General features: G+C 41.9%; 81 protein-coding genes and 1 tRNA gene (1 of these 82 only partly in view). 38 read left to right on the plus strand and 44 right to left on the minus strand.

Annotated features, from left to right (window positions below; genetic code table 11):
* The 3 genes from infB to V7K49_RS23170 all read left to right on the plus strand — a co-directional run.
* Positions 1 to 1,562, plus strand: partial view of a translation initiation factor IF-2 gene (gene infB, locus V7K49_RS23160; RefSeq protein WP_335207688.1) — the end only. 1,591 nt of this gene lie to the left of the window's left edge; 1,562 of the gene's 3,153 nt are visible here — the last part of the coding sequence; the start codon falls outside the window, past its left edge; it ends in the stop codon at positions 1,560 to 1,562.
* Positions 1,563 to 1,667: 105 nt separating this feature from the next.
* A complete protein-coding gene (locus V7K49_RS23165; RefSeq protein WP_335207689.1) occupies positions 1,668 to 2,288 on the plus strand; it encodes a low-complexity tail membrane protein in 621 nt (206 codons plus the stop codon).
* A gap of 65 nt (positions 2,289 to 2,353) precedes the next feature.
* Complete coding sequence (locus tag V7K49_RS23170; protein WP_335069220.1) at positions 2,354 to 2,551, plus strand: hypothetical protein; 198 nt, start codon at positions 2,354 to 2,356, stop codon at positions 2,549 to 2,551.
* On the opposite strand, the gene V7K49_RS23175 is transcribed toward V7K49_RS23170, so the two are convergent.
* Positions 2,548 to 2,751, minus strand: coding sequence for an alpha/beta hydrolase (locus V7K49_RS23175; protein WP_335207739.1), 204 nt, complete (start codon positions 2,749 to 2,751; stop codon positions 2,548 to 2,550). The two genes, V7K49_RS23170 and V7K49_RS23175, sit on opposite strands and share 4 nt — an antisense overlap.
* 297 nt (positions 2,752 to 3,048) lie before the next feature.
* Here V7K49_RS23175 and V7K49_RS23180 point away from each other — a divergent pair, with 297 nt between their 5' ends.
* A complete protein-coding gene (locus V7K49_RS23180; protein WP_335207690.1) occupies positions 3,049 to 4,743 on the plus strand; it encodes a DUF1565 domain-containing protein in 1,695 nt (564 codons plus the stop codon).
* Between the two features lie 213 nt (positions 4,744 to 4,956).
* Here the strand turns inward: V7K49_RS23180 and V7K49_RS23185 are convergent, their stop codons facing one another.
* Complete coding sequence (locus tag V7K49_RS23185; RefSeq protein ID WP_335207691.1) at positions 4,957 to 5,241, minus strand: DUF3493 domain-containing protein; 285 nt, start codon at positions 5,239 to 5,241, stop codon at positions 4,957 to 4,959.
* A 33-nt stretch (positions 5,242 to 5,274) separates the two neighbouring features.
* Here V7K49_RS23185 and V7K49_RS23190 point away from each other — a divergent pair.
* Positions 5,275 to 5,346 (plus strand) — tRNA-Thr (locus V7K49_RS23190).
* Positions 5,347 to 5,715: 369 nt separating this feature from the next.
* Here the strand turns inward: V7K49_RS23190 and V7K49_RS23195 are convergent.
* Positions 5,716 to 5,982: a hypothetical protein gene (locus V7K49_RS23195; protein WP_335207692.1), complete on the minus strand. Its 267-nt coding sequence runs from the start codon at positions 5,980 to 5,982 to the stop codon at positions 5,716 to 5,718.
* Positions 5,983 to 6,685: 703 nt separating this feature from the next.
* Between V7K49_RS23195 and V7K49_RS23200 the strand changes: the two genes are divergently transcribed.
* A complete protein-coding gene (locus V7K49_RS23200; RefSeq protein WP_335207694.1) occupies positions 6,686 to 8,539 on the plus strand; it encodes a tetratricopeptide repeat protein in 1,854 nt (617 codons plus the stop codon).
* A gap of 18 nt (positions 8,540 to 8,557) precedes the next feature.
* Positions 8,558 to 9,655 (plus strand): CHAT domain-containing protein, encoded by a 1,098-nt coding sequence (locus tag V7K49_RS23205; RefSeq protein WP_335207696.1) that lies wholly within the window; start codon positions 8,558 to 8,560, stop codon positions 9,653 to 9,655.
* Here V7K49_RS23205 and V7K49_RS23210 read toward each other — a convergent pair.
* The 5 genes from V7K49_RS23210 to V7K49_RS23230 form a co-directional block, all read right to left on the minus strand.
* A complete protein-coding gene (locus V7K49_RS23210; RefSeq protein ID WP_335207697.1) occupies positions 9,652 to 10,032 on the minus strand; it encodes a hypothetical protein in 381 nt (126 codons plus the stop codon). The two genes, V7K49_RS23205 and V7K49_RS23210, sit on opposite strands and share 4 nt — an antisense overlap.
* Before the next feature lie 224 nt (positions 10,033 to 10,256).
* Positions 10,257 to 11,300, minus strand: a complete 1,044-nt coding sequence (locus V7K49_RS23215; RefSeq protein ID WP_335207740.1) for a M42 family metallopeptidase — start codon at positions 11,298 to 11,300, stop codon at positions 10,257 to 10,259.
* Between the two features lie 20 nt (positions 11,301 to 11,320).
* On the minus strand, positions 11,321 to 12,358 hold the full coding sequence (locus V7K49_RS23220; RefSeq protein ID WP_335207698.1) for an SGNH/GDSL hydrolase family protein: 1,038 nt from the start codon (positions 12,356 to 12,358) through the stop codon (positions 11,321 to 11,323).
* Positions 12,359 to 12,678: 320 nt separating this feature from the next.
* The gene (locus tag V7K49_RS23225) at positions 12,679 to 14,073 is read right to left on the minus strand and encodes an S-layer homology domain-containing protein (RefSeq protein ID WP_335207699.1); all 1,395 of its coding nucleotides are present in this window, start codon (positions 14,071 to 14,073) and stop codon (positions 12,679 to 12,681) included.
* A gap of 1,003 nt (positions 14,074 to 15,076) precedes the next feature.
* Positions 15,077 to 15,265: a hypothetical protein gene (locus V7K49_RS23230; protein WP_334873212.1), complete on the minus strand. Its 189-nt coding sequence runs from the start codon at positions 15,263 to 15,265 to the stop codon at positions 15,077 to 15,079.
* Positions 15,266 to 15,845: 580 nt separating this feature from the next.
* On the opposite strand from V7K49_RS23230, the gene V7K49_RS23235 reads away from it, so the two are divergent.
* On the plus strand, positions 15,846 to 17,051 hold the full coding sequence (locus tag V7K49_RS23235) for a histidine kinase (RefSeq protein WP_335207700.1): 1,206 nt from the start codon (positions 15,846 to 15,848) through the stop codon (positions 17,049 to 17,051).
* A 240-nt stretch (positions 17,052 to 17,291) separates the two neighbouring features.
* On the opposite strand, the gene V7K49_RS23240 is transcribed toward V7K49_RS23235, so the two are convergent.
* The gene (locus tag V7K49_RS23240; protein WP_334873208.1) at positions 17,292 to 18,320 is read right to left on the minus strand and encodes a PleD family two-component system response regulator; all 1,029 of its coding nucleotides are present in this window, start codon (positions 18,318 to 18,320) and stop codon (positions 17,292 to 17,294) included.
* Entirely contained in the window at positions 18,314 to 18,508 is a 195-nt protein-coding gene (locus V7K49_RS23245) for a hypothetical protein (RefSeq protein WP_334873205.1), read from the minus strand. The genes V7K49_RS23240 and V7K49_RS23245 overlap by 7 nt, the downstream gene beginning before the upstream one ends.
* Before the next feature lie 617 nt (positions 18,509 to 19,125).
* Here V7K49_RS23245 and V7K49_RS23250 point away from each other — a divergent pair.
* Positions 19,126 to 19,386 carry a chlororespiratory reduction protein 7 gene (locus V7K49_RS23250; protein WP_334873203.1) on the plus strand — a complete coding sequence of 87 codons (261 nt, stop codon included), beginning with the start codon at positions 19,126 to 19,128 and terminating at the stop codon, positions 19,384 to 19,386.
* A 579-nt stretch (positions 19,387 to 19,965) separates the two neighbouring features.
* Here the strand turns inward: V7K49_RS23250 and V7K49_RS23255 are convergent.
* A complete protein-coding gene (locus V7K49_RS23255) occupies positions 19,966 to 20,535 on the minus strand; it encodes a DUF2854 domain-containing protein (protein WP_334873201.1) in 570 nt (189 codons plus the stop codon).
* A gap of 601 nt (positions 20,536 to 21,136) precedes the next feature.
* Here V7K49_RS23255 and V7K49_RS23260 point away from each other — a divergent pair.
* On the plus strand, positions 21,137 to 21,310 hold the full coding sequence (locus tag V7K49_RS23260) for a hypothetical protein (protein ID WP_334873199.1): 174 nt from the start codon (positions 21,137 to 21,139) through the stop codon (positions 21,308 to 21,310).
* A 129-nt stretch (positions 21,311 to 21,439) separates the two neighbouring features.
* Here the strand turns inward: V7K49_RS23260 and V7K49_RS23265 are convergent, their stop codons facing one another.
* Complete coding sequence (locus V7K49_RS23265) at positions 21,440 to 21,856, minus strand: response regulator (RefSeq protein WP_335207701.1); 417 nt, start codon at positions 21,854 to 21,856, stop codon at positions 21,440 to 21,442.
* A 197-nt stretch (positions 21,857 to 22,053) separates the two neighbouring features.
* Complete coding sequence (gene ppk1 / locus V7K49_RS23270; RefSeq protein WP_335207702.1) at positions 22,054 to 24,225, minus strand: polyphosphate kinase 1; 2,172 nt, start codon at positions 24,223 to 24,225, stop codon at positions 22,054 to 22,056.
* Between the two features lie 491 nt (positions 24,226 to 24,716).
* On the opposite strand from ppk1, the gene V7K49_RS23275 reads away from it, so the two are divergent.
* Together V7K49_RS23275 and V7K49_RS23280 are read left to right on the plus strand one after the other, a co-directional pair.
* A complete protein-coding gene (locus tag V7K49_RS23275) occupies positions 24,717 to 26,192 on the plus strand; it encodes a sensor histidine kinase (protein ID WP_335207703.1) in 1,476 nt (491 codons plus the stop codon).
* Positions 26,193 to 26,349: 157 nt separating this feature from the next.
* On the plus strand, positions 26,350 to 27,063 hold the full coding sequence (locus tag V7K49_RS23280; protein ID WP_335207704.1) for a hypothetical protein: 714 nt from the start codon (positions 26,350 to 26,352) through the stop codon (positions 27,061 to 27,063).
* A 280-nt stretch (positions 27,064 to 27,343) separates the two neighbouring features.
* On the opposite strand, the gene V7K49_RS23285 is transcribed toward V7K49_RS23280, so the two are convergent.
* Together V7K49_RS23285 and V7K49_RS23290 are read right to left on the minus strand one after the other, a co-directional pair.
* Positions 27,344 to 28,471: a tetratricopeptide repeat protein gene (locus V7K49_RS23285; RefSeq protein ID WP_335207705.1), complete on the minus strand. Its 1,128-nt coding sequence runs from the start codon at positions 28,469 to 28,471 to the stop codon at positions 27,344 to 27,346.
* Between the two features lie 98 nt (positions 28,472 to 28,569).
* Positions 28,570 to 29,199, minus strand: coding sequence for a sigma-70 family RNA polymerase sigma factor (locus V7K49_RS23290; protein WP_334873190.1), 630 nt, complete (start codon positions 29,197 to 29,199; stop codon positions 28,570 to 28,572).
* A 196-nt stretch (positions 29,200 to 29,395) separates the two neighbouring features.
* On the opposite strand from V7K49_RS23290, the gene V7K49_RS23295 reads away from it, so the two are divergent.
* Together V7K49_RS23295 and V7K49_RS23300 are read left to right on the plus strand one after the other, a co-directional pair.
* Positions 29,396 to 29,992, plus strand: a complete 597-nt coding sequence (locus tag V7K49_RS23295; RefSeq protein ID WP_273766740.1) for a glyoxalase-like domain protein — start codon at positions 29,396 to 29,398, stop codon at positions 29,990 to 29,992.
* Positions 29,993 to 30,157: 165 nt separating this feature from the next.
* On the plus strand, positions 30,158 to 30,613 hold the full coding sequence (locus V7K49_RS23300) for a DUF29 domain-containing protein (protein ID WP_335207741.1): 456 nt from the start codon (positions 30,158 to 30,160) through the stop codon (positions 30,611 to 30,613).
* A 27-nt stretch (positions 30,614 to 30,640) separates the two neighbouring features.
* On the opposite strand, the gene V7K49_RS23305 is transcribed toward V7K49_RS23300, so the two are convergent.
* The 4 genes from V7K49_RS23305 to lysS all read right to left on the minus strand — a co-directional run bounded on the left by V7K49_RS23305 (position 30,641) and on the right by lysS (position 36,786).
* Complete coding sequence (locus V7K49_RS23305; protein WP_335207707.1) at positions 30,641 to 33,757, minus strand: CHAT domain-containing protein; 3,117 nt, start codon at positions 33,755 to 33,757, stop codon at positions 30,641 to 30,643.
* A 39-nt stretch (positions 33,758 to 33,796) separates the two neighbouring features.
* The gene (locus V7K49_RS23310) at positions 33,797 to 34,498 is read right to left on the minus strand and encodes a helix-turn-helix domain-containing protein (RefSeq protein WP_335207708.1); all 702 of its coding nucleotides are present in this window, start codon (positions 34,496 to 34,498) and stop codon (positions 33,797 to 33,799) included.
* Positions 34,495 to 34,902 carry a type II toxin-antitoxin system RelE/ParE family toxin gene (locus V7K49_RS23315; RefSeq protein ID WP_335207709.1) on the minus strand — a complete coding sequence of 136 codons (408 nt, stop codon included), beginning with the start codon at positions 34,900 to 34,902 and terminating at the stop codon, positions 34,495 to 34,497. The genes V7K49_RS23310 and V7K49_RS23315 overlap by 4 nt, the downstream gene beginning before the upstream one ends.
* A 198-nt stretch (positions 34,903 to 35,100) precedes the next feature.
* Positions 35,101 to 36,786, minus strand: coding sequence for a lysine--tRNA ligase (gene lysS, locus V7K49_RS23320; RefSeq protein ID WP_335207710.1), 1,686 nt, complete (start codon positions 36,784 to 36,786; stop codon positions 35,101 to 35,103).
* Positions 36,787 to 36,932: 146 nt separating this feature from the next.
* Here lysS and V7K49_RS23325 point away from each other — a divergent pair, with 146 nt between their 5' ends.
* A complete protein-coding gene (locus V7K49_RS23325) occupies positions 36,933 to 37,097 on the plus strand; it encodes a hypothetical protein (protein ID WP_335207711.1) in 165 nt (54 codons plus the stop codon).
* Positions 37,051 to 37,491 carry a Uma2 family endonuclease gene (locus V7K49_RS23330; RefSeq protein WP_334873181.1) on the plus strand — a complete coding sequence of 147 codons (441 nt, stop codon included), beginning with the start codon at positions 37,051 to 37,053 and terminating at the stop codon, positions 37,489 to 37,491. The genes V7K49_RS23325 and V7K49_RS23330 overlap by 47 nt, the downstream gene beginning before the upstream one ends.
* A 337-nt stretch (positions 37,492 to 37,828) precedes the next feature.
* Here the strand turns inward: V7K49_RS23330 and V7K49_RS23335 are convergent, their stop codons facing one another.
* Entirely contained in the window at positions 37,829 to 38,254 is a 426-nt protein-coding gene (locus tag V7K49_RS23335) for a hypothetical protein (protein ID WP_335207712.1), read from the minus strand.
* A gap of 566 nt (positions 38,255 to 38,820) precedes the next feature.
* Here V7K49_RS23335 and V7K49_RS23340 point away from each other — a divergent pair.
* Complete coding sequence (locus V7K49_RS23340; RefSeq protein WP_335207714.1) at positions 38,821 to 39,801, plus strand: ABC transporter substrate-binding protein; 981 nt, start codon at positions 38,821 to 38,823, stop codon at positions 39,799 to 39,801.
* Between the two features lie 9 nt (positions 39,802 to 39,810).
* Positions 39,811 to 41,025, plus strand: coding sequence for a cache domain-containing protein (locus tag V7K49_RS23345; RefSeq protein ID WP_335207715.1), 1,215 nt, complete (start codon positions 39,811 to 39,813; stop codon positions 41,023 to 41,025).
* 93 nt (positions 41,026 to 41,118) lie between these two features.
* Here V7K49_RS23345 and V7K49_RS23350 read toward each other — a convergent pair whose 3' ends face one another.
* The gene (locus V7K49_RS23350; RefSeq protein WP_335023228.1) at positions 41,119 to 42,081 is read right to left on the minus strand and encodes a M48 family metallopeptidase; all 963 of its coding nucleotides are present in this window, start codon (positions 42,079 to 42,081) and stop codon (positions 41,119 to 41,121) included.
* A 144-nt stretch (positions 42,082 to 42,225) separates the two neighbouring features.
* Between V7K49_RS23350 and V7K49_RS23355 the strand changes: the two genes are divergently transcribed.
* The 3 genes from V7K49_RS23355 (at position 42,226) to V7K49_RS23365 (ending at position 46,731) form a co-directional block, all read left to right on the plus strand.
* Positions 42,226 to 43,794, plus strand: coding sequence for an ATP-dependent DNA helicase (locus tag V7K49_RS23355; RefSeq protein WP_335207716.1), 1,569 nt, complete (start codon positions 42,226 to 42,228; stop codon positions 43,792 to 43,794).
* Between the two features lie 115 nt (positions 43,795 to 43,909).
* The gene (locus V7K49_RS23360; protein WP_334975367.1) at positions 43,910 to 44,125 is read left to right on the plus strand and encodes a DUF2839 domain-containing protein; all 216 of its coding nucleotides are present in this window, start codon (positions 43,910 to 43,912) and stop codon (positions 44,123 to 44,125) included.
* Positions 44,126 to 44,637: 512 nt separating this feature from the next.
* Positions 44,638 to 46,731 (plus strand): prolyl oligopeptidase family serine peptidase, encoded by a 2,094-nt coding sequence (locus V7K49_RS23365; RefSeq protein ID WP_335207717.1) that lies wholly within the window; start codon positions 44,638 to 44,640, stop codon positions 46,729 to 46,731.
* Positions 46,732 to 46,796: 65 nt separating this feature from the next.
* Here the strand turns inward: V7K49_RS23365 and V7K49_RS23370 are convergent, their stop codons facing one another.
* The 5 genes from V7K49_RS23370 to V7K49_RS23390 all read right to left on the minus strand — a co-directional run bounded on the left by V7K49_RS23370 (position 46,797) and on the right by V7K49_RS23390 (position 49,022).
* On the minus strand, positions 46,797 to 47,333 hold the full coding sequence (locus V7K49_RS23370) for a hypothetical protein (protein ID WP_335207718.1): 537 nt from the start codon (positions 47,331 to 47,333) through the stop codon (positions 46,797 to 46,799).
* A gap of 106 nt (positions 47,334 to 47,439) precedes the next feature.
* The gene (locus tag V7K49_RS23375) at positions 47,440 to 47,871 is read right to left on the minus strand and encodes a type II toxin-antitoxin system VapC family toxin (RefSeq protein WP_334873162.1); all 432 of its coding nucleotides are present in this window, start codon (positions 47,869 to 47,871) and stop codon (positions 47,440 to 47,442) included.
* A complete protein-coding gene (locus tag V7K49_RS23380; protein WP_334873160.1) occupies positions 47,864 to 48,118 on the minus strand; it encodes a YlcI/YnfO family protein in 255 nt (84 codons plus the stop codon). The genes V7K49_RS23375 and V7K49_RS23380 overlap by 8 nt, the downstream gene beginning before the upstream one ends.
* 63 nt (positions 48,119 to 48,181) lie before the next feature.
* On the minus strand, positions 48,182 to 48,466 hold the full coding sequence (locus V7K49_RS23385; RefSeq protein ID WP_335207742.1) for a GNAT family N-acetyltransferase: 285 nt from the start codon (positions 48,464 to 48,466) through the stop codon (positions 48,182 to 48,184).
* A gap of 70 nt (positions 48,467 to 48,536) precedes the next feature.
* Entirely contained in the window at positions 48,537 to 49,022 is a 486-nt protein-coding gene (locus V7K49_RS23390) for a hypothetical protein (RefSeq protein ID WP_335207719.1), read from the minus strand.
* A 411-nt stretch (positions 49,023 to 49,433) separates the two neighbouring features.
* Between V7K49_RS23390 and V7K49_RS23395 the strand changes: the two genes are divergently transcribed.
* From V7K49_RS23395 to V7K49_RS23405, 3 genes are all read left to right on the plus strand, one after another.
* A complete protein-coding gene (locus V7K49_RS23395) occupies positions 49,434 to 52,211 on the plus strand; it encodes a M16 family metallopeptidase (RefSeq protein ID WP_335207721.1) in 2,778 nt (925 codons plus the stop codon).
* 351 nt (positions 52,212 to 52,562) lie between these two features.
* The gene (locus tag V7K49_RS23400) at positions 52,563 to 53,051 is read left to right on the plus strand and encodes a hypothetical protein (RefSeq protein ID WP_334873154.1); all 489 of its coding nucleotides are present in this window, start codon (positions 52,563 to 52,565) and stop codon (positions 53,049 to 53,051) included.
* Positions 53,052 to 53,080: 29 nt separating this feature from the next.
* Positions 53,081 to 53,329 (plus strand): hypothetical protein, encoded by a 249-nt coding sequence (locus V7K49_RS23405; protein ID WP_334795396.1) that lies wholly within the window; start codon positions 53,081 to 53,083, stop codon positions 53,327 to 53,329.
* A 160-nt stretch (positions 53,330 to 53,489) separates the two neighbouring features.
* Here V7K49_RS23405 and V7K49_RS23410 read toward each other — a convergent pair whose 3' ends face one another.
* Together V7K49_RS23410 and V7K49_RS23415 are read right to left on the minus strand one after the other, a co-directional pair.
* Positions 53,490 to 53,624, minus strand: a complete 135-nt coding sequence (locus V7K49_RS23410; protein ID WP_335207722.1) for a hypothetical protein — start codon at positions 53,622 to 53,624, stop codon at positions 53,490 to 53,492.
* Between the two features lie 172 nt (positions 53,625 to 53,796).
* The gene (locus V7K49_RS23415) at positions 53,797 to 53,964 is read right to left on the minus strand and encodes a hypothetical protein (protein ID WP_334873148.1); all 168 of its coding nucleotides are present in this window, start codon (positions 53,962 to 53,964) and stop codon (positions 53,797 to 53,799) included.
* Positions 53,965 to 54,071: 107 nt separating this feature from the next.
* On the opposite strand from V7K49_RS23415, the gene glyA reads away from it, so the two are divergent.
* From glyA to V7K49_RS23440, 5 genes are all read left to right on the plus strand, one after another.
* Complete coding sequence (gene glyA / locus V7K49_RS23420; protein ID WP_334873146.1) at positions 54,072 to 55,355, plus strand: serine hydroxymethyltransferase; 1,284 nt, start codon at positions 54,072 to 54,074, stop codon at positions 55,353 to 55,355.
* A 321-nt stretch (positions 55,356 to 55,676) separates the two neighbouring features.
* The gene (locus tag V7K49_RS23425; protein ID WP_335207723.1) at positions 55,677 to 56,939 is read left to right on the plus strand and encodes a competence/damage-inducible protein A; all 1,263 of its coding nucleotides are present in this window, start codon (positions 55,677 to 55,679) and stop codon (positions 56,937 to 56,939) included.
* Between the two features lie 37 nt (positions 56,940 to 56,976).
* Positions 56,977 to 57,237, plus strand: a complete 261-nt coding sequence (locus V7K49_RS23430; RefSeq protein ID WP_335207724.1) for a CopG family transcriptional regulator — start codon at positions 56,977 to 56,979, stop codon at positions 57,235 to 57,237.
* 217 nt (positions 57,238 to 57,454) lie between these two features.
* Positions 57,455 to 57,604 carry a type II toxin-antitoxin system HicB family antitoxin gene (locus V7K49_RS23435; protein WP_334873140.1) on the plus strand — a complete coding sequence of 50 codons (150 nt, stop codon included), beginning with the start codon at positions 57,455 to 57,457 and terminating at the stop codon, positions 57,602 to 57,604.
* A gap of 1,341 nt (positions 57,605 to 58,945) precedes the next feature.
* Positions 58,946 to 60,961 carry a cytochrome-c peroxidase gene (locus tag V7K49_RS23440; protein ID WP_335207725.1) on the plus strand — a complete coding sequence of 672 codons (2,016 nt, stop codon included), beginning with the start codon at positions 58,946 to 58,948 and terminating at the stop codon, positions 60,959 to 60,961.
* 310 nt (positions 60,962 to 61,271) lie between these two features.
* Here the strand turns inward: V7K49_RS23440 and V7K49_RS23445 are convergent, their stop codons facing one another.
* Complete coding sequence (locus V7K49_RS23445; RefSeq protein WP_335207726.1) at positions 61,272 to 63,050, minus strand: DUF262 domain-containing protein; 1,779 nt, start codon at positions 63,048 to 63,050, stop codon at positions 61,272 to 61,274.
* A gap of 444 nt (positions 63,051 to 63,494) precedes the next feature.
* Between V7K49_RS23445 and V7K49_RS23450 the strand changes: the two genes are divergently transcribed.
* Positions 63,495 to 64,289 (plus strand): LmeA family phospholipid-binding protein, encoded by a 795-nt coding sequence (locus V7K49_RS23450; protein WP_334873136.1) that lies wholly within the window; start codon positions 63,495 to 63,497, stop codon positions 64,287 to 64,289.
* A gap of 377 nt (positions 64,290 to 64,666) precedes the next feature.
* Here the strand turns inward: V7K49_RS23450 and V7K49_RS23455 are convergent, their stop codons facing one another.
* From V7K49_RS23455 to V7K49_RS23490, 8 genes are all read right to left on the minus strand, one after another.
* A complete protein-coding gene (locus V7K49_RS23455) occupies positions 64,667 to 66,058 on the minus strand; it encodes a UDP-glucose dehydrogenase family protein (RefSeq protein ID WP_335207727.1) in 1,392 nt (463 codons plus the stop codon).
* 140 nt (positions 66,059 to 66,198) lie between these two features.
* Positions 66,199 to 67,149, minus strand: coding sequence for a UDP-glucuronic acid decarboxylase family protein (locus V7K49_RS23460; protein WP_273766770.1), 951 nt, complete (start codon positions 67,147 to 67,149; stop codon positions 66,199 to 66,201).
* Positions 67,150 to 67,584: 435 nt separating this feature from the next.
* A complete protein-coding gene (locus V7K49_RS23465; protein WP_335207728.1) occupies positions 67,585 to 69,723 on the minus strand; it encodes a cation:proton antiporter domain-containing protein in 2,139 nt (712 codons plus the stop codon).
* A 141-nt stretch (positions 69,724 to 69,864) separates the two neighbouring features.
* On the minus strand, positions 69,865 to 70,521 hold the full coding sequence (locus tag V7K49_RS23470; RefSeq protein ID WP_334873129.1) for an HAS-barrel domain-containing protein: 657 nt from the start codon (positions 70,519 to 70,521) through the stop codon (positions 69,865 to 69,867).
* A 112-nt stretch (positions 70,522 to 70,633) separates the two neighbouring features.
* Entirely contained in the window at positions 70,634 to 70,831 is a 198-nt protein-coding gene (locus V7K49_RS23475) for an NAD(P)H dehydrogenase subunit NdhS (RefSeq protein ID WP_273766774.1), read from the minus strand.
* A gap of 876 nt (positions 70,832 to 71,707) precedes the next feature.
* Positions 71,708 to 73,024, minus strand: a complete 1,317-nt coding sequence (rodA, locus tag V7K49_RS23480; protein ID WP_334873124.1) for a rod shape-determining protein RodA — start codon at positions 73,022 to 73,024, stop codon at positions 71,708 to 71,710.
* A 235-nt stretch (positions 73,025 to 73,259) separates the two neighbouring features.
* Positions 73,260 to 74,330 (minus strand): Mrp/NBP35 family ATP-binding protein, encoded by a 1,071-nt coding sequence (locus tag V7K49_RS23485; RefSeq protein ID WP_273766777.1) that lies wholly within the window; start codon positions 74,328 to 74,330, stop codon positions 73,260 to 73,262.
* A 281-nt stretch (positions 74,331 to 74,611) separates the two neighbouring features.
* A complete protein-coding gene (locus tag V7K49_RS23490) occupies positions 74,612 to 75,136 on the minus strand; it encodes an SRPBCC family protein (protein WP_273766779.1) in 525 nt (174 codons plus the stop codon).
* 390 nt (positions 75,137 to 75,526) lie between these two features.
* On the opposite strand from V7K49_RS23490, the gene hemF reads away from it, so the two are divergent.
* Both hemF and V7K49_RS23500 read left to right on the plus strand, forming a co-directional pair.
* Complete coding sequence (hemF, locus tag V7K49_RS23495) at positions 75,527 to 76,570, plus strand: oxygen-dependent coproporphyrinogen oxidase (protein ID WP_335207729.1); 1,044 nt, start codon at positions 75,527 to 75,529, stop codon at positions 76,568 to 76,570.
* Positions 76,571 to 76,817: 247 nt separating this feature from the next.
* A complete protein-coding gene (locus V7K49_RS23500; protein WP_273766782.1) occupies positions 76,818 to 77,186 on the plus strand; it encodes an STAS domain-containing protein in 369 nt (122 codons plus the stop codon).
* A gap of 87 nt (positions 77,187 to 77,273) precedes the next feature.
* Here the strand turns inward: V7K49_RS23500 and V7K49_RS23505 are convergent, their stop codons facing one another.
* On the minus strand, positions 77,274 to 77,879 hold the full coding sequence (locus V7K49_RS23505) for a chromophore lyase CpcT/CpeT (RefSeq protein WP_335207730.1): 606 nt from the start codon (positions 77,877 to 77,879) through the stop codon (positions 77,274 to 77,276).
* Between the two features lie 203 nt (positions 77,880 to 78,082).
* Between V7K49_RS23505 and psb29 the strand changes: the two genes are divergently transcribed.
* Entirely contained in the window at positions 78,083 to 78,790 is a 708-nt protein-coding gene (psb29, locus tag V7K49_RS23510; RefSeq protein WP_334873116.1) for a photosystem II biogenesis protein Psp29, read from the plus strand.
* 82 nt (positions 78,791 to 78,872) lie between these two features.
* Here psb29 and V7K49_RS23515 read toward each other — a convergent pair whose 3' ends face one another.
* The 4 genes from V7K49_RS23515 to V7K49_RS23530 form a co-directional block, all read right to left on the minus strand.
* Positions 78,873 to 79,235, minus strand: coding sequence for a phage holin family protein (locus tag V7K49_RS23515; protein WP_334873114.1), 363 nt, complete (start codon positions 79,233 to 79,235; stop codon positions 78,873 to 78,875).
* Between the two features lie 362 nt (positions 79,236 to 79,597).
* Positions 79,598 to 80,278: an ExbD/TolR family protein gene (locus V7K49_RS23520; protein WP_334873112.1), complete on the minus strand. Its 681-nt coding sequence runs from the start codon at positions 80,276 to 80,278 to the stop codon at positions 79,598 to 79,600.
* A 41-nt stretch (positions 80,279 to 80,319) separates the two neighbouring features.
* Positions 80,320 to 81,048: a MotA/TolQ/ExbB proton channel family protein gene (locus V7K49_RS23525; protein WP_273766788.1), complete on the minus strand. Its 729-nt coding sequence runs from the start codon at positions 81,046 to 81,048 to the stop codon at positions 80,320 to 80,322.
* Between the two features lie 138 nt (positions 81,049 to 81,186).
* A complete protein-coding gene (locus tag V7K49_RS23530; protein WP_334873109.1) occupies positions 81,187 to 81,372 on the minus strand; it encodes a hypothetical protein in 186 nt (61 codons plus the stop codon).
* A gap of 305 nt (positions 81,373 to 81,677) precedes the next feature.
* On the opposite strand from V7K49_RS23530, the gene V7K49_RS23535 reads away from it, so the two are divergent.
* Positions 81,678 to 81,992 carry a YkvA family protein gene (locus V7K49_RS23535; protein ID WP_334873106.1) on the plus strand — a complete coding sequence of 105 codons (315 nt, stop codon included), beginning with the start codon at positions 81,678 to 81,680 and terminating at the stop codon, positions 81,990 to 81,992.
* 473 nt (positions 81,993 to 82,465) lie between these two features.
* Positions 82,466 to 83,221, plus strand: a complete 756-nt coding sequence (locus V7K49_RS23540) for a class I SAM-dependent methyltransferase (protein WP_334873104.1) — start codon at positions 82,466 to 82,468, stop codon at positions 83,219 to 83,221.
* Between the two features lie 339 nt (positions 83,222 to 83,560).
* Here the strand turns inward: V7K49_RS23540 and V7K49_RS23545 are convergent, their stop codons facing one another.
* Both V7K49_RS23545 and V7K49_RS23550 read right to left on the minus strand, forming a co-directional pair.
* The gene (locus V7K49_RS23545; protein ID WP_335207731.1) at positions 83,561 to 86,767 is read right to left on the minus strand and encodes a glycoside hydrolase family 15 protein; all 3,207 of its coding nucleotides are present in this window, start codon (positions 86,765 to 86,767) and stop codon (positions 83,561 to 83,563) included.
* Positions 86,768 to 87,067: 300 nt separating this feature from the next.
* Entirely contained in the window at positions 87,068 to 87,259 is a 192-nt protein-coding gene (locus V7K49_RS23550; RefSeq protein ID WP_335207732.1) for a hypothetical protein, read from the minus strand.
* A gap of 362 nt (positions 87,260 to 87,621) precedes the next feature.
* Between V7K49_RS23550 and treS the strand changes: the two genes are divergently transcribed.
* The 3 genes from treS (at position 87,622) to mgtE (ending at position 93,563) form a co-directional block, all read left to right on the plus strand.
* On the plus strand, positions 87,622 to 91,008 hold the full coding sequence (gene treS, locus V7K49_RS23555) for a maltose alpha-D-glucosyltransferase (RefSeq protein ID WP_335207733.1): 3,387 nt from the start codon (positions 87,622 to 87,624) through the stop codon (positions 91,006 to 91,008).
* A gap of 57 nt (positions 91,009 to 91,065) precedes the next feature.
* Positions 91,066 to 91,266, plus strand: a complete 201-nt coding sequence (locus V7K49_RS23560; protein WP_334873097.1) for a hypothetical protein — start codon at positions 91,066 to 91,068, stop codon at positions 91,264 to 91,266.
* Positions 91,267 to 92,210: 944 nt separating this feature from the next.
* Positions 92,211 to 93,563 (plus strand): magnesium transporter, encoded by a 1,353-nt coding sequence (mgtE, locus tag V7K49_RS23565; protein WP_334873095.1) that lies wholly within the window; start codon positions 92,211 to 92,213, stop codon positions 93,561 to 93,563.
* Positions 93,564 to 93,772: the final 209 nt, after the last annotated feature.

Here is a 93,772-nt window from a genome sequence, read left to right on the forward strand (position 1 = left end):
CGGAAATGGTCGGTGCAGAAGACCTAGAATATCTCCACCGCCGTCCGCCAGTCGTGACAATTATGGGTCACGTAGACCACGGTAAAACAACCCTGCTCGACTCAATCCGCAAAACAAAAGTGGCTGCTGGTGAGGCTGGTGGTATCACTCAACACATCGGTGCATACCATGTGGATGTGGAACATGAGGGCAAACCGCAACAGATAGTCTTCCTGGATACACCCGGTCACGAAGCCTTTACAGCTATGCGGGCCAGAGGAGCGCGGGTAACAGACATAGCCGTATTGGTAGTGGCTGCTGATGATGGTGTCCGTCCGCAAACCATTGAAGCCATTAGCCACGCCCAAGCAGCAGGAGTGCCAATTGTCGTTGCAATTAACAAAATTGACAAAGAAGGGGCACAGCCAGAGCGGGTGAAACAAGAACTCACCCAGTATGGTCTAACCGCAGAAGACTGGGGCGGTGAGACAATCATGGTTCCGGTGAGCGCTATCAGGGGTGAAAATCTGGATACGCTCTTAGAGATGATTCTGCTGGTAGCGGAGGTAGGAGAACTATCTGCCAACCCAGATCGTTTCGCCAAAGGAACTGTGATTGAGGCACATCTGGATAAAGCCAAGGGAGCAGTTGCTACCCTGCTAATTCAGAATGGCACCCTGCGTGTGGGAGATATCTTGGTAGCTGGCTCGGCTTTCGGTAAAGTCCGGGCGATGGTGGATGACAGAGGCAAGAGAGTAGACATTGCTTCTCCTTCCTTTGCTGTCGAGGTGTTGGGTTTAAGTGATGTGCCAGCAGCTGGCGACGAGTTCGAGGTCTTCCAGAACGAAAAAGAAGCCAGAGCACTCGCTAGCGATCGCGCAGACAGACAACGCCTATCCCGCCTGTTGCAAGGTCGTGTTACCCTTACAACCCTGTCGGCTCAAGCACAAGAAGGCGAGTTGAAAGAACTCAACTTGATCTTGAAGGGAGACGTACAAGGTTCCGTGGAAGCCATTGTCGGAGCGTTGAAGCAAATCCCCCAAAACGAAGTCCAAATTCGGATGCTCTTGGCTACTGCTGGGGAAATTACCGAGACAGATATCGACTTAGCAGCTGCCAGTAACGCTGTAATTATTGGCTTCAACACCACCTTCGCCAGTGGCGCCAGACAAGCCGCTGATGAAGCGGGTGTGGATGTCCGGGAATACAACGTGATCTACAAACTCCTAGAAGATATCCAAGATGCCTTGGAAGGTCTTTTGGAACCAGAGTTGGTGGAAGAACCCTTGGGTCAAACCGAAGTCCGTGCCGTCTTCCCAGTCGGTCGTGGTGCGGTTGCCGGTTGCTACGTTCAATCTGGCAAGTTAGTTCGTAACTGCAAAGTCAGGGTGCGACGCGGCGGTAAAGTGATCTTTGAAGGCGTCCTTGACTCCCTAAAACGGATGAAAGAAGATACCCGTGAGGTCAACGCCGGTTATGAATGCGGTGTCGGCATGGATAAATTTAATGATTGGGTTGAAGGTGACATCATCGAAGCCTATCAAATGGTTACCAAGCGCCGTACTCTCACCTTAACGAGATAGTGTTGAGGGTAAAATGGTTAGAAGTTAGGAGTGATAAATTAGGAGTTAGGAGTTAAAGGCTGCTAATTCCTAACTCCTAACTCTAAACTCACAACTTTTTATAATATGCATTCATTTCGCTCTGAACCTATTTTGTGGATTCACGTCGCTGGATTGGCGACATTGCCTGTTTTTTTAGTCCTCTGCTTATTGTTTCTATCTGTAGGCGAGAGGTTTTTGCCAGTGTGGATGGAGCTATTCTTAGTTGCCGCCATTGGTATTCTCCCCCTGCTATGGATGCAGTTACGTCGCCCTTTTTATATATTTGCTCTTTTAGGAATAGCCTTAAAGCCAGAAAATCTGACTGAGCGGCAGCGAAAAATTCTCTGTTTAATTAATACAAAGTTAAATCGTATCCTGGCATTAGTGGCAGCAGTATTGTCGGTTTGGGTACTGTGGCATCTCTACCAAATTGCCCCATTAGTCGCAAATTCAGCTAAATTTCTTCCCCAATGGCGCAGCCTTGCACTAGTGCTTGCGGGGTTAGCCTTTTTGGGCAGCAATTTATTTTTACAAATACCTGTGAGTGTAATGCGAGTTTTGGTGACTAATGACACAGAATTCGCTGGACTAGAGCCATTATCTTTAGAAAAGATTAAGCAGGATTTCACAATTTTAGGGGTGCGGGTTAATAAAATCGTGCCCCAATTATTGCAATCCTTATTTAGGATTAATAGAGATTCGTAGCATACCAATGCCCAATGCCCAATCCCTAGTTACCGTTGAAGTTTAAAACAAAGGAATGAGAAACTATGGCTCAAATTCCAGCTTCTAGCGATCGCCAATTTTCTGCTGATACTGAAACTTGGTATAACCTCAAATGCGCGATCTCCACTAGTTCCGGTTTTCAACGCTGGCAACTAGAACCGAATGCTCAATTACAGGAAATTAGCTTGGAACAGCAAGTACAACGGTATTTAAGAGAAACTTTAGAAACTTTAGCTTACTAAACACCAAATAAATCTTGTAGGCTTGTTTGCAAGCGACGAAGTTGACGGTATGCTCCCTCCAAGCGATTGCCATCAACTTCTACTTCATTTGTGGGATAATTCTTAATAATTTCAATCAGCGACACCTGCCCGTTTTGACTCGTAGAAAGTACTAACGCGGCTCCTAAAGCCTGCCGATCTGCTCTGGGAGACGTATGTATTAATAACTAAGCCCGTAGTACAGCTAGGCGCGAAAATCCAGCTACCATCTCAATTAACACGACTTCGGGCAAAATCCCCTTGTTAAAGGTAGACAAACTGACGCTACAGTCTACTAGTAAAATTTTATGAATAAAATAATATAACTAATGTATAAGTTCTGTGATCTATCTAGGGAATTTAGCTGAATCAGTGCTAATCATCCAGTATAGTTTTGCATGGGTTTTAAAGCAGCTACAAGGCTGCTAACTTCAACCTTGTTCGACATACCGTAATTCAGCACATCACAGACGGAAAAAATGAAATATCGGGGTTTTCACATTTCTCTAGCGAAAAATTTTCGCCTTTTTTCTAGCAGTCATCTCAGATATACTTTACGCGTGGGAGCCGGACTAACGACTTTGCTAGTAGTTTCTGGTGGGTCAATACTACTACCGGGTGAGGTTAATGCTGGTGCTACTTACCCAGAAGGTATCGCCCCAACTCTCACAGCGCAAGCTCCTGCAACTGCCGCAGTGATTTACGTTAATTCAGCAACTGGTGCAGATAGTGCTGGTGCTGGTACAACCTCAGCTGCACCCTATAAGAGCATCAGTTTCGCTCTCAGTCAAGCCCAAACAGGTGCAGTTATTCAATTAGCACCTGGGAACTATAACAAAGAAAGTGGCGAAACCTTCCCACTCTCGGTTAAACCAGGGGTAACACTGCGGGGTGATGAAGCTACTAAAGGTCAGGCGATATTAATTACAGGTGGAGGTTCTTACACAAGTCGCAGCTTTGCCAGACAGGACATTACCATCCTTGCCGAACAAGATACCACGATCGCCGGTGTCACCGTTACTAACCCAAATAGCCGGGGTACGGCTGTGTGGGTGGAGTCAGCTAATCCGATTATCAAAAACAGTACTTTTACTAACAGTGTCAGAGAGGGTGTTTTTGTCACGGGTACAGGCAATCCGAAAATTGAAGGTAACCTCTTTGTGCAAAACAAAGGCAACGGGATTTCAGTTACTAAAGCTGCCCAAGGAGAAATTCGGAATAACTTATTTCAGGATACTGGTTTTGGTCTAGCGATCGGTGGCACTTCCACACCCCAAATTGTGGAAAACCAAATCATCGAAAATCAAGACGGTCTTTTTATCTCAGAGTCAGCGAAGCCCGTATTGCGTAAGAATTTCATTCAGAACAATAAGCGGGATGGCTTAGTAGCGACTGTCAACGCTCTACCTGACCTTGGGACCAATGAAAATCCTGGTGGCAATCTTATCCGCAATAACACTCGTTATGATGTGAACAACGCCACCAAAACCGGTAAAATTGTCGCTGTTGGCAACGATATCGATCAGAAAAAGATTTTTGGCTCAGTAGATTTTGTTGCCGCAACTGTTGATGTACCACCTGGAGGGCCTGTCGCCTTTAAGGATGTGCCAGCAAATTACTGGGCAAAAAGCTACATCGAAGCTTTAGCCTCCCAAAATATTATTGCTGGCTTTCCTGATCGCAGCTTTAAACCCAATGAACCTGTAACCCGCGCTCAATTTGCCACTATTGTCACTAAAGCTTTAACACCACCAAGCAAACGCGCAGGTATTCAGTTTAAGGATGTAGCAAGCAATTTCTGGGCTTATGCTGCAATTCAATCTGCTTATCAGAGTCAATTTGTTTCTGGTTATCCCGATGGGACTTTTAAGCCACAGCAGCAAATTCCAAGAGTGCAGGCGTTAGTAGCTTTAGCGAATGGTTTGGGCTTAACTGCGAATAATCAGAATGTCCTTTCCTTTTACACCGATGCTGCCCAGATTCCTGATTATGCGATCGCTCCTGTTGCTGCTGCAACTGCACGGCAACTAGTGATCAACTATCCCACAGCGAAGCAACTCAATCCTAATCGTCAGGCGACTAGAGCCGAAGTTGCTGCCTTTGTTTACCAGGCACTCGTCAATGCTGGACGTGCCCGAGCAATTCCTTCATCCTATTTGGTAACAGTTCAGTAAATGCCTAATTAGCATAATTGAAAGCGCCAGACTAACAAATTATCAGTCTGGCGCTTCCAAGATTGTGAGTTTTATTAATTTTGGGGTCTTTAAATATAGCTGACCCCATTTGAATGTGATTGGGTTTATAAATAATGTTGGCTGAAAACTTAAAGAATATAAAGATATATAAAAGCAGAGCAGTAAAAAAAATAATAGCTAAAATTTCTTCCTTCAAGAATTAGGATTTTTATCCGATTGGGGGCGTTGTTGCCGACGCTGTTCCCAGCGCCAGAGGAAGACCATTAGGGTAACTATTCCTACTTGGAGAGCTAAACTAGGTAAAGCACTCTCAACATCCCGTCCGGCAAGCACTTGGAAAAAAAAGACAAATGCGCCAATCGAGCCAGAAGCACCGAAAGCGATGTAGATAAATTGTCGTAAGCCGCGATAAGGAGCGGCTACTTCTGCTTTGAGGCTGGCATATTGTTCAGGGTTAAGGCGATTTTTATCTGCCATGATTAAATCATGTTAAACTATTAGATTGTGTACGCCGATGTGGCTCAGTGGTAGAGCAGCTGATTCGTAATCAGCAGGCCGTGGGTTCAAATCCCATCATCGGCTTTGATGAAAGTATTGCTCAATAGTCAAGTTTGACATAAATGTTGTACATTAACTAATTATTTGTCACTGTTAACAGATTAACAGTCACGTTTAACAAATTGGAGTTGCCGATGGCTTTCAACCCTCCCATCGCTGGAAGAAGGGTTACGACAGAAAAGTTAAACAAACAATATGGTTTGGCAACCAGCGAATTTGTTATCCTTTTGCCTAGCCCAAACAAATATACACTTACTCCCATTTTCAAGGCAGATGAATTATTGCAGCAAAGGAGTTGTGCCATTACCGTTAGTTGACGCATTGGCAATTGCAGCTTGAGTAGGTTGAGTAGTAAGAACCGCTACAACTGGAGTAACTTGTGAACTAGATTGTTTACTTCGTTTTCGATATAGAGCCGCCAGCCTTGGAATACTCTATACTGTTTCTGCCGTAGACAGTTGCAACTCCACTTAGCATTCGTTCAGACATTTCGGAGAGAGCTTTATCCATCTGGGTTACTGTTTTACGCGATTCTTCCAGATTGGAAACCAGCGTATTATTAGCTTCTAGCATCGCACGGGTAGTGTTGATTAGGTGGTTGTAGGCTTCAATAATTAACCCATGTCCTAAATCCAGATTTTCATCAATGGATTTAAGCAAGGCGAGACGAAGTTGGGCTTTGTCAATAGCAGCAGAACCACGAGTTTTTAAAGATATAACACATCCTTTTTTAATAATTCCTTTTTCAACATAGTGGAGTATCCTTTTGCCTGGGATGGGTAGTTTTGTGGATTTATTTCATTAAAAGTTCAACGAAAGAATTACGAGTTTGCCTGTGTTATTACTCATTTTTCATATCGATTTGTTGTTTTAGAATAAGTACAATCAGCAACAGTAATCACAAAATAAATAAATGCGAACCCCGAAATAACAAATGCGAACCCCGAAATAACAAATGCGAACCCCGAAATAACAAACGCGAACCCCGAAATAACAAACGCGAACCCCGAAATAACAAACGCGAACCCCGAAATAACAAATGCGTACCCCGAAATAACAAATGCGTACCTCGAAATAACAAATGTATACCTCGAAAACAATTAAGCGATCACATCGTCCTGTTACCGGAAACAGTTACTAAGCGATGCCTGGGTTGGGCTACGCCAATACATTCATCAACAATTAAGAGATAATGTTAAAAACTTCAGTAACTAGTTTTTTTGTTGAATGTAGATGTAGGGTGAGACGATCATCGGGAAAATATCCCCTATGATGAAACTCTATCTGTACTTTCCCGGAATCTGGGGTAGTGGTGTTAAATTTTTCACACACTATAATAGTGTGATTTCTCACGCCGTTACCTATGAACGAACAGCGTCAGCAAGCCTATTTCAACCTTATTCAAAACCTGTTGAATTGCCGTAGTCACGATGAAGTCCGAAAGATTTTGGCAGCAAATCAAAATTTACTGGATGCTAGCTTAGTACAAAAGATGCTGGAAAGAGCAAGTCATCTGCTAAAGCAGAGAGAATTAGACCAAGCTAATCGTTTAATGAATATAGCAGGGCAGCAACTTGGGGTTTATAGTAAATTATCATCGACTGCCCCAGAAAAAGAATACTTAGATTTCTTAGAGCAAGTACTGAAAGTAACAGCAGATAGTAGAGATAACGTGCAAGTAGTATACCAAATACTTGTAGCAAATATCAAAAAATTCGATAATATTTCTGCAAAAGTATTCCGAGCTTGGGCACAAAATAAACTGACACAGGCAGAACCAGATGAAAGCAATTTTATCGCGTCAGATATCAATGATTTGAGTACTCTGATTCGAGAGTTACTCTTGGGAGACAAAGCTAGTCACATAGAAATTGCAATTGCTGGCTATAAAATAGTCATAAGTATCTTTACCCGCACTGCGTTTCCACTAAAATGGGCAATGATACAAAATAATTTGGGCATTGCTTTCTCTCAGAGAATACAGGGAGATAGAGTAGAAAATCAGGAATACGCTATTAAAGCTTTTACCAGTTCGTTAGAAATAATAACCTGCTCTAAATTTCCACAAGAATGGGCAAAAACGCTAAGTAATTTAGGAAATGCTTATTTATATAGAGTTAAAGGAAACCGATCTGAAAATATTGAATGTGTTATAAAAGCTTATACTAAAGTATTAGAAGTCATAACCCATTCTCAATTTCCACAACAATGGGCAGTAACGCAAAATAATTTGGGAAATGCTTACCTTGAAAGACAAGGGAAAGATAGAGAAGAAAATATCGAAAATGCGATCATTGCTTATACTGCCGCTTTAAAAGTATACACCCGCTTTGAATTTCCACAACAATGGGCAATAACGCAAAATAATTTGGGAAATGCTTACCTTGATAGAATACAGGAAGATAGAGAAGAAGATATCAAAAATGCGATCGCTACCTTTTCTGTTGTATTGGAAGTATTTAGCCGCACTGATTTTCCAGAACTATGGGCGATGACGCAGAATAATTTAGGGAACGCTTACCGTCAAAGAATACAGGGGCATATAAAAGGAAATTTTGAAAAAGCCATCGAATTCTGTACCAATGCTTTAGAAGTATTCACCTGTACCAGCTTTCCACACAATCATGTATTAACTTTATGTAATATTGGTATTCTCTATCAAGAAGCACAACAGTTAACTAAAGCCTATGCCACTTTTAATTCTGCCATCCGAATAGTCGAATCATTACGAGGAGAAATTATTTCTGACGATGAAAGCAAATGCAAACAAGCAGAAGAATGGAACAAACTTTATAGGCGCATGGTAGAAGTTTGCTGGCAATTAAATAAGATTACCGAAGCAATTGAATATGTTGAACGTAGTAAAACCCGCAATTTAGTTGAACAAATCCTCGAACGCGACTCTAAAACCATCTTCCCTCCAGAAGTATTCACTCAATTAGAAAAATACAGGGATGAAATAGCCGTAGGACAATATAAAATCCAAAATGGCAAAGCTGAAAATCCAAAAGTCCTTGCACAACATCTACAACAGTTGCGAAAGCAGCGTAATGAATTACAAAACCAATACTTACCTGTTGGTTATGGTTTCAAATTCGACTCCTTCCAAGATTCTGTGGATGAGCATACAGCCATTATTGAGTGGTATATTCTGAACGACAAAATTCTGGCTTTTATTGTCACAAAAACAACAGAGGTAACAGTTTGGCAATCTTAACCAGAAGACCGAGAAGCTTTGATTAATTGGGTAAATAAATATTTACAAAACTACTATAATCAAAAAGACCTATGGCTTAATAGCTTAGGAGAATCACTCAAAGAATTAGCCTCGATTCTGCACATAGATGAAATATTAAATCAGATACCAAAGCACTGCGATCAACTCATCCTAATTCCCCATCATTTCTTGCATTTATTACCCCTTCATGCACTCCCAGTCAATCACAATGCTGAAAATTCGCGCTGTCTTCTAGATTTATTTGCTGGAGGTGTCAGCTATGCACCCAGTTGTCAACTACTGCAACAAGTACAACAGCGACAACGCCCTAATTTTCAATCTCTATTTGCGATTCAAAATCCCACAGAAGATCTGAATTACACCGATTTAGAAGTACAAGTTATTCAAAGCTACTTTAATACTTCCAACGTTCTGAAAAAAACAGCAGCGACACTCACAGCAATTAATAATACTGACTTAAACACTTACCATTGCGCCCACTTTAGCTGCCACGGGTATTTTAACTTAACAAACCCCGGTAAATCAGCCTTAATTTTGGCAAATGCACCCATCGCAGACACCCCAACAAAACCTGACTCCGAACGTTACCTGAATTTACGAGCAGGGGAAACCCACGATTTAGAAAAATGCTTGACTTTAGATAGAATATTCAGTCTCAAATTAGAAAAATGTCGCCTCGTCACCCTTTCCGCGTGCGAAACTGGATTGATTGATTTCAATAATACCAGTGACGAATATATTGGTTTACCTAGCGGTTTTCTGTTAGCTGGGAGTAAAGCTGTAGTCAGTAGTTTGTGGACTGTCAGCGATTTATCTACAGCGTTTTTGATGATGAAATTTTATGAAAACCTGCAAACAATAAATAGTGTCTCCTTTGCACTCAATCAAGCGCAGCAGTGGCTGCGAAATTTAACAACAGAGAAATTTGAAGCACTATTAGATCAATATCATCCACAAATAGAAGAAATTTTTGCTCAACTCCCAGAAGAAAAGCGTCCGGTAGCAAGAGCAATATTAAGAATAACCTGCAAGCGCAAACCCCACCCTTTTGCAGCACCATTTTACTGGGCAGGATTTACAGCTACAGGGCTTTAGGATTCAGGTTTGGCAGTTTCACAAAATTTCTTAACGCCGATTTTGGCAACATAAATTACTACTGGAGTTGCCAGGGCTATGGGAATATTACCACTTGCTGCTAAGGTAGCGATCGCAGCTGTCAATACTCCCGTCATCAAGTCGTCAAATTCTTTCTGACAGATGATTTTGCTGAGTTTTTGGGCTAAATGGTCTAAATAATTTGAATCTCCTCTCAAGCTGACTTCTGTATCGGTTGTCTCAACAGCAATTAACTGTGCTGCTGCTTCCAGATTTCCTTTACACTCTTCTATGGCATCCAAAGCTGCTAAAGCCTCTGGACTATCGACCAACTGGCTGCGAAACTGAGTAATTTCCTCTGGTGTAACGGTAATCATTTAATAGTTTTAACCAGTAAATAAATATATAAAGTATTCGGTGATTATACATCTAATCCCTAATCTAGAGATATGGCGATGTCTGGGACGGGCTACGCCTACGCCGCTCATACAACATCAACAGTAGGAACAATTTATGCGATCGCACATTTTCGACAACCATAAAAATTCACGCTATTTTGGGTTGATATATGATCGCTCGTTCAAGTCAAAGCCTCAAACTATCACTCAAACTCAGTTTCACAGAAAGCTTTTAACAAATCAATACAGTTAGCGATCGCTCCTAAATGAGCAATTTCATAACCGTGGGTATTTTGTGTAGGAAATGCCAAACAAGCAGCACGCCCAACATGCCCAAATTTCATCGCAATCGAAGCATCACTACCAAACTGACTCAGTATTGTTAGCTGCATCGGCATATCCAACTGTTTAGCACAGTGGCACAGTTGGCTATTTAGCCCTTCATCATATATCCCATAAGCATCTTGAGATAAAAGTACAGGACTTTCCCCATCTTTAACAGGATATTCCTCAGATAATGGACAAATTTCTAAAGCAATTAAGGCATCCAAGCGTTGATTTTGAGTAAAAAATAATGCTCCAATTGCTCCTACTTCTTCTTTTGCTGAAGCTACTAAATAAACATCAACAACTGGCTGTTTCAGATTTTCAGCCAAAGCTAACAAAATGGCAACAGAGGCTTTGTTATCCAAGGTGTAACCAGCAATATGATCCTTTAACCGAATTGGACGCTTGCGATGTTTGCCAATCACCATTCTAGTTCCAGGCCGAATACCAGATGCTTCTAATTCAGCAGATGTCAGCTTCGTTTCGATCCAGGCATTTTCCCACTTAACAGTAGTATCTTCCTGCTGGACTTTTTGGGGTGATTCGTGGGAAACGTGGCGGGAACCAAAGCTGAGAATACCGTTGATAGTTTCGTTATCTCCCAGTAAATCTACAACTCCTTCGCCGTAAACCCACGGGAAAGAACCGCCAAGTTTGCTGACTTTGACACGACCTTCATCACCAATACTCTTGACAATTGCGCCAATTTCGTCTTTATGTGCCGTGATAGCGATCGCTCTGTCTGGATTTTTCCCTGGAATCTTCGCAATAATATTATCGGCGCGATCGCACCAGACTTCTACACCCAGCGCCGCAAATCGTTGCATCAACAACTGGTTAATCTCAGCTTCTGCACCACTAGGAGAATGGTGCATGACCAATTCTTCAATAATGTCAAATAAGCGATCGTAATCCCACATTAATACAGTTAGTTTAATTTTCAACTATTATTATGGGACAATTGTGCATCAACAACCCGACCTGCTGATACAAGTGCTGACCTTTTTTGTTGACGCTTCAGCACTCCTACCGCACCAAAAGCACCGAGCGCTAAAATTCCCAAGTTTATTGAGGGTTCAGGTACAGACTTAGCCTCAATCGCAGCCAGTGCAGTGTCTGCTATCACCTTATGAGCGGCGGTGGTTGGGTGGACACCGTCCCAGATAAGAAACTTGTTGTTTCCTGGGTGACATATATCTGGTCTAGATAGACAAGACTCGGTTACATTCGTAAAACCCAATGCACTTGCCTGATTAAATAAAGAATAAATATCAACAGGGATGATGTTGATATTCGGGTTTTGGTTCAAAGCGCTCACAGTGTTTGCTAAACCCAAGTTAAACTCGCTACTCGATTTGCTAAGGGCTGTAGGGTTACGACCATCGATTTTAGCTGCTGGTAGCTGTCCCAAATCTGGCAAGTTAAATACCAAAATATTTTTTGCGCCGGCTCCTATCAGAGTATTCAACGCCACGGATATATTGCTGATTGGATTCTTGCTCGAGTTTGGGGAGTTAGGAAAAAGCAAATCATTCGCACCTCCCCACAATGTATAAAGTGCATCTGGATTAGCAGTTTGATTATTTGCTTTCAAAGTTCCAGCAAAATCAAGGACTTGTTTGAGCACTCCCGGTAAATTTGAATCGGGAAGGACAGCATTACCTAAACCAGAGCTAGCACCACCGATAGCGAAGTTTATTCCTTGGGTAGGAGGTGTGGAAGGAATAGTAGTGAATAAAGTAGGCTTTAACCCTAGCTGATCTCCGATATAATCTACCCAGTTCAGTCCATCAGAAAAACGTCCTTCAAAGTAAGGTGGGTTTGGAGGGTATCCTTTCTCAGTAATATTATATATATTGCCTGTATCGGAAAGACTATCACCAAATACATAAAGCTGATCAAAACTCGCAGCCGAAGCTTTGGTCGGCAACATGAAAGAAAATAGAACAAATCCTGCCGCGACAGCTTGTTTTTTCATATTTGTTTTACCTGTGGTATTTTTTAATCTGTTTAAAAGTAATCAAGGGGCAATATGACAACTAGTCTTTTCTTCAGTTACTTCAAAACCAGGCATATTTAATGAGTTAATTTGCGTTATTATACCTAACTATGCCTTAAAAATTCATCAAACACAGGTAAAAACGCTGTAAATACTTAGATTTACATTTTCTTGATAAAAATAGGTGTATTAAAAAGAAATAACAAAGTTTCCATACTAAAGATGGAATTGCCCACTTTTATGTAGGCTGGCTATCAACTTAGCGCAAGAGAATTGCGTAACCCTTCGTAGACATCGCTTTAACTTCGCTTTAATTTCAAAGCCTCAGCAGCCGATACACCCTCACCCTGAGTGCCGAAATACCACAAAGCTGTAGCAGCCTCAGCCCGAGTTACTGGTTTTTTAGGTTGAAACAGAGTCGTATAACCAAATACCCGCCGAATATTCGATTGTTCGCTATTTTGGTAATCAACCAACACTGCTCTTAAAGCCTTGGGGTCAATTCGCGCTGCGTCTTGGAAACCCCAGGTTTGTTTAACCGCATCTAAGTTAGCAGAGGGTAAAGCTTGGCGAGTATCTAGGGGTAATTTCCACAGCAGCAACGCCTCCCGAGTTAGAGGTGCATCAGGACGAAACAAAACTACTGTAGAATCTCCAGACAAAGGACTGGGAATTAATCCAGCCTCGGCTAATCCCTGAATTGCTGGAAAATCAGGGTCTTTTGCGGACACATCACTAAAAGCTGGTTGAGTACTTTCTGATGCCAAGCGAATTTGTTTAGCTGGATTGCTGGGATACATAGCATTGTTAGCAGCAATTAGCCAACGGGCGTATTCCCGATGTGTAACGATTTTACCGGGTTCAAACTGGTTAGTTGTGGTAATAGAGTTGCTCTTAGTTGCCTTTGGCTCTATGGATAAAACACCTAATGCAGCCAAGTCTTGGATGTGTTGCCGCCATTCTTGCGGTATCTTATTGAGATCGTTGAATTCCTGAGATTCGGGTGTGGCTGTAGGAGTTGTTTGGTTATTAGCCGTACTTGGTGGCTGTACTGCCAAGTTTGCGGGTGGTATCGGCCCAATGAACTGTGGCTCTCCTGGTTGGGGAATGGCGTTAGTAGTTTCGTTAAGATTTGTAGTTGGGGTAGGCTGTGCCGTAGCGGTACTATTCGGTACGTACTCAATCAGTAATTCAGTGGCTGTTTGGGGTTGATTAGGTGTGGCGTTAGTAACTGATTTAGGCTGAATGGAAACCTTCAACAGCAAATCGTTACGACGTGCTTCAAAGACATCTGCCGCATTATTTGTTGGCTGTTGCAAAATCTGCCAGTTATTTGTTTGAAACTGGCTACTATAAAAGCTAGCAATAAAGTTACTGGGGTCAGAACTTAACCAACGAGTTGAGACTCTGTTTTCTGAGCCGCTAGCAGGTGTAACTTCCTGTAGTTTGGCATTGGAATATAGTGGAATATCTTTGGGAAAATCAGATGGTAACTGAACTGTTGATTCGTTTTGCTGTGCTTGTGGTTGGTTACCCTGAGATTCTCCAAAGACAACTGGATTGCTTTGCAGCTTAGGATCTGCCGCCAAAGATTGCTCAAGGTTTTTGGCGACTGGACTGTTAGCACAGGCTGTTAACGAAGTCAGTAGAACAGCCCAAATTAGAAATACAGCTGGACGTTTACAGGGAAGCACAGGAAATCACTAATTGAGTTTCAATTCCTACCCTAGCGCAGACTGTTCATTAAATGGGCATAGGGCATTAGGGACTGGAATATTGAATAAAACCCCATTTCCTCTGCCTCTGTGCCTCTTCATATCACCAAAAGACACTACCAACTCACCACGTCCTCTTGGTAAATGTCTCTCTTGGTGAAGATGATGATATCTGCTATAGCAATCCTAAATGAGTCGTAAAAATGTCCGATTCCTCTCTCTGCTCTGCGCCAGTTGCTTCAAGTCGGGGAACCCGCCCAACGCACTGGCAACTCTATTGCCTCTGCGGTTAATTTATTTTTACAAATGATTTAGGACTGCTATAAGTTTGTTTATTTAAATGTCAACTAAGCCCTATCTCTAAAAATGAGTAAACGGTAGCAAAAGCTACCGTATTGTCTTTGTTTTACAGCCATTAGGTTTTGATAATTCCCATGCTTATTTATAGAGTTCCCTAAAATTCTGGCAAACTAACACTTGGGAAAAAAAACAGAAATAAACCTGAAATACTTGCTAGATAAGAATTTTATAATTTGGCTCCTCAAAGTTAGTAGTTCACCACACCAAGTTGGATGGGTGAATCAGTTCGTAGTCGGGACTTTAGTCCTTGATTTGAGCGCTGAAATTGTTGCCTTGCCAAAGCACTAGATTGAGAATCAATTTTTTAGATAGTTGTGGAAATATTCAGTTGGCAGAGTGGATAACTGATTGAGAACTCGCCAAAGAACAGCATAGCTAGCAAAAGCTTTAAGCTCCTTCCAGATGCAGTAGTTGTAATGTGATCGCCAAGCAACTGAAGTGATAGACTAGGACTAAAGCCCCCCTTAGCCTCACCCAAGCAAGGGAATAGATCAAGTTCGCTAACGTTCGCTTACAATCGATTCTGGAGATTATTCATCTGACGATGGTAAGCTGAATAAGGCAATAGGTGGAAAATGCCAATGTTAAGCAATTCCAGGAACTTAGCGGCGTAAGTTTGTGCTTATTGGCGACTGGGTTCATAGGCAAAGTAGTCAAGTGTCGCAGCAGTTTCCCTAATATCAAATTGATTTTCTAGGGAAAGTGCTACTTGTACTGTAGCCACGAGTTTCTTGGCAGCCTCGAAAGCAGTGAGTGCTGACTCTAAAAGTGCGTAGTTTACCGCCGTAGGCATCGCCTTTATGTTATCCAAAGCTTTATCTCAGGTAATCCATCTCCTGTTCTTCTGGGATAGGGCAGGGGTTCTTTGAGGAAAGGCTGGATCCAGGGTGCGCTTTGCAAGTTATAGAGGCAGTACATAGTCAGCTATGGCTGTTTTCCTAATCCTACTAATGATTGGGTAGAGGCAAAAAAGACACTTCATCGGATGCACTGGCGGTTGAGAAAACCCTCTACAAACTTGGTCTGAACAGTTAACAGCTTCCTGATAGATTAGATACAATTAGCATCTGCGTTTGGTACAGTGATCACTAGTTCAAGGCGAGTAATCAAATTGACATGCTGCTCCACTAGGCAATTTGACATAGTATTAAACCTTTCACCTGCTGGTTCTGGCGAATATTTTTGATTCAGGGCAAATTAAGACTTATATTATTCAAGGGCAAAGGTGTTTCTTGGAGATGAAGTTAGCCAAAAAGGGGCAAAAGGCTGAAAAAGATATGTCTGATGTCAAAAACGCAGATCTAATCGGAGTATGAATGAACAAAAAACAACGACCATCGACAACCGTCAGTCAATTTTACTTTCTGTAAAACGTCGCCAGGTTGTTACCAGTGCTGAAACACGATTACATGCAAGTTTCCCAGGATCAGCCTATTTATTCTGAGGCTCCACTCCAACTGTTACTGTTTGTCGATGAACGCCCAAAGTCCCGACAACAGGTGCAGCGAATACGTGCTTACTTAAAAGAATTACAGGCTGAGTATACTTTTGAAGTTCAAATTATCGATATTGGACAACAACCTTACTTAGCAGAACACTTTAAATTGATCGCAACGCCAGCTTTAATCAAAATCCATCCGGAACCACGACAGATTTTAGCTGGGAGTAATATAGTAGCACAATTGAAAAACTGGTGGCCTCGCTGGCAAGCCGCTGTAGACGCTTACTTAAAATTACAGGAAGACTTGCAAGAACGTATAGAGGACAACGCTAGGGCGACATCACCCAAATCCACTATCCATTCAGTTGCTGTTTCTGCTGAACTAATCCGACTCTCAGACGAAATTTTTCGCTTGAAACAGGAAAAAGATAACCTCCAAGAGCAGCTACAGTTTAAAGACCGGGTGATTGCTATGCTGGCACACGATCTCCGCAATCCCTTAACTGCTGTCGCGATCGCCATAGAAACTCTCCAATCTAACTACAATTTAGAGAAAGGGGAATTCCAGCGCCTCAAACCATCGATGACGGTACATTTATTAAAACAAGCCCGTAATCAAACTAAGATTATTGACCGGATGATTGCCGACCTTTTACAGGTAGGTCGTGGAAAAGATACAGAATTTCCCATCATACCACAAAAGCTACAGTTAGGAAAACTGTGCTTAAATGTATTAGAAGAATTGTGCGATCGCTACACCGCCAAATGCCAAGAGGTAGAAACAGATATCCCCTATGACTTGCCATATGTATATGCTGACCCAGAACGCATCCGCCAAGTGCTAGTAAATTTGTTGGATAATGCCATCAAATACACCCCAGAAGGTGGCAAGATTAGTGTTGCCGGATTGCACCGTACTACCCAAAAAGTTCAGTTTAGTATTGGCGATACTGGACCTGGTATTCCTGTAGAGAATCGCGATCGCATCTTTGAAAACCACTTCCGCCTGCAACGCGATGAAGGTACAGAAGGTTATGGCATTGGTCTTTGTTTATGCCAACGCATCATCCTGGCACATTATGGTCAAATTTGGGTAGACTCTGTCCCCAATAATGGAGCATGGTTCCACTTCACACTGCCAGTTTATCCTTCTTAGGGATTGGGCACTTGTACTGAGCAACTTGTACCGAGTTTAGCCTGAGCAGCGTCGTTGGCGCAGCCTCTCCAAGAGTTGGGCGAAGTCGAGGTAAGCCGTTGGCGCAGCCTCTCCAAGAGTTGTATTGGGCATTGGTCAGCCCCTTCGGGGAAGTCAAAAGTCAAAAGTCAAAAGTCAAAATTAATAATCCCCATAAAGAAATTTAGGGGCTTGTATCCTTTTTTTTCGGTCAAAGCAGAACTAAGAACTTGAGACAAAGCGATCGCGCCCCCCGGTCTTAGCTTGGTAGAGTGCTTTATCTGCCTGCACAATCAAATCTGAAGGTGAGGATTCCCAAGTGGGGACAACAGTTGCTACGCCCATACTGAGGGTGACATACTGACTCACTACAGACCCGTCATGAACGATTTGCAAATCTTTGATTCCCGCTTGTATCAGTTCGGCAATGTGAACTGCGCCAGATGCAGGGGTGTATGGCATAATCACAGCAAATTCTTCGCCACCATAACGCGCTACTAAATCCTGATGCTTTTGTGCTTTAAGGCTTAAGACAGCACCCACCTTTTGTAAACAGATATCCCCAGCAGGATGGCCATATCTATCGTTATAAAATTTAAAAAAGTCGATATCACCCAAAATCATTGACAAGGGAGATTCCTTTTGTACCAGATTAATCCACTGAGTATTGAGATAATTGTCAAAGCGGCGACGATTAGCCAACTCAGTTAAGCCATCTACATAGGCAAGATGCTCCAAAGCTTGGTTTGCTGCCTCTAATTGTTTGTATACTTGCGCTTGCCGTAGCAGTCCGCGCAACCGACGGCGCAATACAGGCAAGTGAATTGGCTTAGTGACATAATCAGTCGCCCCTGCGTCAAAAGCACGGTTTACGGATTCCTCATCGTCCAAGCATGTGATCATCAATATGGGAGTGTGCTCCCATATCTTGGGGATCACAGTATTGTTAAGGGTCGAGTCCGTCTCAAAGGTTTCAACGGCTGATTTTAAATTATTTTTGGCAATTTGGAGCAAGTGCTCACAGCAGGTAAAGCCATCCATCACAGGCATTACAGCATCTAGCAAAACTATATCTGGTTTGATAGTCTCGTAAGCATCTAAACATTGCTTACCATCATTTACCTCGATCACTCGATAACCTTCTTTTTCCATAGCTTTACGCAAGAATACTCGAACGCTCTTGTCATCATCAGCCACTAAAATCAGTGGTGGTTGCTGCTTAGAATTAGAAAATGGGCTTATGCCTAACATGAGTTGCCTTCCACTTGCGGGACTATCCTAAAAAAGGCTGTGCAACTCGATCGCATGGCGGCGATCGCTCTTTTCATCAATGCCAGGATTTGCGGCAAAGGTGTGTCGGGCTTCACAATCAACTGTTTTTTGACACTAGACTGCTCAATGTTAGTGAGCCAAGCAAGCGGTAGATAACTAAGTTGCATAGACAATCTATAATTGGAACACGAAGGCAATTGTTACCTTTTCGTTCGCCTATGGTTATGGGAGGAAATGTTACTTTTATATTTCCCTATTGTTAAAGTCAAATTGCGATTTTTTGGAAAATTTCAAATGCACACCTTAATTATTTAGTTCTGTAGTTAGTTTAGAAACCTAGAAACCTAGTGAGACAGGGCAAAGCAATTGCCAAAGCGTGCTCAGAAGATAGCTAATACTAAAGACTAATATCACCTGACTTAAATTTATTTAGTCTATTCGCAAGGCTTGCAGAGGTTTAGTATAATTACATAAGATTAAGTTAAGCTTTGCACTCAGCTTAATTCTCAAGTCATTCTGAGTTAATAAATTAAGTAAAAATTTTCCTTTAATTCGATTCAGTATAGCTAGTTATATTAAAAAATAGGTTGTTTCTTCAGAAAGACAGCAATTTAGTTGTTAAGGTTATATTGAATATAGCTATACTAAAAAAAATATCTTTAACAAATAAACCCTATAATTGGTTCATAGACAGCAGATAAAACCGCTATCTTTTTGACGACACAAACAACCAGAAGTTTTTATAAAAAAATCAAAACTTATTTACGTTTGCTAAATCTTTAAAATGCCAGACTCATTAATGTATCAGCAGGATCATTTTGTTGTTCTAGAAACAAATCAGCCAGAACAATTTCTGACACAATCAGAGTTATTAGAAAAGCTCAAAAAAACTCTCCAACAACTCATAATTCAAGATTTGCCGCCTGACTTGCAAAAGTTTGATTCTGTGGAAGCTCAAGCACAATATTTAATCGACACCAGCTGCGAATTAGATGTTGGACCTGGGCAATATTTACAGTGGTATGCAGTTCGTTTAGAAAAGTAACTTTTTGATTCAGTTGTTAAGTAGAAAAGGAGTTAACGAAGAAGTAGCTTCCGATGCTCAATGACTCCCTAACGCTGCGTTATCCGTTGGTGTAGCCTGCCGCAGGCATGGTTCGACTACTTCGGCTTACCTCGGCACAAGTTCGCTCGGTACAAGTCGCTCAGTACAAGTTGCACTCACCAGCCGCTCAGTGACCACCGCAGGCATCAGAACTTCTCCTGACGGAAGACACTGCGCGAACGGAGGAAGCAGGGGAGAAACCCTATATTTAAAAACCTTGTCATTACCAATATCAAATAAATCTTCCACTTCGTTGTTATCCCGCCTTGAAATAAATTCTGAAGCTAATAGCTTGCATTCCTCTCAAGAGAACTAAATACAAGATTTTAAGCGATGTATATGGACATCTTTTGTGAAAGTGAAAATTGAAGTTCACGCTTAGTGAACAAAAGCTATTAGTCCAGAATTTAAGTTATGGGTGGGATGTCAATTAGCACAGCACTTTGACTGTTACATAAATGTGGGTAACGACAAGCCATAAAGGTATGGCGTTTGGGTAAGGATAATTTTTGTTCTTGACTATTGACTACTGACTAGTGACTCTTTTTTAGTATTGATCAGTGCTAGCTCAATTGTATTTTCAGATGGCTGCGTTATTTGAATCTCCAATCCAGGTCCAAAATAGTTGGTCATTTTTTCCTGCTTTTTTTGCCACACATCAATTGGTATTAGCGGAGAATCAAATTCCAAAATTAGGGCATAGTTGTGATTAACTTCTGTTTCTCGCAACCCTGTGACTGTTGGTCGTTCCTGGTCTGTGGGACTCAAACCCAGAAAAGAAAGTGTTGTATCTAGATGAGCATCTTGACCGTAGCAATATCGGGTGATGTCTTTGCGAATTTTATTTTGAGTATCAGTTGCTTGCTGCTGGCGCAGTATCAATGCTGACGGTGATGTATTTTGGCTAAATGGTACTGGCTTAAGTTCATTAGCTTTTAGCGCTAGCCCTCCTAACAACAGAGGAATCCCGTAAAAAAATCCAACAAGATTGAGTGTGGCATTATTACCAGCATAGGCGACGAAGCCAATGATGGTTAATATGCCACCGATAGTTAAACCGAGTGTTCCCAAAGAGATTTGGCGTAGCATGAGCAAAAATTAGTATAAAGTCTGAATACCTCAGTTTTATTATCATCGGCTATGAGTAACAAATTAGGGAAGAACATCGTCCCCAGGTGGTAATATTCAACCAACTCAAAATTGCCAGGTTAAGACTGACACAAAGAGAAGTCAATCAATTTTGGATTTTGGATTTTGGATTTTGGATTTTGGATTTTGGATTTTGGATTTTGGATTTTGGATTGACTCCGACCACAAGGGTATGGGGCAAGCCGAATTTTAAATTGAGAATTTTGGATTTGTTCCGGCCACGTACTCCGTAGGAGAAGCAAGCTAGCAAGAGAGGCACGTTCGCGTTAGCGTCTCCAAGAGTTGTGCGGGGCGGGGCATGAACCAAAAAATATTTTATCTAAAATCTTTTATCTAAAATTCGTAGTCAAGAGCTTCTGGCTTGGTTTCTCCCATCAGAGACGTTCTTGCTAGCTGGCTTTTGAGTAGAGGTACACCAGACACGGAGAGTTTCTAAGGGAGGAAAGTTAGTGTAGTGGACTACTAAGGGCGTATAGTGCCCCAGAATGTTGGATTTTGAGTTAACTTTAAATTTAAAGGTAGTTAAATAAGGGAAAAAATAATGGATGTACAGACTATAAAACAACGAATTGTCGCAGTTCAAAGTAAGCGCGAGTACCTGTTAAGTCTACTGGAGCAACCAAACCTGGGAACTTTGAGAGTTGATGTAAATCAGGCTTTGGAAGAACTGGATGAATTAATTGATGAATTTAGACGCACCATTCCGGTACAGTAGAAATTATCAAAAACTGCGTCGGTCTAACCGTCAACTTCAGGCTATACCGACGCTCCTCAGTAGGATCATTTCCTCAAATCCCCAGAATTGAACTAAGCCGGAGTTGGCAAAGCAACATAGCTGTATTATTTATCCTGCAACTGAACCATCTCCTGCACGCTGACCTAACTGCCTAACTAAGACAATAAGTTCGCTTGTAGGTACATCTTTCTTGCAAACGTGATCAAAGCTAGACATTGCCTTTGTCCCCTGAAAATTTACATCTTCCACTGAGGAGTAAGCAAGGATCTGGGTGTTCGGAGATATAGCTTTAATGTGACTAGACGCACTCCAGCCATCCATGACTGGCATCTGTAAATCTAGAACAATTACGTCTGGATGGCAACGTTTAACCATTTCTATAGCTTCTTCACCATTACTAGCTAAACCTACTACTTGAATATTTTCCTGGCAAGAAAAAACTAATTGTAAGGTTAAACGAGTCAGTTCGTGGTCATCAACTACTAGAACACGCAAGGTAGAAAGCTCACAGGATAACATTAACATTTAGGAAAAAGACAATTTTATTTAGAATAATGTCTCCAGTTTATGGGAACAACTGCCAGCACTTCTCTATCCTATGGTTGAATAACTTGTGTGAACCCATGACAAACAACTTAGATAACTTCTCAAAAAATTAAAGTTTTCTAAAAAAAACTAAGTTGAGTTAGTTGTCAAGATAAAAATAACTGATTTTTAATCAATCAGGTTGAGGCTACACCAGTTGCGCGTAATGCCATATTCATGAGAATTTTTTGTGAATTAGCTTCTGGAGAATCATCATAGGGACGGCGTTGAATGTAAGTGCCATCAGCTTGTAATTCCCAAGCTTGGCGATTATCTGCGAGCATAATTCCCATAATTTCTTGCAAATCTTTTGCAATATCAGGGTCTTTCACTGGGGTAATTACTTCCACTCGGCGATCTAAGTTGCGGCGCATCCAGTCGGCACTGCCAATATAGATTTCCTCTTGTGTATTGTTATGAAAATAAAAAATCCGAGAATGTTCTAAAAAGCGACCGACAATGCTGATTATGCGAATGTTTTCACTAATGTCTTTGAGTCCTGGGCGCAAACAGCAAACACCTCTGATAATTAAGTCGATTTGCACTCCGGCGCGGGAAGCTTCATATAAAGTGGCGATGATTTGCGGATCGACTAAGGCATTCATTTTGGCAACAATCCGTCCAGAAAATCCATTTTGAACATTTTCGATTTCGCGGTGAATTAGTGCCAAAAAGCGATCGCGCATATTCACAGGCGCAACCAGCAACTCTCGATAAGACTTTTGCAGGGAGTATCCTGTCAAGAAATTAAATAAATCTGTGATGTCAGCAGCCAATTCTTCACGGCAACTAAACAATCCCAAATCTGTATACAGCCGTGCCGTTTTCTGGTTATAGTTACCTGTGCCAATATGCACGTAGCGACGTATCCGGTCTTTTTCCCGCCGTACCACCATGACGGTTTTACTGTGGGTTTTTAGTCCCACTAAACCATAGACAACATGAACTCCAACTCTTTCTAGTCGTTTTGCCCAGTAAATATTATTCTCCTCATCAAATCGCGCCTTTAATTCCACCAGCACGGATACCTGTTTGCCATTTTCGGCAGCGGCAATTAAAGCGTTGACGATGGGTGAGTCGCCAGAAGTCCGGTAAAGAGTCATCTTGATGGCTAACACATTCGGGTCGTAGGCAGCATGGGTAATAAAGCGCACCACTGTAGCCGTAAAGGATTGATAGGGATGGTGTACTAGCAAATCCTTTTCCCGAATCACAGCAAAAAAGTCTTTTCCTTCGTCCGTCTCCAATGAATCTGGGTTTAAACTCGGTTCCCTCAGCCTTTGTAGGCGTAATGGTACAACAGATTGGCGTGGTGGATCTTTGAGTTCCGGCAATGGTAATGCCATAAAATACATTAAATCCCGTAGACCCAAAAGACCATCTACTTCATAAAAATCACTTTCTGTTAATTCCAAATCATGTAATAATCGCGATCGCACTATTTCGGGAGTTTGGGACTGAATTTCTAGCCGGACTGGACTCCCACCTAGCCGCCGTTTTCGCAATTCCTGTTCGATGGCTAACAACAAATCATCTGCTTCATCTTCTTCTAAGACCAAATCAGCATCACGGGTAATGCGGAACGGATGATATTCTTGAATATTCATCCCTGGAAATAGAGATTCCAAGTTATGAGCGATCGCTTGTTCTAAAGGGACTCCAGTCCAGTGGGCAGGTTTTTCCTTGTTTTGATCTCCCAATTCAGGCGGTATCGGTAAAAATCGTGGCAGAACACTGGGGACTTTAACTCTGGCAAAGAATTCTTCTTCGGTGTCTGGGTTTTTGACCACAACAGCCAGATTCAGACTGAGATTAGAAATAAAAGGAAAGGGATGACTGGGATCAACAGCCAAAGGAGTCAAAACTGGAAAGACTTGTTCCTCAAAATAACTGTTGAGATGAGTCCGCTGTTTTTGATTTAAATCTATGTAATCCAGGATATGGATGCCATGATTTACTAGTAGGGGACGAAGTACTTGCTCAAAATGTTGATGCTGTTTCTTTACATGAGGAATCAGGCTAGACCTAATATCATCTAGCTGTTGTTGTGGTGTCCGACCATCGGGAGTTAACAGGCTGACTTTTGCCTCTACTTGTTGCTTTAAACCAGCAACACGCACCATGAAAAACTCATCCAAATTAGAGTTGAATATTGCCAAAAACTTGAGGCGTTCGAGAAGAGGCGTGCGATCGTCACAGGCTTCATGTAACACCCTGCCATTAAATTCTAACCAGCTTAACTCTCGGTTAAGATAATATTGTGGATCGTTGAGATTGATAGGGGTAGCGCTTTTCTTAGATTTTGCCATAATGACCTAAGGACAGGCAGATGTGGCCCATTTAGCTGGGGGACAATAAACATAGTAAGTTAAATGGGGAGCATCCCAAATCTGTAAAAACATAATTTACGCTTCATTCGCAATTGACTTTTAACGATTTTGGTAAATTTGCTTACATTGGGATGCTGCCGTTAAATGGGGCTTGAGGATTACGCTGAAGCGATCGCTCATACATTAGACCTCTGGCAAAATTATTTTGTGGTATGGTTAGAGGTTTTAAAAAAATGCAGAGCAAATCCATACAGAGAACTTTTTTTACTTCATTGATATGTCTGATTAATATAAAAAGCAAGTTTTTAAAACACGCATTATACCATTAATAGACATCAGTAAAATTATTGCATTCAATCAAAATCGCCTTATATTTTTAAATACTATTACTGTTGACTAAAATATAAATTTACAAAACATCGTTACTGGCATATTTGTTTTAGAAGCACGAAGATTTACAACTCATAATTATGTTTCAGGCTACTCGCCGCCGTCTTGCTCTTTGGTACACTGCCGTCACTGCTGTATTACTACTACTGTTTGCCAGTGGCGTTTATTTATACGTCCGTAGTACACTGATTGAGCGAATTGATGATACCCTTAACCATGTAGTGGAAATAGTCGAGCGTTGTCTCACAACAAGCCGTTGTGCATCTACGCTTATATTTGAGCCAATTAATCCTGATGTAGATAAATTTCGCATTAATTTAGAAGCCAGTTTTCGTGACAATAACGACACCGGAGAAGATGACCACATCGACCTAGAATGGTTTAGTCCGACAGGTGAATTACTTTGGTCAACGCTATCCGAACCCTTAAATATTCCCATTCATGCCAACCGCACTGGTGAAACTGTGCGCGTAGTCAAGGGAGAGAGTGAAAATTCAAAATTCCTGACTCCTAACTCCTCACTTCTGACTAAAAATTCACCACTGTTATTGCGGCAAATCACTCAACGCGTACAAGTAGGACGGCAGGTATTAGGATATCTGCGTGTTAGTCATCCCTGGTTTGAAGTCACTAAACCCAGTCGCCAGTTAATTTTTGATTTGGCGCTAGGTATTGGGTTGATGGTGCTTTCTGTAGGCGCAAGTGGCTGGTTTCTTTCGGGTAAAGCGATGGAACCTGTAGGTGAGTCTTATCAACGCCTCAAACAATTTACTGCTGATGCTTCCCACGAACTTAGAAGTCCCATTACTTTGATTCAAACAAATGTGCAAGTTGCCCTTGCTGACTTGGATTTAGCAGAGACAGAAGCAACTACTTCTATGCAGTATCGGCAACAGTTAAAGGTGGTGGAACGGTTAACGCAGCGTTTGGGAAAGTTAGTCAATGACTTACTATTTCTAGCACGGCAGGATAGTGGTATTAGCAAAGATATTTTTTCACCTTGTCCGCTGGATGCCTTGCTGATGGAAGTGGTTGAAGAACAAGAATTGTTAGTCCCTGAAAAAGAAATTACCCTTTCTCTAGATTTAGTTGACCCCCCCGCCTCAGAAACAAGCCCCGAATTACTGGAAAATTGGTTTACGCTTATGGGTAATTGGGATCAACTGGTGCGGCTGTTCACAAATTTAATTGCTAATGCCTTACATTACACTCCAGCAGGTGGACGGGTGAAAGTGGGATTGGCGCGGATAGAGGGAATAAATCGCGTTTCTGGACTACGTTACACGAGTGCCCAGTTGCAAGTGAAAGTGAGTGATACCGGAGTTGGAATTCCAGCAGAAGCACTACCACGCTTGTTTGACCGCTTTTATCGGGTAGATCCGGCACGGACTCATCCAACTGGGAATACAGCTACAGCCAGTGCGACTGGTTCAGGATTGGGATTAGCGATCGCTCAAGCTATTGTCGAACATCATCAGGGTCATATTCAAGTTGAAAGTATCCAAGGCATTGGCACTACGTTTACTGTCACTTTACCAATAACTCTTGAGTCTTAATTCGGCAAGAAATATTTGTTTCTTGTGATAGATGTAGAAAAGTAAATAAATTAACTAGATTTTTATATAATAACAATTGCAGTATTTAGCCGCATTAAATTTGCTGTTTAAAAACTATTAAAAAAAATAAGTGTTTTTCTAGGAGTCCACAAAGAATATGAAATCTCAAAATTTTCGCAAGTCGGCTGAGTTATTTGGTGCTATTTGTGGGGGATTACTGATTAGTCTGCCAGTAATTCCTCAAGTAGTAGGACAGCAGTCTCCTCCCAAGGTTAACCCTTGTCCGAGAATTTTCTACGAAGAACCACATAATAATCAGGTTGTGGTGCCGCCGGGATGTCCTCCTAATGCCCGAACTAAAAGACTAGCTGCTCAAGGGCTTCTTCCCGTCCCTGCTACCCCATCACCAGAGCAAACAAGATTGAGTGTCGGCGGTGAAGCTCCAGAATCAGGTGTCACAACGCCACCTCCAGTTCCTAGCGAACAAACTCAACAGCCCTCACCAGGCGCGGTTTCCAACGATCAACCACAACTACTACAACCACGGCAAACCCCCAGTGCTACGATTGCCCTAGCAAATGGTATAGTTAATATCAGGTTGGTAAATGAGACTGCGGCTAAAGTAACTTTCCAAGTGATTGGTGATACGGCACCGCGATCGCTACAAGGTAAGTCAGATGTAACACTGCAAGGTCTAAAGGTACCAACAACGGTGACATTTGAACGACAAGATGGCGGACAGTTGACTGTGACTCCACAACCCTCTTCAGAGCCAGGAAGCTTAGAAGTTACATTTAAGGAAGCGACGGATGCAACTCAAGGCAGAAGTACTATGAGAATTGAACGAAACGGTTCTGTCTTCTTGAATTAATGAAACGTGAGTTCGATGAACCTCTCCCTGACAAATCTGTCCCTCTCCGAGTCGGAGAGGGAGGGTTTTGCGTAGTAAAACTAGGGAGAGGTCTTTCGTTAGGCGAACACCACATGAGCCGTCGAACTCACGTTAATCAAAGAGTGAGGAGTTAATAGTTAAACAACTCTTCAGTCCTAATTCTGCCAATTTTAGATTTCTCTTCAATCGAAAATCCAAGTTACGCTGTCAGCGCACCAAAGGTGCGACCCAAAATCTAAAATTGAATGACTCCTAACTCCTACTTCATCTGAAGCATTTTAGTTAGCTGATCGAGCAATTGCACTTCTTGTTTGCTGTCTTCCAATGTCCGCGCCAGTATAATCGCCCTTTCGTAAAAATTGCGGGCAGTGAGGTAATTACCTTGCTGCTTGTATAATTGAGCATAAGACTCAAAAGATTTTAATTCTTCTCGCAAATTTTGCAATTCTTTAGCGAGTGTTAAACGTTGCTCTAGCAAGTCAAAGGCCCGTTCGTAACGTCCGACAGCACTGTGAGCTTTCACTAAACCGTCAATTGCCCGTAATTCATTAGTGCGATCGCGGTTAGTTTTAGCTATCTGCATTGCTGTACCATAAGTGGCAATCGTATCCTGATAATTTCCAGATGCTAAGTAGGCATCACCTAAATTATTCAAGGTATTTGCTTCACCGATCGCATCGCCAGTCTGACGGCGGAAAATTAAAGCATTTTCATACAATTTAATCGCCTTGTTATAATCTCCTAATCTGGCTGCTACCAGACCCAAATTACTCAAAGATAGTCCTTCTCCTTCAATATTTTTGACACCGTGAGCAATTGCGAGTGCATCTTCAACTGTTTTACTAGCAGCAGCAGATTCTCCTTGTTGCAGGAAAAATGTACCGATATTATTCAGCACAAAAATCTGAGCTTGGAAGTCTTGAGTATCACGAGCGATCGCTAATCCTCGCCGTAAAGAATCTTCCACCTCTTTTAAACTACCAAGCTGGACATAAGCCTTAGCAAGCAAATTGTAAGTCAGACCTTCTGCTTTGAGATCGCCAATTAAGTGATATAGTTCCAGTGCCCGCAAGCAAGACGCAATTGTTTTATCGGCATATCCTGAGGCGTATTGTTGTTCACCGATACTCAGCAAGCTGTCTGCTTCATCTCTTGATTGTCGCCCAACGGAACTATTTAAAGAGCGGTGGAGTTGTTGCGTAATATCAACCGCACCCGCAGCTATGGGACTCAGCAAAAAAGTAAACAGTAAAAAGCTGTGTAAAAGTATCTGAGTCCGAGAAATCGCCCGCCAGTTGCTACAACTCTCTTGACCAGAGCAACGCACTGGCTTATCTACACCAACTAAGTTTACCTTTTGCCTTGGAAATACAAGCCATTGTTTCATAAAACTTACCCGTAAAGTTGCGGGTTTAAGTAGAAGGTCTAAGAAGAAGTTTTAAATGATTAAATTCAAGACAATTAATATACGCGTTTATACTTAAGCTAAGATTGGACTAAATCTTCCCCAAAGTAAATAGTGCGAATATCTGTGGGTAATTTGTCCTCTAGCATACGATAGCCTTCCTGGAGAGAATTGGCTACTTCCCTAGGAGCGATCGCTTCTCCTTCGGCTTGCAAATAGGCGGCGATTCTAGTTTCGCTCCAGTGGAAAGTTTGAGCCATTAACACCATCAATCGTAAAACAGCTGGTAATTGGTCTAATGCCTGTTGTACATAGCACCATAATGGCGGCGAAGTTGTTTGAAGAGAATAATGAATTGCTTCTGTGGGTGGTAGCTTAATCTCGTTAATACAGAAAGCTGTCATATTAATTAACCAATTTTGCATGGTTAAGGCTTCCTCATCTAATTCAGAGTCGGTTAAATTTAGTCCACCGAGTTCGTAGTAGATATGTCGCCAGGTGAGGGCAAACAGATAATCTGCTTGCACAGGCGATCGCGCTGAATGCCGAATTAAGGTATACACTATGGGACTATAGCGGCAAAAAATCACCGTAAAGTACTTTCCGGCATCTGGATAGCGCTGAAACAGAGTCAGTAGTTCATCGTCACTGTGATGGAACAGCGACTTCACCAGTGGGTGATTAGCTTCGGGAAAATGAGGAATTTGCACAAGTCTTTGAGTTGATAGTTGTTAAAATAGTTTTGGGAATTGCACTCCCGTAGTTAATCGCATAATATCTTGGTGTTGCCCAGTTTGTAGCCCAGACTCAGACTACTAGAGTATTGATAAACTAGAAACAAAGACTTAATTTTAGTCTTAATCGACAATCATAAAATCGGCTCCCTTATAGAATCCTTATTTGTTCATGGTTATAGCAGTTAGTGTGATATCGTTCCTGCTCAGTCCCCTTACCTTAGGCTCCTTTCTCCCTTCCCTGCCCTTAGATAGCCTGTTCTCCACCCAAGGCATTATGGTGATGCTGCTAGCAGCTTACGCTGGCGCAATGTGGATGTTCCTCACCAGTGCCCCAAAAGTACACACTGTAATGGTGTCGGATTTGGAGATTGCCCGACAGTTGTATGAAGGACTGCTAGATTTGCCAGCAGCTGAGGTGCCCTTGCACTATTACTACAACTACGAACAAACTATAGGCGCAACTGGCATTGATCCACTATATATGTCTACTGGGCCGAGCTTGTCTAGCAAAATGATGAATAATGCCACAGATGGGCTGTGGTATCAATTAAAGAAAAATACCCAGTTACACATTATTACTGGCGCGAGTTTAGGTAGCAAAAATCAGCAACGCCACGTTTGCTTTGACCATGACTGCCTAGAAATGATTTTAATGCGAGTCGAAATGCGCGGTTTGAAATTGAAGATTCGCAACCACAAGCCCCTGAATTTTTTGGTCAAGGACTATGAAGGGCGCGTTATTGAAGTAGCAGAGGTAGCGAATTAGTCATTAGATTTTAGATTATTTGAGGTTGGGTGGTGCGTAGCTTGCTGCCGTAGGCATCGCACCACCCAATATTTTTTATATAGCAGGTGAGGCGATCGCGCTACCATTGATTATTTAAAGTGATTATGGGGTTTTGCTAAATAAAAGCTTATGACCGTTGAAAAGATGTACACATCTCATCTGTATGAAACAGATTTCTATACTTGGACTCAAGAGCAGGTTAGCTTGCTCAAAATTCAACAGTGGGATCAATTAGATACTGTTAACCTGATTGAAGAAATTGAAACTTTGGGTAGAAGAGAACGCCAAGAATTGAGAAATCGTTTGGGAGTATTGCTAGGACACTTACTGAAATGGCAATTTAAACCCGAAAAACGTAGCAATAGCTGGTTGGGTACAATTCGAGAGCAACGTGTTCAAATTAAGCTGCTTCTGCAAGATAGCCCTAGTTTGAAACCCTATCTAGATGAAGTTTTCCTGACTGTTTATGAACTAGGTTTGGCTTTGGCGATTCGAGAGACTGAGTTGGGTGAGCAAGTTTTTCAAGAAATCTGCCCTTACACTTTAGGCGAAACTCTAAATCCTGAATTCTTACCAAATCCGAATCAGGTTGATGAGTAGAGCGAGTAATTACCCCATACTCTTTTATCACCGTAAACCGTGGCAAATAAAAGCAGCCCAGTAATAAGGATCTGAAAAGGGGGATTGCTGAGTAGAGTTTTCGATTTCTTGAATTCGTCTGTTCAATTTAGTATACATATTATATTCACACTTCCATTGTTGATGTTCGATAGAATCTAAAGGATATTTCTTTCTATCTCCTATCAGTTCTTTTTCCCTTGCTTCTACTTCCTGGAATATTTTCTTTAGGTCTACTTTTGTAAATTCCCGTAGCTTAATTTGGGCTTGCTGTAATGCTTCAGGACGGTTTTTACCTTCTTGTCGCTGCTGGTAGTAAAAAATGGAAAATAATCCTGTGGCTAAATCATTGACTGACCACAGAGTACTAACTACACTTCTAGCACCAGCACACAAAAATCCTGTGGAGAGAGTAAGAATATCATCAGTTAGGGAAGGAGTACCTAAATTAGTTTCGCAGCAAGAAAGAAACACTTCTACAAGTTGAGGTAAACGCCAGCTTGGTGTCATCAATTCCCCCAAAGTAATATCACCATCCGCTAATTTTAAATAAGATTCTAAAGGATTATTGAGGCAAGATTGGGCATGGTGGCAGGAATGGAGTACATTAACTTTTTTTGCTAATTGCCGATAGTTATTACAAGTGCCTTGACTGCTGCCAATTAATCTGTTTTCTGGTGGAATGTTGTACATTTGGGCGAGTTTTTCGCCTTCAAATCTAGCACAGAGAAGGTTATCTTCAGCATCTTCTACAGTTCCATATTGTAGAGATATTTCATTAAATATCCCTACATTATCGCGTTGTTGACAAAATTCTAAAATTTGGCAGCTTGGGGTGTAACGAATCAGAAATTTATCTCCTAAATACTCCTGATATTCTCCTGTAGGCAAAGCAGCGAAGGGAATCTGATGCAGTAACAGGTGAGGTACTAAAATTAATTCTTCTATTCCTTGAAGGTGTTGAGATATGAGTTCAGGTATTTGCAGGCGTTCAGCTAATTCACGGAGAATACTGTTAATTTGAGTTTCCCATTTTTTGGGATCATTCATATAAGGCAATAACCAATTCTGGTTAATCCAGCCTTGCAACGTCTCTAACCCTTGTCCTGTGCAGGTATGGAGATTAATTTGGTTTTGCTGCACGACAAAAATATGGGTGTCGCTGTTGGTAGTGTAGAAACTGAGGATAGCTGTATTGGGCTGGTTAATTAGCTTTTGAATTTCTGACAAGCTGAGGGGGTTTACTTGAATTTCGCCAGCTAATACGGGATCTTCACGTCTGAGTTTTTCCCAAACTTGTTGTTTTTGGGTTTCTAAAGATACGATTTTTTGATTGCGTTCTTCCCAAATAGCGCGTGTGTCACTACGGCTATTTCCAGATTTATGGTATTGGCGTTCTTGGTCAATTTCTTGTTGCAGTTCTTCATACTGCTGCAATAACTCTTTGACTGCTGGGGGGATTTCTTCACCCTGAGAGAGGTTGTAGCTTGCCATTAAGTCTACCAGGCGTTTGGAACGCGATCGCTCTGAATATTCAAAGGCTTTTTCTATTTGTCCAGCGTTGATGCAAGCTTGCACCATACTTTCGTAAATGCCAATAAAATCTTCAAGTGTCTTTTGGCGATTAAATTCTGACTTTTCCCAATTACGTTTTTGCTCAAGGGCATCAATTGCTATACAATAGCCATCCATAGCTATTGGCCAAAGTCCAGCACTAGAAGCAGCATTACCTAAATGTCGCCCAGCAGCTAAACAATAAAAGGGGAAAGAAGTGGGTGTATATATCTCTAGTAGTAAAAGCGAAGATTTGATTACTTCTTGGATTAGACCTTTTTTATAGTATATATTACATAAATTAATTTTGGTCATTGCCCATTTTTCAGGAAAGCTTTGACGAGTAAAAACTTGTAAAGCTTTTTCGTAGCAGATTATAGCTTTTTCAAAATTATTGTTCTCATTTCCATCAATATATCCTGCATAGACTATCCCCAAATTATTATTAACTAAAGCCCAATATTCAGGATAATTTTCTGGGGTTAAAATTCGTAAAGCGTTTTTATAGCATTTTATAGCAATATCCTGAGTCTTGCTCCGATTATCAGCTTCTTTCTTGAGATAGGCATTTCCTAAATTCATTTGAGTTCTAGCCCAGTATTCAGGAAAAGCCTGACGAGTAAAAACTTGCATAGCTTTTTTTGAGCAAGTTATAGAATCTTGAATATTCTCATCCCGATCACCATAAAAACGTTGAGAGTAAACTGTTGCTAAATTATGCTGCGCCCAAGCCCATTGTTCGGAATTTTCTGTAATATTAAAAACCTGTAAAGCGTTTTTTAGGTGAATAATAGAAACTTCTAGATTTTCGGCTTTATCGTCACGTATGCGATCTCGATAGGTAAGTCCTATAATATTTTGTACTTCTGCCCAGTTTTGTGGATCAGTTTCATAACTACGAATTTTTAAAGCTTCTTGACATAAATTAATAGAAGTTTCTAGATTTTGCGCTCTATCTTCTTCTATACGTTCCCAGTAAAGATATGCCAGTATAGTTTGTGCTAATCCCCATATTTCTGAGTAAGTAGTTGAAGTAAATACAGTTTGTCCTACTTGGCAACACACGAGGGCGATTTCTATGTTGTCAGATTTATTACCTAATGGAAACTCTCTAAGACGCTTACTAAAGTCAATAATTGCTGCTGCTGTTTCTGCTGCTTCATCAAATGTTAATTCAGGTAAAATAGATATTTTCCAATTTTCCAATAAAATAATAAGTCTTTTATCCAGTTTATCTAAATTTGCTTCTAAAAGGGGATAAATTGCTTTAAGGTCGCCCGTGCTATTTAAAGTTGCTTGTAATGCTGTATTTAAGAATTTACTGGAAATCTCAATAGATACTTTTTCAGCCATTTCATATAAATAAGCCGCCTTTTGATTATCTCCTTCTTCTAAAAGAATATCAGCACATTTGTAAAGTAAATTTAGGAATTGATCATCAATAATCAATTCCTGATTAGCCATCAATATATATCGTTCTTCTCCAGTTTGACAAGTTAAAATTTCTTCAATGATACTTAAGTATGTTTTTAGAAGCTGCTCATTTTCTTCATTGCCAAATTCTTTTTTCATATTAATTTTAACAATACTTAGTAATGTTTGACTCAAAAATTATGTCAACTTCCCTAGCAATTGTTCAGCTAAATCTAACAACTCAATTTCATCAAATTCATCACTTGTTCCGCGATTACTTTCTCCACACACTACATTAGCAGCTAATACATTTTTGACAGCAAAAATCCTATCTTCTTCTTCAGATAAATTCAAACATTTTTCCAACTCTACAGCAATTTCTTGGATTGTCCTTGAACCCAAATGCTCTCTCACTTTCACTGCTACCGAATCGTCACTTTCCAGCAGTTTTACCAAAGCTGTTCTCAGTCCATCATCCTCGCTGGAAAACTTTTCGATCGCTACACGCACATATTCCCGCACGCTAATGTTTGCCGCCAATGCCTTTTGTGCAACTACATCTGGTACATCTACCAGCAATACACCTTCGTTATCGCTAGCTTGATATAATTCATCCCCTTGTTTGACGGCTATCAGCAAATCTGCACCCAATGCGTGTAAATAGTGCAACACTGATTCCAACTCATGTTCTTTTAAGGCTGACTCCAGTTTGGACACCGCCGCTTGCTTTACTCCTAGTTTTTCCGCTAGCTGTGCCTGAGTCAATCCTGCTTTGTTACGTATTTCACGCATGGCATCGGTGAGATAAAGACGCAAATACTCTAACTTCCCTGCCAGAATCACCTCTGGTTCGTCGCTGACTTTCTGCTGCAACCAAGCTTGAAAATTAGGCTTTTTCATGATTGTTCCCTCTGCTGCAATTCATGCAATCTCACTCTTGCAGGTTCTTTGTCTCTATCTTTGATAGCGTCGTCGTATTTTTTCATAAAGGCGTGTAGCACCACAAACCTCTGAGGAGTAGCAGCCGTTAAGATAAACCGTGGATTATGTTCGCTCTTAGCCATACGTAACTCATACAAATCATCTTCCAGTTTCTCAAAGTTGCCACTGGTAAGTGATGCGAGTCCTTTGTTGCACAGGTAGCCAAGATTAATTTGCAAACGCCTGGTTTCGGAAGCACTCAGTAATGGCTTTGGTGGATTTTCTGGTTTATCCTCTTCAGGAATCATGCTGATGAAAAAAGCCAGCAAATCTTTGGGGATTTCCCCATTGACATCTAGATAAAGTTCCCAAGTCCAGGTCACTTCCTTCCTCACAGTTGATAAAGTTCCCAAGTCCAAGTCACTTCCTACCTCACAGTATAGTATTCCTTATAAGGAATGTCAATTGTATTATTCTTTTGAAGGAATATCATATAGATTACGTGAGTGCAACTTAGGCAATAAAAATGGTGCGTTATGGCTTTGCCTAACGCACCCTACTGTTGAATAGCAGTTACTAACTCAACTCAATTGTTCAAATTTAAATTTCCCTTTAATAAACTTGTTAAAGTATTGACCTTTAGACGGTGCATTGTCTAAGTCTTCCTTGACACTAGGAGGTACTTTGAAATACTCGTAAACACTTCCACTATCAAATTCAATAGTCAGTGTTTGAGTTTTTGGATCGTAGCTAAATTCCTTAATAACGCTGCCTTCTGGCTTGAGTAGAGGGAAGGCGATCGCATCCCGAATACTGGCACAATCAGTTAATAACATTACCAACCGATCAATCCCAATCCCTAAACCACCTGTAGGCGGCATTCCATATTCAAGGGCTGTCAAAAAGTCTTCATCTACGCCTTGCGCTTCCAAGTCACCAGCAGCTTTTCTTTCAGCCTGGGCTTCTAGGCGTTCTCTTTGCTCAATGGGATCGGTAAGTTCTGAGAAGCTATTGGCAGTTTCTCGCCCTACTATAAATAACTCAAATCTTTCCACCAAACCAGGTTGAGAACGATGAGGTTTTGCTAAGGGTGAAATTTCTACAGGGTAATCAATTACAAAGGTAGGTTGAATTAAATTGGCTTCTACTTTCTCTTCAAAGGCTAAATTCAGTAACTTACCAATTGATTGGGCTTCATCTACACCAGGAATGCCAGCATTTTTACTTGCTGTTTTTGCTTCTTCCAAAGTTTGGAAAGAATTAAAATCCAAACCCGTAACTTCTTTAACTAAATCGTGCATTGTCACCCGCCGCCAAGGTGGTGTTAAATCTATAGGTTCCCCTTGGTAAGTGATTTCCAGTGTGCTGAGTACCTCTTGGGCGACAGTGGTAATAATCCCCTCAGTCAGCGCCATCATATCGTTGTAGTCGGCGTAGGCTTGGTAAAGTTCAATTGTCGTAAATTCGGGATTGTGTCGAGTCGAAATTCCCTCATTGCGGAAAACTCGGCCTAATTCAAACACCTTTTCAAAACCACCCACAATTAACCGCTTGAGATGAAGTTCTGTGGCAATTCGCAGATACAACTCCATTTCTAAAGTGTTGTGGTAGGTGATAAATGGACGCGCATCTGCACCCCCAGTCTCACTTTGCAAAACCGGCGTTTCAATTTCGAGAAAATCCCGTTCTTCTAAATAACGACGAATCCCAGCAGTAATTTGGGCACGACGGCGGAAAGTTTGCCGCACTTCCGGGTTAACAATCAAGTCAACGTAGCGCTGACGGTAGCGCTTGGCAACATCCGTTAATCCATGCCACTTGTCGGGTAGGGGCAACAGGGATTTAGTGAGGATAGTATATTGTTTAACATAGACAGATAATTCGCCCTTTTCAGTCCGTTTAATAGTACCTTTGGCTCCCAGGATGTCACCTGCATCTGTGAGTTGTTTCAAGTGATTAAAGGCATCAGCATCAATATCTGCCATGCTTTCTTGGATGCGATTTTTATCCAGATAAAGCTGAATTGTGCCGGTTTCATCTTGCAAAGTGAAGAAAGCTAATTTACCAAAAACGCGACGCGCCATAATGCGTCCGGCTATAGCAACTTCTAAATCAACTTCTTCGCCGCCGGGTAAATCGGCAAACTTTTCTTGCAACTGCGCTGCATGATGGGTAGATTCCCAACGATAGGCATAGGGATTAGTCCCTAGCTGCTTGAGTTGTTCTACTTTCTCCAGCCTTGCGGCTCGGATATCTTCTTCCGACATGGTAACGAACTAAATAGGGCAACATTAATTATAGATGTTGCAAAAGTTGAGAGTAAGAGATATTTGCACTTTGCAGATGATCATATCGCCTAAAAGTGATGTGCGTAGGCGTAGTCCGCCGCAGGCATCGCTAAAGGAAATACACAATGACACAAACTAGAGTCCGCCTGTGGACTGTAAACGAATATCACCGGATGTTTGAAACGGGTATTATTACAGAGGATGAACGGGTAGAACTGATTGATGGGCAAGTTATCCCCATGAGTGCCAAAAATCACCCCACACGCAGCGACAACGCTGTGTGCATCTGATTATCTCAAGCGATCGCTAGCAGAAGTTGCCTTAGTTCGGGTGCAAGATCCCATTCAGTTGAGCCAATACTCGGAACCTGAACCAGATATTGCTGTTGTTCAGATTGATGGGCGAAAGTACATTGATCATCATCCTGCATCCAATGAAATATTTTTACTAATTGAAATAGCAGATACGACACTAGAGACAGATCGCAAACAAAAAGCGCCTCTTTATGCTAAAGCAAGAATTGCTGACTACTGGATTTTAGACGTGAATCAGCATCAGGTTGATGTTTTCCGTGAGCCTGGTTTGGAAGGCTACAATGAAGAATTTATTCTGGATGAGGATGCAACGTTATCCTTGATTGCATTCCCAGAAATTGAAATCCGGATTAGTCAACTGTTTCCATAACTTTGGCAATTCTAAGCTAATTCATCAGGCTTGCTCTTATTCCCTTCTTTTTAAGGAGGGTTAGGGAGGAGCAAATCTTAACTCAAGCGTATTGGGCAATAGTAGACTTACGCAACATGATAAAACGTAGACGCAAAGTGGCTTGCCGCAGGTTACCGCAAAGGACACAAAGGAATAAGAGTTTCAGAGAGTTCTTGCTGTAAGTCCTGAGTAGGTGAGATACCTACAATAAAAAGTGCGAACAAGCGATCGCATTTTATCCAAAAGGCTGTCAGAGAAAATACTATTGATATCTTCTATAACAAAGGCTCAAAATTTGACTCTGTAAGTCAAACCTTTATTTCTCTACTATTTTTAGCGAATGCCTAGATGAAACAGCCTTCATTTTCAAGTTAGTAAATTGCACGATCGCCTTTACCAAATCTTGCTGTTCTGGTTGCAAATTCAGTTTTACTAGGGCTTGATTGATATTATTACCAGCCCGGAGATTGTGAGTAAGTTGGGCACGTTGCGATGTGTTTAAAACTGCCTCAATTTCGCTATTTCTTCTCTGACGCACAGCCTGGAGTTGTTGGCTTTGTAAGGGAGTCAGGTTAATCTTCGACGAGGTGGAGTAGCTTGTAGTTTTGGTAGTTTGGGTGAAAATGACACCAGAAGTAGTATGGAGTTTAACGGGTGCAGCTAAGGCAATTCCCGGCATAAAAAGGACAAGAGCTAGAATAGCAGCGAACACAGAAAGCCGTTTTGTCAAGTGAATTGCCATATTCAGAAATGCCTACATCTAATTCTAATGCTGAGATATAGTTAAGTAATTTTCAAGTCTTAATTTTGAATCTTGAATTTATCCTACCCCCAAGAGGATGGTAGTTCAGCTAGAAAATATTATCCACTTTAAGGGAATCTAAAAAAAAATAATTCTTCTGGTTCCTTCACAATTCGTGAACTTCCTATTGCTGAGTCTATTCCTAAACCCGCTTCGACAAGTAGTTTTCTTGCTCTATGGCAGTCCCAAATGATTCGTAAACTTTTTTCCTTCTTCTCTTGGCGCTCTTGGCGGCTTCTCTACGAGACGCTGCGCGTTGGCGGAAGCCTTTCGTAGAGATGGCGGTTCGATAATTTTTACAACTCAAATAGGATTGCTATATTGGGCATACTAAGCTCAAGTTTAGCTCTCAAACACAAAAATAAAATGAATGAGGGGTAGTTTTTCGATGGCTGCAACCTGAGACAAAATATGGGATGTAGACCTTTTGAATATATTAATGCTTAATTGAATAGTTCCCGTAGCGATTTTAATTTCTCATAATTTGGTTAAGAAGAAAATATTCTATGTTTAAACTACTTAAATACGTCAGTATTTTTATCATTCCTGCCTGTTTGCTATTTGCTTGTTATGCCTGGGCACCGACTGAATTCAAACGCCCTCCCTTGAAAGTTGAATTTGCATCTTTTGTTGGCGAGTATCCAGGCATCATTGCTCAAGAAAAAGGATTCTTCAAAGCCCAAGGGGTAGATGTGGAACTAATTTATAAACAACACACTCAATTGGAACAAGCAAATTTCAGTGCGGGTAAATATGATGGGATTACATCCTCATTAGGAAGTTTTATAATCTTGAGTGCCACAAATCCTGATATACAAGGTGTGATCATTATAGATGAATCAACAGGAGCAGATGCGGTAGTTGCCCAATCACAAATTAAAACCGTCGCTGACTTGAAAGGGAAAAAACTGGGCACAAATCTAGGCAGTTTTAGCGAAGTTTTCGTGACTGAGATGTTGAAAACTGCTAACTTAACCAGCGATGATGTGAACTTGGTTAAATCAGAGGCTTTAGAAATTCCTCAACGCCTAAAAAATAATGCTATTCAAGCCGGACACACCTGGGAACCCCATCTTTCTGAAGCTCTTAAATCAGGGGAACATATCCTATTTACCAGCAAACAAACCCCTGGCTTAATTTTAGATATGATTATCTTTCGTAGTGATACAATCCGCGATCGCCCCGAAGACATTCGTGCATTTGTGCGAGGATGGCTGCAAGCCTCGACTTATTGGGAAGCAAATGTTCAGGAAGGAAACGCTATCATCAGCAAAGCGTTAAAAATTCCTAGCAATACACTGTCTTTGGAGGGAGTACACCTAACTGATTTAGGTGAAAATCAAAAATTATTTCAATCTAGCAACCCTAATTCTATCTACAAAACTGCCAAGATATATGGAGACTTTTTTATTCGCTCTGGAAACGTGACGCGCATTCCTGAGCTAAAAGGTTTGTTTAATTCTTCCTTCTTGAACCTTGCTTCCTAGTTTAAAGCCATGCAGCACTCTCTTTTGAGCGGCATCCGTACAAAGTTGATTGCCTCGTTTCTCATTGTTGTTTTGATTCCGTTGCTGTTATTGGCATTTATCAATAAACAGACAACTGAAAAAGCACTAACTGACAACGCTCGACAAGCCTTATCTGCGGCGGCTAACGAAACCACTAATAAAATAGATGCTTTTATTGATGGAAATCTCAATGCCGTGCGCGTAGAGGCGATTTTACCAGGCTTGGCACGCTACCTCAGCCTAACTCCAAAACAGCGAGATCACAGCCCCGAAATGCAATTGGCGACAGAAACATTAATCCGTCTCAGTCGCAAAGATATGGTCAATATTTTCTCCTATGCTTTGCTTGACTTAAACGGGAAAAATGTATTGGATACATATACACCAGACATTAGCAAAGATGAATCAATTCAAGATTATTTTAAAAAACCACTGCAAACTGGGTTATCCTTTGTTTCTAGCATGAAGCGATCGCCGATAATTCCTGATCTTGTTACCCTCTTTTTTAGCAGTCCGGTTCGCAATGCCAAGGGAGATATATTGGGTGTATTGCGTGTTTCATACAATGCTACTGTTGTTCAGCAGTTAGTGATTCGAGAAAATGAACGGGCTGGGGCAAAATCTTTTGCTATTTTTTTAGATGAAAATAATATTTATCTGGCACATAGTAATGCACCAGAACTACTTTTTAAATCAATTGTGCCTTTGCCTTTCGATGTTGTAACTCAACTTCAAAAGGAAGGGCGTTTGCCTAATTCTCCTGTCAAAGAATTGGCAACTAATGAGTCAAAACTTAAGCAAGCATTGGATAATAAACAGTCGTATTTGATTGCATCTCTGTCAGGAACAGATAATCAGGTTAATCTGATTGCGATCGCTCGTTTAAAATATCAACCTTGGTCTGTATTGTTCGCACAGCCCCTTCCTGTTGCTTTAGTACCTGTAGAAAAGCAAATTCGTGACGCAATGTTTCTATTTGCATTGATCGCTGGAGTAGTGACAATCATCGCTTTTGCTATTGGGCAACTGCTAACAATGCTTCCCCATGCACAGTCTGATATCAAGGATGTCGTCACCGTTAGTTTGGGTATTACTTCTCTGATACCCACTTGCGACATTAAGCCAAATACACTCATCCTTTCAGCCGACAAAGCCCTATACAATGCCAAACAAAAGGGGCGCGATCGCTATTGTACTCATTAGACATATAATGCCGGATGCGACTTTCTCTCAACATATATGTAGTGCATTAGGCAAATCGAACGCACTACATATAACTTCATTCAGCACTCAAAACTACTCAGGTCTTTTCATTCTGTCAATTTCTCGTTGTAATTCCTCAATTTGACGGCGCAAAGTTTCTGTTTCATTTGCAGAAGATTCGGCTGCAACATTTACTGATCCGGAAGCAGGCGATCGCTGATAATTTCCTCGGCGAATTTGCTGGTATTCTTCAGATATTGCCCACGCCCGTAAGTAATGCAAGCGTTCAACTGGGAAAGGATGGCTCAACATCATACCCTGAGCGCCATTGTACATTAAGAATTTATACACCTGATTCAGTCCATCTTCATCAAGTGCCTGATAATTTTCTGACTGCTTGATAAACTCTTGTAAACTACATTCATTGGCATATTTGTTACTACCGCCAGAGAGTTTCATCATGGTTGACATCACGGGATTCAAGTCATCCATCACCAGTAGTGCGGCGCGATCCGACGATAACTCGGCTTTTCGCCGCCACTCAAAAAAGGCGTAAATCAAGCCTTGTGTTACAAGATTACCGATGCCGAAGGTCAATTCTCCCAAGGCAGAAGCAGCACTCATCGCCCACATCGCCATTTGAATTAAAATAGTATGACCACATTTAATATGCCCCAGTTCATGGGCTAGCACCGCCCGAATTTCGGCTTCGTCTAGTAAGTCTAGTATCCCTGTATTTATGACTATGTAAGGATTCTCTTGCCCCAGCGCATAACTATTTGCTTGGGGATTTTGCGAGACAAACAGTGTAGGTTCTGGGTAAATGTCCAAATCTCGGACGCATTCCCGAAACATCTGGTAAATAGTGGAATATTGACGCGGCCCGACTTGGATGGTGTTACCCATTAGATAGACTAATTGAGGGCGTTCGTAGATAAATTCCACAAATTTACGAGCGATTAAATCAAATCCTGGTAAATTTCGTAAAGCTTGCTCGGCTTGGCGATCTAGTGGATGCCTAAAGGCTTCGCTGGAAATTCCTGTGTAAGTTGGCATAATTCAGGGTATTGGGTCAGTGAACACTTATTAGTGAACAGTTATCAATAAACAGTCTATTAACTGGTAACTGAGAGCTGAGAACTGAATAATAGAAATGGGGCAATTGGAAGTAAAAGTCACTTTGTATGGAATTAAAAGCGTGTGATTGAGGCTGAAGTTCATTTGTCACTACATAACTTTTTGCGATCGCAAGCGGGGTTCCCTTCCTGGCCCCATCATTTGACGATGGCACGGTTGGTAGCACGCGCCTTGCGCCTGGGACGTAGTGCCCTAATTCAAGTAGGGGCGGTTTGTGGCTATCAAGGGCGGTATCGCACCAGTTTCGTAGCATCAGCCCTAATGTGGCATGGACCTGTAATTATTGTTGCTCAAGAAGCAGTGCAGCAACTTCTGCTACAGGTAGAAATTCCCCGTCTACAGCAGTGGCTACCAGCCAACAAATCGATTAGAACAGGTGACGCTTGGCCTGATGCTGAGTTTCAAGGGCTACTGTTGACCTCCCCGGAAGCTTGGTTAAGAGGACAATTTGCTGGTGGCGATCGCTTTCCCCAAGGCATCCCTACAATTATTGATGGGGTAGATGATCTCGAAGATTGGGTGCGTCATCAACTTACCCAAGATATTCAACCCCATGATTGGGATCAACTGATGCTAGCTTGCCCAAACCAAGCTGAGGCAATTAACGAGGCACGGATACAACTAACACACGAACTTTTTCAGCATCCAGCCAATCCTTATGAGTGCTATCTAATTTCCCAGCCAGAAATAGAGATTTTAAGCCGTCTCTATTCTGCTTTAGAGTCAGTACAAGCACTGCCAGAACCTTGGAAACAATTCTGGCAGCAATTACAAATCCTTGATGAAAATCTTTCCCCCCCTGCCTCCCCTGCTCCCCCTCCTCTCTTCTGGGCGACTATTGCCCATCGACAAGGTTTATTTTCTTTGCATTACGCCCGAATGGAATTAGGGGAAATCCTCTCGCCCATTTGGCAGCGACAACCAGTAGTTTTAATTGGCAGCGCCATAGAACCGGAAACTGATGCTCCTCTTTTCCGACAGCGCCTGGGTTTGGACGATTTAACTTGTCTGAATTTCTCTTCGGAAAGTCAAACGGAAGCAATTCAACTGTATGTACCCTATAAATTGCCTCTACCTAACACACCAGAATTTCAAGCGGCATTTATTCACAAAGTCAGCACACTGGTTTGTCTAAGTGCTACAGCACCAGGATTAACGGTTGTCTTGGTGGGGGATGTACCACTCAAGTCTCAAGTGGCGACAATTCTGGCCTCAGAGTTTGGTTCGCGGGTGCAAGTAGAAAAAACTTGTCTAGATGAAAATGGGATTTTGATTAGCGGTTGGGAATTTTGGCGAGAACATCAACGAGTTTTGCCTGCACCTCATTTGTTAATTATTGCTACTTTACCCCTACCATCTTTGGAAAATCCCCTAGTAGCTGGTAGGGTAGCTCGTTATAAGCGATCGCATCAAGATTGGTTCCGTTTATATTTATTGCCAGCGGCTTTGAATGAATTACAAAGAGCGATCGCTCCAGTCAGAGAAAGTCAAGGCATTGTTGCTTTACTTGATAGTCGTGTAGTTAATCGTAGCTACGGCGCTCAAATTCTTGCTGCCTTAAGTCCTCTGGCACGGATTAACTATCTCGATCCAAGCCTGTTTTCTAATACTAGTGAAGATAATTCCGCTTAAGGTCATTTGTCACCCAATTTACATTTTATGAAGGTAATGCAATTCATTGCCTCTCTATAGCCATGATTCCTGGCAAGATAAATTTAGAACCTAAGTAAAATTTGAGTTGCTGATTATGGGTGAAGCAAAGCGTCGTAAAACCACACAAGGGGAAACATACGGTCAAGAGACTCGGATCTTGCCTTGGGTTCCCATCACAAAAGCTCAATCCGAACTATTTGTCAGTTGGACAACTCGTGGTGCCTGGATAGGCATTATCCTTATGGCTGTAGGATGGGCAACTATCCGTTTTATCGGCCCAGCCTTCGGTTGGTGGCAAGTAGTCTTCTAAATCTTGCTGTTAGCCTTCTGACTCGGAGAGATATTGAATCTTACTCCCCACGCTAGGAGGGAACGAGCTGCTCTTGTTAGGTCTCTATTTGGACTCAACTGAGAAACGCTATAGAAATATACCAGATAAGGGGTTCGGCTTCAAACTGATACAAATTAAATGAGCGATCGCTTGTTTACACTTCAATCCGCTTGGATTAGGGCTTGATCCTCCCTAACCCTCCTTAAAAAAAAGAGAACTAGAGCAAGCTTTTTTAAGAGGAGCCAGCACGGTCTCCCCAAGTGGATCGACTGGCATGGGTTGGGGGGATCTTCCTGGGCAAGATAAACTAATCCGCTTGGGTTAGTTTATCTTGCTTGCTGATTAAAATCCTAACGGGACTGCTTGCTACTTAGTAGAACCCCAGCAGGTACTCTTTCCAATTGGAATTTTCCCGCAGGTTTGGTCAGTGTATGCTCCACGTCTTGGGTCTATCTTTGTAGTATGTAAAGAAGCACTTTTGACCTGAGATTATGCCCTCCTCTAAAAAACCCCTCACCTACCCATCCAGCCACAAGAGCAATCAAGTCGATAATTACCACGGGACTTTAGTCGCAGATCCTTACCGTTGGTTAGAAGATCCTGACTCTGAAGAAACAAGGACTTGGATTGAGGCACAAAATCAAGTTACTTTTGGCTACTTGAGTGAAATTCCTACCAGGGAAAAAATTAAACAGCGCCTCACCAAACTTTGGGATTATGAAAAATATGGTATCCCTTTTAAAGAAGGTGAATATCTGCAAGACGGTTCCACCGAACGCTACTTTTATTTCAAAAATGACGGACTGCAAAACCAAAGTGTCCTCTACACTCTGAAAACCCTCGAAGACCAACCCAAAGTTTTACTCGATCCCAATAAACTTTCAGAAGATGGCACTGTTGCTCTTTCAGGATTGTCTATTAGCGAGGATGGCAAACTTTTAGCATACGGTCTATCCGCCTCTGGTTCTGATTGGCAAGAGTGGAAAGTACGCGATGTCGAAACTGGTGAAGACCTGCAAGATCACCTGAAGTGGATTAAATTTTCTGGTGCATCGTGGACACATGATAATCAAGGTTTCTTCTACAGTCGCTACGATGAGCCGAATGAAAAAACTCAATTAGAAGATGTTAACTATTATCAAAAGCTCTACTATCATCAATTAGGAAAACCCCAATCAGAAGATGTACTAAGTTATCATCGTCCTGACCAAAAGGAATGGGGTTTTAGTGGCGGTGTTACTGAAGATGGACACTATCTAATAATTTCAATTTGGCTGGGTACTGACTCCAAGAATTTATTTTTCTACAAAGATTTGACTAACCCTAATGCGGAAGTCGTAGAACTAATTAACCAGTTTGAGGCAGATTATAGCTTTATCAACAATGATGATAGCGTGTTTTATTTCCGCACAGATTTAAATGCACCACGGGGAAGAGTTATTGCGATTGACACCACAAACCCTGCTAAGGAAAATTGGCGAGAAATCATTCCCCAATCAGCAGAAACGTTGGAAAGTGTAGGCATACTCAATAATCAATTTGTTGCTGATTACCTCAAAGATGCTCACAGCCAAATTAAAATTTTTGACATCAAAGGTGCGTTTATCCGCGAGGTAGAACTACCTGGACTAGGTTCAGCCGGAGGCTTTGATGGCAAGCGTAATGATACCGAAACTTTTTATATTTACACCAGTTTCACCACACCAGGAACTATCTATCGCTACGATATGACAACTGGTAAAAGTACCCTTTTTCGCCAGCCAGAGGGAGATTTTAATCCTGATGATTACGAGACAAAACAAGTCTTTTATCATAGCAAAGATGGTACTAGAGTACCAATGTTTATTACGCACAAAAAGGGGATTAAATTAGATGGAAATAATCCCACTTATCTTTATGCTTATGGTGGTTTTAATGCCTCAATGACACCTGGTTTTTCTGTGAGTCTTTTAGTATGGATGGAGATGGGTGGTGTCTATGCTATGCCCAATATCCGCGGCGGTGGAGAATATGGCGAAGAATGGCATCAAGCAGGAATGAAGGATAAAAAGCAGAATGTCTTTGATGACTTTATTGGCGCAGCTGAGTGGTTGATTGCTAATAAGTATACTAAGACTGATAAGCTGGCGATCGCCGGTGGTAGTAACGGTGGCTTATTAGTGGGTGCTTGTATGGCACAACGTCCCGATTTGTTTGGTGCAGCCTTACCAGCAGTCGGGGTGATGGATATGTTGCGGTTCCACAAATTTACCATCGGTTGGGCTTGGACTTCCGAATATGGTTCGGCAGATAATCTAGTAGAATTTCCAGCACTGTATGCTTATTCGCCATTGCAGAATCTCAAACCAGATACAGCTTACCCAGCAACCTTAATTACCACAGCCGATCATGACGATCGCGTTGTCCCTGCTCATAGTTTCAAATTTGCCGCAGCTTTACAAGAGGCTCACGCAGGTGATGCGCCAACGCTAATTAGAATTGAGACTAAAGCCGGACATGGTGCGGGTAAACCCACGGCTAAAATTATCGAAGAAGCCGCCGATAAATGGGCTTTTTTGGTGCGTACTTTGAATGTTGAAGTTTAAGGGTTGATTTATTTGTAGGGTGCGTTAACGCAGTGTAACGCACTACATTATTTCCATAAGCTCAATTATTTCAGTGGATCTGAATTTAGAACAATTGAGGGAGCATTAGCACTAGTCAAGTTACCACCTTTGAATAAAAAGTCGCCAATTAGATTTTTTGTCTGTGGCGCATATTTCTGCCAAGGGTCTTGTGCAACCCAAACTACCTGAACTTCGCGTGTCCATATCTCATCTCTCTTTTCAGCAGTGGAACTAACTGTTTCCACCACATGAGTTACGCGATGACCATGATTGTAATAGTTTTGGCACAAAAGAATGCGATCGCCCTGATCTGCTTTCTTTGCATCATTTTCTTTTCGTGCTAATCTCTTATTAATTTCCTCCTCGCTCAATCCTTTCTTCAGGTCTTCGTTCATTGCCCAATGCAAATAGAAGGTAATACCAATTTTAGAAGATTCTTTGTAAGACCATTCTGTTCTTTTAGTAGCAGTATGATTAACAAGCTTGAGGTATTTAATATTTAGGTGATTACCAGTTGTTTCTAAAGAAGCTTCTTTGTTTTGTGTCAGGTCTTGGATTTTTGGAAATGAACTTTTAAGCATAAAAGAATTACCTGAGAAAACAGGGTGAAAACTACAGTTATATGCTTCCCTGAAATTCTCCCCAGATTGCAGTAATAAGTATTAAAAGTCAAATTTCCCTATACTGCTATATTTCCCCTATTTCTCGGAGATAAGCAAGTCGCGGTGTGAGTTGCCTAACCAGTGCAGCATCAGCCGTCCAAAACTCCGCAGACGCATTCTCAGCGCAAGCAATAAATGCCGCATCATAAAGGGTAGATAATCCATATTGCTCTGCAATTTTCCAGCTTCTTGTCCTAATTGCCTCTTCTTCAATGTAATCAATAGGCAGTTCGCAGAAGTCTTCAAAAAAACCTAGCGCTTCCTCTGTTGTAATTACTCCCATGCGGGTTTTCTTTCTTAGCACAGAGCCTACTTCTGTCCAAGCAAAAGCCGGAGCCACTAAGGGTATACTCAGACTTAAGGCTTCTGCTACTAGTTTTCTGGCCTGGGATTGATAAACTTCTGGTACAAGATAAGGAATCCAAACGCTGGTATCTAAACACAAAACTCTAGTCACGTCGCCCTTCGTCCTCTCTGAGGCTGCGAATCAAATCTGTAGAGGCTGGTTGTATTCCTGTTTTAGCTTTAACAGTTTCGCTGCGGGCAATTATCCGTTGATGGGCAGCCCATCCCCTGCGGCGGCTCACCTCACGTTCCAAAGCCTCAACTACTAAATCATTCAGGGATTCGCTACCCTCTTTAATTTTCTTAGCTTTGACAAGTAAATTAGCCGGAAACCGAATTGTTAGGGCTTCGCGTTCCATAGCGATAATTGCAACCAAATATTGATACCATTTATTGTAACCGTATATTCAGGGGCTAAACACTCAATGCCATTCATCACGCAAAATGGTGAACCATAATTCGTCTACCGAGTCACCTTTAAACCACAAACTCTTGTGAAAGTGTCCTTTGCGTCTGATACCAACTTGCTCCAGCAGTTTAGCGGATGCTATGTTTGCTTGATCGCAGTTTGCACTTACACGATGCAGATTGTGTTCTATAAATAAATAGTCGAGCAACATCGTTACAGCTTCAGTTGCGTAACCTTTACCTTGGTGCGATCGCGCCAGTGTGAAGGTTAAGCAATAAGGCTGGAGAGAAACAATTATTTATCTTCACCCTTACGGCTTTCCTGCATTTTAGTAAAAAGAAAGTTTAATTTCTTTATCCCTCTTGTGCTTAAAACAGGACAAATCGGGCTGTCCCTTTCAGATTGATTATTGTATAAAGTTGTTTCTGCTGCTGGTTTGATTGAGGAATCGTAGAAAAACGATTCAATGTTGTGATTCCGTTAGTTACAATTTTTACTTCCTCGCCCAATCCAATTTTTACACGCGGTATGAGCAAGCTAAATGTGGTGTACTCACCATTTACCGTCTGTTTAATAGTCACAGTCACTAGTGTACCAATTTCCGTTTCTACAGTCCGGATCTGCTTTTCTCCTTCAAAGTTTAATGTCTGTTTCTGGTCTTTATATTGGAAAGAGGGCTTGCCAATAAAGCTTGTTGTTGAGTAATTAATACTGACTTTATCACCTTTTAAATTATACCCTGTAAAACTATACAAGTCCGGTGTGTTTTCTTCTAAGGCATGAGATTGTGATACAGGTATTGCTGCTAAGGTTATACCTAAAGTGAATGATGCAATTAAGTTTCTTGTTTGCATATCTCAAAAATTTATTGCTAGTTTGATCAAGATATCTACCCTGATGGGATGACAATAAGAATTAAACCAATTATAAAGGTGGATATTCCGAAAAACTTGTCAAATCGAACACATTGCAATCGTTGTTAATATACTTGCAATAATTTGTAACAGTGCGTAAAGTTACATCTATCTTGAAAATAGGGAATAAGTGGCAATAAATAGTGAAAGGGATTTTTATATCCTTGTTGTGGGCTATTGCTCGTAGGTGTCTTGCAAATAGATAAACTTGAAAACCGACTATTACGGCATGACGGAAATCAAGCTACCATTGAAAATGGTAAAAAAGCCGAGAATGTGAGTCTTTTGACTTCCACAAAGCGGTACTAAGGTTTTGTTTTATAATTAGAAATTTTGCATTTCCCATTGCTTATGAAGTTACGCTCATATATGCTTGTAGGGTTTTTCCTCAGCCTGCTCCTAAGTATTGTGCCGCTTTCGGGCAATTTCACCAATGCTGCAACACCAACAGCAGCCGCACCTGTATCTGCTCTCTCGTTCACCCAAGGGGTACAAAAAACGGTATTGGACAACGGCTTAACAGTGCTAACCAAAGAAGTCCATACCGCTCCAGTGGTGAGTGTGCAAGTCTGGTATAAAGTTGGTTCACGTAACGAGGTTAAGGGAGAAAATGGCATTTCTCACCAGCTAGAACATTTGATGTTCAAGGGTACAACTGACCGTCCAGTGCAGTTTGGAAGGTTGTTTAGTGCCTTGGGTAGCCAGTTCAATGCCTTTACTAGTTATGACGAAACAGCTTACTTTGGTACAGTGCAGCGAGACAAACTCGAAGCATTGTTGACACTGGAAGCCGATCGCATGGAAAACTCCTTAGTTGGGACTGAACAACTCGCAAGTGAAAAGCGGGTGGTGATCTCCGAGTTACAGGGGTACGAAAATTCACCAGGCTATCGTCTGGATCGGGCAGTGATGCGAGATGCTTTCCCTCGCAGAGCCTATGGCTTACCTGTGGGAGGCACAAAAGCCGATGTACAGAAATTCACGGTGGAGCAGGTGCGGAATTATTACCAAACCTACTACAGCCCAGAGAATGCCACATTGGTAATTACAGGGGATTTTGCCACAGAACCTGTACTGAAAGTTGTTAAAGAAACTTATGGGAAGTTGCCAAAACGAGCCAAGACGGCTGTGGCTAAAAATTCCGCCCAGGTGATTGCTTCTACCTCTGTTGCTAAAAAAGCACCGATTGTCCTCAAGCAGCCTGGAAGTGCGGCACTACTACAAGCGGTGTATCCGTTACCAGATATCAAGCATCCTGATGTGCCGGCAATTGATGTGATGGATTCCATTCTCACAGGCGGACGTAGCTCTAGACTTTACCAAGCATTGGTGGAATCTGGACTTGCTAGTTCGGTGAATGGCGGTGCAGCCGAACTCATTGAACCAGGTTGGTATGAAATTAGTGCTACGGCGGCAGCCGGTCAAGAGTTGGGTAAAATTGCCCAGGTGCTCCAGGAATCTTTAGCAAAATTGCAACAGCAGCCAGTTACCACAGAAGAATTGAACCGAGCGAAGACGCAACTGCAAGCCTCGTATATTTTGGGTAATCAAGACATCACCAGTCAAGCTAGCCAACTAGGGTATAACCAAACGATCGCCGGGGATTATCGTTTTATTGAAAAGTATCTGGCTGCGATCGCTAAAGTCACCCCTGCCGAAGTGCAGCAAGTAGCAAAAACTTACCTAAATCCGGCTAAACAAACCATCGGCTTCTTTGAGCCAACTCAACCAGATGGTAAACCAGGGACTTCTAGTGCTGGTTCTGGTCGGACAGTGGAAAATTTCAGCCCCGGTAAGCCTGTAGATCCAGCAGAACTGGCTAAATATCTTCCACCTGCCACATCAGCTACAGATTCGGGCAAACAATCACTACCAGAAGAGTTTACCTTGAATAATGGTTTGCGGGTTCTGCTCTTGAGCGATCGCAACCTCCCCACGATTAACCTGAGTGGACAAATTGACGCCGGGACTGAATTTGACGGCAATCAAAAAGCTGGATTAGCGAATCTGACTGCGACTAACTTAATGAATGGGACGCAGACTAAAAACGCTCTTACCCTAGCAAAAACATTAGAAGACCGGGGAGCCGATTTGAACTTCGGTGCCAGCCGTGAGGGAGTTAGCGTCAGTGGTGAGGGACTTTCACCGAACCTGCCCATATTGATTCAAACTCTGGCAGATGTGTTAGAAAATGCCACTTTCCCAGCCGACCAGTTAGAACTGAGTCGCCAGCGGGCGTTGATAAGTCTCAAAGTCCAGCTAGATGACCCCAGAGGACTGGGACGACAAGTATTTCAGCAAGCAATTTACCCAGAAAATCATCCATTCCATAGCTTTCCCACGGCCGAGAGCTTAAAGAGCGTTACTCGTGATGATTTGCTTGGCTTCTACCAGACACACTACCGACCAGATACCACAACGATCGCTTTAGTGGGAGACTTTGATCCAGTTAAGGTAAAAGCTTTGCTGAATCAGGCGTTTGGCAAATGGCAAGCCACAGGTAAGCTACCTGTTCTTAAAATAGCGTCCGTGTCATTACCGCAAACTTTAACACGTCTAAACAAACTAATTCCCGGTAAGACAGAGGCTGTTACTTACATCGGCTACAACGGCATCGCTCGGAAAGACCCACGTTATTATGCGGCACTGGTGCTAAATCAAATTTTGGGTGGTGATACCTTATCGAGTCGCTTAGGTACGGAAGTGCGCGATCGCCAAGGTCTAACCTATGGGATCTATAGTGGTTTTGCCGCCGGAATCAATCCCGGCCCGTTCTTGATTCAGATGCAGACTGCTCCTGGAGATACCCAAAAAGCGATCGCCAGTACTCTGGCTTTACTCAAACAGTTGCGCGAACAAGGAGTAACTGAGGCTGAATTTAACACGGCAAAACGCTCAATTACTAATAGTTACCCCGTGGATTTAGCTAATCCCAGTGATGTATCAAGCATAATTTTGAGTAATGCTGTCTTAGGACTTTCACTAGCAGAAATCCGAGAGTTTCCCCAAAAGATTCAAGCAGTCACTATGGCTCACCTGCAACAGGCAATTGAGGATTTAATTAAGCCAGAAAATCTGGTAATTGTCACCGCCGGGCCTGGAGATACTGTACCCAAGATTGGATCGTAATTTCACATAAAGGTGCAAAGATGTGCTTTGCACCTTTACATGTTGGTTAAGATTAGACCTTTTGCTTTTATAAGAAGAGATCACAAGTCGGGGTCAGAGTTTATAGGGTTTTTTGTTAGGAATCTATTGCTATATATTACTAATTGCGAACGCCTAAAATTTATTAAAACTTTTTTTATATTAAACTCTAGTGAAGAATTAAAAATTTTTTAAGTAAATTAAGTAATGAAACCGTAAACCAATGATTTATATAAATTTATTATAAATTGATAATTTTTTAATGTAAATATCAAAGACTGAGCTAGAAAATTGGGTTATTCTGATAACGGCGGCATCTAGTCAACCACAATTATGAAAAGTCTAGAACATATTGATCCTATTTTTGAAGGACTTTTTTCTAAAATTAGTCCGAAAATAGCAGCCTCTTTTACTGATGAGCAACTAAAAGCTATACAAAGGGGTTTTGGCTCTCATGTTTGGACTCGTCATTCTGTAGATATAAGAGTTTCATTCCCGATTTCAGGACTTCGATTTTATTTAGTTTTATTAGCAGGTTCGGAATGTCTTTCGCAACAGGGCTTGCAATATAAAAAAAGTAGATATCCTCTTTTAAATCCAGGTAATTTCATATTATTAACAGTATTTGTAACCATTCTATTGAGTTGTGGCTTCACTATTTTCTGTTTTTTATGGTCTTCACTTATTTCACTTACTTCCATCTCAACTTCGCCTTACCCTACATCTATTCCTTGGATTTTTGATAAATCTGAATGCGAATACACTAACAGAACTTGGCATAATGAGAAGTGTTGGGATGATCAACACAGTCCGATGTTTTAAAGTCTATTCACATCGACAATAAAAATAATATGCCTAAAAAGCATTTAACTAAATATTCGTCCAAAAGTGGCACTTTTCTACAACAGTTTTTCGCCTGCATTCCTCCTCAAGTAGCAGCTACTTTTACCGATGCTCAATTGACAGAATTACAAAAGGTATTTATGAAGCGGGTTAGCAAGCGTTCTGCTGTGGATATCAGACTTTATATCCCATTCATTAAAAAGCGTTTCTATATAGTTTTTTTACTAGGCAAGCAAAATAGGTCAAAAAAGAACTGAAAAGATCCAATCTTCACACTTGTAAATACTATCTTATTAATCAGATATTGTCTAGGACTAATAACTTTTTTGCTTGGTGCACTCTACATAGTCGAAATGGTGTTGGAAATTAATACCTTTCCCAATAAATAAATCCAAGAGTTTGTCAAATATTTAATGGTCAGTTTTTCAATTTAGTATCGGTGCCGCCAAGCCCTATTCCTTCAAGAGCATCTGGTAACTCGGCTTGTTGATCAACTTGAATAGCTAATACTATTTGTCCGCTGCCAAAGGTGAGTTTCAAAAAAATTTTCATTTGTCAACAATACTGACTGCTTAAGTTTTCCAGCAGATAAGTTCGCAGTCATGTTCTGCAACTGTTGTATAACTCAATTGCCGAAGCTTCAGCTTTTTGTCCCACAGTTTCAAACAATTTTTCATTTGTAAAAATACTGAGTGCTTAAAATTTTCAGCGGATAACTTCGCAGTTATGTACCACAACTGTTGTATAAGGCACAGTCAATTGTCGAAGCTTCAGCTTTTTGTCCCACAGAGGAGCGATCGCAAAAAGCTTTATTTAGCCCAGTTTCAAAAAGCAACGTTATGATAATTAATGCATTAATCGAGCTTGCGTCTAATAATAAATAAGTTGGCACAAATAAACCTCCAGAATACGGAGACGATTAATCGCCTTTGTAAAGCTGTTAGGTGCTGCGCCCAACCAAAATCAGCCGTTGTACAAATTTCCACAAGGATAATTGAAGTGACCAGGACTAATTCAGACTTTCTTACCTCCTCTGATCCAGCGATCGCGGAGTTAATCAACGACGAACTACAGCGTCAGCGAGACCACTTGGAGTTGATTGCTAGTGAAAACTTTACCTCCGCTGCTGTACTGGCGGCTCAAGGTTCGGTACTGACAAATAAATATGCCGAGGGATTACCTGGTAAACGCTACTATGGCGGTTGTGAGTTTATCGACAAAATCGAGCAACTGGCGATCAACCGGGCTAAACAGATATTTGGTGCTGCTCACGCGAATGTACAACCTCATTCCGGCGCACAAGCCAATTTTGCTGTGTTTCTGTCCCTGCTGGAACCAGGCGACAAAATTATGGGGATGGATTTGTCTCATGGGGGACATCTCACCCACGGTTCACCTGTAAATGTCTCAGGTAAGTGGTTCCAAGTTAGCCACTACGGTGTCAGCCAACAAACAGAACAACTTGACTACGACCAAATTCGGGAGCTGGCGCTGAGGGAGCGTCCTAAGCTGCTGATTTGTGGTTATTCGGCTTATCCCCGTGTAATTGATTTTGAAAAGTTCCGCAGCATTGCTGATGAAATCGGCGCTTACTTACTGGCGGATATTGCCCATATCGCTGGTTTGGTTGCTAGTGGTCTTCATCCTGATCCCATTCCTCATTGTCACGTAGTAACAACAACTACACATAAGACTCTACGCGGCCCTAGAGGTGGCTTAATCTTGACTAGTGACGCAGAACTAGGTAAAAAGCTAGATAAATCTGTTTTTCCTGGCAGCCAGGGCGGGCCATTGGAACACGTCATTGCTGGTAAGGCAGTAGCTTTTGGAGAAGCCCTGAAGCCTGAGTTTAAAACCTATTCTGCCCAAGTGATTGAAAATGCTCGTGCTTTGGCAGAACAACTGCAAAACCGGGGTTTAAAGATTGTGTCCAATGGCACTGACAATCATTTAATGCTCGTGGATTTACGTTCTATTGGCATGACGGGTAAGCAAGCGGATCAGCTAGTTAGTACCGTGAATATTACTGCTAACAAAAATACTGTTCCCTTTGATCCGCAATCGCCATTTGTTACCAGTGGTCTAAGATTAGGTTCGCCGGCAATGACCACGCGGGGCTTGGGAGTAGCAGAATTTACCGAGATTGGAAATATTATTAGCGATCGCCTGCTTTCTCCAGATTCCGAGGTAGTAACCCAAGATTGTCGGCAACGGGTAGCAGCATTGTGCGATCGCTTCCCCTTATATTCTCACCTGGAAATTCCTGTACCAGCCTTAGCCTGAGATGATAGTTAGGAGTTAGGAGTTAAGAGTTAGGAGTGATAAGTTTTAAGTTTTGAACTCCTAACTCCTAATACCAATTCTGTATGAAGATGTGCCTATAGGACTTACGAAAACAACACCCTGTAGGGGCAATTCATGAATTACCCCTACTACCTAAACAAAGCGCAACCTCACATAGAATTGCTATAACTCCAAACTCCTGTACAGACGCGATTAATCGCGTCTCCAAACTCCAAACTCCTGTACAAACGCGATTAATCGCGTCTCTCCAAACTCCAAACTTTTGTACAGACGCGATTAATCGCGTCTCTATTCCTTCCAATGAGTGCAGAAATTATTTGTGTTGGTACTGAACTGCTGCTAGGAGATATCCTCAACGGCAATGCTCAATTTTTAGCGCAACAATTAGCGCAACTAGGTATCCCCCACTACTATCAAACAGTGGTTGGGGATAATCCAGAACGGTTGAAGCAAGTTATAGAAATTGCTATTTCCAGAGCGCAAATTCTCATTTTCACTGGTGGACTCGGCCCGACACCAGACGACCTCACCTGCGAAACGATCGCTGATTTTTTTAAAGTCCCGTTGGTAGAACGCTCTGACATCATCGAAGACATAATCCAGAAATTCGGCCAACGTGGTCGGGTTATGTCACCAAGTAACCGCAAGCAAGCTTTGATTCCCCAAGGTGCAGAAATTCTACCCAACCCCACTGGAACAGCACCCGGTATCATTTGGCAACCCCGTCCTGAAATCACGATTTTTACCTTTCCTGGTGTTCCCAGTGAAATGCATCCGATGTGGGAAGAAACAGCCGTCCCATTTCTCAAAAGTCAAGGTTGGGGTAAAGAAATTATTTACAGTCGGAGTTTAAAGTTTTGGGGTATTGGTGAATCTGCTTTGGCTGAAAAGGTTGCTTCCTATTTAAACTTGCCAAATCCCACAGTAGCCCCTTATGCAGGTAAGGGGGAAGTAAGATTGCGAGTTTCTGCCAAAGCAAATTCAGAAGCAGCCGCAGAAGCCTTAATTGCGCCCATTGAGAAACAAATTAAAGAAATCGCCGGACTAGATTTTTACGGCGTTAATAATGATACTCTTGCTTCCGTGGTCGGTCAGTTGTTGCTTGCATCAAAAGAAACGCTTTCAGTAGCAGAATCTTGCACTGGTGGCGGACTAGGGCAAATGTTGACTGAGATTTCTGGGAGTTCTGATTACTTTTGGGGTGGAGTAATTTCTTATGACAATTCGGTGAAGGTTGGGCTGCTGGGGGTTAACCCAGAAGATTTAGATAAATTTGGAGCGGTAAGTGCTACCGTTGCAGAGCAAATGGCAATTGGAGTCAAAACCCGCCTTGCAACAACATGGGGATTGAGTATTACTGGTATTGCCGGTCCAACTGGAGGGACAGACACCAAGCCAGTGGGTCTAGTTTACGTTGGTTTGGCTGGGCCAAAGGATGAAGTGGCAAGTTTTGAGTATCAGTTTGGTACAGTGCGAGGTCGAAATTTAATTCGTCATGTGAGTGCAAATGCAGCGTTGGATAATTTGCGCCGGAAGTTGTTGACGAGATCGGAGGAATGTTAAGTTTGTCATCCGATTTGGATAACAAGCGTACCTAACAATGCAAATTAATGCGCGATTAGATGAAGAGTATGCTGACAAACTAGCTTACATCCAACAGCAAACTAATCAGTCAATAACGGATGTGATTAAGTCTGCTCTTGAATTGTATTACCAGCAGCTTCAGCAGGAGCAAAAGAACGCATTGTCGATGCTGAAGCAAACAGGCTTTATTGGTTGTGGTCAGGCAGATCCGGATCTGTCTGTAAATTACAAGTCAATTTTGAGAGATGGCTTGAAAGCTAAGTATGATTATCGTTGACACTGGCTTTTGGTTAGCCTTAGCAAATCGAAATGACTTGTACTTATTGCTATAGATGCATGGACTGATTCTCAAGAGGCAAATCTACAGGGGATATTTGGCAATTTGGTCTACTGAATCGAGAAAGTAAACAAATAACTCAAGACCTCAATTTATATCGTGTTCCTGCTGATCTAGAGGATTTGCTGCGGATTTTGGTGGCGGTACTGAGTTAAAGATGAAACACTATCACGTTAATATTTTCTATAGTGAAGAAAATGATGGCTACATTGCTGATATTCCTGATCTGAAATACTGTTCAGCATTTGGTTCAACTGAAGAAGAAGCGCTTCGTGAAGTCTTGCAAGCAAAAGACGCATGGTTATAAGTTGCAAAAATGGAGGAAAACCAATTCCTGAAGCGAGATATCGACCTCCGATTTAGCAGATAGCTTCATGATTATCAGAGAGGCGATGTCTGACGACAAGCCGCTACTCTTAGAGACGCTTTGCGAACGCGTCTACGCATTTTTTATTGAAGTTGCGATCGCCTTTAGTTTTATTCCATAAAACTAAATTTTGTCTAAACCTAGAGACTAAACTCATCAAAAGAGCGAAGCAGCAGGGTAATTATATAATCTACCTAGCTAGATTATCAGTAGTTTCATATTCTAAACCAGGGATAATTTTTTGCTTGAGGTGAACAAGTATTTCAGCTTTTCTTAATGCCATTTATTTGAGACTAGAACCCACATTCTGCACGAGTAAATGTACTCAAAAATTTGCCATCTGCACGTTATTTTGTCAAAACCTGAATTTTTAAAAAACGGCTAAAAATCATTCCTGGCAATCAATTCACGCTTTTTATTATCTATTGAGAGTGAGCAAACGTTTTTAGTTTCAAACATGCTAAATTTATTGACAATAGTGTCAAAAAGCTTTTGATACTTGTTTTCTTTGTGATGCCTGCGGTGGTCACTGAGCTTTGCCGTACCCCTACGGGGAAGCAAACTAGCAAGAGCGTCTCGTAGAGAAGTGCGAGCTAGTTCAATGCCTGAAACCCAAAACGATAGTTGGTTAATATAAAATATCAAGATTTTAAAACTAACCTGCATAATGTGGCTGACAAATTATTAACTTGTTAATATCTTGTTAATAACTTATCAATATCTTGTTAATAGCTTGTTAATAACTACAATATTATATTTTTTATAATCTTTTCCTGATTGGTTTATTGTTCGTACAGTTTCATTCACAGGTATTGCGTTTAAACAACGAAATCTCGTTTGGTAGGAAAAACTTCTTTGTTCTCGAAATGCCTAGAGAATCACATCGGTACTGCTTGGTATTTTGTACATAGTTACAATCCCTCCATTAGTAGTTTTGTACTATCTAAAGTAAGGCTGAGTTTTTGTGAGTCAGTCTCAACCCCTTCTTGAGAGATTAAGATCATAATCAATTTGTTAATAAGTAATAGTGCTTAAAAATTTCGCAAAAATGAGGGTAGAAAACACAAGTTTTGGACTAGCAGTGCCTACGGCTGGCTTTGCCTATGCGTCATCTGAAAAAGTATCACTCATTTTTGTCTTCAAAATTCTGTGTCAAATTGAATTTAATACCCCCATTTGGAGTTAATTTACAGCGTAAATACTATTGACAAAATTAATTTTATCTTAATCTGTCAAGAATGGCTTCAACATCATAATTCCCACACGTATAGCGAGGTCTTAATGATACCCTCAAATGGTGCATTAGCAATGTTACTAGTGCTAATTTCGATGCTTTTTTGGATTTATTTAAGGTATAAAACCAGAATAGGATCAAGATATTCACGCCCTCTGGCAATTTTCGTCATAGTTTCTCTGGCGATCGCTGGTGGAGGTATTGTATCGGCGGTAACACCGAACCCGGCTCCCCTAAATAACATAACCAGTTTACCAGCGGCTACAACTGGAGACCCTAATCCGGCGAACCCACCACTCCTGACAGCGGTGGCTCAACCAAGCAATCTCGGAGACTTTGTTCAAGACCAAACAGCCCTACTCAAGCTAGGAAAATCCCTATTCTGGGATATGCAGCTTGGTAGTGACGGTATTCAGTCTTGTGCTACTTGTCACTTTCATGCCGGAGCTGATAACAGATCAAAAAATCAAATCAATCCTGGTTTTTTGGCATCACTGAAAGATACAACTTTCCAGGTAGGTGGTGGTGCAAATTATCAACTCACGGCGGCAGATTTTCCATTTCACAAACTGGCAGATCCTAACGATCGAACCAGTACTGTTATTTCTGACCCTAACGATGTCGCCTCATCCCAAGGTGTGTTTTATAGTGTTTTGAATAACACTGTTCCGGGTCAACCAGAGGATTCGACTACATCTGAGCCAGATCCAGACGGCTTTCAGGTCAATGGAATTAATGTGCGTCGAGTTGAGCCGCGTAATACCCCAACGGTAATTAATGCAATCTTCAACAAACTCCAGTTTTGGGATGGTCGCGCCAAGGAAACCTTCAATGGGGTGAATATAAAAGGAGCAGCAGACTTTAATGCTAAAGTTTACATAGCTACAACATCAAGGCAACTAACTGCTGTTTCCGTTTCGCTTAACAATTCCTCTTTAGCCTCCCAAGTAACTGCGCCACTCTTGAGTCCATTTGAGACATCTGCTGGTAGTCGGACTTTACCTCAAGTCGGTGCTAAATTTCTGCGGAAAAAAGGTCAGAAGCTCAAAAGCCTCAGACCCTTAGGTAAACAACTTGTAGATCGGCAAGACAGTGTTTTAGGATCTAACAGTCGAAACCGTAAGCCCGGTCTGGATATCGCATCCTATGATCAGCTGATTCGGCAAGCCTTTAAGAAGCAATGGTGGAAGTCAAAGTCAATCATTCAAGTTGACAGTAATGGAACACCAACAGTCCTCGGCAAAAATGATGATGGTAATGAGAGTGAGGAAGGACTGACTTTACCTACAAGTCAGTTTTCGCTCAGGGATTGGAACTTTTCTTTATTCGCTGGGTTAGCAATGCAAAAGTATATATCTACTCTTGTGTCTGACCAGACACCTTTTGATAAATTCCAAGCGGGAAATACCAATGCTCTCACCGATCAGGAGAAAAGCGGTCTGACTGTGTTTGTCAATAATCCGGCTAATGGCGGCGGTAATTGTAACATCTGCCATACGATTCCAGAATTCACCAGAGCCTCGGTGAGAAGAACCGCAGGAGTAGCTTCAACTGATTCAACTGATCCGCTCATTAATAATCCAACTAACGGCTTCTTCCCTAACTACGGAGTCAGACCTGCCTCAGATGACCCAGGTGCTGCAGGAGCCGGAAACACTACCACATCACTTTTCAAAGCACCTGCCCTCCGTAACATCGGCTTGACAGCTCCATATATGCATAACGGTGGGAAGGCAACTCTGGAGCAAGTAGTAGACTTTTACAATCGTGGTCGAGGTGACGACGGTGGACCTGGTGCAGCACCGTTGAACTTAAGCGATGCTAAAAAAGCTGATTTGGTCGCTTTCTTAAGAACCGGACTTACCGATCAGCGAGTCCTCCTTGAACAAGCACCCTTTGACCATCCGCAATTGTTCATCCCCAATGGACATCCCGGCGATCAAAGTTCAGTGACTGCCAGTGGCAATACTAATGGAACTCCTACTGCTACAGATCAGCTAATGGAAATAGCCGCAGTTGGTCGTAATGGTGTCACTACTCCCCAGCCAAATTTCTTAGAGTAAGACTCTAGACTTGAAACCTAACCATCTGCCCTTGTTGCATTGCTTTATCCAAAGTAGCAGCATTGGGCAGATTTTCTAACTTAGGGATGAATATCACTTAATTTTAAGCTAGATTTATAACAAAGATGGGCAAGCACGCGCAAGTAAGTTTTATCAATAACTTATTTTTAGACGTATTTACGACAATTCATGAAACGAGATATTGATCAGCGATTTACCAGATAGCTTCATGATTATGAAAGAGGCGATGTCTGAGGACAAGCCGCTCCGCGTCTACGCACTTTTGCGTAGAGGTTGCGATCGCCTTATTTCACATAAATGGAGAAGACCAAACTCTAACAGCCATATCTGCTAATAATTCCGCTCTTTTATTGATTTCTGTTTCGTTCCACTGTTTCAGATGTCGCAACCCTCGATTCAGACGTAGAGGACTATCTGCGAATCCACCATCCTTTTTATCCCGCTTCTCTATAAACGGGCGATCGCTCAACTCAGGGTTATATCCAGTTAGAGTTAGATTGCCAATAGTGTGTAGATACTTGGCTCGAATTTCTTTCCATTGTTCTCCCAAATCTACCTGCCATTCTAAAGAAAGATTGGGATTTTGTGGCATGATATGCTCAATATAGCGGTGTGCAGTTGAGTGAGATACAAAAACTTTGCTGAAATGATTTGACAGCAATGATTTTGGTGTTATCATCCAATCGATAACCGCTATAGTATATTCTTCAACATTGACTAACTCTTTCCGCTCATAATTTTCTAGTTTACGAAGTAGATAGTTGCGACCACGAAAGTTGTAAATATCCTTAAATGCAAACTCTCGACGAAACTCTTCATCACCTGGAAATCTTTTGTAACTCTTTTTACCATTCAAAGCAATCTGTAAACTTTCTAGGTAGTTTTCTCGGTCAATTTCTCGGCTTAAAGTGGCAAAACTCTTGTTCATAGAGCTAGTAGGAATGCCACAGATAGTCCGCCGAAATACATAGCTTTCCACAAGCTTAAGAATGCTGATAAATTCTTGTCGTGCTATTTTATTTTGATTATAATCATCATAAACTTCTATTAAAAATGGATAGGCAACATCTACCTTAAGAGTATTAATATCCGTAATTAACTGCTTAATTTTTTGGTCAGTTTCCTCAGCAAAAGCTAATTTGACAAAATATTTAGAGTAAAGGTAAACATCCGCTAATATCTCTTTGATTAAAGTATCTTTTTTACCTTGTACATAAATTTTAAAGCTACTATAGACTTCTCTAATATTAGGAATAGTTCCTGATCTAGATTTGATGGTCAGATAGTCCCGAATGAAGCGGTCAAATAGCTGAGAATATCCGGTTTTATCAAAGTTTTTCTCCATTGGATGCCAATAGAGGTTGTAAATTTCGTTCTGCTCCTCCGGTTGAAGTCCCATCAGTACATAGTTCCGAATCTTGTCTGCTTCCGAAAGCTCAAGTCCTGTAGAATTTAGACTTTCAAATATTAATTGTGGATCATCACGATCGCGCTCCAAAGAAATTTCTACAATCATTAACTTGCATATACCTCGGTACAGGCTATTGAGGTCAATGTCTAGTTTAGGAATTTGACTCTCAAAATATCGGTAGTTATCAACAAGTTGCTGAGATTTATCGTTAGATATTTCTGTATCTTCTAGCAATCGAATTAGAGTTTCTCTATCTTTCTTATTTAAAAGTAACTTGTATCGTTCACTACCCTTTGCATGTCTATTAAAAAGATAAAAATCCTCTAGGGCTTCAGAACTAATATCAATTTCTTTATTACTTGCTCTAATAGCTTTACTTAAAACAGAAAGTAGTAATGAAAGGGTTGTTAAACGTTGCTGACCATCAATAACTAACAATTTAGGTATTACTGCTGTTAGATACACAGTATCTACCATGTAAACTAATGAACCAATGAAATGCCCTGAAATTTCATTGTTCTTAGCAGCACGCAAAATATCATTCCATAGCTGCTGGCATTGGGTAATTGTCCAACTATAAGGACGCTGATAGATAGGGATGATTAATTGTTTATTGCCTTCTAAGAAGTTGAGAAACTTGGTTTGAGTAGCTTTCATGGTTTTAGTATTTTATTGGAAAACTGTAGGTATCAAAGCTTCAACACAAACCGCTCTTACGTAATCAGCTAGACTGGATTTAGCTGTGTCATCGTTAGCAGTGGTAAGAAGCTGTCTGATGTCCTAATTCAAGTATTCCCACCAATCAGTTATTGATAACTTTCCTTGCAGAAATTTTATATCAATGTCAACATCTGACTCAGTTTTCCTCACTAGAAATGCCATACTTCTGCTGCATTTCCCGTTTAAATTCCTCAACAAAACGTGTTTGACACGCGTTTATGTCCTCCACTACCTTTGTGGTTAGTAATATCTGATACATTGAACTTCTAACCATCAGCGATCTCATACCTACCCATTAGCACAATTAATCACGGGATCGCTTGCTGTATTCTTCACAGTTTGTTACAAAAGTACAAAGAACTTCTAGAGACCCAAAACCACATGTTCGGCGGACTTACTGGTTTACAAAATCCTAAAGGCACAGATTGGGGAGAGCGGATGCTCAACACAGTCGCCAGCCAAACGATTCGCCACCTGTTTACTCAAAGCGAGTCAGTAGAAGTTTTTGTGCGCTGCTATCCCTCCAGCAAACTGTTGCAAGGCAGCATTGATAGCTTCAAAATGAGCGGTAGTGGCTTGGTGATTCGGAGAGATTTTGCGGTAGAGGAGATGTCTTTTGAAACCGATGCCGTTGCCATTGACTTCGGCTCGGTTTTAAGTGGCAAACTCAGTCTCAAGCAACCCACTCAAGCGATCGCTCAGGTAATTCTATCAGAAGCAGGCATAAACCAAGCCTTTAATGCGGAACTGGTGAAAAAGCGCCTGCTTAATCTCTCGGTACCATCACTGACGGCATTATCTGGCGGTGAACCGGTCTCCTTTACGGAAGTTCAGGTACAGCTATTACCTGAAAATCGCTTACAGCTCGTAGCAAAAGCAGATTTAAACAATGGCGAACTTGTACCCCTGAGCATGATTCTAACTATAGGCATTGAAAGGCGGCGGCGAGTTTCTTTCAAAGATCCGAAAATTGAACTCGACCAAGTGCCAGAAGCCCAGCGGGAAATCTCGCAAACCTTGAGCGTGGCACTGGTAGAAATTTTGGATAATATGGTTGATTTGGATCGCTTTGACCTCGATGGAGTGAAAATGCGGCTCAACCGATTAGAAACTGAAGGTCAAAAACTTATTTTCAGTGGATATGCTGAAATTGAGCGTATTCCAAGTAGCGCTTGACATGAAACTTTGACGTATACAAGGTAAGTAAAGTTTTTTTAACGTGAGTTCGGCGAACCTCTCCCTGCTTTGAACTTTAGTTCAAGTCTGTCCCTCTGTCCCGTCGGAGAGGGACGGTTTAATCTAGTAAAATCTCTTAGAGGTATTTTGATTCAGCTAATTAGACGGACACTATATGAGCCGTCGAATTCGCGTTTTTTTCGCGTCTTTGCATCTTTGCGCGAAGCTCTAAAACAAAATTAAATACCGCCCAAAACGATCTAGGCGGTATTGTAAATAAATTTTTGGGTTTTTAAGAGAGTTAGAGTCAGCAGTTATGGATTATAGGTTGTAAGTAATTCTTATCCATCATTGGATCACTCATAACTCCTAACTATCTATCTTCCTACGCCTACATATTGGAATCCAGCCCGGATCATTGTTTCGGGGTTGAGGAAGTTACGACCATCGATGATAACGGGGTGAGCCATCAATTTTGCCATCTTCACATAATCCAGAGTGCTGAACTGCTGCCATTCGGTGACGAGTACTAAAGCATCGCAGCCGTCAGCAAGTCTTTCGGCATCGGTTTCTACTTGTACACCGGAAAGCCCATGACGTAGACCTGTTTGGGAAACAATGGGGTCATAGGCTTTGACTTTGGCTCCTAGTCGGTTTAGCTGCTCAATTAGGTTGAGTGCTGGGGCGTCGCGCAAGTCGTCGGTATCTGGCTTGAAGGTCAGTCCGAGTAGTCCGACTGTTTTGCCTTTGAGAATTTTCAGAACATGTTGGAGTTTCTCCAGAGCAATCAACCGCTGACGTTCGTTGACACTGACAGCAGCTTTCAGTAGCTGGGCTTCATAACCATAGTCATCAGCAGTGTGAATCAGGGCGGAGACATCTTTGGGAAAGCAGGAACCGCCCCAACCAATACCAGCTTGTAAAAACTTGTTACCAATGCGGGAGTCTAGACCAATACCTTTAGCTACTTGGGTGACATCAGCACCGACGCGATCGCAAATATTAGCAACTTCGTTAATAAAACTAATCTTAGTGGCTAAAAAGGCGTTAGCAGCGTATTTGATCATCTCCGCCGAACTCAGGTCTGTTGCCAAAATTGGCACAGGGGGTAAAGATTGATCCTCAGCATACTTGCGTTCCACAATTGGGGCATACAGTTGTTGCATCAAAGCTACTGCCCTTTGACTATTGCCTCCTAGTACAATGCGATCGGGGTTGAAGGTGTCGTGAACTGCCGAACCTTCGCGCAAAAACTCTGGATTACTGATCACATCAAACTGGGCTGCAACCTCAGGTAATTTCTCATCACTCGACACCCCACCTGCGGTTACTAGTGTTTTCTGCCGTTCAGCGGTACCATCTAAAACAAGCATCCGCACCCAGTCACCTGAGCCAATGGGGACTGTAGATTTATTCACTATGACTTTATAACCACCGTTGAGATTTTCCCCAATCCCACGGGCTACAGCTTCAACATAACGAGTATCACTTTCACCAGTGGGTAAAGGTGGTGTTCCCACAGCAATAAACAGAATTTCTCCGTGGGCAACTCCAGCAGCGAGATCACTAGTAAAATGAATCTTCTCTGTTTGAATGGCAGACTGCATAATTTCTGAGAGTCCCGGCTCAAAAATTGGGGACTGTCCAGACTTCATTAACTTAACTTTTTCTTCGTTGTTGTCTACGCAAATTACATCGTGTCCAATATGAGCCAAGCAAGCACCTGTAACTAAACCAACGTAACCAGTACCAATCACGCAAACACGCATTTTTTAACTCCTCACTTTTTTGGGATTAGTCTTCAAAAAGAAGTTTTCAGACACTTATACACTGCCAGGAAACTCAGCCACTAAGGATATTAGTTATCGAGATCAAACCTGTATGAAAATTCAGAGCGACGCTACGCGCTTTAAATAGTTGAATTATTGACATCGCTTTGAATGCGATCGCGAAAATCTTCTATTGTTAGTTTTAACCCCTCTTGCAGAGGAATTGTAGGTTCCCAATTTAACCAAGTTTTTGCCTTTGTGATATCAGGCTGGCGACGCCGGGGATCGTCCGAAGGTAGCGTCTCGAATTTAATCTGTGCGTCCGGGTTGATCATATTTTGCACTGCTTGTGCTAATTGTAAAATCGTGTATTCACCAGGATTGCCCAAATTTACTGGGCCAATGTACTCGCCATTCATCAGGCGGATGAATCCTTCCACTAAATCGGAAACGTAGCAGAAACTACGAGTTTGCGAACCATCACCGTACACGGTTAAAGGATTACCTCGCAAGGCTTGAACTATAAAGTTGCTCACCACCCGACCATCGTTTTCTAACATTCTCGGTCCGTAGGTATTGAAAATCCGAGCAACTCGAATATCAACTTTATTTTGCCTATAGTAATCAAATGCTAGAGTCTCAGCAATTCTTTTGCCTTCGTCGTAGCATGAACGTATCCCAATGGGATTGACGCTACCCCTGTACTCTTCGGGTTGGGGATGAACTTCTGGATCTCCATATACTTCACTAGTTGAAGCCAAGAAAAACCTAGCTTTCACACGTTTAGCCAGCCCCAACATATTCAGTGTTCCCATCACGTTAGTTTTTACGGTTTTAACTGGGTTGTACTGGTAATGTACCGGAGAAGCAGGACAAGCTAAATGATAAATTTGATCCACTTCTAACCGAATTGGTTCGGTAATATCGTGGCGGATCAGTTCAAAGTACGGATGACCTAACCATTTAAGAATGTTGCGTTTATGACCAGTGTAAAAATTATCCAAGCATATTAATTCATGCCCATCAGTCATTAGTCGGTCGATGAGATGGGAACCAATAAACCCAGCACCGCCCGTCACCAAAATTCTCATAGTTTCCCAGTTACTTACAAATATTTTCTAGTAGCTATTGCACTTACTTTTAGATTACCCAGCTTGAGGACAAAAATACAAAACGAAAAAAAGAACAAGGTTCAATCAATAAGTGTTGTTGAACTTACTTAGATTGTAGGTTTGTGATATTTTTACCTGCTTCTTTAGGAATTTAACTAGCAAAATAACAAACTTAGTCTCAAGATTGTCAGTCTTCCACCTAAAGTTCATCAAATCTTCAATAATATAAAGTGTTTTTACGGTTATTACTGTTCTCACTCGGATGCAAAGAGCAGAGAGGAGGTTGACCAGAAATGTAGAGTTGTACATCCCTACAGTCGATTCATTTTTTGCAAAGATTTTTGTCAATGCAAAGTCGTCCCCCTGTCTCCAAGTCGTCCCTTCATCCTCTTGTTGACTGAACTCTGCCTCGGATCATACAGCAGATGTAATGCTGGTAACTGGGTTAAACATAACTATATTTGTGGTTTGAGTGCTTTGCGGTTCTCCAAGCATGATAATGGAGCAGGTGAGTTGTCTGGCTAACTGGGTTGTGACATCGCTAATGGCTAACCCTCCAGGACTGGTACGATTACGTATAAAAGGTAAAACTACTAAATCATATAATCGTGCTGCCTGCAAAATTGCTTGGGCAACATTTTCATGAGCGATAATTTGAATTTCTGGGGTATTGGTCAAAGCTAATTTAGATACCAATAGGGAGAGATGCGATCGCCTCCAAGCAATTTTACTGGAACTAGTGCGGCGATCGCACACATTTAGCACAGTAATGTGGCTCTGATTTGCCTCTGCCAGCATCTGGGCAAATTGCACAGGCTGTAATATAGGTGCTGTTAAGTTTTCTACTGGTACTAAGATGCGCTGAATTTTTTTCGGTGATTCTACTAGACGTGTCACCGCTACTGGACAATGGGATGCCCAAAGCACACCATCAATCACATTCCCAAATAAACGCGCTCGCAACCCAGTCCGTTTACCCCAACCCATAACAATTAAATTAGCTTTTTGTTCACGAGCAGCTCTGCTAATTCCCTGAGCAAAGGCATCATCAATTCGCAGCAGTGGTTCTGCGGCCACACCCAATACTCGACTTTGTGCCGTGGCTTTGGTCAATAACCGCTCACTCCGTTGTAGAGAGGCTTCTAACTGCGGTGCATCCATCTGAGCAGCAGCAGCAGCGATCGCTAGTGGTACAATTTTGCCCTGAGACTGACGCGCTAATAACGCCGCCATTTCAATCAAATACTGCTCGGTCTGAGGATTATAAACAGGTACGACTATAGTAAAAGCACTGTCTGTTTCTGGTGCGTTTTGGTTAGGTAGGGGTGGTGCTGGATCTTCGGCTGGTGAGGAATTCAAACCAACAGCTATTCTACTAGTCATCAACGGCCCCAAGGTTGATGTGACAAGCATTAAGACAATGACACTGTGTAATACTTCTAGTGGCAGCAACTCAGCCCGATATCCCACTAACGTTGCTGCTAGGGTTGTAGCAACCTGGGGAAGTGATAGCGACCAGATGGTTAGCATTTCTTGCCACTTATAGCGGTAAACCAGTTTTGTGAACAAAGCTGCAATTAATTTACTAACAATCAAACCGACTATCATCAACAGCGTTAACTTGAGCGTGTCCAGGTTGTTCACAAAGGCAGGTAGATTGATCAGTAAGCCAAGGTCAACAAAGAAAATGGGAATAAATAGCACACTGCCAATAAATACCACCTTTTCTTTGACTGGGCCTTCACCCACAGCTTCATTCACCGCCAAACCCGCTAAAAAAGCACCAACAATTTTTTCTACCCCAATCAATTGAGCGCCCACAGCCGCCAGAAACACAGAAAGCAACACAAACAAAAACTTGTTTCCTTCGTCGTCTCCAGACCGTTTGAAAAATTCTTTGCCTGCCCAATCAAAGCCTGTGACAACGGCAACAGAGTAAATAGTTAACCAACCCGATAAGGTGAGTAGTTTAGCAAAGCTGAATGCTCCAGCATGAGTGATGCCTACACAAACAGCCAATATCAGCACTGCACCAATATCTGTAAAAATCTTAGCTCCAATGGTGACAGTAACAGCTTCATTGTTTACCACTCCCAAACGACTAATTATGGGATATGCCAAAAGAGTATAGGAAGCGAATAAAGAGCCAATTAAGATTGAAGTATTCCAGCCAGAGCCTAAAATTAGCCCTACTAAGGTTCCCATCACCAGGGGTACACTGAAAGTCAAGCTAGCAAACCCAAAGGCACGACTTTTCTGGCGGCGGAACTGTTCTAGATCAACTTCTAACCCTGCGACAAACAGCAAGTAAATTAACCCAATGTCTGATAGCAGGTTAATCAGCGGCGAGTCAGACTGAAATAGATTCCAGCCTGAGGGCCCAAGTACTAGCCCTGAGAAAACCAAACCCACTAATCCTGGTAATCTTAGCCGCTCAAACATGATGGGTATAACTAAGATGACCACTAGCAAAATAGCAAAGGGAACAATTGGTTCCTTGCCAAGAACTTGGGAAGTTGGTTCCAGAACAAGAACTTGTGATATGAGTTCCATAGGTAGGAATTGAAGGGGCTATGGTAAAACTGCGATTACCTTGGGGCCAATCGCCTGAGCGATATAAATGTAGAAGCCACCTGACGAAAAATCAAAAATATTAACTTACACTAACTAGGCAATTGTTTAAGAACTAACTACCTACGGATGGATTTGACTCAAAATGAACCGCAAGCGATCATAGTCGTCTTTTAGTAGCACGCTCAGGCTACGTCCAGCTTTAATTAACCATTCTCGGTCAGCTTTGCGTAACTGGTATACATCTCGAATAGCAGCTGCGCTCAAAGACTCTACTGGCGCACCGTTAATACAAAGCAGTGTCCGCAAAAAATCTAGTTCTTCAGTAAATTTAATGATCGCTTCTGGTTCGCACCGATAAACAGCTTGATGAATTTGCGGGGGACGGGGTGGTAGATACTGATATATTCTTTGGTTATAACCTCGATTTTGGGAAGACTGCTCAAATCCCACGATCGCAGCCCGGAATTCAGTTCTGAGCATGGCAAATATTTGGGGTTGTTCCTCGCGTAAGTCTTGCAATGACAACCCCAAAGCTCTGGCCCGGTGTACGGAATCTATCGGCATGGTTGTGGCATAATACACCACAGCATAAACTTGATTGCCAGATTCTTCATCTATAGAACAGACCCAACTACCAAAAGGTGGCATGGAGGGAAAGCTCAAATCTTCCGGTTCCAAACACTGGGCCAAAAATTCGGTACTATTAGTCTCAATCACCTCCGCAATGTGGTTGGGATGGCGATCGCCAGTAGCAAACTGTGGTAGGGGGAGGCGCATGGGAGTGCTAAGTGCTGTTAGCGGATAGCTATGGTTGAGCCAGTGCTGAGTGCTGAGTTAGAAGTTATGAATGATGAGTTAAGGAATCATAACTCCTAACTCCTAACTAATCTTATTTGGCTTTTTTACGTCCGGCTGTGGTCTCTACGAGTGACAATTCGCTCAGGCGGAAGGTAACTAATTTATCCCAGTTCCCACCTTCAAATAATACGGCTACTTTGCCATCACTCACCCGTTGCACGAGTCCTTCGTAGCGGTAATAGGTATCTGCACGATTGTTGACGCGAACAGTTGCTCCAGGCAGAATCATGTTTTTAGCCTCGCTTGTTTCCTGTTATATAGCTTAATACTTTTGACAGTCCCCAGCCTAAATGCTTCTTGTCGTTACCCATATCTTTTTAATCTCTGGCTTCGTTGCCAACCCGCCTTGAAATAAATAAATTTCTCTTGCTTATAGGTTAAGTCCTTTCAAAAAGACTAAATACAAGGTTTTAAGTCATGTAAATGGTTAGACTCTGTGTGTTAGGGAAAATTTTAGTCCACTTGGATCAGTAGTTCTGAGCCGCTGAACTTAAGTTCTGGGCGGGATGTGGATCAGTGTAATACTTTAACTGTGACAAAAATGTGGCTAATGCCTAATGCACCATCCCAGATTTTCGGTTTACCCAAGAGTAGGAAGCGATCGCTAATTAGTGTTATGCCGTAGGGTAAGGCACTATCCCAGATTTTCGGTGCGTTAGGACATTAGTCCTAACGCACCCTACGAGATTCAAGCCAATGTGGATGAGGTTTTCCGACTTGTGTGTACACGGTAGCTTTAAAAAGGAGGGGGAACCAAAAGCCCTCTTTTTAAGGATCTCTTGTGCGGTAAGTCCTAAAGTCCACAGTCTAGGAGTTTTTGACTGTGCCAATTTTAGATTTTAGATTTTAGATTTTAGATTTTAGATTTTAGATTTTAGATTTTATTTGGTTCATGCCCCGCCCCGCACAACTCTTGGAGACGCTAACGTGGGCGGAACAAATCCAAAAGACGCTCTCTTACGAGACGCTCTTGCTAGCTTGCTTCCCCGTAGGGGTACGCGGACTCGCTCTAAGCGTTGGCGCAGCCTCTCTAAGAGTTGCCATGCCGCAGGCTTTACGCTGCGCTATCGTCAATTCCATTATCCAAAATTGGTTGACCCTTGACTCATGAATAATACTTCTGTCTTTGGCGAAAATTTGCTACCGATTCTACTATTCCCAAGGAAATGAAGTTGGTCAGCATAGCAGAACGCCCATAACTCATCCAAGGTAGCGGAATTCCTGCCACAGGCGCTAAACCTACAGTCATGCCAACATTAACAATCACCTGAAACACGATCATGGAAAAAACGCCAATAGCTAACAAGGAACCAAAGTTATCTTTGGCGGTTTGGGCAATATGCAGTAGACGGAAGCAAATTAAGCAGAAGACAAACAGCACTACCAAACAACCAACAAAACCGAATTCTTCCCCCACTGCTGAGAAAATAAAATCTGTATGCTGTTCAGGTACAAAATTCAGTTGTGTCATTGGCCCCTTGAACAGACCCCATCCCCAAATTTCACCAGCACCAATAGCAATGCGAGATTGGATTAAGTGATACCCAGCACCTAGTGGATCATGATCGGGGTCCATGAATACAGTTAGCCGCTCTTTTTGATACAGTTTCAAAATATGGTTCCAGGCGAAAACTCCTAATTCGCCACCCAGTATATTGAGACTCCATGCACTGATAGCACCGAAACCAAATCGACGCCAAGGAAGAGTTTGCCAGCCCACAATCGCCATCGCAACTGACCAAACTAGCCCTAATGGGCCAAAAGATAGTTCTTTGAATAAAACTATCGGCTCTGATAAAGGCCAAGATATACTCAGCAAAATGGCGGCAACCACCGGAGAAACCATCAGAACTAACCAGCCTGGGTTAGCATTTGCCCAGTAAAGCATTCCTAAAACGATCGCACCAAATACCAGTGATGTTGCTAAATCTGGCTGTAAAAATACTAATCCCCAAGGTATAGCAGTGATTGCCAGAACCCGGAAAACACCTTCAAGACTAGAAGCAGTGCGCCTGTGTAGCAAAGCTGCTAAGGTGATGATCATGCCGACTTTGGCAAATTCTGAGGGTTGCACGTTAAAACCAGCGATACTAATCCACCGCTGCGCCCCTTTGGCGCTAGTACCAGCAATCATCACGGCGATTAAGCTAAAGTTCGTTAGTGCGTATGTTACCCAGTGCCACTGCATCAAGAGTTCGTAACGCGTGCGAGATAAAAATAGAGCTATAAGCACACCGATACCCGCTACCAGCCAGTGCCACCACCAGTCAGTTACTGGCTGCTTCAGTTCCGTGCTGAGGATCATGATGCCACCAAAGATACTGACAGCAATTGGCAAACAAAATAGTAGCCAATCTACATCCTGCCAGGGCTTAACCCAAGACTTCCAGCGAATTTTGGGGAGCGATCGTTTTAACAACATTGTGCCAGTTTAGACTTTTTTAAGTGTTGGGCATTGGGCACTTGTACTGAGCGGAGTCGAAGTAGCCGAAGTATTGGGCATTGCTTATTCTCGTTGTCCCTCTAAAGTTCTGATTTAAGGAAGTCTTATCTCAAACTTCTCTACTTATCTTCCTTGTCCCCATGCCCCATGCCCCATACCCAATCCCTAGTATTCCCAAGCTATAGCCCAAAAAGTAGATAGAAATTAAAATTAATTATGTCAAAGCAGCAACTGATACTTTACCAGCAATAGTAAGAGCGATCGCTGTTAATGCTTTTGCTGAAGCTGAATCTGGCTCACCAACGACTATCGGTACACCGCTATCACCGCCAACTCGTGTGGATATCTCTAGCGGCACGCACCCCAACAGTGGCACTCCCAATTCGGCGGCTGTTTTGGAGCCACCACCGGAACCGAAGATATCATACTGCTTATCCGGTTGATCGGGGGGGATAAAATAGCTCATATTTTCCACGATCCCCAATACCGGGACATTCATCTGCTGGAACATCCGCAATCCCTTGCGAGAATCTAACAAGGCTACAGTTTGCGGCGTGGTGACAATTACCGCCCCTGCCATCGGCACTGCTTGGGTTAAAGTTAACTGAGCATCTCCGGTTCCCGGTGGCATATCTACAATCAAATAGTCCAGTTCTCCCCATTGCACTTGATAGAGAAACTGGCGAATTACACCATTGAGCATAGGCCCACGCCAAATTACTGGTTGATCTCGGTCAATCAAAAAGCCCATTGAAACTAATTTGACGCCGTGATTAAAAGCAGGTTCTAGGATATCACCTGTTTCGGTTGAGCGGACAGTAATTTGGGCATCAGCTAAACCCAGCATGGTAGGGTCATTGGGGCCGTAAATATCAGCATCTAGCAAGCCGACTTTCGCCCCAGTTTGAGCTAAAGCTACTGCTACATTCACCGCCACTGTACTTTTACCAACGCCACCTTTGCCACTGGAAACAGCAATGATATTTTTCACCCCAGAAATGCCAGTGCGATCGGGCAAACTTTTTTGTTGTGGTGTTTCTGCCGTCACTTCTATGCTTACATCTGTAACACCTGGGAGCTTTTTGACAGCTTTCTGACAGTCTTCAACGATAAATTCACGTAAAGGACAGGCAGGAGTGGTCAACACCAAAGTGAAGCTAACCTTACCATCGTCAATTTTCACGTTGCGAATCATATTCAGTTCTACCAGACTTTTGCGGAGTTCTGGGTCTTCTACTGGTCGCAACACTTCTAACACAGAGCGGGAGTCAAGGACATCGTACATAAAAATTCAAAATTCAAAATTGAAAATGAAAAAATACACTCGTGGCGAACATCTTAGTTATTAACTGGATGCTTTTTTAAGTAAGGTCAGCTTAGTGTTTTCACTGTTCCTGCCGTAACAAAACTTAGCAAATTGCATTATTACCTAATAGAATCTTAACTTTCTTTAGGGATTAGTTATTGGGCATGGGAAAAGAAGCAGGGGAGCAGAGGGGAGTATTTTCCCCCTTTCACCTACAATAACTGCCCCTCTGCCTCTTAAAAATCTCTAGTCCCCATCACCTAAAAATCAAAACAACTGTCATTAAGGGATTTTTTCTTGCCAGATACCGTTGATAATGCCGTCTTTTCTACCGCCTCTACTAAAGACCGTGCTACGCGGTCTGCATAAGGACGGGATAAAGACCAAATCAGGGGCGATAACCAACCGCGTAGCGTTACAGAATAAGACAGACAAGTACCACAAACCGTTGACTCTACTTGATAAGTCACCCGTTCCTCTATCCCAGGAATCGCCAGCACTCGGATACTCAACATCTCTCTATGATTGACGCGCTCCACAAAAATTCGGATGGGAATCGGCCAAAAGCGTGTTACAGCATGAAAAATTAATCCTGGTTTGGGTACTAATCCGTAGGGCACGTTAGTACTCTTAAGTAGTGGATGCCAGGAAACATCTGTTAAGTCAGCCACTTTTTGCCACAGTTCATCTACAGAAGCCGAACTAATCTCTCGATACGTCCGCACCAGAGAAGCGCAAAACCGACGACGTTTACGGTGGATGAATTTGGATAACCAACCTTGCATTTTTTTAATCCTCCTCCTTCCTAAACACTTTCTGGTAACTCTGGTATGGTGGGCAACTACGCTCAGTTCGTGACAAGAACGTTACCCTGCGGGATCTTGCTACGTTTATAACCGCTTTATATCCCGCCACTGATTTGGAGTACCAAATGAGCGTGGGGGACGAGGGCGCGAAATAATTAAAATTAACAAAAAAAACTCAGTCAATATATAAGCCTATACGCATTTGAGGGAAAATAACTCTAGTGATGCCCATCAATCGGATAAATGCTTAACCAGTAATAAAAAAGCGGGTTGGGTAAATACAGCTTGATTGTTGGCGCCTGTTTTCCCCAAATTTGAAGATAAGAAATTTGTGGCTTTCTGGAAATTGTAATTTAGGTTCGGGAATCTATGTTGACCAACTCGCAAATACCAACTGTAGCAGCAGAATCATCGAAGTCTTTGCCAGCAACTGACGCTCAGACTAGGGTCAGTCAGTTTATGAAACAGCTGCAAGACGAAATCACGCAAGCGTTAACAAAACTAGATGGTGTGGGCGAGTTTCTCGAAGATAGTTGGGAACGCCCAGAAGGAGGTGGAGGGCGATCGCGCGTGCTGCGCGAAGGTGCAATATTTGAACAAGCAGGTGTAAATTTTTCTGAAGTTTCGGGTTCACATTTGCCAGCCTCAATTTTAACCCAACGCCCGGAAGCAGCAGGGCATGGCTTTTATGCCACGGGCACTTCAATGGTATTACATCCTCACAATCCTTACGTGCCCACAGTTCATCTCAATTATCGCTACTTTGAAGCTGGTTCAGTTTGGTGGTTTGGTGGTGGTATTGACTTGACACCTTATTACCCCTTTGCTGAAGATGCGGCACATTTACACAAAACATTAAAACAGGCTTGTGACCAAAACCACCCAGAATATTACCCGGTGTTTAAGCGGTGGTGTGATGAATATTTCTACCTGAAGCATCGTGATGAGACACGGGGCGTAGGTGGTCTGTTTTTTGATTACCAAGATGGTCAGGATGCTTTATATCGCGGGCCAAATCCGAATGGGGAAGCGGCTATTTATAGCAACCAAGTAGGAACACCAGCAACCCGCAGTTGGGAAGATTTGTTTGCCTTTGTGCAAGACTGTGGCAGAGCATTTTTACCAGCTTACGTACCAATTGTAGAACGGCGACATGGGATAGAATACGGCGATCGCCAACGGAATTTTCAACTCTACCGCCGGGGACGGTATGTAGAATTTAACTTAGTTTATGACCGAGGCACTATTTTTGGTCTACAAACCAACGGACGCACCGAATCAATTCTCATGTCCCTACCACCCTTAGTGCGCTGGGAATACGGCTATAAACCGGAACCCAATTCCCCCGAAGCCGAGTTGTATGAAACCTTCCTTAAGCCTCAAGATTGGAGCAACTGGACACCCAGACAATAGTTGAGTTAGGAGTTAGGAGTTAGGAGTTCTTCCCTATCTCCCTCCCATATCCTCCTCATCTTCTCCACTCCCCACTCCCTCATTTGAAATTGCTACTCAGCACTGTTTTGGTGAGTTAAACTACCAAAGGTAAGCACTTAGCAGAAAAAGGTGACAATTTTAGCTATAGCTTGTTAATCTCTAGTGACAGCATTAGAAAATTCTGTAAGTAGTTAATCTTAAGAGGAATGCCACGGGGAGGGCTTTAGTGATTCAGATAGACCAAAAAAGTTATACAACCCAAGATGGAAACACCGTTATTGTCCTGACACCGGCAGGTCGCCTAGATATCACCACTGCTTGGCAATTTCGCCTGAAGTTACAGGAGTGTATTTCCAAACTCAGTCGCCATGTAGTTGTAAATCTGGCTCAGGTAAACTTTATTGATAGTTCTGGTCTTACGTCTTTGGTAGCTGGAATGCGTGATGCTGATAAAATCAAGGGCAGTTTCCGCATCTGCAATGTACATCCAGAAGCTAAACTTGTGTTTGAAGTGACGATGATGGATACTGTCTTTGAAATCTTTGAAACAGAAGAGGAAGCTTTAGAAGGTGTACCTCGTAGCATCGCTAGCTAAAAAAGAGTTAGGAGACCCGATTAATCGTGTCTGTACAGGAGTTGGGAGTTAATTCAAACTTCATCACTTATGATATGAATCATAACTTTAACTTATTGAATACTGATTTCGCTTGGTGTAGCGATAAGGGCCCATAATCGCTCCCCAAGTTGCTTTTCCAGTTGCTGGATCAATTCCTTTGTCGTAGCTGTGAAATTCTGCCGTTGTGGCTTCAAATCCCAAGGAAACATCCACGCTATTGCCAAGATAACTAAAGCTGCAACGAGTCTCTGGTAGTGGGGTAGCGGTAAACTTATAGCGATCGCGGGTTAGTGTTTCTTGAGTAACTGTTAGGATACAACCTGGTAGTAAATCTAATTGTTCGGGTGTCAGTGTGTTTAGTAAAGCAGGGTTATGACCTGCACCGATTAATGCACCTGGATCTTGAGGCATATAGTATTGCACTTCCAGAGATGTATCAGAGTTGCTCCTCTGACGTAACCGCATAATTCGCTGGCGGTAAGGTTTATCTAGGTTAATAACGTTAGCCTGTTCGGCAAACAGGGTGATACTATCTTCTATGAACAAATTAACTGGTCTTTGCCACAGGCGCAGGTGGACATACCAAACTGGTTCTTTTATGGCTTGTTCTCGATTATCAAATTCACCAGCAAGGTACTCACCTAAAGCAATTAACTGTGGCGAGAAATTCATAAATGTGATAAACGAATCATTAAAGATGATAATTTTTGGCTAGTTTTTTAGGGGAAAGGGTCTTATCCCCTGTGACTACCAGATGAGAAAATACTTCTTATTTATCTATATTGTAAATGAAACCGTCACCAGCCAAAAGCTAAACTTGGCAAAGTAGCCTTTAAGCGAGAAAATAAGAATACGTCGCCCTTAACATTTTCTTTGTGAATAACGTCCGTACTGTCTCTGATACAAAACGAACTTTTTACAATCTTCACACCCGTCCGATTAACACTATTTATCGTCGGGTAGTTGAAGAATTGATGGTGGAAATGCATCTGCTGTCAGTAAATATCGATTTTAGCTACAATCCAATTTATGCCTTGGGCGTCGTCACTACCTTTGACCGCTTCATGCAAGGCTATCTACCAGAACGGGATCAAGAATCAATTTTTAACGCCCTATGTCGGGCTATAGAACAAGATCCGCAACACTATCAACAGGATGCCGCAAGATTGCAAGCTGTAGCTAAAGGTTTGCCAGTTAAAGATTTAATCGCGTGGTTGGGCCAAACTACTTTCTTAGATCGAGATGCTGACTTGCAAGCGCAACTGCAAGCGATCGCCAATAACCCTAACTTTAAATACAACCGTTTGTTCGCAATTGGTATATTTTCGTTATTGGAACAGTCAGATCCCGAATTGGTCAAAGATGAAAAGCAACTCACGGAGGCGCTGAAAGCGATCGCTGCTGGCTTGCACCTGTCCGATGACAAACTCAACAAAGATTTGGAGCTATACCGTTCTAATCTAGACAAGATGGCGCAAGCACTGGTGGTGATGGCAGATATGCTCTCAGCCGATCGCAAAAAACGCGAACAACGTAAACAACAATCAACTACCCCAGTTGCTCCCCCGAGTTCTAACGAATAGTTAGAAAATGGGAGTGATGAGTTAGAAGTTAGGAGTTGTTAATAACTTTTAACTCCTAACTATTAACTCCTAACTTTTTATTTTAGACGCCCAATAATTTGTATATTAAGCTGTTAATTATAGTCAGCATAAATGCCCCAATAACAGCACTCCAAATCCCGTAACGCAAGCCAAAGCCTTCTACTAACAAAGCAGCAATATTAAAGCAAACTACGGCAATCATAAATGTGAAAATGCTGGATAACAAGTCCAATGTGAGTAAATTTGGGACTGCAAAAACGATGCTTAAAATCGGTCTGACTATTGCTGTTACAATACCAAGCACTGCGGCAGAAAGGAAGGCTTTACCTGGAGTGTCAATTTCGACTCCCAGAGGCAATTTGCTAATTATCAACAGGCTGATAGCTGTTACTACCCAAACAATTAAAAGCGTCATAATATTCATGCCACAATCCCTGAAACGTGAATGGCAATTGGTGATAAATTACTTCAGTTTATTCGGTGTAAAATCTTTAAAGCTCAACCAATTATCTATAAATTAGCAGGAAATTTTTCTCTAACCGAATTTTATTTTAGATATCTTTAGGTTTGGGAAAGAGCTTGAAGGGGAGTGGAAAGAGAAGAGAAATTCTAACTCTCCCCTGCTCCCCTGGTTACTGAGCTTGTCCTGAGCGGACTTGTACTGAGCATCTCAGCTACTTCGGCTGCGCTCAGTACAAGTCCGCTCGATGGAACCGGAGTCGAAGTAGCCGTTCGCGCAGCGTCCCGTAGGGAAGGAAGTCGAAGTATGCTCCCCCTTGCCCTATCTCATCTTTTAAGAGGAGGTTGGGTTTTTTTAGGTGCTACAGGCGCTTGAGATGCTGGTGGGTTGGAAATACCAGGATTGATAGGACTGATACCTTGTCCAGTTGGAGGTTGACTTACGCCAGGAAAGGGTACGGAATTAGGTGCTAAGGGAAATTTCGGGTTAAGATTCCCTTGGGGATTGATGCCTGGAACTGGTGCAGCACCAGGATTGACTGGGAAAGAGGGGATATTAGGCTGGTTGAGTAAGTTTGTGGGTGGTTGAGATGGGCCAGGAATAATTCCCAAAGAAACGCGATCGCCCCCTACTTGCCGCAGCAAATCCAATGTCTCAATGACATCATTGTAAGTTGCTGTCCGCGAAGCATTCAGTACCACAACAGCACTGGGGTTTGCTTGGAGAAACTGTTTTAACCTCGCTCCCAAATCCTCCCGTTTGACAAGCTGTTTTTCTATGTAAGTATTGCCAACAGCATCGATAGTTACAATCAGACTTCCACTCTGTGATGTTATGCCAGATACTGAACTGGCGCTGGCTTTGGGCAAATCAACATTTATTGCCTGTTGCCGTGTAAATTGTAAAGCCGCTAATAAAAAAAACGTCAGAATACAAAAAACGACATCAATTAAAGGGATGATTTGAATTTGGACTTCTTCAATTGGAGTATGTAGATTAACTTTCATTTTCTCAATTTAAACGCCTGGTTTTGGGGTTGAATTCTTGACTAATTAGATGCATTCGGGGGTTCAGGAGGTTCAGAAACCTTAGTCTTTCCTGGCTTGCGGGGTGGAGTGAAATTTTCCGGCACAATTGCTGATGTACTATTACTAAAATCAGGTGGAGACTGGCGGTAGAGCAATTCCATCTCATTTCCTGCCTTCCGAAAAACTTTGACTTGGTTGACTACAAAACTTTGAAATAGGCGGTAAAATATCAAACTAATAATGGCAACTATTAACCCCGTTGCAGTAGCAATCAGGGATTCACCAATACCAGTAGTCACCCCAGCTGTAGATTCAGTTCCCAAATCGCCAATCCGAATTGCTCGTAAAGCGCGGATTAAACCCAAAACCGTGCCCAACAATCCCAGCAATGGCGCTAGGGCAATTACGGCTTCTAAAAGTTTTTCACCTCGCCGCATTCCAGCCAATTCGTCTTCTGCTGTAGCCTCCAGTGCTAGTCGAAAGGTTTCTGCATCAGTTTTTGGAAAACGTAAGGGGGCGTAGAGAAAACGCCCAACAGGCTGATGGCTTGCAAGTCTTGCAATGTCCGCAGCTACTTGCCAATTATCCTGGGCAGCATCCAGGATGCGATCGACTATTTGCTTTTCCTGAGTCAAAATTCGCAACCAGAACCACAAACGCTCGAAAATCACACTCAAAGACAGAATCGACAGAACTAACAAAGGCCACATTGCTGGCCCGCCCTTATAAAACAAATCTAAAATATCCACTGTTTAAATTTCCTCCCTCTATGACTAGAGCAAATGTGCTAAAGCATTTTAATTCTAGAGATTAATGCAAAATGAGGGACTTCCAAAATATAAATTTCTCGAAAACCTAAAAAGACAGTGCAAGCATGGGTATTTGACTTAGACTGCTGTAGAAACTTGCTGCTGGGTAGGATTTGCCTCTATTTCCTGATAGGTGCGATTGGCGTTTACTTCGTCTGAAGCATCGATTGCATTCACCAGAACATTTATCAAGACTTGATTGAGTTGTCCAGGATAGCATTCCGCTTCAAAATGAAAACCCTGTCCAGAGCGGCTAACATCCAAACGCCGTAAAAACTCACTAGTAATGCTTCCTCATCGGTAGGTTCCATCCTGCATTAGTGCTTCGCCTTCGTAAAAGCAGATAAATTTACACTCAAGAGGCGAAACTTTAGACTTATATAGCTAGGATTCCCCTCTAAAATACACAATCAACATCCATATAATTTATTTGTTGTCAGAGAATTACTAGACTCTTGTGCAGAATCGCAGATTACGAGTAGCGTCTTCCTAACTAACTAGGGCGGTTATTCCCACCAGAAGTTTTTAGGAGAATTTGCCAAAATTAAAAATAACTGGAGGTTCAAAATATGAAATTTTCAATCCAATCACTTTACACCTGGTATCGCGATGTGCTTCGTAACCCCAAGTACCGTTGGTGGGTAATTTTAGGAACATTAGTCTATTTGATCAGCCCAATTGATATTCTTCCAGATTTTATACCCGTTGTGGGACAGATTGATGATGTTTTCCTTTTGACCCTGCTAGTTGGTGAGGTGTCTGGGCTAGTAATTGAAGGCTGGAAAGCTCGTAAGGGTGATATAGCGACTGAAGCACCTGATACTACTGAGGCTTCTACCTCCACTGCAAGCACCATTGATGTTGATGCTGTTTCTGTTAAGTAGTTTTGCAAATAAAATAAAATTTAACCAATTCCCTACTTCGCTGTCTAGCAACAACCGCACTTTTGAAGTAGGGAATATTTTTTGTCAATAATCCTTTTAGTCAACCGATAATAAACAATACTTATAAGCCTTCTCAATAATTTATTTATATCCAATGTAGCGAAAAAGCATAGTTATCTGTGGTACTAGTCATTTTTTCTGAATTTATGTAAACATTTTTGACGATCTCGATTACACTTAAAATATACTCCTAAAGGTTGAAAAAGCATATTTTATTACTTTTTCCACAAAAAAATCCAAATAAACAAAGATATTTTTATGTATATCTAAACCATCTATTGAAATCTTGAAGAATCTGTAATAAGTAATAGCAGGTAAGCAATTATGCCTGTAATTCTTTGTATTGGCACTTTTTTGAATAGTTTGCTTACATGTGAACATAATTTAAACCCCTAAAAAGCAGGAAGAGAACCATGAAATTTGACGAAATCAGTGAAAAAGTTAAGGATGTACCTTATATTACTCCTGAAAACGCACGTTACTTATATGATTTGATTCTGCGTGAGAAGCTGACAAATATTCTTGAATTAGGAATAGCACATGGTACTGGAACTTGTTACATGGCTGCTGCACTAGATGAGCTTGGTATAGGGAAAATTACATCTGTGGATTTGCTAGAAGCAAAAGAATCATTTCAACCGTCAGTAGAAGAACAGTTAGCAAAAACTGGTTTAGAGAATTTTGTGCAAATTGTTCGTATGCAAACAGGTTATACCTGGTTTTTGCATGATGATATTAATAGACTGACTACAAACGATGTTTGCCAAGAAGAATATGATTTGTGTATAATTGATGGTCCTAAAAACTGGGCTATTGATGGATTTACCTTTTTTCTCGTAGATAAATTGCTAAAACAAAATGGTTTGATAATATTTGATGATTATAACTGGACATATGCGGATGCAAGTAAAACACGAGATGTAACTGATGGAATCACTCACCGTAATTTGTCGGAAGCAGAAATAAATACACCTCAAGTCCGTGAAATTATTGACCTTTTAGTCAAGCAACATCCCAACTATTCTGAGATTTTAGTGTATCCAGACCGGAGTTGGGCTATTGCAAGAAAGAAAACTTCTGAGGGTAAAAAATATACTATTGAATTTAACGAGACTTACACAAGTGGTTTTGCTAAGATCAAACGTAAGCTCCAGAAACTGATTAAGTAGATGGGTGAAAACTGGGCAGAATATGGGCAGTGTCCATAAAATTATTGAAATGCTTGCTTGATTGGGTATATATAGCAGTTTTATTTTGCATAAAGTACAAAGCTACGGGTTTTGAGGCAGGAGGTAGAAACTTTCTATATCTGATGCGTGAGTCCTGCGTTTTGTACTTCACTTACTTGCAAACTGCTGTATAGATTTGTAGCTCTTTTTATTGCTAGACACTAGTTATGCTTGGCAATAAGCATTATTAAGTGTGCATCCGGAGAGAGTATTATTCCATTGTGGATGTTATTCTACACCGATAGCAAATTCTGAGCGATGAAATATAGCTATCTAGGTTTAAAAATCTTTAACAAATTCTGTCAAGAACCTGAATGCCTTCAAAATATAATTGGCACAATCTCTAGGAGAGGTATTGTAAAACGATCGCCACGCACTAGCTTTATCCTCATCATAGCGATCGCTGCGATGAGTATGGTTTTCTAGCCACGCCAATCGCACTGCATGACCAATTAACACATCCAACACGATATATTCTTCAATTTGCAGGTTGGGATTATTAGCTGTGATCGCTCCTAATTCTATTAATGCTTCTATATTAACTTGGCGGTATTCTGGAGCTTCAATTTTATTCAAAAGATGCTCAACTAACAGAGCAAAATTTCTTTCCCCCGCTGTCATTTCCGACAGCATTATCTCACTATCTAAACGATTGCGCCGCTCTAGTTTATCCCCAATTACTAGCCCTTTGCAATGTCGCATTAATAGCCAAACCTGCTTAAAAAACTCTTTTGGTACGCGCCCCGTCGCACCCTCGGCTTGACGAAACCGCCGCCAACCGCCTGGTGGGACTTGTATTTCTTCAGTGATTGCTGGTAACACCACCCAAGCGATATCACTTTCTTTTTGTTTGACGTGCAGTGATTCTTGCTGGCGTAACAGGTTACTCATGCCAGTATATCCAGTTAATACCTGACGCAAGCGCATTTTAACTTCAAAGGGTGAAAGTTGCATTAAGTAATCGTATGCTTCATCTTGGGTAACATGCAATTCTCGCGCTAGTTCGCTGGTAATCAATAAGATGAGATAGCCGACTCTCAACGTCAGTAGTCCCTGAAATAGTTCAGGTTCTGAGCGAATTAAGACACCAAGATAGATTAAAATCTCTTGAGTAAGGACGCGATCGCGTATATCTTCACGACAAAAATGATTAATTTTATCAGCGATTTCATCATGAGACATGGGTACGGTAATCAGAGACGCCTCACTGTAAGCTTTACCCACAGCAATTTGCTTACCCCGTACCAAAATACTCGTCACTGCATCTGATAGGCTGATATCAACCATTTGCCGCAATCCCGCAGCCCGGCGTACCACTGCCCAAATACTTAAATCTCCAGCTTTGGTGTAAACTTCATCGAGTAAATCGGCTACGGTGACGCGATATCCTGGGCCGCCATACCCTGTATCAAATTCCATTCCCTGCAAGCGAGTTAAAGTTTGCAATAACTCAATTTGCTCGTAAATATTCTCTGATGAGCGCAAATAAGAAAGTAATAACCCCAAGTTGGTTTCACACTCCATTTGAAATTCTTGGGTATGTCCTAAGCGCCAGTTTTTCTCAGGATGATAAGCTAGATAATAGCAACGTAGTCCAGCATTTTTCACTGGCGATCGTGAGAATTCCGCATTTGGAAGAAAATCAATTCTTTGGATTCCAGCTGTCAGCATTAGCTGATTGAGCCGCCCTAATTTCACCCGCACACCGTTACAAACACCATCTTTCAGTTCTTGCATCAGTTCTAGTAATGCCTCAGAACCGATTTCTAACATGGTGTGCGTCAACATTAAAGTCAGAGTCGGACGCCCTAAATCGCTCCAATATTTTTGAATGTAAGCTAGTTCACTTCTAATTTGATCCAGCAAAAAATGGTAATCGAGGGTTAAGTAAAACTGTTGAGAGTCTGAAAATGAAGGTAAAAATACAATTGTTTCACCGCGAATCCGAAAGATTCTAGATGTTGTCAAACTCCGCAACCGCCGCACTGGCCTCCCAGTTAAACCAAGTTTGGCGTTACGTCCAATTTGGGTATATATAGCGGAAAATTCTCCAGCTTTTCTCACCTGAATCGGTTCTACTTGGGTGGGTGTTTGTGCTTCAATTCCGTGAACTTCTAGTTTCGTCTGTAAGTCTTCATCTTCTGCTAATAAAGCAATTTGTACCAATGCTTCGCGCTGTTTTCCCACACACAAATGTCTTCCCAAAGGGTCGATATCACCAACCGCCAGCAATCCTTCACTCAACATTTCACTTAGAAGATATAAACTCTGTGCCCACACCAAGGGAATATTTTCATTGGGCAAACGTGGTTGCGTTTGGGGTGCTAACTTTTCAGCTTCAATGTTTTCTGCTGGAACGTAATAAAGTTCTGGCAATAAACGCAATCCATCTTGTTCGATGAGTAATGATTCTAAAAGCTCTTGGTATTTTTGAACTTGTTCTTGCTCACCCCGAAATAATCCATCTAGAACTAAATAAGTGAAAAATAAGGGCCATTCGCATTCAATATGTTCAAATTGCTTCAGTTCCCACGGTTCGTAATGTAAGCGGTGATTGTCTTCTAAAACAGTTTGGTGTCCATCACGCAAGAAGCGTTTGCAGCCGTATTTACCTGCGAGTTTATTGATAATATCGTTTAAAGTGCGATCGCGTAACTGCGAGTCTTCCACTGCAAAGGCAGGATAACTAATAATACTTAACAGCGCCGCATCAATTTCTTTGGAACCAGATTCCCTCGGTAAAAGGGATTCTAAAGTAATCCGGGCGCGGGCGATTTCATCTGGTAGCACATGAATTACCGATGCTTGACTACCACGCACACCAAACAAATCTAGTCCATTGATAGCTTCTAAAGCAGCTTTTGCCATGCCTACGGAACTGGCATTTAACTCAGCATTACCACGATTAATTTTATTACCACGTTCCCAAATGCCGTAATCTGGTGTGCGGTAAGCTCGTCCAATGTAGTAAACCAAATTTTGGACGAAATTCACTTCATCAATCGTATAAATTATTTGCAATCCGGCAGCGGTCATTTGTGCCAATATCAGTAAAAATATAGATGTGGCATCAAGTTGCAAATGTCCCCATTGGTCATCACCAACAACAATGTCGCCAGTCGTGGTATTATACTTGGCGTGCAGTCCATCCAGTAGCGACTGAGTATGTTTAAATGTCTCTACTTTATGAGCCTGTCGCATCATCGCAAAGAGCAACCCGCGCATCAGTTTGATCACACTGTGTTCTAGTTCATAGGTGCGTCCTTGATCGTCGTCAATTTTGCGGTATGCAAGTCCTAAACCCCAAACTGCCAAAATGCTGTAAACGTTGTCTCGCACCCAGGCATCAGTATAATCACCGTGGGCTGTAATCGCTGTACTCGCAGGTAGTAAACCAGTAATCGGATTCTGCCGAGTTAGAATGATCGTTTTGATTTGCTGGTAGTAATACTCCAGGCGAGCTAGCAATTTGGTAGATGTTTTCATGATTTGGTTCAAAACTACTTGCAGAATTCGACCCTATGACTGTGAAGTGAATTACTTAAACTAAGCCAGAACAAGTTCTGTAATGGTTGATGGGATAACAGCTAAGGGTGGTGTGAGTTTATTATTATCTCGTGTTAATAGGTTTCTGGGTAGTGAATTTTAGTGATCCCAAACTAAAATACGATATTTGTTCAAATCCTCCTTTATACATGTAAAATTTTATACCTATATTATTTTATAATTCTAAAGAAGGATCAAAAATCCAAATAAACTTTATTTAATGCTACTATCGGCTAAAAATCAAGGATATCGGTGCGTAGACGCTCTTAGCGGTGAGCCAGTCCGGTGGACGGGTTCCCCGGCATAAAGGAACTGGCTGTCTTCGTAGCGGTGATAGCGCAGCGTAAAGCCTGCGGCATGGTAACTCTTAGAGACGCTACGCGTAGCTTGCTTCCCCGCAGGGGTACGCTTAGAGCGAGGAACGAGCGTCACCCGTAGGGCTTGTAGCAGACATCACTGCAATGCTTTTTGTTAAAAAAACCACATCCAGGACATCAGGAACCGCCAAAAGATATCTGTCCGTCTGCGGGCTGGATGCTTTGCGTTGTCTAGCTGTTAGAGAACTGCAATAAGTCTTGTTAGATGTTTGCACCCTAAGTATTTAAATTAAAATTATATGTATATACACAGTTAGTATGATTATTTATCACTAAATATAGCTCGTTTGGTAGTTTCATTACTTAAGTAAGAAAGTGTATACATTACTCATGTAAGATAAATTAAGCTATAATCTCAGCGATTGTATCAAGTAAAAATATACTTCTATTAGATATGCGATCGCATATCTTTTTAAAATGCCAAACTCCAGCTTGAAAGATGACCCATTATGGTTTAAAAATGCAATTATCTACGAACTAGGTGTTCGGACATTTGCTGACAGTAATGGTGATGGTATTGGTGATTTTCAAGGGCTGACAGAAAAACTAGACTATTTACAAGATTTAGGTATTACTGCTATCTGGTTGTTACCTTTTTTCCCTTCACCACTAAAGGATGATGGTTACGATATTGCTGATTACACTAGTGTCAATTCTATCTATGGCACGTTGGAAGACTTTAAAGCGTTTTTGACAGCTGCTCATCAACGGGGTATCCGTGTAATTATTGAGTTAATTATTAACCATACCTCTGACCAACATCCTTGGTTTCAAAGAGCACGTCGTGCCCCAAAAGGGAGTCAGGAGCGAGATTTTTATGTTTGGAGTGATACTCCGGAAAAATACCAAGAATCGCGAATTATCTTTCAAGATTTTGAGACATCTAACTGGGCTTGGGATTCAGTTGCCAAAGCTTATTGCTGGCATCGTTTCTATTCCCATCAGCCTGATTTGAATTATGACAATCCTTTGGTGCGCCAGGCAGTATTTGATGTTCTAGATTTTTGGTTGGAGATGGGTGTAGATGGACTACGTATGGATGCTGTACCTTATCTATACGAACGGGAAGGAACGAACTCCGAAAACTTACCCGAAACCCATGCGTATTTGAAGGAGTTGCGATCGCACATCGACGCAAAATTTTCTAACCGGATGTTACTAGCTGAGGCGAACCAATGGCCTGAAGATGCAGCTCAATATTTCGGTGAGGGGGATGAGTGTCACATGAACTTTCATTTTCCGCTAATGCCGCGCTTGTTTATGGCATTGCGGATGGAAGATAATTTCCCGATTGTAGATATTCTCCAACAAACTCCATCCATTCCTGATAACTGTCAGTGGGCATTGTTCCTCCGCAACCATGACGAACTGACTCTAGAAATGGTAACAGATGAAGACCGCGATTTTATGTATGGGGTCTATGCCCAAGACCCAGTGATGCGGGTAAATTTAGGCATCCGCCGCAGATTAGCGCCACTTTTAGGCAATGACCGCCGCCAAATTGAGTTACTCAATAGTTTACTATTATCCCTACCAGGAACCCCCGTACTTTACTACGGTGATGAAATTGGCATGGGAGATAATGTTTATCTAGGCGATCGCAATGGTGTTCGCACACCTATGCAGTGGAGTTCTGACCGCAACGCCGGTTTTAGTCGCGGCAACCCACAACGCTTGTATCTACCTGTCATCGTTGACTCAGAATATCACTACGAAGCCCTCAACGTCGAGGCACAACGAACTAATACCAATTCTCTCTGGTATTGGATGAAACGTATAATTGCTACTCGCAAACGGTTTCCGGCATTGGGTGAAGGGCATTTTGAATTGCTACAGTCTAATAATCGCAAAGTTTTTGCCTTCAGCCGGATCGCCTCTGAAGAACAAATCTTGGTAGTAGCAAATTTATCTCGTAATGTGCAAACGGTGGCGTTAGATTTATCAACCTTCAATGGGCTACTACCAGTAGAAATTTTTGGTTCCACTGAGTTCCCACCGATTACAGAATCGCCCTATTTCCTCAGCTTAAGTCCTTACGGGTTTTACTGGTTCACCTTACAACGCAAACCTAGCTTGACTCAATCTCTTAAACCCCAAGCAGACTTAGTAACTCTGTTGGTAAATGGTTCATGGCAGAATGTGATTGGGCAACGAGAGTCAAAAAGCATTCTAGAATCAACGTTGCGGGATTACCTCTATACCTGTAGCTGGTTTGGCGGCAAAACTCGGACTGTACAATCAACACAAATCATTGAAGCGATTTCTTTACCCTATAACCAGCAGATAGCTCAAATTGTTTGGTTGCAGGTAGATTATATCCAGGGAAACAATGAAACTTATCTGTTGTTTCTCGCCTATGCAGAAGGTGAGCAAGCCACACATCTTTTGGCAGAAATGCCGCAAGCTGTGATTACACGGCTTGGGGTGCAAGGCAGAACAGACACTCCTCCACCCAATACTCAAGAAGTTGGAATTTTATTTGATGCTTTAGCAGACAAGAACTTTCTCACCTCACTGCTAGATGATGCAATCGCTAATCATCACTCTTATAAAGGGATAACCGGAGAATTATTTGGCACTACTACTGATTTATTCTTGGAATTGCGCTCAGAGTTAACCAATCGTGAGCCAATTGTCCTGAATAAAGAAGAACAAACCAATACTTATATAGTTTATGGCGATCGCTTATTGTTGAAACTCTTCCGCAAAGTCGAGGAGGGTTTGCACCCAGATTTAGAAATCCGGCGTTTCCTATACCAGAAAAAACGCTTGCAAGACTCAGTTTTCCTAGCTGGTGCTTTAGAGTACCACCGTGCAAATAAAACAGGCAATAAAACTGCCCTACCCACGACTATAGGCATATTACAAGAGTTTATTTCAGATATTCGCAGTGGCTGGGACTACACCCTTGATAGTTTGCAAAAGTACTTTGATTTAGTGACCACAGAACACGCCACTATTACCGAAGTGCCTCTTCCATCAGGTTCTTTATTGGATTTACAGAGAATTGAGATTCCAGAATTGGCAATTGCAACTATCACTTCTTACCTGCAAAGTGTTGAACTGTTGGGTAAATCTACAGCTGAATTCCATATAGCGCTGGCTACAAATATAGATAACTCAGACTTTGCTCCAGAATCTTTTTCATCACTTTATCAACGTTCGATATATCAAAATGCACGTAACTTAACCGGACAAGTATTTCGGTTGTTAAAAGAACGAGCAAACTACTTGCCAATCAATACTCAACCATTAGCATTGGAAGTTCTTAATAGCCAAGAGAAAATTTTAGAACGCTTTCAGTTAGTTGTCAGACAAAAAATTACTGCATTGCGGACTCGTTATCATGGAAACTACCATTTAGCGCAAGTATTTTACACAGGAAAAGACTTTCTTATTCCTGATTTTGAAGGCAAAGCAGATCGCAGTTTCAGCGAACGACGCATAAAGCGATCGCCTTTACAAGATGTAGCAGGAATGTTGCTATCTTTCAACTATGCAGTTAACGAAGCTCTCCACTATCAAAAAGAATCTGGGATGATCCTGCCTGAAAATTTACCCCTTATAGAACAATGGGGAGAGTTTTGGTATACCTGGGTCAGTACTAGCTTTTTGAATTCTTATTTAGAAACTGCTAATAAAGAATCTTTCCTTCCAAAGACAACAGAAGAACTAGATGTGCTACTTTTTGCCTATCTTCTAGAGGAAGCGATTGATGCACTAGGCGATGAACTAAATAATCACTCTGAGCGGGTAGAAATTCCACTCAAATTTATTCTGCAATTATTGAGTGAAACTGCTTAAATAGTTTTCCTAGTACAAACTAATTGTAAGAAATAAATGATATTAGGAGGAATAAAAATGAGTAACAAAACTGGTGAACTGACAAGAACAATTTTTTGGAAAGGAAATGCAGAAGAATTTCTCGGTAAGTATTATAACTTACAATTTATTCCGAGAATAGGTGAAGAAGTACAATTAAAAAACAAAACATGGCTAGTGAAGAGAATTATTTATACTCCCGAAATAGATGACATAACTATCATTTTGGAAGATAAATAGTTTCACCAGTGTTACTGAATCAACTAATTTTAGTGTCTTCGTGTTTTGGTGGTTAATAAAATTTATTTTGAAACCACTAAGGCACAAATACACGAAGATAATTCAAGATTAATGAACTATGTCCTCGTAATATTTAAGTATTAATATTAGTAATCAAGCACAAATAAGCAAGGTTTTAAATATTCTCTAATAACAGTAATAAAAGAGCTTTAAGTACTCTGTGTTGACTTGGCAAGATAACCATCCTGATTGGATTGCATCTGAAGCGATCGCCAAAGCTTAAACAGATTACCGCGACTATGAGGTGAAACTTACCAACCCATTTCTGATTCTCTGTCGTCCAGGTGATTACGTATGAAGTTGCTTAATACCAAATACTACTTGTAATGTTGTAAATACTTTAACTCTATAAAGTTTACAATTAAATTCGTTGATTGGCTTGACATAGCTTGTAGCAGTAGTAACGTATCCTTTACTTTTTCAATAATTAAATTTTCTGGGTGTGTCATATCCCCTTTAATGCATAGAGGATGTTTAAAAAGTGGGAGGCTATTGTAAAATCTAGTTTAAGTTACACCAACTGGACTTACGAAAAAACGAACCGCGAAGGGCGCAAAGTACACATAGACGCAGCAGCGGCTTCCCGCAGGTTAGGAATAAGAGTTTTAGAGAGTTATTACGTAAGCCCTAATGAAAATTACCTGAAACTCAGGGCAATTAAATTAATTATTAGTGATAAATGTCACAAATACTGAATATTAGTATTCAGTATCTACCGGAGAGGGCTATTCCGGGTTAGGATGATGAATAGCGATGCCTTAATTCAGATATCGATATTGAATTGTTGAGATTTTATGGACCATAGTCCACAAGATGGCAGTATCAACCTCCTCTGACCTGGCGAGGAAGTCTCCCAGCGCGGGGGAGACTTAGGAGATATAATTATGCTCACAGAAGATATTCGTGATTTGCTGACTGATACTACCGATTTAAACCAGTTGAAATGGGATTTAAATCGCTTACAACCTGTGGATGTGGGAGAATACATTACACAATTGCCTGAAAAAGAACGCGCGATCGCATTCCGTTTACTCAACAAAGGTCAGGCAATTGATGTATTTGAATATTTGCCAACAGAGGTGCAGCAGGAACTAATTAATTCTCTGCATGATGTCCAGGTAGTGCACCTTGTAGAAGCGATGAGTCCTGATGAACGGGCAGAATTGTTTGACGAACTACCTGCTGGCGTAATCAAACGACTATTGCAAGAACTCAGTCCAGAACAAAGGCAAGCAACAGCAACGATTCTCGGCTATCCAGAAGGCACTGCTGGGCGGGTGATGACAACCGAATATGTCCGGTTACGGCAAGGATTGACTGTAGGTGAAGCCCTAAGTAAAATCCGCCGTCAGGACGAAGACAAGGAGTCGATTTACTACGCCTACGTCACAGATGACAACCGGACACTGGTGAGAGTAGTTTCACTGCGCCAGTTGCTGTTTACCTTTCCCGATGTTTTCATCAAGGATATTTCTAGCGATCGCGTCATTAAGGTGAGAACTGAAACTCCTCAAGAAGAAGTGGCGCGAATCATGCAGCGCTACGACTTAATCGCTATCCCCGTAGTTGACCGAGAAGACCGATTGGTCGGCATTGTCACCATCGACGATGTGATGGATATTTTGGAAGAGGAAGCCACAGAAGATATTCAAAAACTAGCGGGTGTGGGTGGTGATGAAGCAGCTTTATCCTCTCCCCTACTTACCATCCGCAACCGCTTGCCTTGGCTGTTGGGCATCATGGCACTGTATATTGGTGCCGCCAGTGCGATCGCGCCTTTTCAATCTGTAATCGCCGCAGTGCCAGTTCTAGCAGTAATCATGCCGATTTTTTCTAACACTGGTGGCACTGTTGGTATTCAATCATTAACGGTGACAATCCGCGGCTTGGGAGTAGGTGAGGTAACACCCAAAGATACCTTGAAAATTCTTCGTAAAGAACTTTTAGCCGGTTTAGCCACAGCCCTAGTTTTAGCCACAACGATGATCCTGCTTTCCTTAATTTGGGCACGACCTCAAGAGCGATGGGTGGCTTTAATTGCCGGAATGGTAATGGCAACTAATACAATTGTGGCTGTTACACTCGGCACTTTACTGCCAATGGGTTTGAAACGACTGAAGCTTGACCCTGCCCTAGTTAGCGGGCCGTTGGTGACTACAATGCTAGATACTATTGGGTTTTTAACGTTCCTTACCCTGATTTCGTTTGCTTTGCAGGTATTACATTTACCAAGTTAATGGACGGATGAAAGACCAAGAAAATCTGAAGTATCCTAACGTTTTGAAGCACATTCAGGCAGAGTCTGAAGCCCTAAATTTTCGTATGGCTTCAGACTCACAGACAGGTTCTTTTCTAATACCAAGTTGCAATAGATAGTATTATTTAATGGAAGTAAAATTGGTGTACAGTGATGCCTCGGACTCGGATTAAGATCATTCCTCACCTG

The organism is Nostoc sp. (genome assembly GCF_036919675.1).
Taxonomy (GTDB): Bacteria; Cyanobacteriota; Cyanobacteriia; order Cyanobacteriales; family Nostocaceae; genus Nostoc.

What these genes read in the sequence shown, in the direction of transcription:
- V7K49_RS23165 (WP_335207689.1), top strand. Translation starts at nt 1,668, where the DNA reads ATGCATTCATTTCGCTCTGAACCTATTTTGTGGATTCACGTCGCTGGA.
- V7K49_RS23170 (WP_335069220.1), top strand. Translation starts at nt 2,354, where the DNA reads ATGGCTCAAATTCCAGCTTCTAGCGATCGCCAATTTTCTGCTGATACT.
- V7K49_RS23180 (WP_335207690.1), top strand. Translation starts at nt 3,049, where the DNA reads ATGAAATATCGGGGTTTTCACATTTCTCTAGCGAAAAATTTTCGCCTT.
- V7K49_RS23185 (WP_335207691.1), bottom strand. Translation starts at nt 5,241, where the DNA reads ATGGCAGATAAAAATCGCCTTAACCCTGAACAATATGCCAGCCTCAAA.
- V7K49_RS23200 (WP_335207694.1), top strand. Translation starts at nt 6,686, where the DNA reads ATGAACGAACAGCGTCAGCAAGCCTATTTCAACCTTATTCAAAACCTG.
- V7K49_RS23210 (WP_335207697.1), bottom strand. Translation starts at nt 10,032, where the DNA reads ATGATTACCGTTACACCAGAGGAAATTACTCAGTTTCGCAGCCAGTTG.
- V7K49_RS23215 (WP_335207740.1), bottom strand. Translation starts at nt 11,300, where the DNA reads ATGTGGGATTACGATCGCTTATTTGACATTATTGAAGAATTGGTCATG.
- V7K49_RS23220 (WP_335207698.1), bottom strand. Translation starts at nt 12,358, where the DNA reads ATGAAAAAACAAGCTGTCGCGGCAGGATTTGTTCTATTTTCTTTCATG.
- V7K49_RS23240 (WP_334873208.1), bottom strand. Translation starts at nt 18,320, where the DNA reads ATGTTAGGCATAAGCCCATTTTCTAATTCTAAGCAGCAACCACCACTG.
- V7K49_RS23245 (WP_334873205.1), bottom strand. Translation starts at nt 18,508, where the DNA reads ATGCAACTTAGTTATCTACCGCTTGCTTGGCTCACTAACATTGAGCAG.
- V7K49_RS23250 (WP_334873203.1), top strand. Translation starts at nt 19,126, where the DNA reads ATGCCAGACTCATTAATGTATCAGCAGGATCATTTTGTTGTTCTAGAA.
- V7K49_RS23255 (WP_334873201.1), bottom strand. Translation starts at nt 20,535, where the DNA reads ATGCTACGCCAAATCTCTTTGGGAACACTCGGTTTAACTATCGGTGGC.
- V7K49_RS23260 (WP_334873199.1), top strand. Translation starts at nt 21,137, where the DNA reads ATGGATGTACAGACTATAAAACAACGAATTGTCGCAGTTCAAAGTAAG.
- V7K49_RS23265 (WP_335207701.1), bottom strand. Translation starts at nt 21,856, where the DNA reads ATGTTAATGTTATCCTGTGAGCTTTCTACCTTGCGTGTTCTAGTAGTT.
- ppk1 (WP_335207702.1), bottom strand. Translation starts at nt 24,225, where the DNA reads ATGGCAAAATCTAAGAAAAGCGCTACCCCTATCAATCTCAACGATCCA.
- V7K49_RS23275 (WP_335207703.1), top strand. Translation starts at nt 24,717, where the DNA reads ATGTTTCAGGCTACTCGCCGCCGTCTTGCTCTTTGGTACACTGCCGTC.
- V7K49_RS23280 (WP_335207704.1), top strand. Translation starts at nt 26,350, where the DNA reads ATGAAATCTCAAAATTTTCGCAAGTCGGCTGAGTTATTTGGTGCTATT.
- V7K49_RS23285 (WP_335207705.1), bottom strand. Translation starts at nt 28,471, where the DNA reads ATGAAACAATGGCTTGTATTTCCAAGGCAAAAGGTAAACTTAGTTGGT.
- V7K49_RS23295 (WP_273766740.1), top strand. Translation starts at nt 29,396, where the DNA reads ATGGTTATAGCAGTTAGTGTGATATCGTTCCTGCTCAGTCCCCTTACC.
- V7K49_RS23300 (WP_335207741.1), top strand. Translation starts at nt 30,158, where the DNA reads ATGTACACATCTCATCTGTATGAAACAGATTTCTATACTTGGACTCAA.
- V7K49_RS23305 (WP_335207707.1), bottom strand. Translation starts at nt 33,757, where the DNA reads ATGAAAAAAGAATTTGGCAATGAAGAAAATGAGCAGCTTCTAAAAACA.
- V7K49_RS23310 (WP_335207708.1), bottom strand. Translation starts at nt 34,498, where the DNA reads ATGAAAAAGCCTAATTTTCAAGCTTGGTTGCAGCAGAAAGTCAGCGAC.
- lysS (WP_335207710.1), bottom strand. Translation starts at nt 36,786, where the DNA reads ATGTCGGAAGAAGATATCCGAGCCGCAAGGCTGGAGAAAGTAGAACAA.
- V7K49_RS23325 (WP_335207711.1), top strand. Translation starts at nt 36,933, where the DNA reads ATGACACAAACTAGAGTCCGCCTGTGGACTGTAAACGAATATCACCGG.
- V7K49_RS23335 (WP_335207712.1), bottom strand. Translation starts at nt 38,254, where the DNA reads ATGGCAATTCACTTGACAAAACGGCTTTCTGTGTTCGCTGCTATTCTA.
- V7K49_RS23340 (WP_335207714.1), top strand. Translation starts at nt 38,821, where the DNA reads ATGTTTAAACTACTTAAATACGTCAGTATTTTTATCATTCCTGCCTGT.
- V7K49_RS23345 (WP_335207715.1), top strand. Translation starts at nt 39,811, where the DNA reads ATGCAGCACTCTCTTTTGAGCGGCATCCGTACAAAGTTGATTGCCTCG.
- V7K49_RS23350 (WP_335023228.1), bottom strand. Translation starts at nt 42,081, where the DNA reads ATGCCAACTTACACAGGAATTTCCAGCGAAGCCTTTAGGCATCCACTA.
- V7K49_RS23360 (WP_334975367.1), top strand. Translation starts at nt 43,910, where the DNA reads ATGGGTGAAGCAAAGCGTCGTAAAACCACACAAGGGGAAACATACGGT.
- V7K49_RS23365 (WP_335207717.1), top strand. Translation starts at nt 44,638, where the DNA reads ATGCCCTCCTCTAAAAAACCCCTCACCTACCCATCCAGCCACAAGAGC.
- V7K49_RS23370 (WP_335207718.1), bottom strand. Translation starts at nt 47,333, where the DNA reads ATGCTTAAAAGTTCATTTCCAAAAATCCAAGACCTGACACAAAACAAA.
- V7K49_RS23380 (WP_334873160.1), bottom strand. Translation starts at nt 48,118, where the DNA reads ATGGAACGCGAAGCCCTAACAATTCGGTTTCCGGCTAATTTACTTGTC.
- V7K49_RS23390 (WP_335207719.1), bottom strand. Translation starts at nt 49,022, where the DNA reads ATGCAAACAAGAAACTTAATTGCATCATTCACTTTAGGTATAACCTTA.
- V7K49_RS23395 (WP_335207721.1), top strand. Translation starts at nt 49,434, where the DNA reads ATGAAGTTACGCTCATATATGCTTGTAGGGTTTTTCCTCAGCCTGCTC.
- V7K49_RS23400 (WP_334873154.1), top strand. Translation starts at nt 52,563, where the DNA reads ATGAAAAGTCTAGAACATATTGATCCTATTTTTGAAGGACTTTTTTCT.
- V7K49_RS23405 (WP_334795396.1), top strand. Translation starts at nt 53,081, where the DNA reads ATGCCTAAAAAGCATTTAACTAAATATTCGTCCAAAAGTGGCACTTTT.
- V7K49_RS23410 (WP_335207722.1), bottom strand. Translation starts at nt 53,624, where the DNA reads ATGAAAATTTTTTTGAAACTCACCTTTGGCAGCGGACAAATAGTATTA.
- V7K49_RS23425 (WP_335207723.1), top strand. Translation starts at nt 55,677, where the DNA reads ATGAGTGCAGAAATTATTTGTGTTGGTACTGAACTGCTGCTAGGAGAT.
- V7K49_RS23430 (WP_335207724.1), top strand. Translation starts at nt 56,977, where the DNA reads ATGCAAATTAATGCGCGATTAGATGAAGAGTATGCTGACAAACTAGCT.
- V7K49_RS23435 (WP_334873140.1), top strand. Translation starts at nt 57,455, where the DNA reads ATGAAACACTATCACGTTAATATTTTCTATAGTGAAGAAAATGATGGC.
- V7K49_RS23440 (WP_335207725.1), top strand. Translation starts at nt 58,946, where the DNA reads ATGATACCCTCAAATGGTGCATTAGCAATGTTACTAGTGCTAATTTCG.
- V7K49_RS23445 (WP_335207726.1), bottom strand. Translation starts at nt 63,050, where the DNA reads ATGAAAGCTACTCAAACCAAGTTTCTCAACTTCTTAGAAGGCAATAAA.
- V7K49_RS23450 (WP_334873136.1), top strand. Translation starts at nt 63,495, where the DNA reads ATGTTCGGCGGACTTACTGGTTTACAAAATCCTAAAGGCACAGATTGG.
- V7K49_RS23455 (WP_335207727.1), bottom strand. Translation starts at nt 66,058, where the DNA reads ATGCGTGTTTGCGTGATTGGTACTGGTTACGTTGGTTTAGTTACAGGT.
- V7K49_RS23460 (WP_273766770.1), bottom strand. Translation starts at nt 67,149, where the DNA reads ATGAGAATTTTGGTGACGGGCGGTGCTGGGTTTATTGGTTCCCATCTC.
- V7K49_RS23465 (WP_335207728.1), bottom strand. Translation starts at nt 69,723, where the DNA reads ATGGAACTCATATCACAAGTTCTTGTTCTGGAACCAACTTCCCAAGTT.
- V7K49_RS23470 (WP_334873129.1), bottom strand. Translation starts at nt 70,521, where the DNA reads ATGCGCCTCCCCCTACCACAGTTTGCTACTGGCGATCGCCATCCCAAC.
- V7K49_RS23475 (WP_273766774.1), bottom strand. Translation starts at nt 70,831, where the DNA reads ATGATTCTGCCTGGAGCAACTGTTCGCGTCAACAATCGTGCAGATACC.
- rodA (WP_334873124.1), bottom strand. Translation starts at nt 73,024, where the DNA reads ATGTTGTTAAAACGATCGCTCCCCAAAATTCGCTGGAAGTCTTGGGTT.
- V7K49_RS23485 (WP_273766777.1), bottom strand. Translation starts at nt 74,330, where the DNA reads ATGTACGATGTCCTTGACTCCCGCTCTGTGTTAGAAGTGTTGCGACCA.
- V7K49_RS23490 (WP_273766779.1), bottom strand. Translation starts at nt 75,136, where the DNA reads ATGCAAGGTTGGTTATCCAAATTCATCCACCGTAAACGTCGTCGGTTT.
- hemF (WP_335207729.1), top strand. Translation starts at nt 75,527, where the DNA reads ATGTTGACCAACTCGCAAATACCAACTGTAGCAGCAGAATCATCGAAG.
- V7K49_RS23505 (WP_335207730.1), bottom strand. Translation starts at nt 77,879, where the DNA reads ATGAATTTCTCGCCACAGTTAATTGCTTTAGGTGAGTACCTTGCTGGT.
- V7K49_RS23515 (WP_334873114.1), bottom strand. Translation starts at nt 79,235, where the DNA reads ATGAATATTATGACGCTTTTAATTGTTTGGGTAGTAACAGCTATCAGC.
- V7K49_RS23520 (WP_334873112.1), bottom strand. Translation starts at nt 80,278, where the DNA reads ATGAAAGTTAATCTACATACTCCAATTGAAGAAGTCCAAATTCAAATC.
- V7K49_RS23535 (WP_334873106.1), top strand. Translation starts at nt 81,678, where the DNA reads ATGAAATTTTCAATCCAATCACTTTACACCTGGTATCGCGATGTGCTT.
- V7K49_RS23540 (WP_334873104.1), top strand. Translation starts at nt 82,466, where the DNA reads ATGAAATTTGACGAAATCAGTGAAAAAGTTAAGGATGTACCTTATATT.
- V7K49_RS23545 (WP_335207731.1), bottom strand. Translation starts at nt 86,767, where the DNA reads ATGAAAACATCTACCAAATTGCTAGCTCGCCTGGAGTATTACTACCAG.
- treS (WP_335207733.1), top strand. Translation starts at nt 87,622, where the DNA reads ATGCCAAACTCCAGCTTGAAAGATGACCCATTATGGTTTAAAAATGCA.
- V7K49_RS23560 (WP_334873097.1), top strand. Translation starts at nt 91,066, where the DNA reads ATGAGTAACAAAACTGGTGAACTGACAAGAACAATTTTTTGGAAAGGA.
- mgtE (WP_334873095.1), top strand. Translation starts at nt 92,211, where the DNA reads ATGCTCACAGAAGATATTCGTGATTTGCTGACTGATACTACCGATTTA.